The organism is Sphingomonas sp. GW821-FHT10F09 (assembly GCF_058809195.1).
In genome coordinates, this window is record NZ_JBXASI010000001.1 from 1516134 (window position 1) to 1631476 (window position 115343).

At 67.4% G+C, this 115343-nt stretch carries 103 protein-coding genes, 2 tRNA genes, 1 pseudogene, 1 CRISPR repeat array and 1 riboswitch (2 of these 108 cut by a window edge); of the genes and pseudogenes, 50 read left to right on the forward strand and 56 right to left on the reverse strand.

Annotation, left to right across the window (positions count from 1 at the left end):
- Positions 1–475: the 3' portion of a phosphoadenylyl-sulfate reductase gene (locus AC1RTO_RS07205; RefSeq protein ID WP_493160145.1), read on the forward strand. Its footprint begins 278 nt before the window's first position; 475 of the gene's 753 nt are visible here — the last part of the coding sequence; its start codon lies beyond the left edge, outside the window; its stop codon occupies positions 473–475.
- Positions 476–569: 94 nt separating this feature from the next.
- Here the strand turns inward: AC1RTO_RS07205 and moaB are convergent, their stop codons facing one another.
- Together moaB and dnaE are read right to left on the reverse strand one after the other, a co-directional pair.
- Positions 570–1097, reverse strand: a complete 528-nt coding sequence (gene moaB, locus AC1RTO_RS07210) for a molybdenum cofactor biosynthesis protein B (protein WP_493160146.1) — start codon at positions 1095–1097, stop codon at positions 570–572.
- A 4-nt stretch (positions 1098–1101) separates the two neighbouring features.
- Positions 1102–4602, reverse strand: a complete 3501-nt coding sequence (gene dnaE, locus AC1RTO_RS07215; protein WP_493160147.1) for a DNA polymerase III subunit alpha — start codon at positions 4600–4602, stop codon at positions 1102–1104.
- Between the two features lie 98 nt (positions 4603–4700).
- On the opposite strand from dnaE, the gene AC1RTO_RS07220 reads away from it, so the two are divergent.
- On the forward strand, positions 4701–5279 hold the full coding sequence (locus tag AC1RTO_RS07220) for an HdeD family acid-resistance protein (protein WP_493160148.1): 579 nt from the start codon (positions 4701–4703) through the stop codon (positions 5277–5279).
- 9 nt (positions 5280–5288) lie between these two features.
- On the opposite strand, the gene AC1RTO_RS07225 is transcribed toward AC1RTO_RS07220, so the two are convergent.
- From AC1RTO_RS07225 to AC1RTO_RS07245, 5 genes are all read right to left on the reverse strand, one after another.
- The gene (locus tag AC1RTO_RS07225; protein WP_493160149.1) at positions 5289–5762 is read right to left on the reverse strand and encodes a glutathione peroxidase; all 474 of its coding nucleotides are present in this window, start codon (positions 5760–5762) and stop codon (positions 5289–5291) included.
- On the reverse strand, positions 5759–6349 hold the full coding sequence (locus AC1RTO_RS07230; protein ID WP_493160150.1) for a GNAT family N-acetyltransferase: 591 nt from the start codon (positions 6347–6349) through the stop codon (positions 5759–5761). The genes AC1RTO_RS07225 and AC1RTO_RS07230 overlap by 4 nt, the downstream gene beginning before the upstream one ends.
- The gene (locus tag AC1RTO_RS07235; RefSeq protein WP_493160151.1) at positions 6346–7041 is read right to left on the reverse strand and encodes an ABC transporter ATP-binding protein; all 696 of its coding nucleotides are present in this window, start codon (positions 7039–7041) and stop codon (positions 6346–6348) included. The genes AC1RTO_RS07230 and AC1RTO_RS07235 overlap by 4 nt, the downstream gene beginning before the upstream one ends.
- Positions 7034–8278: a lipoprotein-releasing ABC transporter permease subunit gene (locus AC1RTO_RS07240; RefSeq protein ID WP_293875737.1), complete on the reverse strand. Its 1245-nt coding sequence runs from the start codon at positions 8276–8278 to the stop codon at positions 7034–7036. The genes AC1RTO_RS07235 and AC1RTO_RS07240 overlap by 8 nt, the downstream gene beginning before the upstream one ends.
- Positions 8279–8745: 467 nt before the next feature.
- Positions 8746–11268 (reverse strand): TonB-dependent receptor, encoded by a 2523-nt coding sequence (locus AC1RTO_RS07245; protein ID WP_493160152.1) that lies wholly within the window; start codon positions 11266–11268, stop codon positions 8746–8748.
- Positions 11269–11508: 240 nt separating this feature from the next.
- On the opposite strand from AC1RTO_RS07245, the gene AC1RTO_RS07250 reads away from it, so the two are divergent.
- Entirely contained in the window at positions 11509–11976 is a 468-nt protein-coding gene (locus AC1RTO_RS07250; protein ID WP_493160153.1) for an Hsp20 family protein, read from the forward strand.
- Positions 11977–12022: 46 nt separating this feature from the next.
- Here AC1RTO_RS07250 and pyrG read toward each other — a convergent pair whose 3' ends face one another.
- Together pyrG and secG are read right to left on the reverse strand one after the other, a co-directional pair.
- A complete protein-coding gene (pyrG, locus tag AC1RTO_RS07255; protein WP_493160154.1) occupies positions 12023–13657 on the reverse strand; it encodes a CTP synthase in 1635 nt (544 codons plus the stop codon).
- Positions 13658–13746: 89 nt separating this feature from the next.
- A complete protein-coding gene (secG, locus tag AC1RTO_RS07260) occupies positions 13747–14100 on the reverse strand; it encodes a preprotein translocase subunit SecG (RefSeq protein ID WP_293875745.1) in 354 nt (117 codons plus the stop codon).
- 243 nt (positions 14101–14343) lie between these two features.
- Between secG and AC1RTO_RS07265 the strand changes: the two genes are divergently transcribed.
- From AC1RTO_RS07265 to AC1RTO_RS07305, 9 genes are all read left to right on the forward strand, one after another.
- Entirely contained in the window at positions 14344–14664 is a 321-nt protein-coding gene (locus AC1RTO_RS07265; protein WP_293875747.1) for a MarR family transcriptional regulator, read from the forward strand.
- Positions 14621–14983, forward strand: coding sequence for an SH3 domain-containing protein (locus AC1RTO_RS07270; protein ID WP_493160155.1), 363 nt, complete (start codon positions 14621–14623; stop codon positions 14981–14983). Before AC1RTO_RS07265 ends, AC1RTO_RS07270 begins: the two co-directional genes overlap by 44 nt.
- Positions 14980–15909 carry an N-acetyl-gamma-glutamyl-phosphate reductase gene (gene argC / locus AC1RTO_RS07275; RefSeq protein WP_493160156.1) on the forward strand — a complete coding sequence of 310 codons (930 nt, stop codon included), beginning with the start codon at positions 14980–14982 and terminating at the stop codon, positions 15907–15909. Before AC1RTO_RS07270 ends, argC begins: the two co-directional genes overlap by 4 nt.
- A 14-nt stretch (positions 15910–15923) precedes the next feature.
- Positions 15924–17387 carry a glucose-6-phosphate dehydrogenase gene (zwf, locus tag AC1RTO_RS07280; protein ID WP_493160157.1) on the forward strand — a complete coding sequence of 488 codons (1464 nt, stop codon included), beginning with the start codon at positions 15924–15926 and terminating at the stop codon, positions 17385–17387.
- Positions 17388–17532: 145 nt separating this feature from the next.
- Positions 17533–18237, forward strand: coding sequence for a 6-phosphogluconolactonase (gene pgl / locus AC1RTO_RS07285; RefSeq protein WP_493160158.1), 705 nt, complete (start codon positions 17533–17535; stop codon positions 18235–18237).
- A 34-nt stretch (positions 18238–18271) separates the two neighbouring features.
- Positions 18272–20083 (forward strand): phosphogluconate dehydratase, encoded by a 1812-nt coding sequence (gene edd / locus AC1RTO_RS07290; protein ID WP_493160159.1) that lies wholly within the window; start codon positions 18272–18274, stop codon positions 20081–20083.
- A gap of 117 nt (positions 20084–20200) precedes the next feature.
- The gene (glk, locus tag AC1RTO_RS07295) at positions 20201–21166 is read left to right on the forward strand and encodes a glucokinase (protein ID WP_493160160.1); all 966 of its coding nucleotides are present in this window, start codon (positions 20201–20203) and stop codon (positions 21164–21166) included.
- A gap of 13 nt (positions 21167–21179) precedes the next feature.
- On the forward strand, positions 21180–21782 hold the full coding sequence (gene eda, locus AC1RTO_RS07300; protein ID WP_493160161.1) for a bifunctional 4-hydroxy-2-oxoglutarate aldolase/2-dehydro-3-deoxy-phosphogluconate aldolase: 603 nt from the start codon (positions 21180–21182) through the stop codon (positions 21780–21782).
- 34 nt (positions 21783–21816) lie between these two features.
- A complete protein-coding gene (locus AC1RTO_RS07305; protein ID WP_493160162.1) occupies positions 21817–22200 on the forward strand; it encodes a hypothetical protein in 384 nt (127 codons plus the stop codon).
- 1 nt (position 22201) lies between these two features.
- Here AC1RTO_RS07305 and mltG read toward each other — a convergent pair whose 3' ends face one another.
- The 6 genes from mltG to fabD all read right to left on the reverse strand — a co-directional run bounded on the left by mltG (position 22202) and on the right by fabD (position 27126).
- Positions 22202–23170, reverse strand: a complete 969-nt coding sequence (gene mltG / locus AC1RTO_RS07310; protein ID WP_493160163.1) for an endolytic transglycosylase MltG — start codon at positions 23168–23170, stop codon at positions 22202–22204.
- 4 nt (positions 23171–23174) lie between these two features.
- Positions 23175–24431: a beta-ketoacyl-ACP synthase II gene (fabF, locus tag AC1RTO_RS07315; protein ID WP_493160164.1), complete on the reverse strand. Its 1257-nt coding sequence runs from the start codon at positions 24429–24431 to the stop codon at positions 23175–23177.
- A gap of 139 nt (positions 24432–24570) precedes the next feature.
- Positions 24571–24807, reverse strand: a complete 237-nt coding sequence (locus AC1RTO_RS07320) for an acyl carrier protein (protein ID WP_019515010.1) — start codon at positions 24805–24807, stop codon at positions 24571–24573.
- 130 nt (positions 24808–24937) lie between these two features.
- The gene (gene fabG, locus AC1RTO_RS07325; protein WP_493160165.1) at positions 24938–25678 is read right to left on the reverse strand and encodes a 3-oxoacyl-[acyl-carrier-protein] reductase; all 741 of its coding nucleotides are present in this window, start codon (positions 25676–25678) and stop codon (positions 24938–24940) included.
- Position 25679: 1 nt separating this feature from the next.
- Positions 25680–26108 (reverse strand): GxxExxY protein, encoded by a 429-nt coding sequence (locus tag AC1RTO_RS07330; RefSeq protein WP_493160166.1) that lies wholly within the window; start codon positions 26106–26108, stop codon positions 25680–25682.
- 58 nt (positions 26109–26166) lie between these two features.
- A complete protein-coding gene (gene fabD / locus AC1RTO_RS07335; protein WP_493160167.1) occupies positions 26167–27126 on the reverse strand; it encodes an ACP S-malonyltransferase in 960 nt (319 codons plus the stop codon).
- 206 nt (positions 27127–27332) lie between these two features.
- On the opposite strand from fabD, the gene AC1RTO_RS07340 reads away from it, so the two are divergent.
- The 4 genes from AC1RTO_RS07340 to rplI all read left to right on the forward strand — a co-directional run bounded on the left by AC1RTO_RS07340 (position 27333) and on the right by rplI (position 29122).
- Positions 27333–27701: an RcnB family protein gene (locus AC1RTO_RS07340; protein ID WP_493160168.1), complete on the forward strand. Its 369-nt coding sequence runs from the start codon at positions 27333–27335 to the stop codon at positions 27699–27701.
- A 156-nt stretch (positions 27702–27857) separates the two neighbouring features.
- Entirely contained in the window at positions 27858–28289 is a 432-nt protein-coding gene (rpsF, locus tag AC1RTO_RS07345; RefSeq protein ID WP_293875834.1) for a 30S ribosomal protein S6, read from the forward strand.
- A complete protein-coding gene (rpsR, locus tag AC1RTO_RS07350) occupies positions 28289–28513 on the forward strand; it encodes a 30S ribosomal protein S18 (RefSeq protein ID WP_007403456.1) in 225 nt (74 codons plus the stop codon). The genes rpsF and rpsR overlap by 1 nt, the downstream gene beginning before the upstream one ends.
- A gap of 12 nt (positions 28514–28525) precedes the next feature.
- On the forward strand, positions 28526–29122 hold the full coding sequence (gene rplI, locus AC1RTO_RS07355; RefSeq protein ID WP_493160169.1) for a 50S ribosomal protein L9: 597 nt from the start codon (positions 28526–28528) through the stop codon (positions 29120–29122).
- 87 nt (positions 29123–29209) lie between these two features.
- Here rplI and AC1RTO_RS07360 read toward each other — a convergent pair whose 3' ends face one another.
- On the reverse strand, positions 29210–29353 hold the full coding sequence (locus tag AC1RTO_RS07360) for a hypothetical protein (protein ID WP_493160170.1): 144 nt from the start codon (positions 29351–29353) through the stop codon (positions 29210–29212).
- Positions 29354–29430: 77 nt separating this feature from the next.
- On the opposite strand from AC1RTO_RS07360, the gene AC1RTO_RS07365 reads away from it, so the two are divergent.
- Positions 29431–29898, forward strand: coding sequence for a hypothetical protein (locus AC1RTO_RS07365; protein ID WP_493160171.1), 468 nt, complete (start codon positions 29431–29433; stop codon positions 29896–29898).
- Here AC1RTO_RS07365 and mutL read toward each other — a convergent pair.
- Positions 29807–31615 (reverse strand): DNA mismatch repair endonuclease MutL, encoded by a 1809-nt coding sequence (mutL, locus tag AC1RTO_RS07370; protein ID WP_493160172.1) that lies wholly within the window; start codon positions 31613–31615, stop codon positions 29807–29809. The two genes, AC1RTO_RS07365 and mutL, sit on opposite strands and share 92 nt — an antisense overlap.
- Before the next feature lie 131 nt (positions 31616–31746).
- Between mutL and AC1RTO_RS07375 the strand changes: the two genes are divergently transcribed.
- The 8 genes from AC1RTO_RS07375 (at position 31747) to AC1RTO_RS07410 (ending at position 42240) form a co-directional block, all read left to right on the forward strand.
- The gene (locus AC1RTO_RS07375; protein ID WP_293875785.1) at positions 31747–32787 is read left to right on the forward strand and encodes a rod shape-determining protein; all 1041 of its coding nucleotides are present in this window, start codon (positions 31747–31749) and stop codon (positions 32785–32787) included.
- Between the two features lie 141 nt (positions 32788–32928).
- A complete protein-coding gene (locus AC1RTO_RS07380) occupies positions 32929–33807 on the forward strand; it encodes a rod shape-determining protein MreC (RefSeq protein ID WP_493160173.1) in 879 nt (292 codons plus the stop codon).
- Between the two features lie 16 nt (positions 33808–33823).
- On the forward strand, positions 33824–34348 hold the full coding sequence (mreD, locus tag AC1RTO_RS07385) for a rod shape-determining protein MreD (RefSeq protein WP_493160174.1): 525 nt from the start codon (positions 33824–33826) through the stop codon (positions 34346–34348).
- Positions 34348–36435: a penicillin-binding protein 2 gene (mrdA, locus tag AC1RTO_RS07390; RefSeq protein ID WP_493160175.1), complete on the forward strand. Its 2088-nt coding sequence runs from the start codon at positions 34348–34350 to the stop codon at positions 36433–36435. The genes mreD and mrdA overlap by 1 nt, the downstream gene beginning before the upstream one ends.
- Positions 36432–37541, forward strand: a complete 1110-nt coding sequence (gene rodA / locus AC1RTO_RS07395) for a rod shape-determining protein RodA (RefSeq protein WP_493160176.1) — start codon at positions 36432–36434, stop codon at positions 37539–37541. Before mrdA ends, rodA begins: the two co-directional genes overlap by 4 nt.
- A gap of 115 nt (positions 37542–37656) precedes the next feature.
- Positions 37657–37732 (forward strand) — tRNA-Lys (locus tag AC1RTO_RS07400).
- Positions 37733–38506: 774 nt separating this feature from the next.
- Entirely contained in the window at positions 38507–41152 is a 2646-nt protein-coding gene (locus AC1RTO_RS07405) for a TonB-dependent receptor plug domain-containing protein (protein ID WP_493160177.1), read from the forward strand.
- Positions 41152–42240: a pyridoxal phosphate-dependent aminotransferase gene (locus AC1RTO_RS07410; RefSeq protein WP_493160178.1), complete on the forward strand. Its 1089-nt coding sequence runs from the start codon at positions 41152–41154 to the stop codon at positions 42238–42240. Before AC1RTO_RS07405 ends, AC1RTO_RS07410 begins: the two co-directional genes overlap by 1 nt.
- A 275-nt stretch (positions 42241–42515) precedes the next feature.
- On the opposite strand, the gene AC1RTO_RS07415 is transcribed toward AC1RTO_RS07410, so the two are convergent.
- Together AC1RTO_RS07415 and AC1RTO_RS07420 are read right to left on the reverse strand one after the other, a co-directional pair.
- Positions 42516–42989 (reverse strand): hypothetical protein, encoded by a 474-nt coding sequence (locus AC1RTO_RS07415; RefSeq protein ID WP_493160179.1) that lies wholly within the window; start codon positions 42987–42989, stop codon positions 42516–42518.
- A 27-nt stretch (positions 42990–43016) separates the two neighbouring features.
- Positions 43017–43733: an SDR family oxidoreductase gene (locus tag AC1RTO_RS07420; RefSeq protein ID WP_493160180.1), complete on the reverse strand. Its 717-nt coding sequence runs from the start codon at positions 43731–43733 to the stop codon at positions 43017–43019.
- A gap of 119 nt (positions 43734–43852) precedes the next feature.
- Between AC1RTO_RS07420 and AC1RTO_RS07425 the strand changes: the two genes are divergently transcribed.
- The 3 genes from AC1RTO_RS07425 (at position 43853) to AC1RTO_RS07435 (ending at position 46305) form a co-directional block, all read left to right on the forward strand.
- Complete coding sequence (locus AC1RTO_RS07425; RefSeq protein ID WP_493160181.1) at positions 43853–44764, forward strand: LysR family transcriptional regulator; 912 nt, start codon at positions 43853–43855, stop codon at positions 44762–44764.
- A 202-nt stretch (positions 44765–44966) separates the two neighbouring features.
- Positions 44967–45740 carry an alpha/beta fold hydrolase gene (locus tag AC1RTO_RS07430; RefSeq protein WP_493160182.1) on the forward strand — a complete coding sequence of 258 codons (774 nt, stop codon included), beginning with the start codon at positions 44967–44969 and terminating at the stop codon, positions 45738–45740.
- Between the two features lie 202 nt (positions 45741–45942).
- A complete protein-coding gene (locus tag AC1RTO_RS07435) occupies positions 45943–46305 on the forward strand; it encodes a DUF4440 domain-containing protein (protein WP_493160183.1) in 363 nt (120 codons plus the stop codon).
- A gap of 316 nt (positions 46306–46621) precedes the next feature.
- Here the strand turns inward: AC1RTO_RS07435 and AC1RTO_RS07440 are convergent, their stop codons facing one another.
- The 8 genes from AC1RTO_RS07440 to AC1RTO_RS07475 all read right to left on the reverse strand — a co-directional run bounded on the left by AC1RTO_RS07440 (position 46622) and on the right by AC1RTO_RS07475 (position 53667).
- Positions 46622–47452 (reverse strand): 23S rRNA (adenine(2030)-N(6))-methyltransferase RlmJ, encoded by an 831-nt coding sequence (locus AC1RTO_RS07440; RefSeq protein WP_493160184.1) that lies wholly within the window; start codon positions 47450–47452, stop codon positions 46622–46624.
- 336 nt (positions 47453–47788) lie between these two features.
- Positions 47789–48106 carry a hypothetical protein gene (locus tag AC1RTO_RS07445; RefSeq protein ID WP_493160185.1) on the reverse strand — a complete coding sequence of 106 codons (318 nt, stop codon included), beginning with the start codon at positions 48104–48106 and terminating at the stop codon, positions 47789–47791.
- 268 nt (positions 48107–48374) lie between these two features.
- Positions 48375–48869, reverse strand: a complete 495-nt coding sequence (locus tag AC1RTO_RS07450) for a DUF427 domain-containing protein (RefSeq protein WP_493160186.1) — start codon at positions 48867–48869, stop codon at positions 48375–48377.
- Positions 48866–49228 carry a DCC1-like thiol-disulfide oxidoreductase family protein gene (locus tag AC1RTO_RS07455; RefSeq protein WP_493160187.1) on the reverse strand — a complete coding sequence of 121 codons (363 nt, stop codon included), beginning with the start codon at positions 49226–49228 and terminating at the stop codon, positions 48866–48868. Before AC1RTO_RS07455 ends, AC1RTO_RS07450 begins: the two co-directional genes overlap by 4 nt.
- Positions 49225–50970 (reverse strand): tryptophan-rich sensory protein, encoded by a 1746-nt coding sequence (locus AC1RTO_RS07460; protein WP_493160188.1) that lies wholly within the window; start codon positions 50968–50970, stop codon positions 49225–49227. Before AC1RTO_RS07460 ends, AC1RTO_RS07455 begins: the two co-directional genes overlap by 4 nt.
- A gap of 176 nt (positions 50971–51146) precedes the next feature.
- Positions 51147–51926 (reverse strand): SDR family NAD(P)-dependent oxidoreductase, encoded by a 780-nt coding sequence (locus AC1RTO_RS07465; RefSeq protein WP_493160189.1) that lies wholly within the window; start codon positions 51924–51926, stop codon positions 51147–51149.
- Positions 51923–53143 carry an SGNH/GDSL hydrolase family protein gene (locus tag AC1RTO_RS07470; protein WP_493160190.1) on the reverse strand — a complete coding sequence of 407 codons (1221 nt, stop codon included), beginning with the start codon at positions 53141–53143 and terminating at the stop codon, positions 51923–51925. The genes AC1RTO_RS07465 and AC1RTO_RS07470 overlap by 4 nt, the downstream gene beginning before the upstream one ends.
- Positions 53140–53667 (reverse strand): MFS transporter, encoded by a 528-nt coding sequence (locus AC1RTO_RS07475; RefSeq protein ID WP_493160191.1) that lies wholly within the window; start codon positions 53665–53667, stop codon positions 53140–53142. The genes AC1RTO_RS07470 and AC1RTO_RS07475 overlap by 4 nt, the downstream gene beginning before the upstream one ends.
- 78 nt (positions 53668–53745) lie before the next feature.
- Here AC1RTO_RS07475 and AC1RTO_RS07480 point away from each other — a divergent pair, with 78 nt between their 5' ends.
- The gene (locus AC1RTO_RS07480; protein WP_493160192.1) at positions 53746–54633 is read left to right on the forward strand and encodes a LysR family transcriptional regulator; all 888 of its coding nucleotides are present in this window, start codon (positions 53746–53748) and stop codon (positions 54631–54633) included.
- A 190-nt stretch (positions 54634–54823) separates the two neighbouring features.
- Here AC1RTO_RS07480 and AC1RTO_RS07485 read toward each other — a convergent pair whose 3' ends face one another.
- From AC1RTO_RS07485 to AC1RTO_RS07500, 4 genes are all read right to left on the reverse strand, one after another.
- Complete coding sequence (locus AC1RTO_RS07485) at positions 54824–56545, reverse strand: Ca2+-dependent phosphoinositide-specific phospholipase C (protein ID WP_493160193.1); 1722 nt, start codon at positions 56543–56545, stop codon at positions 54824–54826.
- On the reverse strand, positions 56542–59481 hold the full coding sequence (locus AC1RTO_RS07490) for a TonB-dependent receptor (RefSeq protein ID WP_493160194.1): 2940 nt from the start codon (positions 59479–59481) through the stop codon (positions 56542–56544). Before AC1RTO_RS07490 ends, AC1RTO_RS07485 begins: the two co-directional genes overlap by 4 nt.
- 190 nt (positions 59482–59671) lie before the next feature.
- Positions 59672–60523: a FecR family protein gene (locus AC1RTO_RS07495; protein WP_493160195.1), complete on the reverse strand. Its 852-nt coding sequence runs from the start codon at positions 60521–60523 to the stop codon at positions 59672–59674.
- A complete protein-coding gene (locus AC1RTO_RS07500) occupies positions 60520–61044 on the reverse strand; it encodes an RNA polymerase sigma factor (RefSeq protein ID WP_493160196.1) in 525 nt (174 codons plus the stop codon). Before AC1RTO_RS07500 ends, AC1RTO_RS07495 begins: the two co-directional genes overlap by 4 nt.
- A 316-nt stretch (positions 61045–61360) precedes the next feature.
- On the opposite strand from AC1RTO_RS07500, the pseudogene AC1RTO_RS07505 reads away from it, so the two are divergent.
- The 9 genes and pseudogenes from AC1RTO_RS07505 to AC1RTO_RS07545 all read left to right on the forward strand — a co-directional run.
- A pseudogene (locus AC1RTO_RS07505) lies at positions 61361–61432 on the forward strand (hypothetical protein); the annotation flags it as partial.
- Positions 61433–61458: 26 nt separating this feature from the next.
- The gene (locus AC1RTO_RS07510) at positions 61459–62418 is read left to right on the forward strand and encodes a sugar phosphate isomerase/epimerase family protein (RefSeq protein ID WP_493160197.1); all 960 of its coding nucleotides are present in this window, start codon (positions 61459–61461) and stop codon (positions 62416–62418) included.
- Between the two features lie 107 nt (positions 62419–62525).
- Positions 62526–62749: riboswitch (cobalamin riboswitch) on the forward strand.
- Between the two features lie 128 nt (positions 62750–62877).
- On the forward strand, positions 62878–63864 hold the full coding sequence (locus AC1RTO_RS07515; RefSeq protein ID WP_493160198.1) for a DUF1852 domain-containing protein: 987 nt from the start codon (positions 62878–62880) through the stop codon (positions 63862–63864).
- A gap of 28 nt (positions 63865–63892) precedes the next feature.
- A complete protein-coding gene (locus AC1RTO_RS07520) occupies positions 63893–64921 on the forward strand; it encodes a methionine synthase (protein WP_493160199.1) in 1029 nt (342 codons plus the stop codon).
- 191 nt (positions 64922–65112) lie between these two features.
- The gene (locus tag AC1RTO_RS07525; RefSeq protein ID WP_493160200.1) at positions 65113–66114 is read left to right on the forward strand and encodes an alpha/beta fold hydrolase; all 1002 of its coding nucleotides are present in this window, start codon (positions 65113–65115) and stop codon (positions 66112–66114) included.
- 91 nt (positions 66115–66205) lie between these two features.
- Positions 66206–68380 carry a TonB-dependent receptor gene (locus AC1RTO_RS07530; RefSeq protein WP_493160201.1) on the forward strand — a complete coding sequence of 725 codons (2175 nt, stop codon included), beginning with the start codon at positions 66206–66208 and terminating at the stop codon, positions 68378–68380.
- Positions 68380–69483 carry a PepSY-associated TM helix domain-containing protein gene (locus tag AC1RTO_RS07535; RefSeq protein ID WP_493160202.1) on the forward strand — a complete coding sequence of 368 codons (1104 nt, stop codon included), beginning with the start codon at positions 68380–68382 and terminating at the stop codon, positions 69481–69483. Before AC1RTO_RS07530 ends, AC1RTO_RS07535 begins: the two co-directional genes overlap by 1 nt.
- On the forward strand, positions 69480–69653 hold the full coding sequence (locus tag AC1RTO_RS07540; RefSeq protein WP_493160203.1) for a hypothetical protein: 174 nt from the start codon (positions 69480–69482) through the stop codon (positions 69651–69653). The genes AC1RTO_RS07535 and AC1RTO_RS07540 overlap by 4 nt, the downstream gene beginning before the upstream one ends.
- Before the next feature lie 241 nt (positions 69654–69894).
- Entirely contained in the window at positions 69895–72261 is a 2367-nt protein-coding gene (locus AC1RTO_RS07545; protein ID WP_493160204.1) for a glycoside hydrolase family 2 TIM barrel-domain containing protein, read from the forward strand.
- 139 nt (positions 72262–72400) lie between these two features.
- Here the strand turns inward: AC1RTO_RS07545 and AC1RTO_RS07550 are convergent, their stop codons facing one another.
- The 16 genes from AC1RTO_RS07550 to AC1RTO_RS07625 form a co-directional block, all read right to left on the reverse strand.
- Positions 72401–74137 carry a DUF4139 domain-containing protein gene (locus AC1RTO_RS07550; protein WP_493160205.1) on the reverse strand — a complete coding sequence of 579 codons (1737 nt, stop codon included), beginning with the start codon at positions 74135–74137 and terminating at the stop codon, positions 72401–72403.
- Between the two features lie 2 nt (positions 74138–74139).
- Positions 74140–75507, reverse strand: coding sequence for a DUF4139 domain-containing protein (locus AC1RTO_RS07555; protein WP_493160206.1), 1368 nt, complete (start codon positions 75505–75507; stop codon positions 74140–74142).
- 47 nt (positions 75508–75554) lie between these two features.
- Complete coding sequence (locus AC1RTO_RS07560) at positions 75555–77513, reverse strand: TonB-dependent receptor (protein WP_493160207.1); 1959 nt, start codon at positions 77511–77513, stop codon at positions 75555–75557.
- 118 nt (positions 77514–77631) lie between these two features.
- A complete protein-coding gene (gene mntR / locus AC1RTO_RS07565; RefSeq protein WP_493160208.1) occupies positions 77632–78090 on the reverse strand; it encodes a manganese-binding transcriptional regulator MntR in 459 nt (152 codons plus the stop codon).
- Positions 78091–78319: 229 nt separating this feature from the next.
- On the reverse strand, positions 78320–79312 hold the full coding sequence (locus AC1RTO_RS07570; protein ID WP_493160209.1) for an AEC family transporter: 993 nt from the start codon (positions 79310–79312) through the stop codon (positions 78320–78322).
- The gene (locus AC1RTO_RS07575; protein ID WP_493160210.1) at positions 79255–80757 is read right to left on the reverse strand and encodes an FAD/NAD(P)-binding protein; all 1503 of its coding nucleotides are present in this window, start codon (positions 80755–80757) and stop codon (positions 79255–79257) included. The genes AC1RTO_RS07570 and AC1RTO_RS07575 overlap by 58 nt, the downstream gene beginning before the upstream one ends.
- 221 nt (positions 80758–80978) lie before the next feature.
- Positions 80979–82838, reverse strand: coding sequence for a glycoside hydrolase family 15 protein (locus AC1RTO_RS07580; RefSeq protein WP_493160211.1), 1860 nt, complete (start codon positions 82836–82838; stop codon positions 80979–80981).
- Positions 82831–83643 (reverse strand): glucose 1-dehydrogenase, encoded by an 813-nt coding sequence (locus AC1RTO_RS07585; RefSeq protein ID WP_493160212.1) that lies wholly within the window; start codon positions 83641–83643, stop codon positions 82831–82833. Before AC1RTO_RS07585 ends, AC1RTO_RS07580 begins: the two co-directional genes overlap by 8 nt.
- A gap of 30 nt (positions 83644–83673) precedes the next feature.
- Complete coding sequence (locus AC1RTO_RS07590) at positions 83674–84807, reverse strand: Gfo/Idh/MocA family protein (protein WP_493160213.1); 1134 nt, start codon at positions 84805–84807, stop codon at positions 83674–83676.
- Positions 84808–84959: 152 nt separating this feature from the next.
- Positions 84960–85853, reverse strand: coding sequence for a YncE family protein (locus AC1RTO_RS07595; protein ID WP_493160214.1), 894 nt, complete (start codon positions 85851–85853; stop codon positions 84960–84962).
- A gap of 183 nt (positions 85854–86036) precedes the next feature.
- Positions 86037–87140, reverse strand: a complete 1104-nt coding sequence (locus AC1RTO_RS07600) for an alkene reductase (RefSeq protein WP_493160215.1) — start codon at positions 87138–87140, stop codon at positions 86037–86039.
- Positions 87141–87383: 243 nt separating this feature from the next.
- Positions 87384–87614 (reverse strand): DUF1348 family protein, encoded by a 231-nt coding sequence (locus AC1RTO_RS07605; protein ID WP_493160216.1) that lies wholly within the window; start codon positions 87612–87614, stop codon positions 87384–87386.
- Positions 87615–87871: 257 nt separating this feature from the next.
- Entirely contained in the window at positions 87872–88456 is a 585-nt protein-coding gene (locus AC1RTO_RS07610) for a DUF1190 domain-containing protein (RefSeq protein WP_493160217.1), read from the reverse strand.
- Positions 88457–88491: 35 nt separating this feature from the next.
- A complete protein-coding gene (locus AC1RTO_RS07615) occupies positions 88492–88908 on the reverse strand; it encodes a DUF350 domain-containing protein (protein ID WP_293875815.1) in 417 nt (138 codons plus the stop codon).
- 9 nt (positions 88909–88917) lie between these two features.
- Positions 88918–89556: a DUF2491 family protein gene (locus AC1RTO_RS07620; RefSeq protein ID WP_493160218.1), complete on the reverse strand. Its 639-nt coding sequence runs from the start codon at positions 89554–89556 to the stop codon at positions 88918–88920.
- Entirely contained in the window at positions 89553–90629 is a 1077-nt protein-coding gene (locus AC1RTO_RS07625; protein WP_493160219.1) for an ion channel, read from the reverse strand. The genes AC1RTO_RS07620 and AC1RTO_RS07625 overlap by 4 nt, the downstream gene beginning before the upstream one ends.
- A 34-nt stretch (positions 90630–90663) precedes the next feature.
- Here AC1RTO_RS07625 and AC1RTO_RS07630 point away from each other — a divergent pair, with 34 nt between their 5' ends.
- The 7 genes from AC1RTO_RS07630 to AC1RTO_RS07660 all read left to right on the forward strand — a co-directional run bounded on the left by AC1RTO_RS07630 (position 90664) and on the right by AC1RTO_RS07660 (position 98989).
- Positions 90664–91080 (forward strand): YjfI family protein, encoded by a 417-nt coding sequence (locus AC1RTO_RS07630; RefSeq protein ID WP_493160220.1) that lies wholly within the window; start codon positions 90664–90666, stop codon positions 91078–91080.
- Positions 91081–91094: 14 nt separating this feature from the next.
- Positions 91095–91841: a PspA/IM30 family protein gene (locus AC1RTO_RS07635; RefSeq protein WP_293875819.1), complete on the forward strand. Its 747-nt coding sequence runs from the start codon at positions 91095–91097 to the stop codon at positions 91839–91841.
- Positions 91842–91854: 13 nt separating this feature from the next.
- Complete coding sequence (locus AC1RTO_RS07640; RefSeq protein ID WP_493160221.1) at positions 91855–93018, forward strand: glutathionylspermidine synthase family protein; 1164 nt, start codon at positions 91855–91857, stop codon at positions 93016–93018.
- Between the two features lie 153 nt (positions 93019–93171).
- Positions 93172–95961, forward strand: a complete 2790-nt coding sequence (locus AC1RTO_RS07645) for a TonB-dependent receptor plug domain-containing protein (RefSeq protein WP_493160222.1) — start codon at positions 93172–93174, stop codon at positions 95959–95961.
- Positions 95962–96045: 84 nt separating this feature from the next.
- The gene (locus tag AC1RTO_RS07650) at positions 96046–97098 is read left to right on the forward strand and encodes a CAP domain-containing protein (RefSeq protein WP_493160223.1); all 1053 of its coding nucleotides are present in this window, start codon (positions 96046–96048) and stop codon (positions 97096–97098) included.
- A 169-nt stretch (positions 97099–97267) separates the two neighbouring features.
- Positions 97268–97480 (forward strand): hypothetical protein, encoded by a 213-nt coding sequence (locus tag AC1RTO_RS07655; RefSeq protein WP_493160224.1) that lies wholly within the window; start codon positions 97268–97270, stop codon positions 97478–97480.
- A 102-nt stretch (positions 97481–97582) separates the two neighbouring features.
- The gene (locus AC1RTO_RS07660; RefSeq protein WP_493160225.1) at positions 97583–98989 is read left to right on the forward strand and encodes a M20/M25/M40 family metallo-hydrolase; all 1407 of its coding nucleotides are present in this window, start codon (positions 97583–97585) and stop codon (positions 98987–98989) included.
- Positions 98990–98995: 6 nt separating this feature from the next.
- Here the strand turns inward: AC1RTO_RS07660 and AC1RTO_RS07665 are convergent, their stop codons facing one another.
- The 7 genes from AC1RTO_RS07665 to cas9 all read right to left on the reverse strand — a co-directional run bounded on the left by AC1RTO_RS07665 (position 98996) and on the right by cas9 (position 108641).
- Positions 98996–99415 (reverse strand): hypothetical protein, encoded by a 420-nt coding sequence (locus AC1RTO_RS07665; RefSeq protein WP_493160226.1) that lies wholly within the window; start codon positions 99413–99415, stop codon positions 98996–98998.
- A gap of 11 nt (positions 99416–99426) precedes the next feature.
- Positions 99427–100653 (reverse strand): molybdopterin-dependent oxidoreductase, encoded by a 1227-nt coding sequence (locus AC1RTO_RS07670; protein WP_493160227.1) that lies wholly within the window; start codon positions 100651–100653, stop codon positions 99427–99429.
- 21 nt (positions 100654–100674) lie between these two features.
- On the reverse strand, positions 100675–101712 hold the full coding sequence (locus AC1RTO_RS07675; protein WP_493160228.1) for a YeiH family protein: 1038 nt from the start codon (positions 101710–101712) through the stop codon (positions 100675–100677).
- Positions 101712–101852, reverse strand: a complete 141-nt coding sequence (locus AC1RTO_RS07680) for a hypothetical protein (RefSeq protein WP_493160229.1) — start codon at positions 101850–101852, stop codon at positions 101712–101714. The genes AC1RTO_RS07675 and AC1RTO_RS07680 overlap by 1 nt, the downstream gene beginning before the upstream one ends.
- 256 nt (positions 101853–102108) lie before the next feature.
- Positions 102109–103931: direct repeats of the CRISPR family, unit length 36 nt; unit sequence GTTGCCGCTAGACCGCGATCTCTGAACGGCTATAGT.
- 73 nt (positions 103932–104004) lie between these two features.
- Positions 104005–104343 (reverse strand): CRISPR-associated endonuclease Cas2, encoded by a 339-nt coding sequence (gene cas2 / locus AC1RTO_RS07685; RefSeq protein WP_493160230.1) that lies wholly within the window; start codon positions 104341–104343, stop codon positions 104005–104007.
- Complete coding sequence (gene cas1, locus AC1RTO_RS07690; protein WP_493160231.1) at positions 104340–105266, reverse strand: type II CRISPR-associated endonuclease Cas1; 927 nt, start codon at positions 105264–105266, stop codon at positions 104340–104342. Before cas1 ends, cas2 begins: the two co-directional genes overlap by 4 nt.
- Before the next feature lie 12 nt (positions 105267–105278).
- Positions 105279–108641, reverse strand: a complete 3363-nt coding sequence (gene cas9 / locus AC1RTO_RS07695; protein WP_493160232.1) for a type II CRISPR RNA-guided endonuclease Cas9 — start codon at positions 108639–108641, stop codon at positions 105279–105281.
- 426 nt (positions 108642–109067) lie between these two features.
- Between cas9 and AC1RTO_RS07700 the strand changes: the two genes are divergently transcribed.
- The 3 genes from AC1RTO_RS07700 to AC1RTO_RS07710 are packed head-to-tail and all read left to right on the forward strand — an operon-like array spanning position 109068 to position 112385.
- Positions 109068–109982, forward strand: a complete 915-nt coding sequence (locus tag AC1RTO_RS07700) for a dioxygenase family protein (protein WP_493160233.1) — start codon at positions 109068–109070, stop codon at positions 109980–109982.
- A 40-nt stretch (positions 109983–110022) separates the two neighbouring features.
- Positions 110023–111450, forward strand: coding sequence for a cysteine--tRNA ligase (cysS, locus tag AC1RTO_RS07705; protein WP_493160234.1), 1428 nt, complete (start codon positions 110023–110025; stop codon positions 111448–111450).
- Positions 111447–112385, forward strand: coding sequence for a D-2-hydroxyacid dehydrogenase (locus AC1RTO_RS07710; protein WP_493160235.1), 939 nt, complete (start codon positions 111447–111449; stop codon positions 112383–112385). Before cysS ends, AC1RTO_RS07710 begins: the two co-directional genes overlap by 4 nt.
- Here the strand turns inward: AC1RTO_RS07710 and AC1RTO_RS07715 are convergent.
- The gene (locus AC1RTO_RS07715) at positions 112379–113374 is read right to left on the reverse strand and encodes a M48 family metalloprotease (protein ID WP_493160236.1); all 996 of its coding nucleotides are present in this window, start codon (positions 113372–113374) and stop codon (positions 112379–112381) included. The two genes, AC1RTO_RS07710 and AC1RTO_RS07715, sit on opposite strands and share 7 nt — an antisense overlap.
- A gap of 122 nt (positions 113375–113496) precedes the next feature.
- On the opposite strand from AC1RTO_RS07715, the gene AC1RTO_RS07720 reads away from it, so the two are divergent.
- On the forward strand, positions 113497–114870 hold the full coding sequence (locus AC1RTO_RS07720) for a class II 3-deoxy-7-phosphoheptulonate synthase (RefSeq protein WP_294138636.1): 1374 nt from the start codon (positions 113497–113499) through the stop codon (positions 114868–114870).
- Between the two features lie 77 nt (positions 114871–114947).
- A tRNA-Glu gene (locus AC1RTO_RS07725) sits at positions 114948–115022 on the forward strand.
- A 186-nt stretch (positions 115023–115208) separates the two neighbouring features.
- Here the strand turns inward: AC1RTO_RS07725 and AC1RTO_RS07730 are convergent.
- A protein-coding gene (locus tag AC1RTO_RS07730; RefSeq protein ID WP_493160237.1) for a hypothetical protein crosses the window boundary here: on the reverse strand, positions 115209–115343 show its 3' portion. Its footprint extends 81 nt past the window's final position; only the last 135 of its 216 coding nucleotides appear in the window; the start codon falls outside the window, past its right edge; it ends in the stop codon at positions 115209–115211.

Here is a 115343-nt window from a genome sequence, read left to right on the forward strand (position 1 = left end):
GTCCGAGCGGCTGGGCCTGACCGACCTGCGTGTCTTTCGCCCCGACCCGCGCGTGCTGGCGATGAAGGACGCGACCGGCATGCGCTGGTCCTACGACCCCGACGGCTGCTGCGAGATGCGCAAGGTCGAACCGCTCCGCCGCGCGCTGGCGCCGTTCGACGCGTGGATTTCGGGGCGCAAGGGCTTCCAGGCCGGCACCCGCACCGCGCTGCCGCGGTTCGAGGAGGACGAAGGCCGCTTGAAGATCAATCCGCTGGCGGACTGGTCGAAGACGCAGCTCGACGGCTATTTCGAGGATCACGACCTGCCGCGTCATCCGCTGGAGGCGCAGGGCTATCTCTCGATCGGCTGCGCGCCGTGCACCAGCAAGGTCAAGCCGGGGGAAGACCCCCGCGCCGGCCGCTGGCGCGGCTGGGACAAGGTGGAATGCGGCATCCACGTCTCGGCCCTGCCCGGGGACGATCCGGTCTTCTGACGCCGACCGGCCGTCCCGGGCCGGATCGACATTCAGCCGTGACGGCCTGCAAACGGCGGTTTCCGGCACGCCATCATCTGAATGTCGATCCGGCCTAGCGCTCGGTCAGGCGCGGCATCAGCTCGACGAAATTGCAGGGGCGGTGCCGGCTGTCGAGCTGATCCTTGAGGATACCGTCCCAACCGTCCTTCACCGCCCCGGTCGAGCCGGGCAGCGCGAAGATATAGGTGCCGCGCGCGACGCAGGCGCAGGCGCGGGATTGGACGGTCGAGGTGCCGATCTTGGCATAGCTGAGATAGCGGAACAGCTCGCCGAAGCCGGGGATCATCTTGGTGGCGACGCGCTCGACCGCTTCGGGGGTGACGTCGCGGCCGGTGACGCCGGTGCCGCCGGTGGTGATGACGCAATCCACCGTCTCGTCGTCGATCCAGCGGTGGAGCTGCGCGACGATCGCGTCGGTGTCGTCGCGCAGGATGACGCGATCGGCGAGCACGTGCCCCGCTTCGGTCAGGCGCGCGACCAGCGTGTCGCCCGACCGGTCCTCGGCGAGGCCACGGGTGTCGCTGACCGTCAGGACGGCGATGTTGACCGGGCGGAACGGCAGGCTGGTGTCGATCGGCATCGGGTCAGCCCACCGATCGCAGCTGCGAGGCGACGCGGTCGAGCGCGACGTCGCTGATGCCGGGGATCGCCTGGATCGTCTCGACCAGTTCCATGTCGAGCAGGAAGTCGCGGCCGAGCAGCACCGTCGCCTCGCCATCGTCGCCGACGGGAATACGCGCGCGCACCTCGCCACGGGCGCCGCGATGATGGGCGAGCAGGGCGGACAGCGCCTCGAAACCGGTCGCGTGCGCGACCTTCGCCTCGATGGTGAAGCGGGCGATCGAGGCCAGCGATTCGAACGGCTGGATGCGCTTGATCGAGACGCGCGGGGTCTCCTCGCCGGGGCGGCGATCGAGTTCGACGGTGATGAGGCCGCAGCCGCCGCAGCGCGCGGCATCCTCCAGCTCGGCGGCGACCGAATCGTCGAAGCAGGTGGCGATGAACTGGCCGCTCGCGTCGGACACGGTCGCCATCATGTAGCGCTTGCCGCGTGCGGAGGTGCGCCAGCGTGCATCCTCGACCAGCACCGCCATCGTCGCACCGGCGCGGGTGCCATCCTCCGGGATGCGCAATTCGGTCAGCGCGGTGAACTGCCGCGCGCCGTGCATCTTGGCGAGATGCGCGTGCCGATCGACCGGATGCGCGGAGAAGTAGAAGCCGAACGCCTCCTTCTCCTGCTCCATCGCGTCGGCCATCGACCAGCGCGCGGACGCCGGCAGCTTGATCGCGTCGCCGGCGACGTCCTCGGCACCGAACAGGCCGTGCTGGCCGCTGGTCTTGCCCTCGTGCGTGCGGGCGGCGACCGCGAGGATCGTCTCGGCGACGGCGTGGATGCCGGCGCGATTGGCGTCGAAACAGTCGAAGGTGCCGCTGGCGGCGAGCGTTTCGAGCTGGCGCTTGTTGATGAGCCGCGGGTCGACGCGGGTCGCGAGGTCGTCGATGCTCTTGAACGGACCGTTGGTGCGGCGTTCCACGACGAGGCGTTCCATCGCCCCCTCGCCGACCGATTTCAGCGCGGCGAGCGCGTAGCGGACCGCGAGGCCGTCCGGCGTTTCCTCGACGTCGAATTCGGCGTCGGACCGGTTGATGTCGGGACCGCAGATGGTGACGCCCAGCCGCCGCATGTCGTCGACGAAGATGCAGAGCTTGTCGGTCTGCGCCATGTCGTAGCACATGGAGGCGGCGTAGAATTCCTCCGGATGATGCGCCTTCAGCCAGGCGGTCTGGTACGCCAGCAGCGCGTAGGCGGCGGCGTGGCTCTTGTTGAAGCCGTAGCCGGCGAACTTGTCGATCAAGTCGAACAGCTCGTTGGCCTTCGCCTTGGGGATCTGGTTCACTTTCGCGCAGCCCTCGACGAAGATCGCGCGCTGCGCGTCCATCTCCGCCTTGATCTTCTTGCCCATCGCGCGGCGCAGCAGGTCGGCGCCGCCGAGCGAGAAGCCCGCCAGGATCTGCGCGGCCTGCATGACCTGTTCCTGATAGACGAAGATGCCGTAGGTTTCGGCGAGGATCGGTTCGAGCGCGGCATGGGGATAGACGATCGGTTCCGTCCCCTGCTTGCGGCGACCGAAGCTCGGGATATTGTCCATCGGGCCGGGGCGATAGAGCGAGACGAGCGCGATGATGTCGCCGAAATTGGTCGGGCGGACCGCGCTGAGCGTACGCCGCATCCCCTCCGATTCGAGCTGGAAGACGCCGACGGTGTCGCCCTTCTGGAGCAATTTGTAGACCGCCTCGTCGTCCCACAGCAGCGCATCGAGGTCGACGGAAATGCCCCGCTTCGCAAGCAGTTGCACGGCCTTCTTCAGAACGGACAGCGTCTTGAGGCCAAGGAAGTCGAACTTCACCAGCCCGGCGCCCTCGACATATTTCATGTCGAACTGGGTGACGGGCATGTCCGAGCGCGGATCGCGATAGAGCGGCACCAGCTGCGCGAGCGGGCGGTCGCCGATCACCACGCCCGCGGCGTGGGTGGACGAATGGCGCGGCAACCCTTCGAGCTTGGTCGCGAGGTCGAGCAGGCGGCGGACCTGATTGTCGTTCGAATATTCCTTGGCGAGCTCCGGCACGCCGTTCAGCGCGCGCTTGAGGTCCCAGGGATCGGTCGGGTGGTTCGGCACCAGCTTGGCGAGCCGGTCGACCTGGCCGTAGCTCATCTGAAGGACGCGGCCGGTGTCCTTGAGCACCGCGCGCGCCTTGAGCTTACCGAAGGTGATGATCTGCGCGACCTGATCGCGGCCGTATTTCTCCTGCACGTAGCGGATGACCTCGCCACGCCGGGTTTCGCAGAAATCGATGTCGAAGTCGGGCATCGACACGCGCTCGGGATTGAGGAAGCGTTCGAACAGCAGGCCGAGCTTGATCGGATCGAGATCGGTGATCGTCAGCGCCCAGGCGACGACCGAGCCCGCGCCCGAACCGCGGCCTGGCCCGACCGGAATGTCGTGGTCCTTCGCCCATTTGATGAAGTCGCCGACGATCAGGAAATAGCCGGGGAAGCCCATCTGGACGATGACGTCGACCTCGAACGCGAGCCGCTTGCGATAGACTTCGCGCCAGTCGGGATCGTCCGCCGGCTGCGTGCCGAGCTGTTCGATTCGGTCGAGCCGCATCTCCAGCCCGGCCGCCGCCTCGGCGCGCAGCATCGCCGCCTCGCCCTCGCGGTCGCCGGCGAGGCTGGGCAGGATCGGCTTGCGGTACGGCGCCATCACCGCGCAACGCTGCGCGACCACGAGCGTGTTCTCGATCGCCTCGGGCAGGTCGGCGAACAGCTCGCGCATCGTCTCGGCGGGCTTGAGCCAGGCGTCGGGACAGGAGCGGATACGATCTACGCTTTCGACATAGGTCGAATGCGCGATGCACAGCATGGCGTCGTGGGCGTCGAGGAAGGCGCTGTCGGAGAAGCAGCACGGATTGGTCGCGACCAGCGGCAGGTCGCGGGCGTAGGCGAGGTCGATCAGCGCCTGTTCGGCGGCCTCCTCGATCGCATCGTTGCGCCGGGCGAGCTCGATGTAGAGACGATCGGGAAAGAGCGTCTGCAACCGGTCCAGATAGTGCGCGGCACGGTCGGGCTGGTCCTCGTGGATCAGCCGCGCGAGCGCGCCCTCGCCGCCCGCGGTCAGCGCGATCAGGCCGTCGGTGCGCCCTTCGAGCGCCGCGAAATCGACGTGCGCGGCCAGCTCGATCGGGCGATCGAGATGGGCGCGGCTGACGAGCGCGCACAGATTGTCGTAGCCGGTCGCATCCTGCGCATAGAGCGCGATCCAGTCGAGCGGGGCGGCGACGCCATCGGGCATCCCCGGCCGCGCAACGCAGAGCATCGTGCCGATCACCGGCTGCACGCCGTCCTTCTTGGCGGCGTCGGAAAAGGCCATGGCGGCGTAGAGGCCATTGCGATCGGTCAGGCCGGCGGCGGGGAAGCGCATCGCCCTCGCCTGTTTGGCGATCGCCTTGGGCTCGATCGCCCCGTCGAGCATCGTGTAGGACGAGAAAATGCGGAGCGGCACGAAACCGGAATGAGCCATCTCCGCGTGTTACCGCACATGCAGTGATTCGAACAGGGCGGGGGCAGGAACCGGTCGTGGATAACTCCGTTACGGTCGCTCAACGGAGGAGCATGTTCATGGACAACCGCGCATCGATCGATCCCCGCGCCGCGCCGGCGGCGGGCGCCGGATGGGGCTGGATATTGGGCTATGGCGTGTTGTCCGTCGTGCTGGGCGTGCTCGCCTTCCTCAATCCGTTCGCGGCGACCTATGCCGCGACGCTGGTGATCGGCGCGTTCTTCATCGCCGCGGGGCTGGTGTCGATCGCCGCCGGTTTCGCGGGCAAGGGGCATGAGGGGCGCGGCTATGCGATCGGCTTCGGCCTGCTGTCGCTGGTCGTCGGATTGCTGATGGCGTTCAACCCGGTGTCGGGCGCATTGTCGCTGACGCTGATGGTCGCGGTGTGGCTGGGTGTGCGCGGTGCGCTGGAGATCGGGCTGGGCATGCGCTTCAAGCGCGGACGCGGGCTGATGATCGCGCTGGGCGTGGTGAACCTGCTGCTGGCGATCTACGTGTTCGCGACGCTGCCGGGGTCGGCACTGACGCTGCCCGGGTTCATTCTGGGAATCAGCTTCGTCTTCGGCGGGGTGACGTCGGTGGCGGCGGCCCTGAACCACCGGAAGGGTGCCGCAGCCTTCGCCGCACCGGCCCTGTAGGCGGGGCGGCTACAGCAACGCCTCGATGTCCGCCGACAGTTGTTCGGGCCTGGTCGTCGGGGCGTAGCGGTGGACCACCTTGCCGGCGCGGTCGACGAGGAACTTGGTGAAGTTCCACTTGATCGCCTTCGACCCCAGCACGCCCGGCGCGTCGCTTTTCAGGCGTTCGAACAGGGGATCGGCCCCTGCCCCGTTGACGTCGACCTTGGCGAAGACGGGGAAGGTCACGTCATAGGTCAGCGAACAGAAATTCGCGATCTCCGCCGCGTCGCCGGGTTCCTGCGCGCCGAACTGGTTGCAGGGGAAGGCCAGCACCGCGAAGCCGCGATCGTCGTAGCGGCGGTGCAGCGCCTCCAGCCCCTCATATTGCGGGGTGAAACCGCATTTCGAGGCGGTGTTCACGATCAGCACCACCTGTCCCGCGTAGCGATCGAGCGGCACGGCGGTGCCGTCGGCGCCCTTGACGGTGAAATCGGCGATCATGCGTGCCTCGCGAGCAGGAATTGCAGGTTCTGGCGGACCCCCGGCCATTCGCGGTCGAGGATCGAATAGACGACGCTGTCGCGCAACCGGCCGTCGATGATCTGGTGGCCGCGCAGGATGCCGTCCTGCTTCGCGCCGAGGCGTTCGATCGCGGCCTGACTGCGCCGGTTGAGCGCATCCGTGCGGATCTGGACGCACTGGCAGCCGAGCACCCCGAACGCATGGGTGAGGAGCAGCAACTTGGCTTCGGTGTTGACCCCGGTCCGCTGGACCGCCTTGGCGTAAAAGGTGCCGCCCAGTTCGAGCCGGCGATGACCTTCGTTCATTCGCAGGTACCGCGTGGTACCGACGACCTGCCCGGCGGGATCGCAGACCGCGAACAGGCGGGCCCGGCCATAATCCTGTTGCTGGATGGCGACATCGAACCAGCGGTCCGCGTCCTTCAGCTGCGCGACGTTGGCGTAGAAGGTGTCCCAGAGGTCGCCCGCCGACGCGACCGCGACGAGCGCGTCCCGGTCGGAGCGCTCCAGCGGGCGGAGCGTGACGTGGCGACCGGTGAGGGTCGGCGTCTCGCCCCAGGCGCTCACGACAGCACGCCTTCGTGGAGGCGCATGACGCGGTCCATCTTCTGCGCCAGCCGTTCGTTATGGGTAGCGATCAGCGCCGCCGAGCCCTCGCCGCGGACGAGGCGGAGAAATTCGGCCAGCACGATATCGGCGGTATGTTCGTCTAAATTGCCGGTCGGCTCGTCCGCCAGCACCAGCGCGGGCCGGTTGGCGAGCGCGCGGGCGACCGCGACGCGTTGCTGCTCGCCGCCCGACAGCTGGCTCGGCCGGTGGGTCAGCCGATGGCCTAGGCCGAGCGCGGTCAGCAGCGCCACCGCGCGATCGTCGGCTGGCTTGCGCTCGGCGCCATGAACGAGCTGCGGCAGCACGACATTCTCGGTCGCGTTGAAGTCCGGCAGCAGATGATGGAACTGGTAGACGAAGCCGAGATGGTCGCGGCGCATGATCGTGCGGCCATGCGCGTCGAGCTTCGCTGCTTCGGTGCCGGCGATGCGGATCGAGCCCTGAAACCCGCCCTCGAGCAGACCGACCGCCTGCAGCAGCGTCGACTTGCCCGACCCGGACGGGCCGACCAGTGCGACGATCTCGCCCGGTGCGACCGCGAGGTCGACGCCGCGCAGCACGTGGATCGTCTCGCCGCCCTGGGTGAAGCTGCGGGTCAGGCCCGTGGTCTGGAGGACCGCGACCGGGGCGGTGTCGGCGATGTCATTCATAACGCAGCACCTGCACCGGATCGGTGCTCGCCGCCTTCCACGCCGGATACAGCGTGGCGAGGAAGCTGAACACCAGCGCCATCAGCGCGATGATGACGATCTCGACCGGGTCGGTCTTCGACGGCAGTTCGGTAAGATAGCGGATCGAGGGGTCCCACAGATTCTGCCCGGTGATGAGCTGGACGAGGTTCACGACCGCCTGCCGGTAGAAGAGGAAGATGAAGCCGAGCACGAGTCCGGCGAGCGTGCCGAGTGCGCCGATCGTCGTGCCGACGACCATGAAGATGCGCATCAGCCCGCCGCGCGTCGCCCCCATCGTCCGCAGGATCGCGATATCGCGCGTCTTGGCGCGGACCAGCATGATGAGCGAGGAGAGGATGTTGAACACCGCGACGAGGATGATGATCGACAGCACGGTGAACATCGCGACGCGTTCCACCTCCAGCGCCTGGAACAGCTGCGCGTTCATGCTGCGCCAGTCGGCGATCACCGCATTGCCGCCGAGCGTGTCGGCGAGCGGCGCGAGGATCGGCCCGACCCGGTCGGCGTCCGTCGTCTGCAATTCGATCATGCCGACGCTGTCACCGAGCAGCAGCAGCGTCTGCGCGTCCTGCAACGGCATCAGCACATAGGCCTTGTCGTAATCGTACAGGCCGATCTCGAAGATCGCGCCGACCTTGTAGCTGACGATGCGCGGCACGGTGCCGAACGGCGTGGTCTGCCCCTGCGGGCTGAACAGCGAGACGTCGCTGCCGACCTGCGCGCCGAGCGCCTCCGCCAGCCGCGAGCCGAGCGCGATCTGGCCGTTGCCGGCGCGGATGCCGGAGAGCGACCCCATGATGAGCTTGCCGCCGATCATCCGGCGCACGTCGGCATCGGCGAGGCCGCGGACCAGCACCGCCTCGGCTCGGCCGTTGTAGGTAGCGGCGAGCGGCTGTTCGACCATCGGCACCGCCGAGGTGACGCCGGGCGTGCGCCGCGCCTCCGCGACGATCTCGCGCCAGTCGGGCAGGCGGCCACCCGCGCTCTGGATGACGGCATGGCCGTTCAGCCCGACGATCTTGTCGAACAGTTCGGCGCGGAAGCCGTTCATCACGCTCATCACGATGACGAGCGCGGCAACGCCGAGCATCACCGCGACGAGGCTGATGGATGCGACCAGGAAGATGAACGCCTCTCCCTTGCCCGGGAGCAGGTAGCGCCGGGCGATCATCCGTTCGTAGCGTGAGAGGATCATGGGGCGAGGCTCTAGGAGAGGCCGGGGCGACACGCAACAAATGTTGCGGATTCGACACAGGGTTCCGCCAATCGAAAACCGCACCCCATATTGACGGTGACAAAGCCGGTGCGCCTGCCTAGCAAACACTCATCTGAGACACAGGCAACGGCCGTGGTTCGGGGAAGAGCGGAACGGCAATGCAGCGAAATACGCGCGTGTCGGGATGCGACCTAAGGGGGCTGACGGGTTTCTCGTCACGCAGGCGCCCGGATCGGCAACGGTCCGGGCGTTTGCCGTTTTAGCGGCCCGGAGGCTGCCCGCAAAAAGCGCCGGGCAGAGGGAGGGAGCTTCCAATTCGCGCCCCCTGTCCGGCAATTCCGTCTATCGCAGATCAATCCTGAACGGCACGATAACGTGGTGGCCGGGTGCACCCCCTCCCCGCCATCCTGCGCGTAGGGCAGGCATGACGGGGCGGCGGCGGGACGTCAGAAGCTCTTCGACAGCGTAACGCCATAGGTGCGCGGGTCGCCGACGTTGCCGGCGATCAGGCCGGTGTTGCCGGGGGTCGTCGCCAGCACCTCGTAATATTCGGTGTCGAACACGTTGCGGACCCAGCCGAAGGCGTTGAAGCCCGCATCGGTGCGGAAGCCGAACCGCGCGTTGGTCAGCGTATAGCCGCCGATATCGGTGTAGATCGAGCGCGAGGCGTTGGACGAGAATTTGGTGCGCGAGCTGGCATCGAGGCCGAGATAGACCTCGCCATCCTGCCCGAACACCTGCGTCGGCAGATTGTATTCGCCGCCATAGGAGAAGGCGAATTTGGAGATGCCCGGCATCCACTGGCCCGAGATATCGCAGACGATCGGGCTGTTGGTGCCCGGCTGGCCGGGCGCACCGATCGTCGGATTGGCCGCGGTCGGGGTGCCGCCGCCCGACAGTTCCGGCGGGCATGGCGCGTTCTTGAAATCGAGGTAGCGCGCATCGCTGAACGCACCGTTGGTGTAGAGCGTGAACCGCTCGCTCGGCCGGATCGAGAAGTCGGCCTCGATCCCCCGCACCCGCACCTTGCCCGCATTGGCGAGATAGCCGCGCAGCGTCGAGGTCGAGCTGTTGTTCACCACCGCCTGATAGTCGCGGATCTCGGTCCAATAGGCGGTGACGTTGAGCGTCGCCTTGCGATCCCAGAATTGCGACTTGGCGCCGAGTTCGAAATGGTCGACCTTTTCGGGCGCGATCTGCGCCAGCTGCGTCTGCACGACGCCGTTGACGACCGGTACGCCGTTCAGATTGAGGCCGCCCGATTTGAACGTATGCGCGTAGGTGGCGTAGACCAGCACGTCGCGCGCCGGCTTGTACGAACCGGTGATGTCATAGGTGACGTTCCACGCCCGATATGCCTCGTCGTTGAACGCCTGCGGCTGGATCGCGTCGCGCTGCGCCGCCTGCCGCGCGGTCCCGCCGCTATAGGGGACGAGATTGCCCTGCGCGTCGCGGACGATGCTGACGTAGCTGCCGACCTTGTCGTCATAGTTGAGGCGCACGCCCGGCGACAGGGTGAAGCGGTCGTCGATCTTCCAGTTGAGCTTGCCGAACACCGCGCCCGAGAAGTTCTTGAGGCGGATGTCGTTCGCCGCGGTCAGCCCGTCGAGGACCGAGGGATCGTTCGCCAGCAGGGGCGATCCCGGAACGCTCGTGTCGCGGGTCGACGGGTTGATGAGCCAGCGGCTCGCCGCCCTGCCCTGCCGCTGCGTGCCGGTGGTATGGATGTCCTGATAGAAGCCGAACAGGCCGATGACATAGTCGAGCCTGGTGCCGCCGCCCGCATAGCGGAATTCCTGCGTATACTGGCTCTGGTGCGTCGGATTCTGCGACAGCGTCGTGATCGGCAGGCCGGTGAAGTCGCGATCGTTGGCGGGCAGCCAGTCCCAGAAGCGGAAGGCGCTGACCGAGGTCAGCGTGCCCGAGCCGAGCTTGTATTCGCCGCGCAGCGACAGACCGCCGAGGATGTTGCGCGCGTTGAGCGAGGCGTCGAGGTCGGTCAGCCGGTCGAACGCATTGCGGCTGGGCGGTTCGTAGCCCAGCGCGCGGGAGAGCGCGTCGAACTGGCGGTTGAGCGGCCGCTGCGTCGCGCCGACGCGGACGAATATCTGCGCGCAGCACACCGGGTTCTGGCGGCTGTAGTCGCCCGACAGCGTGAAGCTGAGATCGGGCGAGGCGTTCCACAGGATCGCGGTGCGCAGACCGATATTGTCCTGGCTGTTGACATACTGGCTGGTCGCGACGTTGCGGACGGTGCCGCGGCGGCCGGTGGTGGTGAGCCCCAGCCGGATCGCGATGTCGTCGGTCAGCGGTCCGGACACCGACGCCTTGGCCTGCTTGAATTCGAGATTGCCGAGGCTGACCTCGGCGCGGCCGTCGAAGGTGAAGCTGGGCGGCTTGCTGGTGATGTTGATCGCGCCGGCGACGGTGTTCTTGCCGTACAGCGTCCCCTGCGGGCCGCGCAGCGTCTCGATCTGCTGGACGTCGAGGAAATCGAGCGTCGCGACCGCGACCCGGCTGAGATAGACCTGGTCGATATAGACGCCGACGCCCTGATCGATCCCGTCGTTGGTCAGGCCCAGCGGCGCGCCGAGGCCGCGGATGTTGACCGAGGAATTGCGCGGGTTGGTCGAATAGAATTGCAGCGTCGGCTGCAGCTGCTGGAGCCGCGCGACGTTGAAGCTGCCGGTGCTGTCGAGCTCCTTCACCCCGACGACCGAGATCGGGATGGGCACGTTCTGCACCGACTCGGCGCGGCGGCGGGCGGTGACGACGATGTCGCCGGCGACCGAGCTGCGCTGGATCGCCGCTTCAGGCGGCAGGGGCGCGGGTTCGTCGGCCTGCACCTCGATCGCCTGGGCGGGAACGGCCTGGGCCGGTGACGACGGCGGGGGCGGGGGCGGGGGCGGCGGCGTGGACTGGGCGGCCGATGCCTGACCGGCGAGTAGAAAGGCTAGAGTCCACGACATGCAATGCTCCCTGAGGTTCTTTTGCCGCTAAACTCTACTGTTCCGGGGGATCTTCAATGCGGGAGAAGCTTGGGCGCGGCAAAGCGGGGCTTCGGCACCGCAAAATTCCGCGTCCCTGCCTCTTGAAGCCGGATCGGCACCAACCAGATAGGTGAAGCGCGGCGCCGATGACGGGCCGTGCACCGGCATCGCACAGACGTGGATGCCGTCGTTCAACTCGCTTCCTTTGGAGGATTTGACATGCGACTCGACCTGACCCCCTATCGCCGCTCGACCATCGGTTTCGACCGTCTGTTCGACATGCTGGAAAGCAACGCGCGCGCCGCGACGGCGGAGAATTACCCGCCCTTCAATCTCGAACGCCTCGCCGAGGATCGCTATCGCATCACGCTGGCGGTGGCCGGCTTCGCACGCGACGAGATCGAGATCACCGCGCAGCAGAACCTGCTGCTCGTCGCCGGGCGCAAGGACGACAAGGCGGCCAACGCCCATTTCCTGCACGTCGGCATCGCCAACCGCAGCTTCGAACGCCGCTTCGAGCTCGCCGATTTCGTGTTCGTGCAGGACGCGCGGCTCAACGACGGCCTGCTGGTGATCGATCTGGTGCGCGAGGTGCCCGAGGCGATGAAGCCCAAGAGCATCGCGATCAAGACCGGCGCGCCGCTGGCCGCGGTCGAGGACAAGGCGAACGTGGCCGAAGCCGCGTAACCGCTTTTCCGGAAGCCCTCTCCCCACCGGGAGAGGGCTTTTATCGTCAGACCAGCCGGCTCTTCGTCAGCGCGGCCTGAATGAAGCTGGCGAACAGCGGATGCGGGTCGAAGGGCTTGCTCTTGAGTTCCGGATGGAACTGCACGCCGACGAACCAGGGGTGATCGGGCCGTTCGACGATTTCGGGCAGGGTGCCGTCGGGCGACATGCCGCTGAACACCAGACCGCCCTTTTCCAGCGCGTCCTTGTAGCCGGTGTTGACCTCGTAGCGGTGACGATGACGTTCGTGGATCGTCGTGTCGCCGTAGATGGAGGCGACGACGCTGTTGCCGTCGAGCGCGGCTTCATAGGCGCCGAGGCGCATCGTGCCGCCCATGTCGCCCTGTTCCTCGCGCTTCTCCAGCCCGTCGCGGCCCATCCATTCGGTGATGAGGCCGACGATCGGCTCGTCGGTCGGGCCGAACTCGGTGGAGGAGGCGTTGGCGATGCCGGCGAGGTCGCGTGCGCCCTCGACGCAGGCCATCTGCATGCCGAAGCAGATGCCGAAATAGGGGATCTCGCGCTCGCGGGCGAATTTGACGGACTTGATCTTGCCCTCCGCGCCGCGCTCGCCGAACGCGCCCGGGACGAGGATCGCGTCGCAGGGTTCGAGCTGGCTGACGATCTCCGAATCGTCGTTCTCGAAGATTTCTGCGTCGATCCAGCGGACGTTGACCTTCACGCGGTTGGCGATGCCGCCATGGACCAGCGCCTCGTTGAGCGACTTGTAGGCATCCTGCAGGCCGACATACTTGCCGACGACGCCGACGGTCACCTCGCCCTCCGGATTGGTCAGGCGGTCCATGATGTCGGTCCAGCGCGACAGGTCGGGCGCCGACGACGGGGTGATGCCGAAGGCGCGCAGCACCTCCGAATCGAGGCCCTCGCCGTGATATTGCAGCGGCACCGCATAGATGCTCTTGGCGTCGAGCGCCGGGATGACCGCGCTTTCCGGCACGTTGCAGAACAGGGCGATCTTGGCGCGCTCCGACGGCGGCAGCGGATGTTCGCAGCGGCAGACGAGCACGTCGGGCTGGACGCCGAGCGCGGCGAGTTCGCGCACCGAATGCTGCGTCGGCTTGGTCTTCAGCTCGCCGGCGGCGGCGATATAGGGGACCAGGGTGACGTGGATGCTGATCGCATTGCCGCGACCGACCTCGTTCTTCAGCTGGCGGATCGCCTCGATGAACGGCAGCGATTCGATGTCGCCGACGGTGCCGCCGATCTCGCACAGGACGAAATCGAGGTCGTCGGTCTCGGCACGCGCGAAGGCCTTGATCGCGTCGGTGACGTGCGGGATCACCTGCACCGTCGCGCCGAGATAGTCGCCGCGGCGTTCGCGTTCGATGATCGTCTTGTAGATGCGGCCCGAGGTGACGTTGTCCGACTGGCGCGAGGCGACGCCGGTGAAGCGCTCGTAATGGCCGAGGTCGAGGTCGGTCTCCGCGCCGTCGTCGGTGACGTAGACCTCGCCGTGCTGATACGGGCTCATCGTGCCGGGATCGACGTTGAGATAGGGATCGAACTTGCGAATCCGGACGCGGTAACCGCGTGCCTGAAGCAAAGCTGCGAGAGAGGCCGCCATGAGCCCCTTGCCGAGCGACGAGACCACGCCGCCGGTGATGAAGATGTACCGCGCCATGGGAGAAATCGCCTAGCGTGTTAAAGGGTCGAACGACAAGAGCGCGCGGGGGCTACCCGCACGCGATTCACGATGAACGGTGGGTCGGCCTAGCGCTGAAGCGGCACCGCGCCGTTGTCGGCGGGGGCGTTCGGCACGGCATCCTGCGCCGGCGCGAGCGGCGCCGCGGCGGGGGCCGCTGGGGGCGTGCGGGCGAGCGAGGTATCGATCGTCTGCGTCTGGCGGCTTGCCGCGATGAACGCCAGCGCGATCGACATGCAGACGAATACCGTCGCCAGCACCGAGGTGGCGCGGGTGAGGAAGTCCGCCGCGCCGCGGGCCGACATCAGGCCGGACGGGCTGCCGCCCATGCCGAGGCCACCACCCTCCGACCGCTGCATCAGGATCACCGTCACGAGCGCGGCGGCGATGATGGCATGTACGACGAGAAGGAAGGTGAACATCTACGGTCCCGAATTTCGGATGAAGGCGCGCACATAGGCGAGGGATGTCCGGCGATCAACCTTGCCGGGCCGGGCGGCTCCCGGCCCGCGATCCGTCCGATGCCGTACTAATTGCCCAAAGCCGTTCATTTAACGGAAACCTGCGGGGTGCGGGGGCGTTATGACCGCGAAACAAAGCCCCGAAAACGGTGCAGAAACGGATATTTGATCGTGGGAACAGCCGCGCAATCGCTTGCGACCTGGATGACCGCGCTGGTCGATTACGTGCGGTCGGGAGAGCCCGACCTGACCAATCGCCAGATGGCGCTTCTCCTGCTCGTCTATCTCAATCCGGGCCCGCATACCGTGCGTGGCCTGGCCCGGGCACTCAACGTCTCGAAGCCCGTCGTCACGCGCGCCTTGAACAGGCTGGGTGCGCTCGGCTATCTGCGCCGGCAACGCGACGACAGCGACAAGCGCAATATCTTCGTCGCGCGTACTTCCGAAGGGGCAGAGTTTCTTGAAGAGTTCGGGCAATTCCTTGGCGAAGGCGACGCACGATCGCACCAGCCAGCCCTCGCGTAGGGCCTTCGCCCTTACCGGCCCCTCGGTCACGCTCGACCCCCGGACGCATGCGGTGCGCGGCGATCTCGCCGACGTTCGCCTTGCGGAACAGGTGTTTGCGCCACATTACGCGGCGCCGCTGAAGGCCAGGGCGCTGCACGCCATATCGCTGTTCTCGGATCGCAATCTCAGCGAGCCGGTCGCCGAGTTGCCGGCGGGCGCCGCCTTCGAGGTGCTCGAACTGGCCGGCCGCCACGCCTGGGGGCTCGCGATCCGCGCCAATCTGGTCGGCTATGTCGACCGTACCGCGCTCGACAAGGTATCGGATTTCGATTCGTGAGCGTCACCATCTTCATCGACGGTGCGGTCGGCACCACCGGCATCGATATCCGCGACCGGCTTGCCGGGCGTAGCGACCTGACCGTCGTCACGCTCGACGACGAGCGGCGCAAGGATGCGGCGGCGAGGGCCGAGGCACTCAACGATGCCGATATCGCGATCCTCTGCCTGCCCGACGATGCCGCGCGCGAGGCGGTGGCACTGGTCGAGGGCGGCACGACCCGCGTCATCGACGCCTCCTCCGCGCACCGCGTCGCGCTGGGCTGGACCTATGGCTTCCCCGAGCTGCGGGCAGGTCAGGCGCAGGCGATCGCCGAAGCCCGGTTCGTATCCAACCCCGGCTGCTATCCCACCGCCTTCCTCGCGCTGGTCGCGCCGCTGGTCCGCGCCGGGCTGGTCCCCGCCGACTGGCCGCTGACCTATAACGCCACATCGGGCTATTCCGGCGGCGGCAAGGCGATGATAGCGGAATTCGAGGGCGGCGGCACCGACACCGCATTTCGCATCTACGCGCTCTCGCTCGCGCACAAGCACCTGCCCGAAATGCGCACCCATGCCGGTCTGGCGCATCCGCCGATCTTCGCGCCGGCGGTGGCGCGGCTCAATCGCGGCATGCTCGGCGAGGTCCCGCTCCCGCTGAAGCAATTGCCGGGCAGCCCCAGCATCGCGCAGGTCGAGGACGCACTCGCCGCGGCCTATGCCGACAGCGCGCTCGTCTCCGTCGCGCCCGGCGATGCCGCGGCGGTGGAGATCGAGGAGAATGCCGGCACCGACCGGATGACCCTGCGCGTCTGCGGCAATGCCGACAGCGGTCACGTCCGGCTGGTCGCGACGCTCGACAATCTCGGCAAGGGCGCCGGCGGTGCCGCCGTGCAGAACCTCAACATCCTGGCCGGGCTCGATCCGCTCGCCGGCCTCATCCTCTAGTTCAAAGGATCGTCATGCAGCGCAATCCCGTCGGCAAGCTGCTCCTGTTCGGAGCGACCGGTGACCTCGCCCAGCGCATGCTGCTGCCCTCGCTCTACGGCCTCCATGCCGACGGCCTGCTGCCCGAGGGGCTGACGATCACCGGATCGGCGCGCAGCGACCTCGACGATGCGGGTTTCCGCGACTTCGCCAAGAAGGCGCTCGACGAGTTCCTGCCCGCGGATCGCAAGGACGAGGGCGCGCTCAGCGGCTTCCTCGATCGCATCTTCTACCAGTCGGTCGATCTGTCCGATCAGGCGACCTATGCCGCGCTCGCCGACAAGGTCGGCGACGTGTCCGGCGGCCTCGCCATCTATCTGTCGACCGCGCCGTCGCTGTTCGAACCGGCGGTGAAGGGCCTGCAGAGCGTCGGTCTGGCGGGCGACACGGTGCGGGTCGGGCTGGAGAAGCCGCTCGGCTACGACCTCGGGTCGAGCAAGGAGATCAACGATACCGTCGCCTCGGTCTTTCCCGAGGAGCGCATCTTCCGCATCGACCATTATCTCGGCAAGGAAACCGTCCAGAACATCCTCGCGCTGCGCTTCGGCAATTCGATGTTCGAGCCGATCTGGAACGCGCAGGGGATCGACAACGTCCAGATCACGATCGCCGAGACGGTCGGGCTGGAGGACCGCGCCGGCTATTACGAGGGCGCGGGTGCGCTGCGCGACATGGTCGCCAACCATATGCTCCAGCTGGTCGCGCTGATCGCGATGGAGCCCCCCGCCCTGTACGACGGCACCGCGATCCGCGATGAAAAGGCCAAGGTCTTCCGCAGCCTGCGCACCATCTCTCCTGAAGCGGTGCCGCAATGCACCGTCACCGGCCAGTATGAGGAGGGCGCGGTCGGCGGCAAGGTCGTCAAGGGCTATGACGACGAACTGGGCTATGACAGCGACGTCGAGACGTTCGTCGCGATCAAGGCGCATATCGACAATTGGCGCTGGCAGGGCGTCCCCTTCTACCTGCGCACCGGCAAGCGGATGGCGAAGCGGCGCAGCGAGATCGCGATCCAGTTCAAGCCGGTGCCGCATTCGATGTTCCGCGGCCGCGGCGGCCTGCTCCAGCCCAACACGCTGGTGATCCGGTTGCAGCCGGAGGAATATATCCAGCTGCTGGTGATGACCAAGGAGCCGGGCCTCGATCGCGAGGGGCTGCGCCTGCGCGAGGTGCCGCTGAACCTCAGCCTCGATGCCGAATTCGCCGGATCGCGTCGCCGCATCGCCTATGAGCGGCTGCTGCTCGACCTGATCGAGGGCGACCAGACCCTGTTCGTGCGCCGCGACGAGGTCGAGGCGCAATGGACGTGGATCGATGCGATCCGCGCCGGCTGGGATGCGAACCAGACCAAGCCGAAACATTATTCGGCCGGCACCTGGGGGCCTGCGGGCGCGATCGCGCTGACCGAGCGCGACGGGGTGACCTGGCAGGACGATTGATCGTTCCGGCGCACGGCCCCGCACGCGCGGGCGTGCGGTCGCCCGTTCTATCGCACGATTATGTCCCTCATACGTATGCGGGACGACTTACCTTGCGCGCCGCTCCGGGCTATCGGGGGCGCGCCGACCACGAAAAGGCTTTACGATGACCGAGATCGAATGGTGGGAGTATGACGACGCCGCCGAGCTGGCCGATGCGGTCGCCGGCGATATCCAGTTCGTCATCGAAAGCGCCATCGACGCGCGCGGCTCCGCCGTCGTCGCGCTGGCGGGCGGCAAGACCCCCTTCCCCGCCTATGAGAAGCTCGCCAAGGCGAAGCTCGACTGGAAGCGCGTGACGATCGTGCCGGGCGACGAGCGGATCGTGCCGCTCGGTGATCCGCTGTCGAACGTGACGCAGCTCGGCAAATTGTTCATCCCCAAGGGCGCGCGCGTCATCCCGATCGTCCCCAAGCAGACCGAGGATTACAAGTCCGCCGGCCGCTCCGCCGATGCGCTGATGCAGGACCTGCACTGGCCGCTCGATCTCTGCCTGCTCGGCGTCGGCGGCGACGGCCATACCGCCTCGATCTTCCCCGGCCCCGATTTCGACGAGGCGCTCAATGGCCCCAAGGAACGGCGGATGCTGGGCGTGATGCCCGACCCGTTGCCGCCCGAGGCACCCGTCGCGCGCGTCACGCTGTCGCGGCAGGGCATCGTCACCGCCCGTGCGCTGATGATCGCGGTCACCGGCAAGGACAAGCGCACGGTCATCGAACAGGCGATCGATCAGGGGCCGTCGTCGCCCTATCCGATCGGCCGCGTGCTCGCCGATGCGGAGCTACCCGTCGATATCCACTGGGCGCCGTAAGCCGCCCGTAACGCCCCTCCCCAGGACCCGCGCCATGAACTCCGAAGTCTCCGCCGTCACCGACCGTATCATCGCGCGATCGAAGGACAGCCGCGCCGCCTATCTGGCGCTGATCGATCGCGAGCGGGAGAATGGCGCGCGGCGGCCGCAGCTCGGCTGTGCGAACCTCGCGCATGCCTATGCCGGGACCGAGGAGGATCGCGATACGCTGCGTGCCGATACCGGCATGAACATCGGCATCGTCACCGCCTATAACGACATGCTGAGCGCGCATGCCGTCTATTACCGCTATCCGGAGCTGATGAAGGTCTGGGCGCGCGAGGTCGGTGCGACGGCGCAGGTCGCGGGCGGCGTGCCGGCGATGTGCGACGGGGTGACGCAGGGCTATCCCGGCATGGAGCTGTCCCTGTTCAGCCGCGACACGATCGCGCTGAGCACCGCCATCGCGCTCAGCCACGGCACCTTCGAGGGCGCGGCGCTGCTCGGCATCTGCGACAAGATCGTGCCGGGGCTGCTGATGGGCGCGCTGCGCTTCGGCCACCTGCCGATGGTGCTGATCCCCGGCGGCCCGATGCCGTCGGGCCTCGCCAACAAGGCGAAGGCGGCGGTGCGCGAGGCCTATGCCGAGGGGAAAGCGGGTCGCGAGGAGCTGCTCGATGCGGAGATCCAGGCCTATCACGGCAAGGGCACCTGCACCTTCTACGGCACCGCCAACACCAACCAGATGATGATGGAGGTGATGGGCCTGCACATGCCGGGCGCGGCCTTCGTCAATCCCGGCACCAAACTGCGCCAGGAACTGACCCGCGCGGCGGTGCATCGGCTCGCCGGCATGGGCTGGCGCGGCAAGGATTACCGCCCGATCGGCCATTGCGTCGATGAAAAGGCGATCGTGAATGCCGCGGTCGGCCTGCTCGCTACCGGCGGATCGACCAACCATCTGCTGCACGTCCCCGCTATCGCGCGGGCGGCGGGGATCGTCATCGACTGGGAGGATTTCGACCGCCTCAGCCGCGCGGTGCCGCTGATCGCGCGTGTCTATCCCAACGGATCGGCCGACGTGAACGCGTTCGAGGCGGCGGGCGGCATGCCCTTCGTCGTCCGGGAATTGCTGTCGGCGGGCCTGCTGCACGGCGACATCACCACGGTGACCGGCGACAGCCTGTCGGCCTATGCCAACAAGCCGGTGATCGCCGACGACGAGCTGGCGTGGGAGCCGGTCGGCGACAGCGGCGACACCAGCATCCTGCGCCCCGTCGCCGAGGCCTTCTCGCCCGATGGCGGCATGCGCATCCTCGCCGGCAATATCGGCCGGTCGTGCATCAAGGTGTCGGCGGTCGACCGCGAGCGCTGGGTGATCGAGGCCCCCGCGCGCGTCTTCCACGACCAGCTCGACGTGATCGAGGCGTTCAAGCGCGGCGAGCTGGAGCGTGACGTCGTCGTTGTCGTCCGGTTCCAGGGGCCGCGCGCCAACGGCATGCCCGAACTCCACAAACTGACCCCGCCGCTCGGCGTGCTGCAGAACCGCGGCTTCAAGGTGGCGCTGGTCACCGACGGCCGCATGTCGGGCGCCAGCGGCAAGGTGCCGTGCGCGATCCATTGTTCGCCCGAGGCGCTCGGCAACGGGGCGATCGGCAAGATCCGCGACGGCGACATCATCCGCGTCGATGCGCTCAACGGCACGTTGGACGCACTGGTCGATCCGGCGGAATGGCTGGAACGGCCGCTGTGCGATGCCCCCGGCGCGGCGACCGGCATGGGCCGCGAACTGTTCGGCATGTTCCGCGGACTGGCGGACGAAGCCGAGAAGGGCGCGTCGGGGATGCTGGCGGCGGCGGGGCTGTAACGGAGTAGGCGTCCTCACCCTTCGCCGCCTGCGGCGTCTTTTCCCTCTCCCATTGGGAGAGGGAGGGAGCGGCAAAGCCGCGGAAGGGTGAGGACGGAGCAAGCTTAGGAGAGAAGAATGCAACTCGTCAGCGTCGACATCGGTGGCACACATGCCCGCTTCGCGATCGCGGAGGTGGAGGGCGGCCACGTCGTCTCGCTCGGCGAGCCGGTGACGCTCAAGACCGCCGAGCACGCCAGCCTGCAGACCGCATGGCAGGCGTTCGCCGCGCGGCACGACGGCCCGCTGCCCAAGGCCGCGGCGATCTCCGTCGCCTCGCCGATCACCGGCGACATCATCCGCCTGACCAACAACCCCTGGGTGATCCGTCCGTCGCTGATCCCCGAGCGGCTCGGCGCCGACGTCTATACCGTCATCAACGATTTCGGCGCGGTCGGCCATGCCGTCGCTCAGCTGCCGGCGGACGATTTCGAGCATCTCTGCGGCCCCGACACGCCGCTGCCGGAGCAGGGCGTCACCACCGTCTGCGGGCCCGGCACCGGCCTCGGCGTCGCACAGGTGTTCAAGACCGGCAGCGGCTATCACGTCCTGCCGACCGAGGGCGGCCATGTCGATTACGCGCCGCTCGACGGGATTGAGGACGCCTTCGTCAAGCGCCTGCGCCGTACCTATACCCGCGTCTCGGCCGAGCGGATCTGCTCCGGCCCCGGGATCATCGCGATCTACGAAACGCTCGCCGAGATGGAGGGCCGCGCCGTCCCCAGCCGCGACGACAAGACGATCTGGACCGAGGCGATCGAGGGCACCGATTCGATCGCGCTCGCCGCGCTCGACCGCTTCTGCCTCGCGCTTGGCGCCGTCGCGGGCGACCTCGCGCTGGCGCATGGCGCCAAGGCGGTGGTGATCGCCGGCGGCCTCGGCCTCCGGATCAAGGACAAGCTGATCCGTTCGGGCTTCGACCAGCGGTTCCAGGCCAAGGGCCGCTTCCAGACGCTGATGGCGGGCATTCCCGTCAAGCTCATCACCCATCCGCAGCCCGGCCTGTTCGGCGCCGCGGCCGCTTTCGCCCAAGACCATTCGTAAAGGGACATCCGGCATGACCGATATCGCCACCATCATGCAGACCAGCGCCGTCATCCCGGTGCTGGTGATCGACGACGCCGCCACCGCCCGCCCGCTCGCCGAGGCTCTGGTCGCCGGCGGCCTGAAGGTGCTGGAGGTGACGCTGCGCACCCCCGCTGCGATGGAGGCGATCGCCGAGATGAAGAAGGTGCCGGGCGCGATCGTCGGCGCCGGCACCGTCGTCAGCGAGGCGCAGGCGCGCGACGTGATCGACGCCGGCGTCGAATTCATCGTCTCGCCGGGCCTCACCGAACGGCTCGCGCGGCCGATCCTCGACGCGGGCGTCGCCTATCTGCCCGGCACCGCGACCGCCGGCGACATCATGCGCGGGCTCGACCTTGGCCTGACCCATTTCAAGTTCTTCCCCGCCGAAACCTCGGGCGGGCTGAAGGCGCTGAAGGCGCTCGCCGCGCCCTTCTACCAGTGCCGTTTCTGCCCGACCGGCGGCATCACCGAAGCCTCCGCCCCCGACTGGCTGGCGTTCAAACCGGTGCTCTGCGTCGGCGGCAGCTGGGTGACCGGCGGCACGATGGCGGACGTCGAGGCGAAGGCGCGGGCGGCCGCACGACTGCGGTGAGGGTTCCTTTACCCCGCCTTGCTAGAATGCCGTCATGTTCGATTTTCGTTTCGATCCGGCGGACGGCGTTCTCCACATCGCGATGGCGGGGTTCTGGTCGGCGGAGACGATGGCGGATTTTTCATCCGCGCTGATCGTCAAGGCCAGGGAGGTGCGCGGGCGCTACGGTCCCTTCGCGACGTTGATCGACCTGCGCCATTTTCCGATCCAGTCGCCGACGGTAACCTCCGCGATCCAGGCGCTGATGCAGCAGACGTGCGGCATACCGGACGGACCGATCGTCACCGTCACCGGGTCGGCGCTCGCCAAGCTACAGGCCAGCCGCATCCTCTGTGCCGACAACAGCCGGGTCTACCTCGACTGGGACGAGGCGGTCGCTGCGCTGCAGAGCGCCTGGCTGCCGCGGGCGATCGCCTGACCTACATCTCGCCGCGCTGGCGGCGGATCGCGTACCATTTGCGCACATTGGCGTTATGCTGGTCGAGCGTGTCGGCGAAGACATGCCCACCGGTACCGTCCGCGACGAAATAGAGCGCGTTCGATTGCGCCGGATCGAGTACCGCATCGATCGAGGCACGCCCGGGATTGGCGATAGGCCCGACCGGCAGCCCCGCCTCGGCATAGGTGTTGTAGCCGTTCTTCGCCTGCAATTCGGATCGCAGGATGCGGCGACCGAGCGGCCGCCCCTTGGTGATCGGATAGATCACGGTCGGGTCGGCCTGCAGCGGCATGCCGCGCTTCAGGCGATTGGCGTAGACCGCGGCGACGGTGCGCCGCTCGGACGGCTTACCGGTTTCCTTCTCGACGATCGAGGCGAGGATGATCGCCTGCTGCGGCGTCGTCACCGCGATGCCCGGCTTGCGCTTCGCCCAGGCGGCGGCGAGATAATCGCGCATCGCCGTCTGCATCCGCGCCACCACCGACGCGCGGGTGTCGCCGCGCTGGAAGGCATAGCTGTCGGGCAATACCGACCCTTCCGTCGGCACCGGGACACTGCCGGTCAGCCCGTCCGCCTTCGCCAGCGCATCATGGACCAGCACCGACGGATAGCCCTCCGGCACCACGACCAGCCGTTGCAGCACCTTGCCGCCCTGCAGCATCTTGAGGATGTCGGACGGGCTGGTGCGCGGCGGGATGCGATATTCGCCCGCCTTGATCGGCTCGCCCGAGCCGAACACGCGCGCGAACAACCGGAAACGGCTGGCCGAGGTGATCGCCCCCGCGCTTTCCAGCGCGCGTGCCGCCGATGCGAGGCTGCTGCCCTCGGCGACCTGCACGGTCAGCGTGCGCGGCGCCGGGCCACTGCCGCCCCAGCCGCGCACCACCATCACCGCCGCGACCAGCGCGACGAGGCCGATCAACAGACCGAGGCAACCGACCTTGCGCATCGGATCAGAGCGCCTTCATCACCAGCGAGGCGTTGGTGCCACCGAAGCCGAACGAATTGTTCAACACCGCGCGCACCTCGCGCTTCCGCGCGACATGCGGGACGAGGTCGACGCCTTCGGCGCCTTCGGAGGGGTTGTCGAGATTGAGCGTCGGCGGCACGATCTGGTCGCGCATCGCGAGGATGCAGAAGATGCTCTCCACCGCACCGGCGCCGCCGAGCAGATGGCCGATCGCCGACTTGGTCGAGCTCATCGACAGGCCGCCGATCGCGTCGCCGAACAGACGCTTGACCGCGCCCAGTTCGATCATGTCCGCCATCGTCGACGTGCCGTGCGCGTTGATATAGTCGATGTCGGAGAGCGCGAGGCCCGACCGGCGCATCGCCATTTCCATCGAACGATAGGCGCCCGAGCCTTCGGGTTCCGGCGCGGTGACGTGATAGGCGTCGCCCGACAGGCCGTAACCGACCACCTCGCAATAGATCTTCGCACCGCGTGCCTTGGCGTGCTCATATTCCTCGAGCACGACGACGCCCGCGCCCTCGCCCATGACGAAGCCGTCGCGGTCGCGGTCATAGGGGCGGCTGGCCTGTTCGGGCCGGTCGTTGAAGCTGGTGTTGAGCGCGCGCGCCGCGGCGAAGCCGGCGATGCCGATCGGGCAGATCGTGCTTTCCGACCCGCCGGCGAGCATGACGTCGGCGTCGTCCAGCGCGATCATCCGCGCGGCATCGCCGATCGAATGCGCGCCGGTGGAGCACGCGGTGACCACCGCGTGATTCGGCCCCATCAGCCCGTATTTGATCGAAACCTGACCCGAAATCAGGTTGATGAGCCGGCCGTGGACGAAGTGCGGGCTGACCCGCTTCGGCCCCTTTTCGGCGAGCACCAGCGATTCGCTCTCGATCCCCGGCAGGCCGCCGATGCCCGATCCGATCGAACAGCCGGCGCGGAACCGCTCGGCCTCGGTCATCTCGGTGAGGCCCGCATCCTCGAGCGCCTGGCCGGCGGCATCGATGCCATAGACGATGAAGGGATCGACCTGCCGCTGGACCTTGTGGTCGACGCGCTTGTCGGGATCGAAGCCATAAGGGTGATCGGCGGGCTTGACCTCGCATGCGATCAGGCATTTCTGATCCGACGCGTCGAACCGCGTGATCGGACCCGCGCCCGATTTGCCCGCGATCAGGTTGGCCCAGGCCGTCTCGACGTCCGCGCCGAGCGGCGTCACCAGACCCAAACCGGTTACGACAACGCGCCGCATACCCTTCACTCCATCCAGTCCAAACACGTCGCCACCGGCTCCGCCGGGGGCTCTTACGAAAAACGGCCCCCCGCCCTCTAGCCAGGGGACGGGGAGCCGTTCAGATCCGGCCCTCAGCGGGCGCGGGCAAGCTGAAAGCTCAGCCCTTATGCTCGTCGATATAGGTGATCGCGTCCTTCACGGTCGTGATCTTCTCGGCGGCATCGTCGGGGATCTCGACCCCGAACTCTTCCTCGAACGCCATGACGAGCTCGACGATGTCGAGGCTGTCGGCACCCAAGTCGTCGATGAAGCTCGCGTCCTCGGTCACCTTGTCGGCTTCGACGCCGAGATGCTCGACGACGATCTTCTTCACGCGGTCGGCGGTCTCGCTCATGGTATAGTCCCTCTTCGTTTGGGGGTGTTTCGTTGTTCCTGAACGCCCGTAGAACGGGCGGGTTCGGGTGGCAAGCGTCTGTTAAGGGTCCGCCGCGACGGCCACCCTCGGCCCGTTATAGATCGTGTCCCTAGATCATGGCCATGCCGCCGTTGACGTGCAAGGTCTGTCCGGTGACATAACCCGCTTCACGGCTGGCGAGATAGACGACGGCGGCGCCGATGTCCTGCGGCGTGCCGAGGTCGCCCGCGGGGATGCGGCCGAGCAGCGCGCTCTTCTGCGCCTCGGGCAGGACGTCGGTCATCGCCGAGCGGATGAAGCCCGGCGCGACGCAATTGACGGTGATGTTGCGACTGGCGAGTTCCTGCGCCAGCGCCTTGGACATGCCGACCAGCCCCGCCTTGGACGCGGCATAGTTCGCCTGCCCCGGATTGCCGGTCTGCCCGACGACCGAGGTGATCGACACGACGCGGCCGAAACGCTGCTTCATCATCGGCTTGGCCGCCGCGCGGATCAGGCGGAACGCGGCCTCGAGGTTGACGCGGATCACCTGATCCCATTCCTCGTCCTTCATCCGCATCGCAAGATTGTCGCGGGTGACGCCGGCGTTGTTGACGAGGATATCGATCCGCCCGCCCAGCGCCTGCACCGCCTGCGGCACGAGCGCATCCACCGCCACCGCATCGGACAGGTCGCACGGCACCGCGACATGCTCGCCGCCGAGGCTTGCGCGAAACGCCTCCAGCTTGTCGGCATTGGACCCCGACACCGCCAGCCGCGCCCCCTGCCCCGCCAGCGCCTGCGCGATCGCGGACCCGATACCCCCGGACGCCCCGGTCACCAGCGCCGTCATACCTGTGAGATCGAACATGTTAGTCTCCAAGAAGGTTGTTCACGCGGAGACGCGGAGACGCGGAGGGGCGATGGTCATTGACGATCCGTCGCACCCCCTCCTTGAGCGTCGCGCCACCGAAATTGATGAGCAGCCCGACGGGCTGCCGGGTGAGGCGTAAATAGGTCAGCAGTTGTTTGGCATGGACGATGGCCAGTCGCTCGATCGATTTGATCTCGACGAGCAATCGCTCATCGACCAGCAGGTCGATCCGAAAGGCGGCATCGAAGTGCATGCCCTCGAACTCGATGCCGATCGGGCGCTGCCGGGCGACGGAATATCCCATCGCGGCCAACTTTCCGGCGAGAACGGTTTCATACACGCTTTCGAGAAGCCCCGGCCCCAGATCGCGATGCATCCTCAACGCAAGGTCGAGCACGTCACCGCTGATCTGGTCGATGTCCCTCACTTCTTCTCCGCGTCTCCGCGTCTCCGCGTGAACCAATCTTCTTTCTGCGCGCCCGAGATCACACCGTCTTAAGCAAATCCTCGATGTCGTCCATCGTCACGACGCTGATCGCCGCGACGTCGGGGGCGATGCGCTTGACCATGGGGGAGAGGACCTTGCCGCCGAATTCGACGAACTGCGTCACCCCCGCGCCGGCCATCGCCAGCACCGATTCGCGCCAGCGGACCATGCCCGTCACCTGCTGCACCAGCGCGACGCGGATCGCGCCGGGGTCGGCGATCGCGACCGCATCGACGTTGGCGAAGACCGGGACCAGCGGCGCGGCGATACGGACGTCGGCGAGCGCGGCGTCCATCGCATCGGCGGCGGGCTGCATCAGCGGGCAGTGGAACGGTGCCGACACCGGCAGCAGCACCGCGCGCTTGGCGCCCAGATCCTTCGCCATCGCCACCGCGCGCTCGATCGCGGCGCGATGGCCGGAGATCACCACCTGCGACGGATCGTTGTCGTTCGCGACGGTACAGACCAGCTGCTCGCCCCCCTCCGCCAGGATCGAATCGACCGCCGCGCCGGCGATCGTCTGCGCCTTGTCGAGGTCGGCACCGAGCAGCGCCGCCATCGCGCCCTCGCCGACCGGCACCGCCGCCTGCATCGCCTGCCCGCGCAGGCGCAGCAGCCGCGCCGTCGTCGCGAGGTCGAACGCGCCCGCCGCGCAAAGGGCGCTATATTCGCCGAGGCTATGGCCGGCGACATAATCGGCCTTGTCCGCCAGCCGCACCCCGCCCTCGCGCTCCAGCACGCGCAACGTCGCGATCGCATTCGCCATGATCGCCGGCTGGGCGTTCTCGGTCAGCTGCAGGTCTTCCGCCGGACCTTCGGTCATCAGCCGGAACAGATGCTGGCCCAGCGCCTCGTCGACCTCGCCGAACACCTCGCGCGCGACCGTACTGGCATCGCGCAGCGCCTTGCCCATGCCGACCGCCTGGCTTCCCTGGCCGGGAAAGATGAATGCCCGCATCGCGCTCTCCTTATATGACAGGCCGTTATGTCAGGGTGGCGCCCCTAGGACCGACACGGCCCTCGTGCAACCTGAACGAACCGGGCGGAGTTGCGACACCTTGCGACCGTTTAACCGGGTCGGCGGGAGAGGTCTGCGACATGTGCGGCCCATATCTCCCTTCGACGCCGGGCAGACGGCGCCTGTAGACCGAATGGGAGTGTATCATGAAGAAGCTGATCCTGAGCGCCATCGCCGCCACGCTGATCGCCAGCCCGATGGCCATCGCCACCGCAGAGGCCGCACCGCAGCAGCGCGAGCGCACCGTCACCACCGTCAAGCACAACGGCAACGGCCGCACCGTCGTGAAGCAGCGCACGATCGTGCGCAACGATCGCCGCGGCCCGCAGAACTGGCGCGCCGGCCAGCGTTTCGACCGCAACCGCGCGACCAACTATCGCGTCGTCCGCGACTATCGCACCTACCGCCTCGCCGCGCCGCCGCGCGGTCATTACTGGGCGCGGTCGGGCAGCGACGCGGTGCTGGTCCGCGACAACGGCACCGTGGTCCGCGTGATCCAGCGCTCGTTCCGCTGATCCGCCTATGACCTTGCTATTCGCCGCCAGGCGAGTATGAGGCCCACATCCGGGGTGGAGAGCCAGTCTCTCCGCCCCGGTTCGTATTGCATGAGAAGACAGCCGGAGGGGCGTCGCATGGGGCGGCGTCAGCGATCGGCCAACGAAGGACAAGGCATGGCTCTGTACGAGCACACGTTCCTTGCGCGCCAGGATCTGGCACAGGCGCAGGTGGACGCGCTGGCGGAAACCGCCACCAAGATCATCGAAGACAATGGCGGCAAGGTCGTCAAGACCGAGACGTGGGGCCTGCGCAGCCTCGCCTATCGCATCGCCAAGAACCGCAAGGCGCATTACGTCATGCTCGAGATCGACGCACCGGGTACGGTCGTCGCCGAGCTGGAGCGCCAGACCCAGATCAACGAGGACGTGATCCGCTACATGACCGTCAAGGTCGATGAGCTGGAAGAGGGTCCGACCGTGATGATGCGCAAGCAGGAGCGCGACCGCGAGCGCCGTGGCGACCGCGAAGGTGGCCGTGATGGCGGCCCGCGTGGCGACCGTCCGGACCGTGGCCCCCGTCGTGACCGTGAAGAGGAGGCCGCATAATGGCTCGCCCGTTTTTCCGCCGCCGCAAGTCCTGCCCGTTCTCGGCCAAGGACGCTCCCCGGATCGACTATAAGGACGTCCGGTTGCTGCAGGGCTTCGTATCCGAGCGTGGCAAGATCGTGCCGTCGCGCATCACCTCGGTGAGCGCGAAGAAGCAGCGCGAGCTGGCCCAGGCCATCAAGCGCGCCCGTCATCTGGGCCTGCTGCCCTACGTCGTTAAGTAAGGAGTCCGAAACATGGACGTCATTCTGCTTGAGCGCGTCGAGAAGCTCGGCGCCATCGGCGACGTGGTGAAGGTCAAGGACGGGTTCGCCCGCAACTTCCTGCTGCCGAACAAGAAGGCGCTGCGCGCCAATGAAGCCAACCGCAAGGTGTTCGAGGCGAACCGCGCCCGCATCGAATCGGACAACGCCAACCGTCGCGGCGAAGCCGAGAAGGAAGCGGGTTCGTTCAAGGACGCGGCGGTCACCCTGATCCGTCAGGCATCGAACACCGGCCAGCTCTACGGTTCGGTCGCGGTCCGCGATCTGGTCGAGGCCCTCGAGGCCGATGGCCACAAGGTCGCCAAGAGCCAGGTCGTGCTCGACAAGCCGATCAAGTCGATCGGCCTGTACGAGGTGCGCGTCGCCCTTCACCCGGAAGTCGTGGTGACGATCAAGGTCAACGTCGCACGCTCGCCCGAAGAGGCCGAGATGCAGGCGACCGGCGTCGATGTCATGGCATCGATGTTCGAGCGCGACGAAGCCGGCTTCGTCGAGGACTATGATCCGAACGCCGAACCGGGCGCCACTGCCGAAGTGCAGTCGGACGCCGGGGAGCCGGCGCAGGGCTAACCCCCCGCGCCGCTTCGGTGGACACAGAAAAGCCCGCCCGGATCGTCTCCGGGCGGGCTTTTTCGTGTCTGTCGTATCGCCCTGTCGTCAGGGGCAGGTCACGCATGCCCCGACGACCGCGGCGAGGGGGATCAGGGCGAGGACGATCGGGAAAATCTGCTTCATGGCGGCGCCTATCTCATCGGGATTTGGCTGCTCAATGCGCGATCCGACAGAAGGTTTCCGTTTCATGAACGATCCTTTCCTTGGCCCAAGCCGTCCGACCGGATTAACGTCTCGGCAAGGTCCTGTCGAATACGGACATATACATGTCCGGGATTTACAGCATCACGACCGATCCCTTGCGGCATCTGGTCTATATCACCCTCGACGGGTTCTTCGAGCGTGCGGACGTCGAGGCGCTACGGACGGCGTCGCTCGATGTTCGCGCAGGGCTGTCCTGTCCGCCGAACGCGCACCGCATCCTGCTCGATTGCTCGGGCATGCACATCCAGAGCCAGGACGTGGTGGCCGCCTTCACCGCCGCGGCGCAGGAGCCGACGCTCCGCTCGCGCCGTGCGGCCGTCGTCGTCGGCAAGTCGCTGGTGAACGCGCAGGCCCGCCGCGTCTTCAAGCTCGAACGCGACCACGTGTCCTTCTTCCTCGACCGGTACACCGCCGAAGCATGGCTGCTGACCCCATCGGTCAGCGGCGTCCAAACAGCTTCTCGATATCGCCGTGGGCCAGTTTTACCCATGTCGGTCGACCGTGGTTACATTGCCCGGAATGGGGCGTAGCCTCCATCTCGCGTAGCAGGGCGTTCATCTCCGCGACCGACAGGATGCGCCCGGCGCGTACCGATCCGTGGCACGCCATCGTGCCCGCCACCGCATCCAGCCGCTCGCGTAGCGACAGCGCCTGATCGAAGGCGGCGAGTTCGTCCGCCAGATCGGTGACCAGCCCGGTCGGGTCGGCCTGCCCCAGCAGCGCCGGGGTCGCGCGCACCAGCATCGCCGTCGGGCCGAATCGCTCCATCTCCAGCCCCAGCTCGGCAAGTTCGGGCGCGCGCTGTTCCAGCCGGTCGCAGGCGGGCTCGTCCAGTTCGACCACCTCGGGAATCAGCAGCGCCTGCGCCGCCACGCGTCCGCCGGCGAGGGCGGCGCGCATCCGTTCGAGCACCAGCCGTTCGTGCGCGGCATGCTGGTCGACGAGCACGAGCCCGTCCTCCGCCTCCGCGACGATATAGGTCTTGGCGACCTGTCCGCGTGCGACGCCGAGCGGGTGCGCGGCGGTCTGCGGCGGCGGCGCCCAGGCCGGTTCCGCTCGCGCGGCCGGCGGTGCCGTGAAGAAAGTCGAGCGGCGGTCGAACAACCGGTGCAGCCCCGCCCCCTCGGACGCAGCGAGTGCCGCATCGGGACCGGCACCGGCGGGCATGCCCCAGCCGGTGCCCTCCCCCGGACCAGAATGGCTCGCCGGCGTCTCCGGCTGCCACATCGCGAGCGCATCCGCGCTCGGCCGCTGGACGCTGCGATGGCCCGCCGCATCCAGCGCGCGGCGCAGGCCCGATACGATCATCCCGCGCACCATCGCCGGGTCGCGGAACCGCACTTCGGTCTTCGCCGGGTGGACGTTGACGTCCACCTCGCTCGCCGGCACGTCGAGGAACAGCGCCACCACCGCATGGCGATCACGCGGCAGCATCTCCGCATAGGCACCGCGGATCGCGCCCATCAGCAGCCGGTCGCGCACCGGCCGGCCGTTGACGAACAGATATTGATGGTCCGCCACCCCGCGATTGTAGGTCGGGATGCTCGCCACCCCACCGAGCAGGATGCCGTCGCGTTCCAGGTCGATCGGCACCGCGTTGTCGGCGAGCGCCCGGTCGGTCAGCGCCGCGACCCGCGCCGGCCGGTCGTCCGCCTGCGTCACCGCCAGCGCCCGCCGCCCGTCATGCTCCAGCGTGAAGGCGAGGTCGGGCCGCGCCATCGCCAGCCGGCGCACCACGTCGAGACAGGCGGCATATTCCGCCCGCGCGCTGCGCAGGAACTTGCGCCGCGCCGGCACCCGCCCGAACAGTTCCTCGACGATCACGCGCGTGCCGGGCGGCAGCGCCGCAGGCCCCTCGCGCGCGACGACGCCATTGTCGACCACCCGCGCCCAGCCCTCCGCACCGGCGATCCGCGATTCGATCGTCAGCCGCGCGACGCTGGCGATCGAGGGCAAAGCCTCACCGCGAAAGCCGAGCGTCGCGACCATCTCGATCGCCTCGTCGGGCAGTTTCGAGGTCGCATGCCGCTCCAGCGCCAGCGCCATATCGGCCGGCGTCATGCCGCAGCCATCGTCCACCACTTCGATGCGGGAAAGCCCGCCTTCGGCGAGGATAACGGCGATCCGATTCGCCCCGGCGTCGATCGCATTCTCCACCAGCTCCTTCAACGCGCTGGCGGGCCTTTCCACCACTTCACCGGCGGCGATGCGGTTGACGAGATGTTCGGGCAGACGGCGTATTGACACCGCGCAAGCTCTATACCAAGCGAACGCATCCCGCGATGCCTTCCGCACAACGTGACGAACTTCATGGCCGACACGGTCTGCGGCGGATCATGCGGAGCTTTTTGCGTCCCGAACACGGAACCCAGCGCCCGATGGCATTTCCCCGCTTCTTCAAATTCATGTCCCACGACATGGCGATCGATCTCGGCACCGCGAATACGCTGGTCTACGTCCGCGGACGTGGCATCGTGCTCAACGAACCGTCGGTGGTGGCGGTGGAGACGATCAACGGCGTCAAGCGGGTGAAGGCGGTCGGCGACGACGCCAAGCTGATGATGGGCAAGACGCCCGGCTCGATCGAGGCGATCCGGCCGCTGCGCGACGGCGTCATCGCCGACATCGACGTCGCCGAGGAGATGATCAAGCACTTCATCCGCAAGGTGCACGGCCCGCGCAAATTCGCGCGCTGGCCGGAAATCGTCATCTGCGTGCCCTCGGGCTCGACCAAGGTCGAACGCCGCGCGATCCGCGACGCCGCCTCCAACGCCGGCGCCAGCCAGGTCTATCTGATCGAGGAGCCGATGGCCGCCGCGATCGGCGCCGACATGCCCGTCACCGAGCCGATCGGTTCGATGGTGGTCGATATCGGCGGCGGCACGACCGAGGTCGCGGTGCTGTCGCTGCGTGGCCTCGCCTATACCACCTCGGTCCGCGTCGGCGGCGACAAGATGGACGAGGCGATCGTCAGCTACGTCCGCCGCAACCACAATCTGCTGATCGGCGAAGCGACCGCGGAGCGGATCAAGCAGGAGGTCGGCATCGCCCGTCCCCCCGCCGACGGCATCGGCAAGATCATCCACATCAAGGGCCGCGACCTGGTCAACGGCGTGCCCAAGGAAATCCAGATCAACCAGGGCCAGATCGCCGAAGCGCTGAGCGAGCCGGTCGCGACGATCGTCGAGGGCGTCCGCGTCGCACTGGAGAATACCGCACCCGAACTGGCCGCCGACATCGTCGACCAGGGCATCGTGCTGACCGGCGGCGGCGCGCTGCTCGAGGGGCTGGACGAGGTGCTGCGCGACGAGACCGGCCTGCCCGTCACCGTCGCGGAGGATCCGCTAACCTGCGTCGCGCTCGGCACCGGCCGCGCGCTCGAGGATCCGATGTTTCGCGGCGTGCTCCAGACCGGCTGAACCGGAACGTCGCGCGAGGGGCGGCGCGCGCCGCCCCTCGCCACGCTTCGGCCGACCGGTCCGGATCCGCGGATGGTTTGGAACGAACGCCGGATGCGCTAAGCGGACGGCACATATCTCAAGAGACGGGGGGACCGGCGCATGGCGCCTGCCCGCGACCGTCGCACGGGTTTCTCGCGGCGGCGGCAATATTCGACGTTTCTCGGCTACGTGCTCGCGGTGGCGGGCGCGGTGGTGGGAGCGGTGCTGCTCGTCGTCTCGACCTTCAACCCGCCCGCGTTCAGCGCGCTGCGCATGGGAGTCGCCAGCCTGACCACGCCGGTCGCGACCGGGCTGGACGTCGTCACCGACGCCGTCCTGTCCGTCCCGCGCGCGATCGGCACCTGGTTCCGCGTCCATGGCGAGAATGCCGATCTGCGCGCCGAGGTGAAGCGCACCCGCGCGATCCTGACCACCGCGCGGACGGTCGCCTATGACAATCGCCGCCTGCGCGCGCTGCTCGCGGTGCGCGAACGGACGCCGGAGCCGGTGGTGACCGCGCGCCTCGTCGGGTCGACCGCATCGAGCGGCCGCCGCTTCGCGCTGCTCAACGCGGGGCGCGTGCAGGACGTGCTGCCCGGCATGCCGGTGCGCGGCCCCAGCGGCCTCGTCGGCCGGGTGCTCGAAACCGGCCCGATCGCGGCGCGCGTACTGCTCGTCACCGATCCCGAAAGCCTCGTGCCGGTGCGCCGCACCCGCGACGGCATGCCCGCCATCGCCGCCGGCCGCGGCGACGGCCGCGTCGACATCCGCTCGGTCAACGCCACCAACGTCCGCTTCGCGAAGGGCGACATGTTCGTGACCTCGGGCACCGGCGGCCTCTACGCACCCGGTGTGCCGGTGGCGCAGGTCGAGCGGGCCGGTGCCGACAGCGTCGTCGCCATCCCCTTCGCCGCCCCCGACGCGCTCGATTTCGCCCTCGTCGAACGCCCCTTCATGCCGATGCCGCCACCGCCGCCACCGCGCCCGGCGGCGCCCTGATCCCGTGATCGACCGGGTGACCCGCAACACCATCGATTATCGGCCGTTCGAGCCGCCGCTGCCACCCGGCCGCGCACGCGCGCTGCCCTGGGGCAGCGTGCTCGGCGCGTCGGCGCTGACCGCGGTCGTTCCGGTCGTCGCCAGCCTGCCGCTGATGCCGCCGCTCGGCCTCATCATGCTGCTGACGTGGCGGCTGCTCGCCCGGTTCGCGCTGCGCCCCTGGGCCGCCGCCCCGCTCGGCCTGTTCGACGATCTGGTCAGCGGCCAGCCGCTCGGCTCGGCGGTGCTGCTCTGGTCCGTGTGCTTCATCGCGATCGACCTGATCGAACAGAGGCTGGTGTTTCGCGATTTCTGGCAGGACTGGCTGATCGCCAGCGGCGCCATCGCCTTCTGCCTCGCGATCGGACGCTGGATCGCACTGCCCATCGGCGCGCATGTCGATACCGTGCTATTGGCGCAGATCATGGTGTCGGTGATGCTCTTCCCCCTCTCGGCGCGGCTGGTCGCCTGGATCGACCGCAAGCGCGGCCCGGCGCAATGATGCGACGCTCGCCCAAGATCGTCACCGAGGCGATGCAGGCCTACAGCTTCTCGCGCCGCGCCTGGCTGCTCGGCACCGCGCAGGCGGGGGTCGGCGTGCTGCTGGCGGGCCGGATGGGCTGGCTCGCCATCGCGCAGAACGAGAAATACAATCTGCTGGCGGAGAGCAATCGCGTCAACCTGACGATGATCCCGCCCCGCCGCGGCTGGATCGTCGATCGCCACGGCGCGCCGATCGCCAACAACCGCACCGATTTCCGCGTCGACATCATTCCCGACCGGCTGGAGGAGGAGGACCGCGTCCTCACCCTGCTCGCCCGTCTGCTCGCGCTGCCGCCCGAGGAGGCCGAGCGCATCCGCATCGACCTGAAGGGCGCGGCCGGGTTCCAGCCGGTGCAGGTCGCCGAGAACATCAGCTGGGACCGGTTCGCCGCGGTCAGCCTGCGCCAGCCCGAATTGCCCGGCGTCGCGCCGACCCGCGGTTTCGCCCGCGCCTATCCCGCCGGCGCCGCAGTCGCGCATCTCACTGGCTATGTCGGCGCCGCCAACGCCGAACAATATAAGGAAACGCACGATCCGCTGCTCGTCACCCCCGGCTTCAAGCTCGGCAAAGACGGCCTTGAAAAGCAGCTCGAAAAGACGCTGCGCGGCACGCCCGGGGCGAAGCGTGTCGAGGTGACCGCGCGCGGCAAGGTCGTCGCCGAACTGCCGACACGGGCCGATGTGCCGGGCAAGACGCAGCGGCTGACGATCGATGCCGGCCTGCAGGAATATGCCGCGCGCCGGCTCGGCACCAATTCGGGCTCTGCGGTGGTGATGGATTGCCGCACCGGCGAGATGCTGGCGATGGTGTCGATGCCCGCCTACGACCCCAACAGCTTTTCGGACGGGATCAGCCATCTCGAATGGAAGATGCTGTCCGACGACGACCACGTGCCGCTGATGAACAAGGTGACACAGGGCCTCTATCCGCCCGGATCGACGGTCAAGCCGATGAACGGCCTCGCGCTGCTCTCCGCCGGCGTCGGCGCGCACGACCGGATCTTCTGTTCGGGGCAGATGCGGGTCGGCACCGGCGTCTTCCACTGCCACAAGCGCGGCGGCCACGGCCCGCTCGACCTCAAGGGCGCGATCGAGCAGAGCTGCGACATCTATTTCTTCGAGATGGTCCGTCGGCTCGGCTACGACAAGATCGCGCCGACCGCGCGCCTGCTCGGACTGGGCGAGAAGTTCGACCTGCCGCTCGCCACGCAGCGCTACGGCACCGTCCCCGATTCGGCGTGGAAGCGCCGCAAGTACAAGACCAACTGGACGATCGCCGACGGCATCAACGCCTCGATCGGCCAGGGCTATGTCCTCGCCAATCCCTTGCAGCTGGCGGTGATGGCCGCCCGGCTCGCCTCCGGCCGGGCGCTGCAACCCAGCCTGCTGAGCGACCACGTCCACCTCGACGTCCCGGCCCTGCCCTTCGCCTCCGAGCATCTCGCGATCGTCCGCGACGCGATGTACGGCGTCGTCAACCAGGGCGGCACCGGCGGCGCCGCGCGATTGCTCATCCCCGGCGTCAGCCTCGCCGCCAAGACCGGCACCGCGCAGGTCCGCCGCATCACCATGGCCGAACGGCGCAGCACCGGCGTGCTCAAGAACGGGCAATTGCCCTTCAAGCTGCGCGACCATGCGCTGTTCGTCTGCTTCGCGCCCGCCGACAATCCGCGCTACGCCGCGGCGGTGGTGCTGGAGCACAACGGCCATACCGTGCGCAACCTCGACACGCCGATGATCGGCCGCGACATCATGACCTGGCTGTTCGACCGCGACCGCGCGATCAGGAGCCTGGCGGAGGTCGAGCCGACCTGGGGCGGCGATATCGCGACGCGGATGACGGCGACGGCGGACGCCTATCGCGCCGCCCAGTCGCCCCCGCCCGCCGCCAACGCCACCAAGACCGACGGCGTCGTCCCGAGCGATTCGGCCGCGGTCGAGGCCGCGACCGACCTCGCCAACCAGACCCAGGCGGCTCTCGCCCCCGACAGCCCGCTCGGCAACAGCGTCGCCGAGGACGGCTCGACCGAACGGACCGAACCATGAACCGCGGTGGCATCATTCCCGATCCGATCGCCCGCCTGCCGTGGCGCGTGCTGGGGCTGATCGTCGCGATCGGCGTGTTCGGCCAGGTCGTGCTCTATTCGGCCGCAGGCGGCTCGCTCCAGCCCTGGGCGCTGTCGCAGGGCATCCGCTTCTTCGTGCTGCTCGGCGGCGCGCTGGCGCTCTCCTACGTCCCCGTCAGCTTCTGGCGCACCGCCGCGCTGCCGACCTATGTCGTCATCGTCATCGCCCTGGTGCTCGTCGAGCTGGTCGGTGCGGTGCGCGGCGGCAGCCAGCGCTGGCTCGACGTCGGCATCCGCCTGCAGCCGTCCGAGTTCATGAAGCCCGCGATCGTGCTCGCCTGCGCGCGTTTCTACGACATGCTGCCGCCCAACGAGATCCGGCGGTTCGGCGCGATCTGGCCCGCGGCGCTGCTGATCGGCATCCCGGCGGCGCTCATCATGAAACAGCCCGACCTCGGCACCGCGCTGATGGTCTGCGGCGGCGGCGTCATCGTCATATTCCTCGCCGGCGTGCCGATGCGGCTCTTCATCGGCGGCGCGCTCGGGCTCGCCATCGCGGTGCCGCTGGCCTTCAACTACGTGCTGCACGATTACCAGCGCAACCGCGTGCTGATCTTCCTCGATCCCGAAAGCGACCCGCTCGGCACCGGCTATCACATCAGCCAGTCGAAGATCGCGATCGGATCGGGCGGATTGTGGGGCAAGGGCTTCCTCAACGGCACGCAGAGCCACCTCGACTATCTGCCCGAGGGCCACACCGACTTCGTCTTCGCGACCATGGCGGAGGAATGGGGGCTGCTCGGCGGCTGCCTGCTCATCGTCGCCTTCCTCATGGTCGTCCGCTGGGGCGTCAACGTCGGGCAGCAGGCGAACACCCGCTTCGCCCGCCTGACCGCGGCGGGCCTCGCCACGACGATCTTCTTCTACGTCGCCATCAACCTGTCGATGGTGATGGGCCTCGCCCCCGTCGTCGGCATCCCCCTCCCCCTCGTCAGTTTCGGCAGTTCCGCGCAAATGACCGTGCTGTTGTGCATCGGCATCCTAATGTCGATCGACCGCCACAACCGCCGCACCGTGCGCTGGTGACGCAAAAAATCGCCGCGGTGCAAAAAAGGGTTTGCATGATCCGAATCCACTGCTAATTGGCCGCCTCCCGACGGGGCCGGCGCCTCTCCAAAGCGCCACCAGACAGGCCGGTCATGGACGCATAGCTCAGTTGGTAGAGCAGCTGACTCTTAATCAGCGGGTCCTTGGTTCGAGCCCAAGTGCGTCCACCACCCCTTAAATATATCAGCATTTCACGCTGGATGCGCGTCGCTATATTCGGCAGATCGGCTGCTAAGTAATCTCTAGTCTATCGCGCTGATCCGGTCCCCTGATCGTCAGGAGCGCCCCCTCCGGGGTGAACAGCAGCACCGACCGCATGATCGCCGTCGCAGTCGCGATAGAGCCAAAGCCTATACCATCGCCGCTCGCGCCAATTAGGCTGTTGCTGGCATCAGGCCGGATTTCGAAAGAGGTTTTGCAGCCGGGCAGTTCACCGCGAAGTGGCGGTCGTCGCCGCTGATCTTGTGTGGCCCCTCCGGCAGCGCGTTCAGCCGGCGACGAATGATCGTGCCGCAACCAGAAGGCCCTTCCCCGCGGGGCCGCCGCGACCGCCACCGGGCGCGTCCGGGTGCGCCAGCCTCGACGGCACCGAGGGCGGCGCCACCGGTACCTCCAGCCGCATAGCCGCCACCCGCGCCCAGCATGCCGATCCCGCCGCTTAGCTGGCGGTCCTGGTTGCCGAACTGACCCGAGCGCGACCGGTTGAGGCTGTTGCCCGTCCCGCTTGCCTGCTGCGATTTGGATCAGAAGCTACGGCCCAGTGGTCGCCCTCTCGTTGTACCTTCAGACGACCCCGTCACGCTCCAAGACTCACAAGCGGTAATTCATCTGTCCGCCCCGCAGGCCAATCCACGCTAGGCCATCGCGAACGATTTCTATCAATTCCTACCTCACAGATAGGAATATCACGTCCGTAATCGCGCAAAGCGAAAAGGGGACGGCTCATGAAACATTTGTTGCTCGCAACTACGGTCCTGATCGCGTCACCCGCGATCGCGCAGACCACCGCGCCCACCAACCCTGCCCCCACGCCGGCACCGATCCCCGCGCCGGGCGACGACATCGTCGTCACCGGCTCACGGCTGGGGGAGCGCACCGTCACGACATCCGCCGTCCCGATCGACAGGCTGCGCGGCGACGACCTGCGTGCCTCGGGCTATCAGGAGACGACCGAGATCCTGCGTCAGCTCGCACCGTCTTTCGCCTTCGCCACGCCGACAACTCCCGACGGCAACACCCACATCCATTCGGCGTCGCTGCGCGGGCTATCTCCCGACGAAACGCTGGTGCTGCTCAACGGCAAGCGCGTCCATACCGCCGCCTGGGTCAACACCGGCGGCACGATCGGCAAGGGGTCGACGCCAACCGACCTCAACCAATTCCCGGCCGCAGGCATCGGGCGGATCGAGATCTTGCGCGACGGAGCGTCGGCGCAATATGGCTCGGACGCGATCGCGGGCGTCATCAACATCCTGTTGCGTACCGACACGCAGGTCCATGGATCCGCCAGCGCGGGCACGACCTCCGACGGTGGCGGCAACACCTATGAAGCCTCGCTGGGCGGCGGTGTGAAGATCGGTAAGGACGGCTTCGTCAACCTGACCGGCTATTACCGCGATCACAAGGCCGCCAACCGCGCCGAACCCGACACGCGCCAGTTCTATTTCGGTATCTCACCCAACGGCGTCGCGCAGCCGCTGTCCGCGCGTTACGGTGCCGGCATCGGGCTGAACCCGCCGGGCGGAGTCGCGGGCACGCGGCTCGATCCACGCGAGGCCACCGTCGATCGCAAGGTCTGGCGCTTCGCCGACCAGGGCGACATTCAGGACGCGTCGGTCGTCGCCAATCTTGAAAAGCCGCTGGGCGACATCACGCTCTACGGTTTCGGCGGCTACCGCGTCAGCAAGGCGAACTCCAACGCGTCGTTCAGGCGTGCGGGGCAGGATGAGAATGTACGTGCGCTCTACCCTGACGGCTTTTTGCCGTTCATCGATACCAGAAGCACCGACTATACCGCCGCACTCGGGCTGCGGGGTGCCGTGGGCGGATGGGAATGGGATTTGTCGAGCGTCTATGGCGGCAATGAGATCGAATATCGGACGCGAAACACGCTGAATGCCACGCTGGGGACCGCCAGCCCCACGGCATTCTACAACGGCGAATATGCCAATTCGCAATGGACGACGAACCTGACCGTCTCGAACGCCGTCGACATCGGCTTCGCGCGGCCGCTGGAGATCGCGATCGGCGGCGAATATCGTCGCGACGGCTACCGGATCGGCCGGGGTGAACTGGCCAGCTATCAATACGGCCCCGCGCGCGTCCTCGACGGGCCCGGCATCGGCGGCATCCCCACGATCGGATCGCAGGGGTTCGCCGGAATCCAGCCCGCCGACGAGGTCGACACCCACCGCCGCGCGCTCGGCGGTTTCGTCGAGATCGCCGCGGAGCCGGTGCGTGGATGGCAGGTCAATCTGGCGGGTCGATACGAAGACTATAGCGACTTCGGCGACACCTGGAACGGTCAGGCCTCGACCCGCGTCGAACTGCCCGCGGGCTTTGCGGTGCGCGGCTCCGCCGGCACCGGCTTCCACGCGCCGGCACTGGCGCAGCAATATTTCAGCTCCACCAGTAGCCGGACGATCGTCAACAACACCACCGGCTTCCCGGAGTTCGTGCTGATCCGCACCGCGCCCGTCGGATCGCCACTGGCGCAGGCTTTGGGCGCACAGCCGCTCAAGCCGGAAAAGTCCACCAACTTCGGCGGCGGCGTCACCTTTGCCAACGGCGGCTTCACCGCGTCAGCCGACTATTACCATATCGACATCGACGACCGGATCACGCTGTCGTCCAACTACGTCGACGCGTCGGGCAGTCGACGCCTGCGCGATTATCTGACCGGCATCGGCATTCCGGGGGTGACGAGCGTGCGCTATTTCACCAACGCGGTGGACTCGCGGACCCAAGGCGTCGACGTCACCACCGCCTATCGCGCCACGCTGGGCGACTGGGGCAACCTGCGGCTGAGCGCGGCGTACAATTACAACCAGACCCGCCTGCGCCGCGTCAGCGCGACGCCGTCGCAGATCACCGCGCTGGGGATCACGACACGCCTGTTCGACGTCAACGAACGGGTCCGCTTCGAGCGTGGACAGCCGCGCGACAAGATTGCGCTCGGTGCGGTCTGGTCGGTCGGTCCGCTCACCTTCGACGCGCGCACCACGCGCTATGGCAAGGTCGAACAGGTCGCGCTCACCAACCAGTCCGCCGCCAACGTCGCGCTGATCGCGCAAGGCGGCACGCCGTTCCGTACCTTGCCTACGGAATCCGGGGCGGCGGGCAATGTGGACGTGATCCAGCTGTTGAAGCCGAAATGGGTGACGGACTTCAGTTTCACCGGCCACGTCAACCGCGCACTCGACGTGACGGTCGGCGCGAACAATCTGTTCAACGTCTACCCGACGCAAAACATCCGTTCGACCGCGGCGCTGACCGGCGCGGACACGTTCGGCGCCTTCCCCTACAGCGAATTCTCGCCGTTCGGGTTCAGCGGCGCGTTCTACTACGTCCGGACGGGAGTACGCTTCTGATGACCGCGCCGATCCTCTCGCGTCGCGAATGGCTCAGCCTCAGCGCAGCAGTGACGACAGCGGCAGCGCTGCCCGCGGTAGCACAGGCCCCAGCGCGCCGGACGCAGCTGTCGCTCAACGAAAATTCCTGGGGCCCCTCGCCCAAGGTCGGCCCCGCGATCGCGCGCGCGGCCACCGGGATCGAACGCTATGTCGACCAGCGCGAAGTCGATGCGCTGACCCGACAGATCGCCACGCTCGAGCGGGCCGATCCCGCGCAGGTCGTGATCGGCGAGGTTCTCGAACCGCTCGGACTGTATCTGGCACGGCAACGGCCCGGGGGTGGCGAGATCGTCTATTCGGCACCGGGTTACACCGCATTGGTCGATTCCGCGGCGCCGCTCGGCGGACGCGGCATTCCCGTGCCGCTCGACGCACGCCTCGAGAACGACCTTCCCGCGCTGGCACGCGCGATCGGCGACCGGACGCTGGCGGTGTCGCTGGTGAACCCGCACAACCCGTCGGGCACCACCAACCAGAACACAGCGCTCGACGCCTTCATCGAAGCCGCGGCGCGGCGAACACTGGTCGTCGTCGACGAGGCCTATCTGGAATATGACGCATTCGCCGAGAAGAGTGCGATCGGCCATGTCCGGGCGGGGCGCAACGTGCTGGTGTTCCGCACGCTGGCCAAGGCCTATGGCCTGGCCGGGCTCTCGATCGGTTATGCCGTCGCGCCGGTCGCCCTGGCCAGTGGATTGCGCGCCGCCGGTATCGGTGCGCCGCATTCACTGAGCCGCCCCGCACTGGCCGCGGCGGCCGCGGCGCTGGCCGATCAGCCGTACGTCCAGACGGTTCGGCGTGCGACTATCCGCGAACGCGTACGGCTCGAAGCGGCAATCGACGCGCGCGGGTGGCGCCGCACCAACAGCTGCGCGAACTTCGTGTTCTTCGAGCCCCCCCGCGCGTCCGACCTGCGCGCAACGCTTGCAAGGGCCGGGATCGACATCGCCCGCCCGTTTCCACCACTCGCAGACTGGTTGCGCATTACGGTCGGTCGGCCGGAAGAAAACACTGCCGTTCTCGGGGTGTTGGGACCGTGGGGGTAGCCCTGATCGATCCAGCGGCGGCGTGACCACCAGTCCGGCTGCCGCGCTGGCGGCACATCCCGAGCGCGGACACCCGGCCTCACCATGGAGTATTTGTATAGATTGATCCGATATATTGCCCGATATCGGAATTCATATCGAGTGCTAGCCTCATCCTCTCACGACGGGATATGGGAGGGGAGCATGCACAAAGCTGCCGCAAGGCTGCTGGCGACGACGACCTTGGCTTTTGCGCCGGCAATCGTTCATGCACAGGTCGTCGACGACCCCAACGTTCAGTCGACCGAGATCGTGGTCACCGCGCGCATGCGGCAGGAACGGCTGAAGGATATTCCCGACACGATCACCGCCTTTTCCGCGGACGCCATCGAACGGGCAGCGATCACCAGCGTCAAGGATTTCGTCAACCTGACGCCCAACATCACCCTGCTGCCCTCCTTTCGCCAGGGCGTGTTCAACCTGACATCGCGCGGCGATTCCACGCCCCAGGGCGGCGATTCCCCGATCGTGGTCAATTTCGACGGCGTACAGGCGTCGGCCCCCTCGCCCGCCGCCACCAGGGCCTGCGCCACGACGCCGGGCGCGCACAGGGCCTCGTCAAAGGCGCTTTCGATCGACACCGGGCCTTGCGTGATGTTGGCCTGGGAGAAGCGGACGCCGAACTGCCCGGCGATGTCGGCGACCTCCGCCAGTTTCCGCGGCACCGGCGCGACATGCGGGGTGATGATCCGGATGTGCGGCATCGTCATTGCCCTTTCCCCAGCATCACCTTGGCTTCAACGCAGTACGAAGCCGCCGTCGGGATACAGGGTCGAACCGGTGATGAAACCGTTCTGCATCAGGAACAGGACCGTGCTCGCGACCTCACCTTCGGTGCCCGGACGGCCGACGACGGATATATCGCGGAAGCTGGCGAAGGCGGCCTCACGGATTTCGGCAGGGCGCTGCCCCCACAAATGGCCGTCGATGGTCCCGGGCGATATGCTGTTGACGCGGATCGGCGACAGATCGACCGCCAATGCGCGGGCCAGCCCCTCGATCGCGCTGTTGCAGGCGACATAGGCCGGGATACCCTTGATCGGCCGCGCACCGGCCGCACCCGCCATCAACGTGATCGACCCGTCGGGCGCCAGGTGCGGGATCGCGTCGCGGACCGACCAGTACTGGCCCCAGAATTTGGAGCGAAACGGGCTTTCGGCATCCTCGTCGCTGATCTGATCGATGGGCCCGAGCGTATAGCTCGCCGCCGAAATGAAGAGATGGTCGAGCTGCCCGACCTGATCGAAGAAGGCGCGGATCGATGGTTTGTCGGCCGTGTCGATCCGACAGGCGGTCGCACCATTCCCCAGTTCGGCGATGGCCGCGGCTAGGCGTGCTTCATCCCGGCCACCGATCACCACCTGTGCGCCCTGGGCAATTGCCTGCCGCGCGACCTCCAGGCCGATGCCGCTCCCCCCGCCGATGATGACGACCCGCTTGTGCGCAACTGACATGCCAATCTCCTTGAAGGAACCGGGTATTCGCCCGTTGATCGACCGCCGATGTATCATGGAAATTTCGTCTGATTCCGGCTATGATATCACGACCGGCAGGACATAAATTCGAGGATCCGATGATCTCCAGCGAACGAATGAATGGCATCCGGGCGTTCGTTCAGGCGGAACAATCGGGCAGCTTCGCCAAGGCGTCCGAGCGCCTGGGGCTATCCCAATCGGCGGTGAGCAAGGCGGTTGCGCGGCTGGAGGACAGGCTGGGCGTGCAGCTTTTCTTCCGGACGACGCGGCATCTGAGCCTCACCGACGAAGGGCGCGCTTACTATCAAAGCTGCGTGCGCGCGCTCGCCGAACTGGAAACGGCGGAGGCGGCGCTGGCCGATCGGAAATCGTCGCCTTCGGGCACGCTGCGCATCAACCTGCCCGACCTGTTCGGTCACCAATGGGTGCTGCCGGTCCTGCTCGAACTGGTCGAGCGGCATCCGTTGCTCGATCTGGAAGTGAGTTTCGAAAACCGGATCGTGGATCTTGCGGAGGAAGGCTTCGACCTTGCCATCCGGATCGGCGCGCTGCCCGACAGCAACGGCCTGATCGCCCGCAAGATCGGCGTGCAGGATCTGGTGATCTGTGCGGCATCCTCTTATTTTGCAGACCGGGCCGCGCCCTCGTCGCCCCATGACCTCGGCGATCATCGGGTCATCACCCATTTGCGCAAGGGCCATGAGGAACCATGGCATTTCCTGGACGACAAGGATGGCATCAAGCGGGTTCTCGTCAGGGGGCGGCATCGCTTCGCCAGTTTCGAGGCCATGGCGAGCGCGACGACCGCCGGGATGGGGATTGCGCAACTGCCTGCATGGCTGGTGGCCGATCGATTGCAGTCGGGGGAGTTGGTGTCGATTTTCCAGCATGCGCGACAACCGAGGCTACCGATCCACATCATCTGGCTGGAAGCAAAGGGCATGACGCCCCGCGTCCGCGTTGCGGTCGATGCACTCGTCCACGCGCTGTCCGGGTCTTCGATCTTCTAGGCCGCCCATACTCCGACGAGAGTGGGCGGATGTCATCGCCGACGGCGCGTGCGTGCGGATCGAAGCGGACGGGATCCCAGTGGCCGGCGCCGCACGACCAAGGTTCGAGACGCAAGCGGCACGGTCCAGATCGCATCCTCGCTCGGCCGCCACCGTTATGCCGGTTCGATCGTTGTGCGGTGTCAACGGATTGGATTCTCCTATGCATCAGATCAACCGCGGCACCGGCAAGCCCCTGCTCCTCGTCCATGGGCTGGGGAGTAGCTGGCGGGCCTGGCGATCGATCCTGGATGATCTGGCAGCGGAGCGATCCGTCATCGCCATCGACCTGCCGGGCCATGGTGCGACGCCCGCCGCGCAGGACAGCGGCACCTTCGAAGGGTTGGTCGGCAGCGTGGAGCGCTACCTCATCGCAAATGACCTCGTCGGTGTCGATGCCGTCGGCAGTTCTCTGGGTGGCCGGATCGTGCTGGAACTGGCGCGGCGGGGAACGGTCGGCAACGTCGTCGCGCTCGATCCGGGCGGGTTCTGGCGCGGCTGGGAGCGCACCTTCTTCCGTACCACCATCGGCTTGTCCGCGCGGCTGCTGCGTGTCCTGCGATCCCGCCTGCCGGCGATCAGCCGCAGCGCCGCGGCGCGCACCGCGCTGCTCGCCCAGCTGTCGGCAAAGCCTTCCGCGCTCTCGCCCGAACTGGTGTGCACGGAGCTGACCGGCATCACCGACACCCCGACGTTCGATGCACTGGTCGAGAACCTCGCCAATGGCCCCGAACAGGCGGGCCCTGCGGCTGATCCGACGCGGCGCATCGTTATCGGCTGGGGCAAGCATGATCGCTTGTGCCTGCCCCGGCAGGCCGCCCGGGCAAACGCGGCGTTTCCGTCGGCGACCCTGCACTGGTTCGAGCACAGCGGCCATTTTCCGATGTGGGACATGCCACGCGAGGCGACGGCGGTTATTCTGCAGGCAACCCGTTGAGCCAGTAGCCGCTCGAAAGGTTGGTGGCGGACAACCCCGATCCAAAGGGCGTCACTCGCCGCCGTTCGAAGTGTAGCCGACGTCAGCCGCTAGTTCTTTGTTCTCACGGTTTGATGGTGCGATCCTTTCAATGGAATGGAAGGAAGCCGCGCCGGACCCCTGCCCCGCTTCATCCGCTTGATGGCGCGAAGGAGATTGCAAGGTGGATGACAACCGGCTGTGGGGCTTCGAGCAGAGCCTGTGGACCGAAGGTCCGGACAATTACCGCGAGAAGGTCGACGCCGAGGTGGTGATGATCCTCCCGCGGCCGCCGTTCGCCTTTCACGGCGAAACCGCGATCGACGCTGTCGCCGCGACGCCCGTGTGGGATCGCGCCGAACTGACCGAGCGCACCGTTTCGCGACCGCAGGAGGGCCTGATCGTCATCGGATATCACGTCAGAGCCGAGCGCGACGGCGGCCCCGGCTACGAAGCCTGGTGCACGTCGACGATCCGGCGGCTGGAGCACGAGGTGTGGCGCGTTGTCCAGCACCAGCAGACACTGGCGTTGGACCACGGGGCGTGATCGCCGGCGAGACGGCGCGATCGGCGCCGTCTCGCCACCCCTTCACCACAACGCGACATTCACGCGTCGCTGCGCCCGCCCCAATCTTCCGACATCCGTCAATGCTCGCTCGATGCGCGGCCGTGAAATTTCACGATGCGGCATTTTGCCGTTTTCCTCGCAATATTCTGCAATACACTGCTCCCCGGTGAATACCGGGCACGATCAACGATGCTTAGCGGCCAACGTCCGACAGCCGTAGGTCCCGCGAGATGAAGTTAGCAGCCAGCGCTGCGCCTACGTCTCCTTTGGCAAAAAGAGGCAGCGTGAGTTTACTTCACCTGGCCAGCCACTCGGCTTTAATATCACCTCGATGGCCCTCCGGCGCCAACGCGGCCAGCAGAGCGTCCAATAGCGACGGCAGCGCCTCCGTGAAGGCATAAGGCGGATTGACGATGTAGAGGCCCGCGCCGTTATAGATGCCCGGCTGGTCACCATCGTACAACCAATGCTCCACCGACAGGAATTTCGGGATGTCGAGCTTGCGCAACTGCTGCTTCCACCGCTCGTGCGTGGCGCGGTCTTTCAGCGGATACCATATCACTGTCACGCCATGTGCCCATTTGCGGTGAGCGGCGGCGAGGGTGGCTGTGATACACGCGCGTTCCTCCAGCTGCTCGTACGGCGGGTCGACCACAACCACGCCGCGCGCCGTACGGGGCGGCAGCATTGCCAGCCAAAGTTCGTACGCATCGCGCTGATGCACGGCGGCGGATGTGTCGCGCATCGCCCCGCGCAGGGCGTAGACATCCTCGGGGTGTTTTTCGTTCAGGATCAGCAAATCCTGCGGACGGAGAAGCTGCGCAAGAACGAGCGGCGAGCCGGGATAGAAGCGCGGTTCGTCCCCGACGTTCACCGTGCGTATGGCGGCGCGGTAGTCGTCCAGAAAGGGGGACGGATCGGCAAAGACCCTGAACACGCCCTGCGCGGACTCGCCGGTGCGTCGCGCCTCCTCGCCGTCAAGGTCGTAGAGCCCGCGGCCGGCATGGGTATCGATCAGGGTCAGCGCGCCCGGTTTGCGCTGCAAGGCCCGGACAAGGGCGATCAGCAGGCTATGCTTGACGACGTCGGCGCTATTACCGGCATGGAAGGAATGGCGATAATTCATTGTGACGCAGAAATCCCGACGATCCTTCTTCGTACGAACGGCTGCGCACGGAAGCCGCGCGCGAGGCACTGAAGCAATCAATCGGGCGCTAGTATAAAGTCGGGCGACAACCTTCAACGCACTTCCGCGCAAGGCCGACGCGCGCGTTCGCGATCGTCACCAGATGCGGAGATACGGGGAGTCGGGCGCACGGGGAGGTTGTCATGCAGGAGCCGGACGTTCTTGCCGCAACCACGAAGCAGTCGCTCGCCCGATGATCGACCTGTATCGCTCCGAAGCCGAAAGCTTTCCGGTGACCGCGCCCCACTTCCCCCGGCTCGAAGGTTCCGGGCCGTTTCAGTTGCCTTCGGCATCCACCGTAAACACGACCGGCTTGCCCCGCGACATCGGTTCCCAACCGGCAGACATGGCGGCGCGTACGCAACGCGAAATCGTTGCGTCATCGAGCTGAAGACGACCGCGCGGCAAGCCCTTCAAAAGCCGCTTGGGCGGCGGGAACTCCACCCATGCTTCGCGTTTGGCATCGCGCTGGTGAAGGCCGATCGTCATTCCCTTCCAGCCATCGTCATCCGATTGATGCGGTTCACGCTGAAGGTGCCAGTCATATAGAACGCCATCGACATCGACGGTGCCGTTGCTTTGAGATTTCGCCATAACGGCGGTTCTAGCATGCCAGCCCGACCGACGCACCGGTGCGGAGCGAAGGCTTACGGCCCAGGCTGGTGGACGCAAGCGGACTGCGTCTGTTCAGGCCCGAACCGGCCACGGCCGCGTACCGTGAAGCTCATTGGACAGAAGAGGCGATCGTGCGTGACAGCGAGGCGGAAGCGAAGCGTGAACTCGAGCGCATCGCAACGGGTCATTCAACGCCCGCACGCGCGGCGCTTCCCGCCCATCGCGCAGGTCGGTGGCAGGGCAGCCGTCACCATCCCATGCTGCCCGGCACGCCCTTGAACGGCCCGGCGAGGTCGGCCGTGATCCAGCCGCCGTAGAAGCCGCCGGGCTGCGGGACCACCTGCTCGCCGTCCACCGTGCAGCGATCGAGCGGCCCGGCGTAGAAGGCAACGTGGTCGCGCAGCATCGCGAACGCCCGCGTCGGCTCCGGGTAGCTCCACGCCACATCGCGCAGCAGCTCGTCGCCGATCGCCAGATGCCAATAGACCGCGTGCCCCTTCCACTCGCAGAACGAGCGTCGCTCCGACCGACGCAGCAGGCCGGGTGTCAGGGACGCGGGCGGCAGATACCAGCTTGGCGGATGGCTGGTTTCCAGCGTGCGGACGCCCGCCCGCGTGTCGGCGACGAGGACGCCGCGATGCGCGATACGGACCCACCGCTCGCTGGACTCGGCAATGGCGGGACGGGGATAGCGCCACACGCTCTCCTGACCGGGCGCAACCGGGGCCGGCGTCGGCCTCATGCCCGCACCTCGCGCCGGGCCAGCCACCGTTGCAGGTGCGGCCGGACGCGAAGGAAGCGCAGGTACAGACGTTCCAGCACGAGCAGGACCAACCGGCTGCGCGCGACTTCGCCAAGCGGCCGTAACGCCGGAATGACGCGCCACATCGCGGCGAACGCCGCCGCTCCCGATACCATTGGCCCACCCGACTCGCGCGCGTGGAATCGCGCCAGCATCTCGGTCCGGTCGAGCGGGCAGGTGACCGGGCCGGCCGCGTCGATGAACGCGATGGCCCCGCGGGTGTCCAGTCTGCGCATCAGGGCGATCTCGCGCCGGCAGGGTGGGCAGCCGCCGTCGTGCCAGACCGTGACGCGCTTCATTGCCCCTCCCCCGGATTGTCGCGCCAGATACGCCCGGCCAGCAGCGTTGCGAAGCCGAGCCATGCGACGAAAGGCACCGCCGTGGCGGCCGCGGGCCGGTCCACCCTGGCGGCGGCGGCGACGTAAGCGGCGCCCGTGGCGACCATCGCGCCCGATGCAGCCGCGCTGGCCCCCAGCCGCTTCTCGCGGAAGAACAGCTGCGTCCAGCCGCCGACCATCGCCGTGTTGAGCAGCCACAGGCCGACCGCCGTATTGCGCGTCGGTCCCGGCGGTTGTCGAAGCAGGCGATATCCGCCGACCGCGAGACCCGTCTCCAGCACCGGCCAGACCGCGCCGAACGCCGCGTCGGGTGGCGTATAGCCGGGCTTGTCCAGCCGGCGATACCACCGGCGGATGCCGGGATGCGACGGATCGGGCGCGTTGCGCCGGCCGACGAGCGCGCTCGCGCCGAGCACCACCCCGACCGCGCCGAGTGCCAGCAGCGGCGACAAGCCCGCCGGTGAAGGGGAGTCCGGGGCGTTCGGCGATCCGTCGACCGTCGGCGTGTCGTAGCGCGAGAGATCGACGTCCCTCGAATGACCGCCGAACATCTTGCCGGCGACGCCGCGCACGGCGGGACGGCTCGCCACGCTCAGCGCGCCGTGGAGCAGCCGGATGCCGGTCCTGCTGTGCGGATTGGCGAGCCGCGGCGCGAGCTTTGGTACGCCCTGTGCGTCCTCGACCATCGGCCGCATCGCCTGCTCATAGGCCGCCAACGCCGCCCGCATATCCGTCGCACGGATCAGCTCCTGCGCCAGCACATAGGCGCCGGTGACCGCCAGCGTCGTGCCGTAGCCGGCGATCGGCGTCGCGCACCAGGCCGCGTCCCCGGTGAGCACGACGCGGCCCCTCGACCAGCGCGGCATCCGCACCTGCCGGAGCACGTCGAAGTAAAAGTCGTCGCTTGCCCCCATCCCGTCCAGCACGCGGCGGCTTTGCCAGCCGGCATCGGCGAAGCGCTCGCGCAGCCACGCCTTCTGCCGATCGACGTCCCAATCCTGCTCGCCGCTTGGCGGCTGCTGCACCGACAGCATGGCGCGTGCGGTGCCGTATCGATCGGGGCGCAGCGACACGCTGCGGCCGCCCGGCGCATTGTACCAGCGCCACAGGCGATCGTCGTCCGCCTGCCTCGGGATCGTGAAATAGGCGATCGTCAGGTCCATCCAGCGCGGTTCGTTCTCACCCGGGAAGACCAGCTCCCGCGTCCGCGACCCCACGCCCTCGGCGACGATGACGGCGTCGTATCGTTCGACGGCTCCGCTGGCGAAGGTGACCCTCGCGCCGTCATCGTCCTGTTCAAGTTCCACAATGCTGTCGCCGAACCGGTAGGCCGCATGCGCGCGGGCGGGTTCGTAGAGTAGGCGGGCCAGATCGCCGCGCAGGATCTCCATCTCCGCAGTCGGCCCGTCGGCACCCGTATCGGTGGTGAGGAACTGCGCGGCGACCTTGCCGTCCTCCTCGACCCAGGCAGTCCCCTCCTCGCCGGTGCCCTGCTCCAGCGCCGTCTGCTCCAGCCCCATCCGGCGCAGCACCTCACGCCCCGCCCCGCGCACGTCGATGTTCTGGCCGCCGTCGCGGAACGCGGGTGTCCGTTCGACCACGGTGACGTCGAAGCCGGCACGGCCCAGCCACCAAGCGACGGTGTTGCCCGCGACGCTGGCGCCGGTGATCAGGATGCGACGGGATATGGATGGGCTGCTCATCGCTCCTCAACGAACGGGAACGGATAAGTCGCGCAACCGAGACGTTTCTGCCTGATTGTGAGCGAAAACATTGTGTTCGCCTCATTCAAGACGATGGAACGCTGTGGCTGCACGTTGGTCAGTCGCCATGCGCGCCGATCCCGCCGCTGGGCGGGCGTCGAGATCGGCAGGCCTCATCACATCAAGGTATCAATGACGCCACCATCGACGCGAAGTGCCGCGCCCGTCGTTGCGGACGCCAGCGGCGAGGCGAGATAGACGACCATGTTGGCGACCTCCTCGACCGTCGCGGCACGCCGAATGATCGAGCTGGCGCGGTGTTCCTGCACGAATGCCGCCGCCACCTCCCCGATGGACTTGCCCGATTTCGCGCGTTCCGCTTCCAGCATCGCCTCGACACCTTCCGACAGCGTCGGGCCGGGCAGTACGGAGTTCACGGTGACGCCGGTGCCCGCCATCCGCTTGGCAAGCCCACGGGCCAGCGCGACATCGGCGGTCTTGCTGACGCCGTAGTGAATCATCTCGACGGGAATGTTGAACGCCGATTCCGATGCGAGGAACAGCAGCCGGCCCCAGCCCTTCGCTTCCATGGTTGGGAGATACGCCCGCGCGAGGCGAACGCCGGCCATGACATTGACCTGCCAGTGACGGTCCCACGTCGCATCGTCGGTGTCGAAGAAGTCCGCGGGCTGGAAGATGCCGAGATTGCTGACCACGATATCCGCCTCCGGTACGGCGGCAACGAGCTGCTCGTGTCCATCCACGCTCGCGAGATCCGCCGCCACACCGCGTGCGCTGCCGCCGATGCGTGCGACGGCCGCATCCACCTTCGCCTGCGTGCGGCCGTTGACGATCACGCGTGCGCCGGCGTTCGCGAGGCCGTGCGCGATGCCGAAGCCGATGCCTTCGGTCGATCCGGTGACGAGCGCGGTCTTGCCGCTGAGGTCGATGTTCATGAGGTCGGTCCTTCAATCAGATCGGTGAGGAGAATAGCGTCGGCCATCGCGCGGTTGCCGGCGTCGCCGGGATGGAGATGATCGCCGCCGTCGTAGGCGGGCGCGAGATGGTCGGGTCGGGCGGGATCGCGCAGCACATGGTCGAAATCGGCGACGGCGTCGAAAGTGCCAGACCGTCGTATCCAGTCGTTGATGCGGTGGCGTAGCGCGTTCTTGGCGGGGCTGTAGTAACTGGGGTGCAGCGGCGTGTCGGGCAAGGCATCGGCGAACGGCGGCAGCGTCGTACCGATCACGCGCAGGCCCGCGCCGTGCGCGCGTGCGGCCAGCGCGCGATAGCCGCGGGCCAGCGCTTCGAACGTCATCGCGGGGGCGTTCGGGTCGAACGGGGTCCCCGGCCAGGCGATGTCGTTGATGCCGAGCGCCAGGATCAGCGTGGCGATGCCCCGCTGGGCGAGAACGTCGCGATCGAGCCGGGCGAGCGCGTTCGCTCCCATCCCGTCGCTGAGCAGGCGGGCGCCGGAGATACCGGCGTTGACCACCGCTATCCCGTCCGGCGCGGCGCGCGCGGCAAGATAGTCGGGCCAGCGGGTGTCCGCATCGAGCGTCGCCCCGGCACCATCGGTGATGGAGTCGCCCAGTATGACGACAGTACCCTTCGCCTGCGCCGCCTCGACCAGCACGCCGGCGAGCAGCAGGCGGGTGGTCGTCGTCGTTTCTACCGGCGGTTCGGCATCCGCAATTCGCTGGCCTGCAAGGACATAGCCCGTCCGCTTGCCGTCCCAGTGGAAACTCCCGATGGCGGGTGCGGTATCGAAGCGTATCGAGATCGCCAGATCCTGCCCTGCGACCACGGCGATCGGAAGCGGATCGCTGGTGACGGATGCGCCGGGAGCGACGGTCACGTCCTCGTCACCGCCGAAGCGGACGCTGCGATCGGCCGCACCGTCGATGCGGCTGCCGCCGAGGGAGGGCGCGGCATGGACGGCGGTTATCGTGATCGCCTGCTTGCCGTAAGTGTTAGCCAGGACGATGCGAACGTTGCGGCCGCCGATGCCGAGCCGCACCACCTGACGTAGCGTGCGGCCGCCAAGCCGTGACGGAACATTGGTCGGGAACAGGAAGTCGCTACCCCAGACCGGCTGCTGGCTCGCGGTCCACGCCGGCACGATCTGCGTCGGGGCGGCGAGCATCGCCGCCGCAGCAAGTAGCGCCGTCATGCGAGCAGCCCCTTCGGGCGATCGGCCGTCGCGAGCAGGACGAGACGGCTTGCAAACACCGTCGGCACCAGTCCGCCGCCGAACAAAAGCGGGATCGGTGAGATCGCCGCGACGGAAAAGCCGCTCCGCTCGATCAGCAACGGTGCGATATAGGGGAAGACCGCGAACACGCCCGCAAAACCAAGTATTGTGGCGGCGAGACCGAGCAGTACCGGATGCTGCCCAGGGGCGCGGAGATCGCGCCGCCAGTCGGCGCGCTCCGATGCCTCGCGATCCGCCGGCACCGCCAACGCGATGACCGCGAATGCGACGATACCGACGATCGCAACCGCCCAGACGGTCGGGCATGGCGCGCCGACCACCACGCCGGGCGCATAGCCCGAGATCAGCGACCCCGCAGCGCCGATCGAGACGTACAGGTCGGCACCGACAGGCAGCCCTACAATCACGAATTCGGTGACACCGATGCCGAAGGCACCGGCGGTGAGCGCCAGCAGCGCGAATGAAGGACGCGAGGATGTCATGGCGATCATTATGGCGCGACGGGCATCGATGAATTAGAGCCAAGGCCGGCACATCATCTGTGAACCTCGGGAACAGTCATGGCGATGGAACCGAACCGTGCGGCAGAAATGGCGGTGTTCGTTCGCGTGGTGGAAGCCGGCGACTTTTCGGGAGCGGCGCGGGCTCTGGGCCTCAGCCCGTCGGCCGTCAGCAAGCTCGTCGCCCGTCTGGAAGCGCGGCTCGGCACAAGGCTGTTGCGGCGCTCGACGCGGCGGCTGGCGCTGACCGCCGAGGGGGAGGCCTTTCACGCCCGCGCCGTCGGTATCCTCGCCGAGATCGATGCTGCGGAGCGCGAGGCGGGCGGTGCGCGGCTGCCCGCGGGGCGCGTCCGGATCGCGAGCAGTGCCTCCTATGTCACGCACGTGCTGGCGCCACTGCTGCCGGAATTCCTTGCGCGCTATCCGGATATCGCCATCGACATCGTTCAGAGCGATGCGATCAGCGATCTGGTCGCCGATCGCACGGACCTCGCCATCAGGGCGGGGCCGCTGGAAAGCTCGGGCCTGATCGCCCGATCGTTGGGGGAGACGACATTGGTCGTGGTGGCTTCACCAGACTGGATCGAGCGTAATGGTATGCCGGCAACGCTCGCCGATCTTGCCCTCCATGATCGGCTCGGCTTTTCCTACCCCCGCGCCTCGGGCGACTGGCTACGACCCGCGCGTAGCGAGGACAGTCGGGTGCGGATGAACGACGGGGAAGGCATCCGCCACCTTGCCCTCGCTGGCGTGGCCCCGGCCAAACTCGCGGCGTTCACGATCCGCGACGATCTCGCAGCAGGCCGGCTGGTGCGTTTGCTGCCGCTGGACAGTCCCCCACCGCGTGAGGCGTTCCACGCCATCTATGTGGGGCGCTCGGATACGCTGCCGCAGCGCGTGCAGGTACTGCTCGACGCACTGACGATCCACGGCATCGTACGAGACTGACGCGCTTCCAAGAGCCGCTCGGACCCGGTTGTGGACGTTCGACGCGACCTGCGCCCTTCCCTCGCTCTGAAGGCCAATCGGTCGATCTGATCGCCAGGTTACGACGGGGGATGAGCGTACCGAATGGCAATCGAGCTTCGTGCCAGCGCGAGACCAGCCCGGCGCGACCGCGCTTTCGATCTGGCAAGGGTCATCGTTCGTCTTCTGCGGGGTGAACGGGAAGGCCAGCAGGCTGGAGCACATCGAGTTCGGCGCGGGCGCCGGCGAGGTCGTCGCGAAAGTCGGCGGAGCCGTGCGCCGCGGCCACCAGCACGGCCGCGGCGAGCAGCCCGCCCTCCACCGCGCTGGCCGAATGCGAACCGCAGACGCGGCGGCTGTCAGCGTAGTCGCGACCGCGCGCGAGTAACATGGTGGCGCGGTCAGGCAGCAGCTCCGCCAGAATCAGCGCGAACGACATCCCGTTGGCGGCATGGCCCGAGGGATAGTCGCCGTTGGCGGCGAGCGCTGCGGTGCGCGGTTCGCAGATCGGCAGGTCGTTGCCGATGAAGGGGCGTGCGCTATGCCAATGGCGCTTGGCAGCGCCGATGGCTGCGGAGCGGTCGGCCCCGAACCGGGCGAGCAACCGCACCAGGACGGGGGTGCGGCCGACGTCGATCGCAAACCCGATCGCATCGCGAAAACGGGCCGGCAGGTCGTCGGACACATCGGCCTGCGCCTGTCGCCAGCGCGGCGAACCGGCCAGCGCGCGCGCCGCGACGAAGCGGCGTGCATCCGCCAGTGCCTGGGGCGAGCCCGGCGCGGGCGGCCCGGGCAGGATCCGCGTCAGATCGGGTCGGTCCCGCGCGACGAGATAGCCGCCTAGGCGCTCCACCGGCCCATCGCTACAGCGCGCGGCGGCACGCACCGGATTGCAGCCGGCCGCCGCCCCGCCCGGCAGCATGACGCGATAGCTGCCCAGGCGGCGATCCGGCCAGGGATAGTCCGTCGAGACATATTGCGCCCCGCTCGACAGTGCGACATCGCGGCGACGGGTGTCGCCGTCGCGCGCCTCGCGCGTGCCGTCGTCGGCGCGGGTGCGGACGAGGAAGCCGGCGCGCACCGCCGCGGCGATCCTTGCTCCGTTGGCGACGGGATCGTTGAGCGTCAGATAGGCGGCCGCGGGCGAGGCCTCGTCGGTGTTGACGAACATCGCCCGCCCCTCCAGCGAGCGCCGCGTGCCGCGATAGAGCGCGACCTTCGCCGGCCCCTCGTCAAGCGCGATGAGGACGCGCCCGCGCGCCTGTGCCAGCGTCGGCCAGCCCCCCGCCAGCACCGCCGTGCGAAGCGTCGGGCTGGTTCCCTGCACCTCGTCAGGGGTGATGAGGCGCCGGCCGGGCAAGCCGCTGCGCAATTCGGTGTCAAGCGCGTCGAAGCCGGCCGCGTCGAACCGTTCGGGGACGGGCGCCATCGGGCTCGCCTCGTCCTTGGCGTTGACGAGGATCAGGATCGGCGCGTGATCCGGGTGCGCATCGGACCACGTCCGTACCTCACGCAGGCAAGCGGCCAGCGTGAGGCAGGACGAGCCCCGGTCGATGCCGGGCATGTGCATCACCTTCAGCCCGGGCGCGGCCATGGCGGAACCGTCGCCGGCCCGCGCATAGCGGCCGCCCGCATCGTCGCGGTACACGTCGAGTTCGATCTGGCGCATCCCCGCGTCGAGCTGCGCGGTGAGGGGCCGGTGCGCATAATCCAGCGCCACCGCCCGCGGATCGGCCGCGATCAGGCGCGCCATCACGGCGGACGGGATCGCCTGCTTGTAGCTGTTGTGCGTGCCGACCGCGACGATGTCGTTGACCCGCAGCGCCGTGTCCTGCGCCCGCGCCGGTGCCGCCGTCGCGGCGACCAGCGCGATCAGGCGAGCGGCGCGGATCACATCCGCCACCGTATGCCGGCGAGCAGTTGCCGGCCGCTGCGCGCATAGCTGCTCACCCGGTCGGAGCTGTCGACGAACTGGTCTTCCGCCTGGTTGGTCAGGTTCACGCCCTCCAGGGTGACCGTGAAGCGCGGCGTGACGTTCCAGAACAGCGAGGCATCGACATAAGTCGCCGCATTGACCCCGGCGATGTCGTTGCCGTTGGCCCCGGGGACCGCGGTCAGATAGCGGTCGCGATAGTTGATCGACGCGCGTCCGCCATAGACCGGCGTTTCGTAATACAGCGTCGCATTGGCCGAATGTTTCGACAGGCCGACCAGCGGTTTGCGCACGCTGGTCGTCGCGGTCAGGGCATAGTCGGTATCCGAACTGGTGTAGGTGTAGTTGGCGATCGCGCCCAGGTGCCGCAACACGCCGGGCAGGAAGGTGAACGCCTGCTGCGCGATCACCTCCACGCCCTTCAGGCTCGTGCCGGGGCCGTTGACCGGCTGGGTGAAGAAGAAGACGTCCTCGGGCCGCGCCACCTGCTGGTTGCCGAGGAAGGCGACCGGATAGCCCGACGCGGCATAGGCCTGCTCGGTGGTGCGATTGGTGATGAAGCTGTCGATCCGCTTGTAGAACGGGCCGACCGCGAAGAAGCCGTCGCGGGAGGGATAGAATTCCAGCGCGAGATCGACCGAATCGGCGCGGAACGGCTCAAGGTCGGGATTGCCGACCGACACGGTCCGCGTATTCACCTGCACCTGTCCGCCCGGCGTCAGCGAGGTGAGCGTCGGGCGCGTGATGTTGCGGTTGGCGCTGGCGCGCAGCTGCAACCGGGGGGCCAGTTCGAAGACGAGGTTCGCCGATGGCAACCAGTCGGTATAGCTCCGCCCGAACGTCACGGATTGCGCAACTTCGCCCACGACGACGGCACCGGTCGCGGTGGTCCGCGTCCGCGCGACGCGCACACCCGCATCGCCGCGCACGACCATCCCCGCGAGTTCGCCGCGCAGGTCGAGCTGGGCATAGCCGGCCAGCACCTCTTCCTTGACGCGCCGGTCGTTCTCGCGATTGCGCGTCAGCGGAGTGGCGTTGCGGTCGATCAGCGGCAGCGCCTTGTCGAAATCGACGTACAGCCATTCGCGCGGCGCGCCCGTAGGCAGGTCGAGCGCCTTGCCGAAGGTGTAGGGCGATCGTGCGTACACCAGGTCCGCGATCGTCCGGCCGCGCACGCTCGTCACGTCCTGCCCGAAATCTTCGGTGCCGAAGATGTAGCGCGTATAGCTCGCGCCCGCCTTGACCGTCACCGCGTCGTTCGCGCGATAGGCGAGGTTGACCTTGCCGATCCGGTAGTCGTTGTCGACGACGTTGATGCGCGGCCGGTACAGGTCGAGCCGCAGCGCCGACGGGTCGGTGAGCGAAAAACCGTACGTCATCACCGGCACACGATCGTTCGGGCGATAATCATAGGCGAGATTGCGGTTGTTGGTCAGTGCCTGCAGCGTCCGCGTGTCGACCGTATAGTCCGACCCCTCGACGCCCGCGAGCACGTCGACCGTCAGCCGGTCGGTCGGCTTCCACGTCGTCGTCAGCGCGATCTGGTGGAACTTGGTGTCGTTGCGGTCGCGGCGATTGTCGATGCGGTTGTCGACGTTGCCGAATTCTGCCGCGACGATGTCGTTGCCCTGCGTGACCAAGCTGCGGATCGTCGTCTCCCGGATGCCGGTCGCATCGGTACGGCTGAACGATTGGGCGTCGAGGAAATACTCCAGCCGGGTCGATTTCAGCCGCGCGTACAGCACGTCGAGATCGACATGCAGCGCATCGCTGGGCCGGAACTGGAACGCCCCGGTCAGGCCGAGCCGCTTCTGGTCGTGATCGAAGATGAAATAGCGCGGCGTCCGCGGGTAGAACAGCCGGTCGGGACCGGTGCCGTTCAGCCGCGCGCGGATCGCCGAATCGATCGCGGGCGACACGTTGGCGAGGGTCCAGCCGCCGCTCGCCCAGCGCAGCGTCTGGTGACCGTCCTCGATCACCTGCCGCCGCGAATAGGCGGCCGACACCAAGGCGCCCCAAACGCCATCGTCACTGGTCTTCGACACCACGAGCGCGGCGCGCGGACCGACATCATCAGTGCGCGTCGCCCAGAACGCCTGCCCCGAAGCCACGACGTGGAAGCCGGGATTGTCGAACGGCCGCAGCGTGTGCAGGTCGACCGTCGCGGCGATGCCGCCTTCGTCCAGCGACGGCGACCGCGCCTTCACCACATCGATCCGGCTGAACAGTTCGGAAGCGAAGATGTTGAAGTCGAACGATCGCGACCGGTTCACCGCGCCACGCTGATCGGTGGTGCCGGTGGTCGCCAGCGCCTCCATGCCGTTCAACCGGACGCGGGTGAAATCGGCATTCAGGCCGCGCACCGCGATCTGCCGGCCCTCGCCCGCGTCGCGCGTGATCTGCACGCCGGGAATGCGCTGGATGCTCTCGGCAACGTTGGTGTCGGGGAAGGCGGCGATATCCTTGGCGAAGATGCTGTCGGTCAGCCCGATCGCATCACGCCGCGCGGCGATCGCGCTTTCCAGGCTCTTGCGCAGACCAGTGACGACGATGTCCTGTCCCTCGTCCTGCGCAGGGGCGTTCGCCGCATCCTGCACCGGCTCAGGCGCTTCATGGGCGGATGCCGCGATCGGGATCACCCGCGCCGGCGCCGCGCGCGGCGACAGCACGACCAGATTGCCGCGGACCACCGGCACCAGCCCGGTGCCGTGCAGCATCGCGATCAGCGCGGCGCGCGGCGTCAGCCGCCCGGACACGGCCGCGGCCCTCCGTCCCGCCGCATTGCTCGGGGCGACCACGACCTGAATGCCCGTCGCACGCGAATAGAGCGAGATGCTTTGCGTGAGCGCGCCGGCGGGGATCGCGAAATCGCCCGGGGCGGTCCAGGATGCGGGCATTTGCGCCGCCATCACGGCTTGCGGCACGAGGGTCGCAATCGCCAGACTGAAAACGCCGGCACTCATCATCGTCGAACGTCGCATCTATATTCCCCCGATCGGCTGCACGGCAGCCGTTACGGAAGGAAGACGACAGTCTACATCATTACGGACACAAATATTTTTATGACATTTCGAAGTATTTTTCCGGTCAATTCGATGACAGGATCAGTGCAGACTTCGTCTCCGTCACGACGAAGCCATAGGACATGCCGAGCGACCGCAATAGCGACGGCGCGTCATCTGTCCTGAAACGGCCGCTGATCGGCAGATCGGCCAATCGGGCCGGCGGTGGCTGGATGATCGGACCGGACCGCCGGTTGAGGATCGCCACCAGATCACCGAGCCGCAACGCATCGACGTCCAGCCAGCCTTGGCGGATGTCGTCGGTGCGTGCGTCGAAGCGCACGGCAGGACCGGCGTGGCCACGCACGACATGACCGCGCCAACCCGCCGGCACCCATTCGCCGCGTGCATCACCACGCCCGGCAAGACGTACTGCCCCGCGGTAGACCGCGACCTCCATGCGGCCGACGGTGCGGTCGACGTTGAAAGCGGTGCCCAGCACACGCACCATGCCATCGCCGGCGTACACCGTGAACGGCCGGGCGGGATCGTGCGCCACATCGAAGAACGCCGCCCCGCCGGACAGCGTCACCTGGCGCGCGGTCTCCCCGTAGCGCACGACAAGCCGGGTCGCGCCGTCGAGCCGCAACATCGTGCCATCGGCGAGACGGACGGCTCGTGTCTCGCCCCGTCGGGCTTCTAACGCCGCCACCCGGTCGGGCGTTCGCCCCGGCCACACATGCGGTAGCCCGACAGCGAGCAGAACCGCGACGACACCGCTTGCCGCCCCCGCGACGACGCGGCGCCGACGCGTCCGCAACGCCTGCACCGCGTCGTCGGACAGCCGGCCGCGATGGCGCCAGTCCGCCAGGGCCTCGGTCAGCTCAGGGGTGAAATCATGGTCCACCGAATCCATTTTTCTCCGGCGGTTCATCATGCCCCTGCGCCAAGGCACAGCCCATGGCGGTCGAGTGACCGTCGCAGATCGGAGAGCGCGCGCGTCACGTGCTTTTCGATCGCAGCCGGCGACAGATCGAGCTGCTCCGCGATGGTCGCAACCGCGTCGCCGTCGAGCCGCCGGCGCAGGAACACCTCGCGGCGTAGCGGCGGCATGTCCGCTATCGCCGCGGACAGGATGCGAGCGCGCTGCCGATACAGCAGGATCTCGTCGGGAAGCGGCCGTGGACAGACGATCGTATCGGACATCTCGGTTGTTTCCGGTCGCCGGCTCGACTGCCGGAACCGGTCGCGGATGAGGTTCCCGGCCACCGCGAGGCAGAAGGCGGTGACATCCTCCACGGTTCGCCGGCTGCGATAGGCGTAGAGACGGACGAATGTCTCCTGCACCAGGTCATCGCTGTCGCACCGATCGCGCAGGCGAGACAGCGCGAAACGATGTAGCAGATCATGCAGTATCCGCTCGTCCACGCCGCCTTGGCGTGCCGCTGGTTTCGGCATCGTTCCGCTTATCAATGCCACCTGTCACCCCGTCACCCGCTTACCTTCGGCCACCTAGGGATGGTTCGTGAAAGTGACATGACAGGGGCCGGAACGGACCAGAAGCCGGTGTCGGGACGAGGAAGGCCGATGATGCCGACCTGATGGTCCAGCTTGACCTCGAACGAGGGATTGAAACAGGCCTTTTGAAGTCTGCTGACGGGATGGGGTGGACGGCCCCTGCACCAGCTAAACCGTGCAGTGATGTGGCCCTTAGTGGTTGGTGGTTGGTTGGTGGTGACGGCTATATCTCGCGAGTGCTATCGTCTTCGAGGTCATTGCGACTTCCGCGCTCAAGGCGGCGGAAGGTAGGGGCCTGCCGACCCCAATTGCGATTATGGGATACAACGCGGTCTTCTCCCTGCCCGGGGCGCTGTGGACGATACAGGCGGGTGTTGCCTATGCGATCTGCCCGGCATCGCGTCCGGCCGGGGGACGCGCGCGGCGACCGCGTCCGGGTTCTGGACGCCGGGGATACAGCTCTACACGCTGGGTGACGCACCGCGGATCGACCTTGCCGGCACGCTGCGGCAGGTCGCGCGGCTCGGCTATCGTCGGGTGGAATTGCCGGGCGATTACGCACGGACGCCGCAGGAACTGCGCCGCGCGCTCACGGTCGCGGGCCTGACATGCCCCGCCATCCACGTCCTGCCCCAGGCCACGCCGGGTGCGTGGCATCTCGACGGCGATATCGGGGCGCTGGCGGCGAACGTCCGTGCGCTCGGGGCCGACCGGGCGGTCGTCGCCATCGCTCCCCTGCCCGACCAGGTGCGTCAGGCGTTCCTGCATCCGCCGGCGGGCGGCCCCGATCCGGCCGTGCTCGACGGGCTGGTGCGCGCATTGACCCGCGACGACTGGAAACGGGCGGCGGCGCTGCTCAACGATCGCGCGGCGCGGCTCGCGGCGTCGGGGGTTGCCCTCGCCTACCACAACCACGCCTTCGAGTTCGTACCGCTGCCGGGCGGCGGCACCGGCTATGACCTGTTGCTGGCGGAAACGGATCCGGCGCTCGTATCGTTCGAACTGGACGTGGGATGGGTCGCTGCCGCCGGGCAGGATGTGGTCGAACTGCTGGAGCGCACCGGGCGTCGCGTGACGATGATGCACCTCAAGGACGCCGCCGGCATATCGCGCAATGTCATCGAAATGGCACCGGCCGATGTCGGCACCGGCATCGTCCCGTGGCGCGCGCTGGCCGGGGCGATCCGTCGCGTCGGCATCGACCAGCTATATTTCGAACAGGAACCGCCCTTTCCCGCCAGCGCCTTCGCCTCCGCCGCCGTCGCCCGGACCTGGTTCGACGGCCTGTTCGGGGAACGCCCCCCGCCTCGGTAAGCCGGTCGATCCGGATGCCCGATCGTCCCCGCTCATGACGGAGATCGACGAGCCGGTGACATATAAAGAATCCTTTATATCGCGGTTGACAGTGCTGGCGCGCTGGTGTTCAAGACACAGGTCGAGGTTCCCCACCTCAGGCATGACGGTGGGGCTAAGACGGGAAGCCGGTGACGCTCTTCGAGGGCGGATTCCGGCGCTGCCCCCGCAACTGTAAGCGGCGAGCATTGGTCCCATTTCGTGTCACTGAGCCTTCGCAAGAGGCTCGGGAAGGCCGGGACCATTGCGTTGACCCGTGAGCCAGGAGACCTGCCTCCGACGCAATAACGTTCCTCGGACGGGGGTTCCTCCGGTGGATCGCGCTTGACGCAAGGCCCGCGGCGCTCGTTCGCCGAGCGGGCTTGCCGGTGCCTTGCGCGCTCTTCCTGGCTCACCCGCCCGCAATGTGCAGGTGAGTTCATGACCAATAGCGGGTTCACGTTCGCGATCAGCAGCATCCCGTTCGACGAGGATTATCGCCCCGCCGACAACACGCGCGCCACCACCAATTTCGCCAATCTGGCGCGCGGCGACCGCCGGCAGGAGAATCTGCGCAATACGCTGAGGATGATCGACAATCGGTTCAACTCGCTGGCGCATTGGGACAATCCGACCGGCGATCGTTATGCGGTGGAACTGACGATCCTCTCCGCCGCGCTGATGATCGACGCGGTCGACCAGGCCGATGGCTTCCCCCTGATCGAAATCCTGCAGACCACCATCGTCGACAGGCGCGCGGGCGAACGGATCGAGGGCATCGTCGGCAACAACCTGTCGTCCTACGTCCGCGACTACGACTTCAGCGTCGTGCTGCCCGATCATCTGAAACGACACCCCGGCGGCGGCGCGCCGGATGGGTTCGGCGACCTGCACGGCAATCTGTTCAGGCATTTCCTGAACTCGGCCGCCTATCGCGAACGCTTCGCCAAGCGCCCCGTCATCTGCCTCAGCGTGTCGAGCAGCCGGACCTATCACCGGACCGCGAACGAACACCCCATCCTCGGCCTCGAATATCGGACCGACGATGTCTCCGCGACCGACGCCTATTTCGCGAAGATGGGCATGACGGCGCGCTACTTCATGCCACGCCACGCCGTCGCGCCGCTCGCCTTCTATCACTTCGGCGACCTGATCGGCGATTATACCGCGCTGGAGCTGGCGGGCACGATCAGCACCATGGAGACCTTCCAGAAGATCTACCGGCCGGAGATCTACAACGCCAATTCCGTCGCATCCGCCCAATACCGTCCCAGCCTCGACTATCAGGACTATTCGCTGACCCGCATCGTCTACGATCGCGAGGAACGCAGCCGGCTGGCCGCCGAGCAGGGCCGCTTCGCCGAGGAGCATCTCATCAAGCCGCATGCGGCGGTGCTCCGGCAATGGTCCGACAGCTGCGCTTTCTGATTTTCCCCGCGATCCAAGGTATTCCCGAATGACGACACTGTTGCCGACCACCACCGCGGGCAGCCTGCCCAAACCCTCCTGGCTCGCCCAGCCCGAGACGCTCTGGTCGCCGTGGAAGCTGGAGGGCGAAGCGCTCGCCGCCGGCAAACGCGACGCGTTGCGCCTCGCGGTGGACGACCAGCGCCGGGCCGGGATCGACATCGTCGGCGACGGCGAACAGACGCGCCAGCATTTCGTGACGACCTTCGTCGAGCAGCTGGAGGGCGTCGATTTCGAGAAGCGCGAAACGATGCGGATCCGCAACCGCTACGACGCGAGCGTGCCGACCGTCACGGGCGCCGTGTCCCGGCCGAAGTCGGTGTTCGTGAATGACGCGCGCTATCTGCGCGCGCAGACCGAGGGGCCGATCAAATGGACGCTGCCCGGCCCGATGACGATGATCGATACGCTCTACGATGCGCACTATCGCAGCCGTGAGAAGCTGGCGTGGGAACTCGCGCTGATCCTCAATCAGGAGGCGCGCGAGCTGGAGGCGGCGGGCGTCGACATCATTCAGTTCGACGAGCCGGCGTTCAACGTCTTCTTCGACGAGGCGAACGACTGGGGCATCGCCACGCTTGAAAAGGCGGCCGAAGGGCTGAAGGCCGAGACCGCGGTGCATATCTGCTACGGCTACGGCATCAAGGCGAACACCGACTGGAAGAAGACGCTCGGCGCGGAATGGCGCCAGTACGAACGGACGTTCCCCAACCTGCAGAAATCGACGATCGATATCATCTCGCTGGAATGTCAGAACTCGCGCGTGCCGATGGACCTGATCGAACTGGTGCGCGGCAAGAAGGTGATGGTCGGCGCAATCGATGTGGCGACCGACCGCATCGAAACGCCGGAGCAGGTCGCCGAGACGCTGCGCAAGGCGCTGACGTTCGTCGACGCGGACAAGCTCTATCCGGCCACCAACTGCGGCATGGCACCGTTGGCGCGCGATGTCGCCAGAGGCAAGCTGGAGGCGCTGGGCGCGGGCGCGGCGATCGTGCGGGCGGAGCTGTCGCGATAACCGACCGGTTAGGCCCGCTCGCCGCTGACCAATCCGGTGCGACGCGCCGACGGCTGCGCCCGTGGTTCGGTCGAACATGCCGGTCCCTCGGCCCGCCACAACCTGACGCTCGTTCGGCTTGACGTAGCGCCTTCGCGGGAAAGGCATGCGATCATCAGGGATATCGCCGCGATGACCGGTGTTATCCCTCGATGATCCGTCGCTTTCTCACTGCCGTCGCGTGCTCCGCCATGCTGTCGACCGTCGCCGGCGCGCAAACCGTGCCGCTGGGCGCGAACCTCGAACGGTTCGACTATCCGGCGCCGCTGCACTGGTTCGACGCGAAATCGCAAGGTCATCCGGTGCGCATGGCCTATCTCGACTGGCCGGCGACCGCCACGCCGAACGGCACGACGGTCGTCCTCCTGCACGGCAAGAATTTCTGCGCCGCGACCTGGGGTGATACCGCGCGCGGGCTGGCGTCGGCCGGCTATCGCGTCGTCGCGCCGGACCAGATCGGCTTCTGCAAATCGTCCAAACCCGCCGGCTATCAGTACAGCTTCCACGCCATGGCGGCGCTGACGGCGTCGCTTCTCGAACGGGCCGGTGCCGGCAAGGTTGTGCTCGTCGGCCATTCGACCGGCGGTATCCTCGCCGCCCGCTTCGCGATGCTCTACCCCGAGCGCGTCTCGCGGCTGGTGCTGGTCAACCCGCTCGGCCTCAACGACACGCTGCGCGAGGGCGTCCCCTATACCGACCTCGGCCAGCTCCGTGCCGAGGAGGCGAAGACGGACGCCGCATCGATCAAGGCCTATCAGCTCCGCAACTATTACCACGGGGTCTGGCGCCCGGCCTATGACCGGTGGGTGGCCATGCTGGCCGGTCAATATGCCAGCCCCGACGGCGACCATGTGCGGGACGCGCAGGCGCGCCTGTCGGACATGATCCAGACCCAGCCGGTCGCCGCCGAACTGCCGCACCTGACGGTCCCGACCACGCTCATCATCGGCCAGCGCGACCTCACCGCCTTTCGCGCGAACAGCGCGCCGGAGGATCGGCGCGCACGGGTCCGCACCGTGCCCCAAGCCGCCGAGGAGGCGGTGCAGCGCATTCCGAACGCACGCCTGATCCGCCTCGACGATCTCGGCCATTCGCCGCAGGTGGAGGCGCCCGCCGCCTTTCTGCGAACCCTCCGCTCCGCGATCGCGCCGTAAGACGCAACGGCCGGTTACGAGCAAGCACCTATTGCGAACGCCACGCAATAGCCTATAGGCGCCTCCAGCGTAATCGGGGGTTAGGTGATTGATGAACAAGGCTTCGTGGGCGACGTGCGCGGTTGCGCTTGCCTCTGCGTCTACCGCGTCACGGGCGCAGGAGCAGGCGACCGCTGCCGGCGAGGACATCGTCGTCTCCGCGCAGCAGCAGCGGCCGCAGGTGACCAGCGAGGGCGCGCTCGGCGCGCTCGGTGACCGGACCGCGCTCGAGACACCCTTCAACGTCCGCAACTATACCGCGCAGCTGATCCTCGACCAGCAGGCCGAGACGCTGGGCGAAGTGCTGGAGAACGATCCCTCGGTCCGCATCACGCAAGGGTTCGGCAACCAGTCGGAGCTGTTCGTCATCCGCGGCTTCCCGTTGTCGGGCGACGACGTCGCGCTCGACGGCCTCTACGGCATCACCCCGCGCCAGCTAGTGTCGCCCGAGCTCTACGACCGCGTCCAGGTGCTGAACGGATCGAGCGCGTTCTTGTTCGGCGCGGCGCCCGGCGGCAGCGGGCTGGGCGGCGGGATCAATCTGATCCCCAAGCGCGCGGAGAAGACGCTGCTGCGGGCCACCGCCAGCTATGCGGGTGACAGCGTGGTCGGCGGCAACATCGATGTCGGCACGCGCTTCGGCGCGGACGAGGCGTTCGGCTTCCGGGTCAACGGCGTCTACCGCGACGGCGATACGCCGATCGACGACGAGCGGCGCAGCGTCCGCGTCATCGGCGCCGACCTGGATTTCCGCTCGGGTCCGGGCCGCTTCTTCCTCGATTTCGGCTATGAGGACCAGCGCGCCTATCAGCCGCGTCCGCAGGTGCGCCTCGCCAACACGACGCTCGCCATTCCGCGCGTGCCCGGCGCCGACGCCAATTACGCGCAACCCTGGGCCTTCACGAAGCTGCGCGACATATACGTCCTCGCCCGTACCGAGGTCGACGTAGCCCCCGGCTGGACCGCCTATCTGGCGGGCGGGCTGCGCGACGGCCGCGAGGACGGCGACTATGCGACCCCGACCGTCACCAACGCAGCCACCGGCGCGGCCACGCAGGCCCGATTGTTCGTCCCGCGCGAGGACAACAATGAAAGCGGACAGCTCGGCGTGCGCGGCAAATTTTCGCTCGCCGGCACCAGCCACGCGGTCAGCGCCGGCGGCACGCTCGTCATCGCCGAAAACCGTAACGCCTTCGCCTCGGGCGGCTATCGCACCGCGACCGGCGGCTTCGCCACGACGACGCCCACCAACATCTACGCGCCCGTCGCCGTACCGCGCCCCGTCGATCTCCCCGGCACCGGCGGCGATCTCGCCAATCCGCCACGCGCGTCGCTCACCCGGTTCGGCAGCCTGTTCGCCTCCGACACGATCGGTCTCTTCGACGACCGGGTGCTGGTGACCGGCGGGCTCCGGCAGCAGCAGCTGACGGTGGAAACCTTCAATCGCACCAATTTCGGCCGGGTCACCCGGTATGATCGGTCGGCGACGACGCCCGTCGTCGGCGTGGTGATCCGCCCGACCGCCAGTGTTTCGCTCTACGGCAACCGGATCGAGGGGCTGGTCCAGGGACCGACGGCGCCGACCAACGGCACGATCACCAATCCCGGCGAGGTCTTCGCCCCCTATCGAACGACGCAGTACGAGATCGGCGCCAAGTGGGAGATCCGCCGGCTCACGGCGACGCTCGCATTGTACCGCACGACGCAGCCCAACGGCTACAGCATCGCGACACCCACGCCGGCGGCGCCTGCCGCGACGACCTTCGTCGTCGACGGGCGCCAGCGCAACCAGGGGATCGAGCTCGGCTTCAACGGCGAACCGGTCGCGTGGCTCCGCGTGATCGGCGGGGGCGCGATCAACGACGCGACGCTGCGCCGCACGGCGGGCGGCCTGACCGACGGCAACGCCGCGATCGGCGTGCCCGATTATCAGGTAAATCTGGGGCTGGAGGTGATCCCCCCCTTCCTGCGCGCGGCGACGGTGACCGGGCGCGTGGTGCAGACCGGCCGCCAGTATCTCGACACGACCAACCGCCAGCGACTGAGCGACTGGACGCGCTTCGACCTCGGGCTGCGCTACATCCTGGTCGCCGACGAGCATCCCGTCACGCTGCGCGTCAGTGCGGAGAATATCGACAACCGCCGCTACTGGACCTCGGCGTTCGGCGGCTATCTGCTCCAGGGGCAGCCGCGGACCGTCAAGGCGTCGGTCACGGTCGAATATTGATGCGCACGCAGACCGTCAGGACGTGGTGCTGGATCCACAAATGGACCAGCCTCGTCTGCACGCTGTTCCTGCTGATGCTCTGCCTGACCGGACTGCCGCTGATCTTCCATGACGAGATCGACGCGGCGCTCGATGAGCGCCCACCGCTCGCAGCCCTGCCTTCGGACGCCCCGCTCCTGCCGCTCGACGCCTTCGTGCGGACCGCCATGGCCAAATACCCGGGCGAGCGGCCGTTGTTCATGAGCTTCGACGAGGACCGTCCGGTCGTCAACGTCACGACCGGCAAGGTCGCCCAGCCCGGGCGCGGCGATCTCCATATCACCGCGATCGACCGCCGCACCGCCAAAGTCGTCGGTGCGCTCGATGAGGAAGGCGGGATCATGGCGGTGATCCTGCGGCTCCACGTCGACATGTTCGCCGGATTGCCGGGCAAGCTCTTTCTCGGCTTCATGGGGCTGCTGTTCTGCATCTCCATCGTGTCCGGGATCGTCGTCTACGCGCCGTTCATGCGCAAGCTGGCGTTCGGCGCGATCCGGACGACCCGCAACCGCCGCGTCCGCTGGCTCGACCGGCACAATCTGCTCGGTATCGCCACAGCGATGTGGGTGTTCGTCGTCGGACTGACCGGGGTCGTCAACACGCTGTCGGAAACACTGGTCGCCGTCTGGCGCGCCGACCAGCTCGCCGCGCTGACCCGGCCCTATGCGGGGCAGCCACCGCTGCCGGTCGCCGCCTTCGGCCCGCTCGATGCCGCGGTTCGCACCGCCCGCGCGGCCGCGCCCGGCACCGATCCGCAGTTCGTCGCCTTTCCCGGCACGCGGTTCAGCAGCGAGCATCATTATGCCGTGTGGCTGAAGGGCGCGACGCCGGCGACCCGCCAGCTGCTCACCCCAGCGCTCGTCGACGCGCACGCGGGCACGCTGACCGCCATGGCGTCGATGCCCTGGTACATGCTGGCGCTGCGCCTGTCGCAGCCGCTCCATTTCGGCGATTATGGCGCGCTGCCGATGAAATTGCTGTGGGCGCTGCTGGACCTCGTCGCGATCGTCGTCCTCGGCAGCGGCGTCTACCTCTGGCTAAGCCGCAAAAGGAGCGCGGCATGAGGCGACCCGGCGGCACGTTCGGGATCCCGATCCTATTGGCCATGGCGAGCCTGATCGCGCTGATCGCGGGGCTGCAGGGCGATGGTCCGGTCGACGTCGTCGCCTGGGCGGGCCTCGCCGTCCCGCTCGTTGCCATCGCGCGAGCGATGCGGGTCAAGCCTGTCGAATAGGTGAAGCCGATCGCCGCTGCCGGACTTCCCGACAGTCGGCTGCACCCCGGGAATTTAGTCCATTCTCTGGTTACGCATCTCACAATACGATCTCCTCTTGCATTTGTCAGGCAATTGCAGTCATCTTGCAGTCGGGCCGCCCTGAATCGCGAATGATGCAGGGCAAGGCGGATCGGGAGCAGGCAAGCAGATGAAAAGCGTCAGGGTCTCCGCGGCGGCTGTCGCATTGGTTTGCTCCGCCATGGCAGCCGCGGCGGGCGACGATCAGACCGCCCGGCCCCGGATCAGCCGGATATTCGATTTCGGCTGGACCTTTCGGCAAGGCGACGTCGCCGGAGCGCAGGAACCAGCGTTCGATGATCGCGGCTGGCGCAAGCTTGATCTGCCGCACGATTTCCAGATCGAACAGTCGTGGGACAAAACGGCCAATCGCGGCCGCGGGTTCAAGGCGCCCGGCGTCGGCTGGTACCGCAAGACCTTCAGGGTCGAGGACGGCTGGAAGGGCAAACAGGTCCTGCTCGATTTCGAGGGGATCATGCTCTCTGGCGAGGTTTGGGTGAACGGCAAAAGGGTCGGCGGCACGGCCTATGGCTATCTGGGCTTCGAAGCCGACGTGTCCGACGTCCTCCGCTACGGTGCCGACAACGTCGTCGCCGTGCGCGCCTCCACGAAGGACGGCAATTCACGCTGGTACACGGGCGGCGGCCTGTTCCGCGACGTGCATCTCGTCGTGAGGAACCCGGTGTCGATTGCGCGGCACGGCATCTTCGTAACCACGCCGACGGTAGGCACGACCAGCGCCGACGTCGGTGTGCAGGTCGAGGTCGCCGGCCTGAAGGGTCGGCAGGACGCGGTGCAGATCCATACCCGGGTGTTTTCGCCTCAGGGCAAGCTCGTCGGAACAAGTCAGGCTCTCGTGCCTGGTCCCCGCAATCTGCCCACGGTCGAAGTGCCGTTGCCCAAGGTCACTGTAGCCGCCCCGCAGCTGTGGTCGATCGAGACACCGACGCTCTACACGGCCGAGGTGGAGCTGCTCTCCGGCAGCAAGGTCATCGACCGGCTCAGCAAGCGGTTCGGCATCCGAACCGTGGAGTTCGGCAAGGATTTCGGCCTGCGGTTGAACGGCAGGAAGGTGTTCCTGAAAGGCGTGGCCAACCACGACGATCTGGGTGCCGTCGGCGTCGCCGCCTACAAAACGTCGATCGCCCGGATGATGGACCGGCTCAAGGCGTTCGGCTTCAACCACATCCGCATGTCGCATAATCCCTATTCGGAATCGTTCCTCGATCTCGCCGACGAGAAAGGCCTGCTGATCGTCGACGAGCTCTACGACAAATGGGGCAGCACCACCGCCTGGGCAGGCAGCGCGCCCTGGAACGACGTCTGGTTCGACAACGAAAAGGAATGGATCAAGCGCGACCGCAATCATCCATCCGTCATCATGTGGAGCTTCGGCAACGAGCTGCAGTTTCAGGAACAGCGCTGGAACTGGCCGACGGGCGACTGGGGCAAGACGACCTATCGGATCATGGACATCGTGGCGAAGCGTTACGATCCGACACGGAAGACGACGGTGGCGATGTATCCCGCGCGCGCCAACGGCATCATCAAGGCAGACCCCGCCTTCAACGTCCCGGCGAACATTGTTCCGCCAGAGCTGGCGACCATCACCGATGTGGCGAGCTTCAATTACGTCTGGATCGACTACCAGAAGTATCTGAAGCACGCGCCCGACATGATCGTCTATCAAAGCGAGGCGGTCACCAACGAACTGGCCGCACCCTATTTCGGCATGGACCGCGATAAGATGGTCGGCCTCGCTTATTGGGGTGCCATCGAATATTGGGGCGAGTCCGACGGCTGGCCGAAGAAAGGCTGGGCCTATTCGTTCTTCAATCATGCGCTGGAGCCGTTCCCGCAGGCGTGGCTCGCGAAGAGCATCTTCATGGACGAGCCTGTCGTCCACATCGGCGTCGTCGACAACGAAGGCGAGGCGAAGATGTGGAACGACGTCATGGTCGGTCAGAAGGTCATCTCGGCACACTGGAACCGCACGGCTGGCAAGGCCTACAACGTCTACACATACACCAACGCCGACGAGGTCGAGCTGCTCGTCAACGGCAGGTCCATCGGCGTCCAGAAGAATGCCATGGACGTGACGAAACGGAACACGATCTACTGGAAGGACGTGCCCTATGCGGCCGGCGAGATCACCGCCATCGGCCGTACCGGCGGCACGATCGTCGCGCGCGACCGGATCGAGACGACGGGCAAAGCGGTCGCGCTGAAGATCGTGTCCGAGAATCCGGTCTGGAAGGCTGACGGCCTGGACCTGCAATATGTGAAAGTCTACGCGGTCGACGACGAGGGACGCGTCGTATCCACCGCAGTCGCCAACGTCACCTTTGCGGTGACCGGTGCAGCCAGACTGGCGGCCGTCGACAATGGCGACCATTGGAGCGACGACCTGTTCGCCGGCAACAGCAAGGCGCTCCACAACGGTTTCGCCATGGCGATCCTGCGATCCGGCCAAAGCGCCGGAACCGTGCGGCTCAAGGTTTCGAGCGACGGGCTGAAGGGCGCGGTCGCGACGTTTCGGGTCAGATAGAAACGTCGCGACCGTTCACCCGATCGGCGTTCATCACCGTCCGTGGCAAGGTCGAACCAGTTCGCCTGTCCCCGGAGGCTGCCGCGTGTTCATGATCGCAACCGCGGCTTCGACCTGTCTTCCAGCACGGCGAGCCGTTCTACCGCTTGATCGCGTAGCCGATGCTGCTCGTGCCATTCGCCATGATGTCGACGGGCAGCACCCAGCCCTGTTCCCGCCGCTCGGCCCCCGCGGGTTTCTCTTCGACCCCCGGCGGAAGCGTGACCTCCATTCTGACCGGAACATCGCGCGCGTTGCTGACGTCCACGCGCCATTGCTCCCGTCCCCCGGCGTCGGCGATGCGGGTGCGCGTCCAGCTGACGTCGGGGCTGTCACCAAACCGCAGCGCAACGCGCTCGCCGACCGCAAGATCGTCGATCGGTGCTTCGCCCGCGTACAGGTCGCGTCGCGCACCGCGCGCGAACAGCGCCACCATACCGGCTGGCAGCGGTACGCCCAGCCCTGACGTGACCACGTTGCGGGTGCGCAGTTCGAACGGCACGGACTGCACGACGCGCGTCGGCGGGCCGCTTCCGGTCAGGTCGAGAACGTAGACACGTTCGAAGGCGGCGTTGGGCTGGACCAGCATCGCGACCTGCTTCTGCGCCTGCGCAGCGACGGTGACGCGCATCGGCACGCGGTACAGTTTGAGGTCACCCAGTGCCTCGACCTTCGCCTGCGCGCCGCCCGCGACGGCGACCGGTGACGCCATTTCCACGACCGGCGCGGGTGGCGGCGGCGGCGGCACAGGCGGTGGCGGCGCCGGCATGGCCGCGAACTGCAACCGCTCGCGCCGGAGCAACGACGGACGAGCCGCACTGGCGGTAACGACGACATCCGCCCCGCCGTCGTCGGCGAAGCGCCGCGCCTCGCGTTCGGCCTTCCAGCGCGCGCGCCGCTGCCTGCGCGTCTCGAAACTGCCCGGCGCGTTGGCGCCGACGGCATTGAACGCCGCCAGATCGGGCCCGGCGGGCAGCGGCAAGGGCGTGAACGCCTGTTTGGGATGATTGCTCGTCACGTCGGCCGGCCAGCATTGCAGGTCGAGCCAGGCGGACGGGGGTGGCGGCGGCGGCATATTCTCGCGCTTGGCGGGCTTGCCGGCGACGACCTGCAGCCGCGCATCGCGGATGCTCTGCTGTCCGCCATTGGCGACGGTCAGCCAGGCGAACAGGCCGATCCTGCCGCCATCGGCCGCCATTTGCCCCACGTAATTCGCCGACCAGTCGAACCCCTGCGCCATATAGGTCAACTGGATGGTCGCCGTCGTCGCCCGCCCGGCGCGGGTGAGGATCGACAGCGTCGGTCGCGCGGTCAGCGTATCGGGCACACCGTCGTACACGATGCGCTCGGGCAGGCCCGAACAGCGCAGCGCCTCGACGCCGTCCGCGGTTTGCAGGATCACGCCGCCGTCCGGCCCGGCCTGAACGATAGCGGTCTGCTCGCGGACCTTGCCGGTCGCCGGGTCGGTACGCCGCAGAAGCAGCCGCCGCTTCAGGTAGGCGTCGACCAGCCCGGCGGGTGAGATCAGCCGCGCGTCGCGGTTCTTCTCACGCACGTCGCCCGGCAGGCCGGTGACGATGGCGGTTTCCGGCAGCAGGCCCTCGGCGACGTTCTCGAAGCGGATCTGGCTGTCGCCCTGCGGCACGCTGATCGTCCGGGTTTCGGTGATCAGCGCATAGCCGCCCGGCCAGTTCGCCTGCATCGCGCCGGTGCGATAGGGGTCGCGGTACACCGTCACCGCGACATCGGCGACCTCGCGGGAGATCACGACGTGCGGCTGCGCCCGGGCGGGCGATGGCAACGCAAACGCCAGCAGCAGGCAGAAACGGCGCAGCACGCTCAATACCGCGAATCGAACGTTGCCGTCAGCTCGCTCGTGCCGCCCCCCGCGACCGGAACTTTCCATTCCACCCGGTCGGCCGAGACACGTTCGCCGGTCAGGCTCTGATCGGTGATCCTGACATCCCCCCACAGCCCGTCCTGCGCGAGGTCGACCGTCACCGGCACGTCCCGCGCGTTGCTGACGGTATAGGCCATCCGCGTGCGCCAGCGGCGGTTCGACAATCTAGTGCGCTCGGTCACGACCACCTTGACCTTGACGTCGAACGCCTCGCCCGTGCGGATCGCCATCGACGATCCCATCGGCGTGTGCGGAATGCGATTCTCGCCGATGAACTGCGGGTCGCCGCGCGCATCGCGCATGTAGACGCGCACCGTGCCCGCCGGCAGCTGGTCGCCCAGGCCGCCGGCGCGCGAGGTCGAGAATTTGATCGCGGTCGCCGCGCTGCGTGGCACGTCGTTGCCGCCGAGCCAGCCGTTGCTGAATTCATAGGCCTTGCGTGCCGCCGCCGCCTTCACGTTGAGGAAACTGACCTGCTTCTGCTGCGCGTTGGCGATCGTCGTCCGCTCGGCCAGGGGATAGAGGTAGAAATCGCCCAGCCGTTGGCGCGTGCCCGTCTCCGTGCCGGCCTGCTCGATCGCCGCGCCGTCGCCCAACGATGCGAAGCGGTTGGCCCCACCGCCGACGTTGCCCGCCACCAGCAGCGTGTCCGCCCTGGTGAAGGTCGTGCCGGTGTTGTTGGTCAGCGTCACCCAGCCCTGCACGTCGATCGTTCCCGCTGTCTCGTCGAACAGCGCGACATAGTCGCTGGTCCAGCCGAGCCCCGGCGTCAGGTAGGACAATCGCACCGGCACCGGCCCGGCGCGCGCCGCCTCGATCGTCACCGACAGCGTCGGGCGCGCGCGCAGATTGTCGGGGACCTTGTCGAAGACGACGCGCACGGGCAGCCCGTCGTCGCGCAGCACCTCGATGCGGTTGCCGATCTGCAGCACGATGCCGCCGTTCGCCGCCAGCACCCGCGCCTGTTCCCGCGTCTCGGCCCCGGTCGCCGGGTTGGTGCGGACGATGGTGATGACCTGACCGACCGCCTTCTCCATCAACTTGTCGGGCGACAGCAGGTCGAAGTCGAAATTTTGTTCGACGATGCCGATGCCCGGACCGCTCAAGGTCACCGTCTCGGGCCGGATCTGTGCCGACACGTCGGGGAACTCCTGACGGCTGCGCCCCTGTGCCACGGTCAGCGTCCGCGCGTCCTGCACCAGCGACACGCCACTGTTGTAGATGGTGACCTGCACGTCGCCCTGCGTGCTCTGCGCCAGCGATGCCGCCGGCCACAGCGCGGCGCCCAGTACCAACGATCTCCGCATGACGACCTCCCCTTTCCGCCGAAGCTAGCGGCTGCCGGCGCCTGCCGTCAAAGCGAGAATGTCGCGCCGATCCGTAGCATCCTCGGTTCGACCGTGCGGCTATGGACACCCTCGATCCCGTCGATCGGCTCGCCCCGCAGGCGCGACGCATAATGATAGTCGGCATCGGCGCGTGCGGTGTCGAACAGATTGAGCAGTTCCGCGGTGACTTCGACGTGGCCGAACCGGCGTGCGGCGCGCAGATTGACGACGGTGGTGGCAGGCGACCGGACGCTGTTGTCCTCGACCAGCGGCCGCCGCCCGAGATAGCGCACGCGCAGCGCGGCATCGAAGCGGCCGAGAATCGCCGCCAGGCCGAACTCGCCCGCTCCCTCCAGCGCGTTGGGGATACGGTCCGCCCCCGGTGCATCGACGAACCGCGCATGGTTGGTCGCGTACACTGCGTCGATCGCCAGCCAGCGCGCCGGCTTGAGGTAGGCGGTCACCTCATAGCCGCGACGTCGGCTCGGTCCGGTGGGGCTGACCGTGCCGTCGTCCCCCGAATAGACCAGCTCACTCGACGCGCGGCTCCACCAGCGGTCGATCGACAGGATCAGCGGGCCGCGCTCGAACCGCGTGCCAAACTCGTAGCCGGTCGCGTGCGCCAGTGCCGGCGTCGCCTCGGCCGGCGCGATCACGCCGCGCACGGCGTTCGAATGAAACCCCTGCCCGTAATTCGCATAGATCGCCCACCCGCGAACAACCTGGACGCTCACACCCCCCTTAGGCACCCCGATCGTCTCGTTGACCGCGCCGGAGAAACCCGCACCGGCACGCGCGGTGGTCCGGAAACGGAAATGATCGATCCGTGCCCCGGCCGACAGGCTGATCCGCTCGACGGGTTTCCAGTTCGCCTCGGCATAGCCGCCCATCGACGTCTCGGTCGCATCGACCAGACTGGTCGTACCGATCCGCCGGCCGAACTGCGTATGATAAAGGCCGAGATCGCCGATACGATCGGTCTGCCCGTCCGCACCGATCGTCAGCACCAGCCGATCGGCAACGTCGAACCGTCGGGCGATGCGGCCGCCATAGGTCCAGCGGTTTTCGGCCTGCTCCAGCTCATCGCCCCGGACCGGATCGTTCAGGAAGAACGTGAAGTTGGACAGCAGGTCGAACCGGTAATGCTGGGCATAAGCGGTCACGGTCAGCCGGTCGCCGCTCAACCCGATGTTGAACACCTCGCGGTTGGTGCTGCCGCGCAGGAACGGATCGAGCGTGCCGAACCGGTCGGGAATTGCGTTGCCAATGGCGCGGACCGGTATCTGCTCGGTCGGGCGCCAGCGCGCGTCGTAGAGCGAGACGCTCGCCCGCAACGTCCCGAGGCCGGTGTCGACGGTATATTTGCCGAAAGCGCTGACATGGCGCAGCCGTTCGGGCAACTGCCACCGCCCATCGTTCGCCTTCACCTCGGTGGCGAGCAACAGCGTCCCGGGTCCGAGGCCGAAGGAGCCGCCGACCGCAAGCCGGCGATACCCATAGCTTCCCGCAGTCACCGATGCGAATTGGCGCTCGAACCGATCCAGCGTATCGAGCGATGCGGCTGCGACGAACGAAAAGTCGCCATCGCTCGCTCGGTAAGGCCCCTTGCGATAGGCGATGCGATCGACCGTTTCCGGGATCAGGCCATTGAGGTCGAGATAGCCGTGACCGTGCGCATGGCTGCGCAGATTGTACGGCATCCCGTCGATCGCGATACTGAAGTCGGTGCCATGGTCGAGGTTGTAGCCACGGATCAGATATTGCGCCGCCTTGCCGCCTCCCGAATGCTGAACCGCGATCATGCCCGGCACGGCCTCGGCCAGTTCGCTGGTCCGCAGCAGCGGACGGACGCGTAGGTCGGCGCCCGAAACGACGCCCTCGCTGGCGGATTGCGATGATCCGATGCGGCGTTCGCTCCGCCCGGTCACGACGATCTCCGCATGGTCGTGATCGGAGGCCGATGTCTCGGAGGGTGCAGCCTGCACCTGACATGCGGCGGTAGACGCTGTCAGCGCCATCAAGCCTGTTACCAACATGATCCATCCCATATCACCAAGGCTACAATGTTTAGCCTAGGCTTAATTATGGAACACTGGCAACCTTCTAATCACCGCTCGACAGAAGTCTGGTGTATCGCGTGAACGCGTCGAGCGTCTCCTGACTGACGTGATGCTCGATGCCCTCCGCATCCGCTTCCGCTGCAGTCTCGCTGACCCCCAGGGCGAGAAGAAAGTCGTGCACGATCCGGTGACGATCCCGGGACATGGCCGCGACTTGTGCGCCATGCGCCGTCAGGAAGATCGATCTGTAGGGCAGGCTTTCGACCAGCCCCTCCCGCTGCAGCCGCTGCACCACCTTGGCCGCGGTCCCCTGACTGACGCCGAGATGCTCCGCGAGATCGGTTAGTCGCGCCTCCCCGATCATCGCGATCAGGTCACCGATCAGTTCGACGTAATCCTCCGCGACCTCGGTTCGCTGGGCTTCCCGCATGCGCCTGAACGCGGCTGCGCGACGCGCCGCATCAGGGAGAATCTTTGCCGTGGCCTTGGATTGGGTCGTCATGCGCTTATCGTCCTCGCGCTGCACCCTACCGCATAGGTCACGCGTTCGCACCGTCGAACAATCGGGACCGGCGTTGATGATCAAAACCTTGGGCCAGGCCGTTCTGATATCTGCCACGCTCTCTGCGGCATGCACGGGCTGCCTGGCGATATGGATGCGCCGGACCGTACTCTAGCGTTCGACCAACCCGCATATCCCGCGACGATTCGTCGCTCCCAGCGTGCCCTGCTTATTGAAGGCTCGGTCCGACCGCACCCAATATCCCGATGGCAACGGTGACCAGCACCAGCGCCAGCACGCTCGACACTGCGACCAGCGTCGCGGCTTCCTTTTCACGCGTGCCGAGGAGCGATGCGAACAGGGAGACATTGGCGGCGATCGGGAACAGCGCGATCAATCCGACGAGGATCTGTTCGCGTTGGCCCAATATGCCGACGAACGTCGCTTCGATGGCCAACGCAGCCGCGACCAGCACGATCGCGCTGACCTGCCGCACCGCGAGGATGCGGACCAGCACCGGCGCGCCGGTATCCCCGCTCTTTACCTTGGCCAGGTTGAACCCGATCACTGCCATGCCGAGGACCGAGACCAGCGTCGACACCATGTCGGCGGGACCCCGGATCGGTTCCGGTGCCTGAACCCCGGAAAGCTTGAGCACGACGGCAAGAACGAAGGCGTAGAACAACGGGATGCGCAAAGCCTTGGATGCCGCTTTTGCCTTCCCCTCCTTGGTTCGCGCGACCAGATAATAACCGATCGTATCCCCATAAAGCGCCGTGCCGACGAACGCGCAGATGATCGTCGATACCGCCGCTTCTCCGAACAAGGCACCGGCTATCGGCATGCCGAAGAAAGCGACGTTGAAGAACGAGAAGCTGGCGGACAACAGCTGCGGGTCGAACGCGTCGCCGATCCGCTGCGACAGCCAGCGCGCGGGCAATGCCATCAGCGCGGCGACCGCGAACATCATCGGCGGGATGACCATCAGTTCGGCCGGCTCGGCACGCAACACCTTGTCGATGACCAGCAACGGGATCAGCGCATAAACCAGCACGCCGGAAATGAGCTTCGGCGCGCCCGGGATCCATTTGCCCCCGCCCCATGCGAGCAGAATGACGCCGAACAACGGCAGAACCTGCGTCAGCACGGCGCCCACCCCGCCGTTCATGCGCGCGCGCTCGCCATCTCGATGAGCATGTTCTGCACCACCCGTTTGGCGCATGCCACGTTGAACCAGACCGCGTTGGTATCGCGTTGCACGCCGTTGACCAATTGCCCCACCGCATACAGGCGAGGCGCGTCCCGATCGTGCGTGATGACCGCGCCGCTATGGCGATGCGCCTTGATCCCGCCCGAGGGATGCGGATGGAGCCATCCCCGTTCGACCAGCTGGACGATCAACGCGTCGGGAATCTCGTCCAGCTTCATCGCGGTGCCCGTCGCATTGACGACGACCGGCGCGCATACCGTCGTGCCATCGCCGAGGCGGGAGACGAACCCCTGCCCCTGCGGGTGTCGGACCGTCTCGGTCACGCCGCTATGCACCCGTAATTGCCCTCGCGTCGCCGCGGCGGCAAGCCGCCGGGCATTCGTCATCGGCATGGTGAAACGCGCGGTCGCGAAATGCGGCGCAAGCCACCGCGTGAAGCGATCACGGTCGCGCGGACCGAGCAGATCCCACATCTCCGATGCCTCGAACCGGGCCGATGTCAGGATGCGCTGAAAGATCTCCCTGCCGCTCTCCGCCCGGGCGATGTCGACGGGAAGCAGATCCAGCGCCGACCGATCGGTCCGATCCTCCGCCTGCCAGTCGATGCGCTCCCCCTGCGCCGCGGCAACCTCGTCTGCCTCCCGTCGGAACAGACGAAAGACATCGACGATCGAGAAGCGGAGCCCCCGCTCCCGGATCAGGCGCCGCATTTCCGACAGTGTGAAATACCGGCGAGGATAGGTGTCCTCGGGTGCCGGTATCTCGACGCGCGGCAACATGCCGTCCTTCGACACGAAGTGGATCAGGCCGCGGTGATCCTGATCCATCAACGTCGCGAAGGTATCGATCGCGCTGAGGCTGCTGCCCAGAACGATTACGTCCTGACCGGCATGGATGCCGTCCCGCAACAGCCGTGCGGGCCATGGAAAATCGAAATAGCCGGGCTGCCCGTCGAGCTCCTCGAACCGGATCGGCTTGGGGGTGCCGATGGCCAACACCGTATGGTGGCTGTCGATCGTCGTGCCATCGCTGAGGTGGATTACCGCGGCGGTACGATCCCCTTCGATCGCGACCGCTTCGGCCTTGTAGACATGCACCGGAATGCCGGCACGGCTGGCACGCTCATGCGCATCGGCAAGGACCTGACGGATATACTCGCCATATTCCGCGCGGCTCGCATATTCGACCTCATCGGACTTCAACGGGCGGCGATGGCTCAACCATTCGCGGAAATGTCGTGGCTCGTTCGCATATAGCCCCATCAGACGGGACTCGGTGTTCAGCAGATGCCCCGGCTGGTCCGTACCAAATGCCAGCCCCGGTCCCAGATCGTCCTCGCGCGAAACGAGGTGCAGCTCCGCGCCCGGTATGCGCGCTGCGGCCAGTCGGATGGTCGCTTCGGCAAAAGCGGCCACGCCGCATGCTCCCATGCCAATGATGGTGATTGGAAACGCCATAATGTCACGTCCGTGCGCATAAGCGCCGGAGTGTCAGGCGCAGTCGCCGGGTTAAAGGGTCCACCGCGGTTGCCGTTCCGTCATGCGACCGTGACGTTTTGTGTCCAGGATCGAGCGAGGCGTTACTCGGGCCTCATCCCGACCCCAACAGACCCATCTGCCGACAATCCGGAGGCCCATGCCGCCCCCTGACGATCGGCCCGACCTTCACCCCGCGACGATCACGGCTGCCAGTTCGGGCGATACCCGGGATCGAGTCGCCGGTCGGTGAAATAGGCCGCACTGATAAAGGCGAGATGCGTCAGCGCCTGCGGAAAGTTGCCGAGCGGCCGACCGCACCGGTCCAGCTCCTCCGAAAACAGTCCGAGCGGATTGGCATAGGCCATCCCCTTGGCGAGGATCATCTGCGCCTCGTCGGTCCGGCCCGCACGCGCGAGACATTCGGCGTACCAGAAGGTGCAGGTGGTAAACGCGCCTTCGCCGCCCTCCAGCCCGTCGGCGTTGCAGTAGCGATAGATCAACCCGTCGTCGCGCAGGCGCTCGCCGATCGCGTCGAGCGTCGTCAGCCACACCGGATCGGTCGACGACACGAACCGCACCAGCGGCATCATCAGCAGCGCCGCGTCCAGTTCCGTGCCGCCGCGCGACTGCACAAAGTGGCCGTGCTCGGGATGGCGGAAATTCGCCCACACGTCCGCGACGATCGCATCGCGGCTTTCCGCCCAGGCGACCAGCGGCGCCGGCAGCGAGCGCTTCTTCGCCAGCCGGATCGCCCGGTCGAGCGCCACCCAGCACATCACCCGCGAATGGAGGAAATGTCGCCGCTCGCCGCGCATCTCCCAGATCCCCGCATCGGGCTCCTGCCAGTGCGCGATTACATAATCGACGATGCCGCAAATATGCCGCCAGCCGTCGTGGCTGATCGCCGCACCATATTTATTCGACAGATAGATGCTGTCGAGCAGCTCGCCGAAGATGTCGAGCTGGCTCTGCGCATGCGCCGCATTGCCGATCCGCACCGGCCGGCTGCCGGCATATCCCGCCAGATGCGGCAGTTCCTGCTCCTCCGCCGCCTCGCTGCCGTCGAGCGCATACATGATGCGGATCGGATCGTCGGGACTCGCCGCCATGACGCGCTGTCCCGCCCATTGCCGGAAATGCTCGGCCTCCTCGATGAAGCCCAGCCGCATGAACGCATAGACGGTGAACGAGGCATCGCGGATCCAAGTCGCGCGATAGTCCCAATTGCGCCCCGCCCCCGTCGCCTCTGGCAGCGAAAAGGTCGCCGCCGCGGCGATCGAGCCATGCCGCGCCGAGGTCAACAGCTTCAGCGCCAGCGCCGACCGCAGCATCTCCTCACGCCATCGCCCCTTGTAGCTCGATCGCGATGCCCAATGCCGCCACGCCCCGGTGGTGGACGCGACCTCAGCCGCGACCAGATCGTCGTCAGGCGCGACGAGCGTATCCTCGCCGAGCACGAACCACGCGCTCTTGCCCGCCCGCAGCGTGAAGCGGCCGGCCGCATCGCCGCCATCGCAGGTCAGCGGCACCGACCCGAACAGCCGCAACGCCAGATCGCGCCCCGCAAAGCGCACGCCCCCGTCGGTCGCCGCCGCCTCGGGCACCTCGCGCGCATAGTCGAACCGCGGGGCACAGCGCACGGTGAATGCGATCGTCCCGCGCGTCACCGTGATCCGCCGGATGAGGCAGCGCGCATCGTGGGCGGGATGCACCCGCGCCTCGGGATGCGGCATCAGGTCGACCAGCTCGGCGCTCCCCTCCTCCGCCATCCACCGCGTCATCAGCACGTTGGTATCCGGGACGTAGAGCTGCATCACCCGCAGATCGGCAAGCTCGGGCCGGATCGCGAACGCCCCGCCCTTTCCGTCGAGCAAATCGGCGAACACCGTCGGGCTGTCGAGCGACGGCCAGCACAGATAATCGATCGTCCCGTCCCGCGCGACGAGCGCGGCGGTTTCCAGATCGCCGATGATGCCGTGATCGCCGATGGAACGCAGCGGCGGGACCGCATCGCCGCGATCGTCAGGCTTTGTCGCGGCAACGCCGTGTCGGTCAGCCATTGTCGCGGAATTCCGGATAGAGCGACATGCCGCCATCGACTACCAGCGTCGTGCCGGTGACATAATCCGCCTCGTCCGACGCGAGCCACACCGCCGCCCGCGCGACATCCTCAGGCTCCCCGATCCGGCCATAGGGGATCAGCCGCAGCAGCTTCTCTAGCGCCGCGTCGCTGTCCCACGCCTCCTTGTTGATCGGCGTGCGGATGGCGCCCGGCGCTATCGCGTTGACGCGGATGCCGTCGGCCGCGACCTCCTGCGCCAGCGACCGGGTCAGCATGCGGATGCCGCCCTTGGCGGCGGCATAGTTGATATGCCCCGCCCAGGGGATGACCTCGTGGACCGAACTCATCGCGATGATCGTCCCCGCGCTACGCGCCGGTCGCCCGTCGTGCGGCTGCGTGCGGAAGCGGCGCACCGCCTCCCGCGCGCACAGGAACTGGCCGGTGAGGTTGACGTCGATCACCGTGTTCCAGTCGGCCAGCGACATGTCCGCGATCGCGGCGTCCTTCTGCACGCCCGAATTGGCCACCAGCACGTCGATCCGCCCGAACGCTCCGGCCGCGGAATCGAACAGGCGCACGACGTGCGCCTCGTCCGACACATCCGCCTGCACCGCGATTGCTCGCCCGCCGCGCGCGACGATACGCCCGACCAGATCGTCGGCGCTGTCGCCGTCGGACCGGTAGTTGACCACGACCGCCGCGCCCGCCGTCGCCAGCGCCTCGGCGACGGCGAGGCCGATCCCCGAACTCGCGCCCGTAACGATCGCGGCATGATGCGCGAGCGGCAATTCCTTATCGAACATGACTGGCCCTTTCGCCGGCAGGATGGGAGATCACGCGCCCGTCGGCGACGCGGCGTTCACCGGATCGGGCGCCGACACCTGCCGCAACATCTGCTGCTGGGCATCAGGATCGATCCGCCGCGTCCGACCGATGTGCGCAACCTTGACCGGCTGCCTCGTTGCGAGCGCCTCGACGATCGCCTCGATCACCAGCAGGTCGGCCAGCCCCTCCTCCCCGTCCGGCTCGGGACTCCGATCCTCGAGGATGCAATCGGAGAAGTACTTCAACTCGCCGCCGAACTGGTCGGTCGCCTTGAACGTCTCCTGGCTGTCCGTCTCGCCGATGCGGCGGCGGTGCGCCAGGCCCTGACCGAAGCCGAAAGCGGGATCCATCTGGATGGACCCCTTGGTCCCGGCGATGGTCAGGATATCGACCTGATTGGCATAATAGCTGACGGTGAACTGGGCGAGGCGGCTGCCCGGCATGCGCAGCGTCACCGCGAACGTATCGTCGAGATCGCCGAAGCCCGATTCAGGATGCCGCGTGGCCACCGCCGATACGACCTCCAGCGGCTCAGCGCCGAACAGGTAGCGGATCGCATTGATCGGATAGGGCGCCATGTCGAACAGCGGCCCCGCCTCGATCCCGCTCGTCGCACGATGGTTGGCGGGATCGACCATTTGCGTGAAGCAGGCGGTGAACGCGATCAGTTCGCCAAGCTCGCCCGCCCGGATCCGCCGGATCGCGTCCAGCGTCGCCGGTTCGAAATGCAGGCGATAGGCAGTCATCAGCAACGCCTTGCCCTTGGTCGCTGCAGCCATGATCTCACGGGCCTTGGCCGACGATATGTCGAGGGGCTTTTCGCTGAGAACGTGGATACCCGCCTCCAGCGCGGGCACCGCGAATTCGGCATGCCGCCAGTTGGGCGTCGCGAGGTAGATCGCATCGATCTCCCCCGACGCGAGCAGCGCCGGGAACTCCTCGTAGGAGTAGAGATGCTTGACGCCGTAGCGCTTGCCCAGCGTCTTCAGTTTCTCGGAATCGCCGGACACTAGAGCGGTGATCGCCGAATTGCCGGTATGCGAGACACCGGGCATCAGGGCCTCCTGCGCGATGTCGCCGAGACCGACGATGGCGTAGCGGACCTTGCGGCTGCTGAGGCCGAGTGCCGATGCAATGGTCATGTAAAACTCCTGGTCGGAAAGTCTGGCGCAACCGCGCCGCACAGGCGGATGGTTCCCGATCGCGATGCAGGTTTCGGCCCGAGGACCGACAAACACTGTGGTTTGTCAGGCTACTCCCGCGATCGTCCAACGAACGCAGGCGACGGCAGCGGCTATACGACGACCGCGGCGTCGGGCGCCGCACCCGTCGCGGACTGCCCGACCACCTTCCACGTGCGAAGGTCGACGATCGCCACCCGGTCGTTCTCAAGCGAAGCGTAGAGCGTGTCGCCGGCAAGGTTCAGCCCCGGCGCACCCGTGCCGAGCGGCAGCCTCGCCTCCTCGGCGAGCGTGTCGGGGTCGAGCCGCGACAGGCTCTTGTCCGCAACGTTCGACACGATCAGCCGGCCATCCGCCTGCGTGACGACGCGCACCGCCTCGCCGCGCATGCGCCGCTGCGCCCGCTCGACCAGCGTCGCGGCGTCGAGCGCGTGGATCGTCCCGCTCGGTCGGTCGATGACGTAGAGCGTGCGCTGGTCGCGGCTGAGCGTCATGCCCTCGGGCGCGGTGCCGATCCACTTGCGCACCGGCGCCACGCCCATATCCTCGGAATCGACCATGATGACCGCGCCGCTCAGCGTATCGGCGACATAGGCACGCGCGCCGACCCTGCGGACCACCAGATAATGGCTGCGCGCGCCACCGACCGGGATCAATCGCGACGGCGCCGTGTCCCGGGTCGGATCGTCGAAGCGGATCAGCATGCTGTCCTTTTCCGACAGGACGTACAGCCGGCCGCGATCGTCGACCCGCACGGCGTGCAGCCGCCCGAACGGCGCCAGGTCGATCGTCCTGACGAGCGTCCGTTGCACGAGATCGATGACCCACAACACGCTGCCGCCCGAACCCGGTGCCTTCCAGCTTTCGACCCCGTAATGGCCGACGAAGGCATAGCGTTCGGTGCGATCGGCGACGATCTCGTGCGGCTGTGTGCCCAGCGCCACCGTGCCGAGCCGGGCACCATCGGGCAGGGCGTAGAAGGCGACACGTCCGGCCCCCTTCTCCACCAGCGCCAGCGTTCCGCCGACCGGGACCGACGCCGCGGTCTGTGCCAGCGCCCGCGTGCCGAGCGCGGTCGCGGCGACGATGCCGCCGGCCAGCCACCACTATCCGCGTCGACGATCGATCCAGGGCATGTGCCGGGCCTCCATGGTCCCGTCAGCGAAAGCGGGTTCGGATGTCATGGGACGTCAGCCGCGCGTACCGTGCATCGTCGGCCAGTCGGAATAGCCGACCGATCCGCCGCCATACCAATAGTCCTTGGGTGCCTCGGCGAGCGGCGCGCCGGTGCGCAGGCGCTCGACAAGGTCCGGGTTGGCGAGGAACGGCCGCCCCAGGCTGAACAGATCGGCGTCACCCTTCGCCAGCACCGTCTCGGCGAGGTCGAGCGTATATTGGTTGTTGGCGATATAGGCGCCGTCGAACCGCCGGCGCAGCGCCGGAAAGTTGACGCCGTCTGCCTCACGCGTCTGCTGCGTCACCCCTTCGATGTCATGGATATAGAGCAGTCCGCGCTGCGACAGCGCATCGACATAGGTGCCGAAGGTCTCCATGACCGTGCTGTCGAGCGGCGTCTCGCCCGGCATCGTCGTGGCCGGCGACAGCCGGATGCCGACACGCCCGGCGCCCCATATCCCGACCACCGCATCGACCACCTCGAGCGGGAAGCGAAGGCGGTTCTCGATCGATCCGCCGTAGCGGTCCGTCCGCTGGTTGGTGCTGTCGCGGACGAATTGTTCGAGCAGGTAATTGTTGGCCGAATGCACCTCGACACCGTCGAAGCCCGCCGCCTTGGCATTGGCGGCGGCACGGCGATAATCCTCGACGATCGCGGGGATCTCGTCCGTTTCGAGCGCGCGTGGGGTCACATGGTCCTTCATCCCCTCCTTGGTGAACGCCCGACCCACCGGCCTGATCGCCGACGGCGCGACGGGCAGATCGCCCCCTTGCAGATCGGGATGCGAGATGCGGCCGGTATGCCACAACTGGAGGAAGATGAGGCCGCCGCGATCGTGCACGGCCTGCACGATCGGACGCCAAGCCTCGACCTGCGCATCGTTCCAGATGCCCGGCGTCAGCGCATAGCCGACCGCCTGTGACGAGACGTTGGTCGCCTCGCTGATAATCAGCCCGGCATCGGCACGCTGCGCGTAATAATCGGCGGCGAAGGCGGGCGGAATGCCCTGATCGTCGGAGCGACTGCGCGTGAGCGGCGCCATGACGATGCGATTGCGCAGCGACAGATCGCCGATCTGCACCGGCTGCAATACGGGGGACGAGGAATGGTCGATCATGGTCGGTGATGTCCATCAAGCGGTGGCGGATCAGGGGGGCTGAACGGACGAACGGCCGCAACGGTCCGGCGTTCGTGCAAGATCGCGACAGTTCGCTCGAGCGGACGATCGCACGCCGAGCGCCGCTAGACGAAGCTCAACCGCCACGCCGATGACGAAACCGCTGCGACCGGCAGACGACGTCGTGCCAGCCACGACCTTGGGTATGCGCATCCGTGCACCCATCCACGCGCAGCGTTCTGGCTAAAGCACGAGATCGCCCAATCCGAGATGATCGAGCGGCCCCGGGCCGGAAGGCCAGTGGAACAGCCGGTCGGCCGGGGCGATGGGCAGGTCGTCGATGCTGGCGATCCGGCATCGCATCAGCCCTCCCGCGCAGAGCTCCCAATTCGCGTTGTCGTAGGAGCGGGACCACTGCCCAGCATCGTCATGCCATTCATAAGGCGAAACGGACGGCGATCCGGTCGCCGGCAAAGGCCCGTAATTCCTCGATGAGGCGATAGCCGTGGTCGCGCGCCGATTTGCGCCGGAGGAACGCCGGCTAGCCGATCAGGAACTCGGCGCGGTTCCGTCATCGGCTGTCGGGCGTATAGACAAGCGAAACTGCCTCCGGATCGCGGCCGTCCGGGCTTCCTCCGCGCGGCGGACCCTGTCCGTGGCACCGGCAACGTCGAAAGGCGGCAGTGGCGGGCGGCTCATCGCCTCACGCCCAACTCCCATGGGCGGGACCGTCAGCCGCCCCAACCGCCCCGCGTACTGGAGCGCCCACCGAACCCGCCGCGCGACACCACCGAGCTGCGCGTCTGGATGCGCGACGTCGTCACCGGCGCGGTGATCGCGCTCGAACCGACCTGATAGCGATAGTTACGCCCGCCATAGCCGCCATTGTACAGCCATGCGCCAGACCCGGTGTACGACCGGTCGTCGCGGCGATCGCGATACAGGCCGCCGTAGCGATAGCCGCCGCCATTGGCGAGCTGGCCGATCAGGAAGCCGGTCAGCAGCGGCGAGAAAAAGCTCTGGCCGCCATCCGTGCGCGGCTGGCACGACCCGCTGCCGAACTGGTCCTCGCAGACGCTCTTGTCGGCGAAGCGCGGCGCCGTGCGATTGTCCTCGTTGGCGGCGGCGCGTTGCCCCGCCTCGCATTGCTGCTGCGTATAGTCGCGGGTGGCGACGCATTCGGCGACCGAGTTGAACGCCGCGACCTCGGTGGGCGGGCCGAACTGCTTGCGCGACAGCTCTTCGGGGCTGGGGTCGCAGCCGGAGAGCATCGCGGCGGCGCCGACCGCGCTCAGCCCGGCGGCCGCGGACCGCATGCGACGGCGTGGCAAGGTGTCCATCGTTCCGCCCCTCAATAGGTCATGCTGGCGGCGTTGAGCAGCCCGACGCCGATCGAGGTCGCCGCTAGATAGGTGCCGCTCGCGACGTTGCCGGCCTCGATCCGGGCGGTCATGTCGCGCACCACGAACCGGCGCACGACCAGCGAGGCGAGCACCTGGACGATGCCGGCGAGGATCGCCCAAGCGACGAACTCGACCGGATCGGCGGTCTGCGTCAGCGCCGATGCGAGCGGCAGCGCGAAGCCGACGATCGCCCCGCCCAGTGCGACCGCCGCGGCGACGTTGCCCTGCGCGATCAGTCCCGCTTCGTCATAGGGCGTCGACATCTGGTACAGGCGCTTGAACACCGCCAGCAACAGGCAGGCGACGCCGAACGCCAGGACGAAATGGCCGGCGCCGTACAGGAAGACGTGCGTAAAATAGTCCATGCTTTCCCCTCAGGCAGAGAATTCGGCCGGGCCGAGCGGCAGGCCGATCATGATCTCATGCGTATAGTCGCCGCCTTCGGGCTCCATCGCCAGCGCCAGCAGCAGCTCGGTGCCCGCCGGCCTCAGGTCGCGCGCATAGAGCATGCAGGTCTGGCGGATATGGCTGACCGGATCGGCGTCGCGTTCGTAATAGACCGCCTCCCACAGCTGCACCGGCGGCTGGTCCTGATCGTCGCCCTCGTACCAGAAGCGGCGGAACGGCGGCAGTCCGGCCTCCTCCCAGTGCGGCCGGGACATCCGCTGCAGGAACGTCTCCTTGCCGGCGCGATCGGCGGGATAGGTGCTCGTCCACGACCGGAACAGCGTGAAATCGTCCGCATCCGACCCGTCCGCCTGCTGGCTCACCGCCTGCAGCATCAGTTCGTCGTCGGTATAGAAGCGATGGACGTGGCTGCCGTCGTCCAGCCGCACCACCCCCTGCGCGGTGATCTCCAGCGTGTCGCGATCGAGCTGGAACCCGCCGTCCTCCAGCATCCGCCAGGCAAGCGGGTCGAGCCGCACGGTGCGGCCGATCGTGATGTTGCGCACCTCCGCCAGCCGCGCCGTGGCGGGGCGATTTTCGATGCCGAACAAGGACTTCCAGATCATGACGAGAGCCGCTCCCTAGCGACGTAGAACAAACGATCGCCAGCGGCGATCCGGCGGTCGAGATCGAACCGTGGCGTGTTCTCGTCGGCCGGGCAACTGGCGACGAGGATCGCGCCCCGCGTCCTTAGCCCCTCGGCAACGTCGTCGAAAGCCCCGCTCGCGGCCGATCGCAGCGCATAGAGCGTCGCCCCGGCGTCGGTGTGGCTGGCGAGCTGCGCGAGCAGGCGGCTCGACCCCGGATCGCTCAGCGCCTTGACCACCAGCTCCACCGTCGGCGTCAGCACCACCTCGACCGCGGGGCAATGGGCGAGCAGCAGCCGCGCGGTATCGCCGTCGCGCAGGAAGCAGACGATATGCGCGCCATCGTTGAGCGCGGTGACCGCCAGCGTCGCCGCCAGCGTCTCGGCATCGCTGGGCGCGAAGACGACGATGCGCGACGCCGCGGCGACGCCGGCCCGCGCGAGATCGGCGGGTGCGGTCAGGCTGGCGGCACGGATGTAGCGGAAGGCGGGATCGTCGCCGGGCAGATCGTCGGTCGCGACCAATACCACGTCGCGCCGGCCGTCCGCCGCCAGTTCGGCGACCATCCGCGCCGTGCGGGCGGGTTCGTGCCCGATCAGGACGACATGGCCCTGCATGCCCTTATAATCCCCCAGGCCCATGCGCCGCCGACGCCAGCGCTGCGACAGGCCCGCAAAGGCACGCGCGATCGCGGTCGTGAACAGCGCGATCGCGCCCGGCATGATCCAGCATGCCGCCACCAGCCGGCCGGCATCTCCCTTGGGCGACAGGTCGCCGTAGCCGACCGTCGAGGCGGTCGTCGCATACCAGTAGAGGAAGGCGATGGCGGGTCGCAGCTCCCCCTCGCCCGCCAGCCGCAACGCCGCATAGCTGATCGCCATGTGCGCGACGAGCAGCCCCGCGAGGATGCCGGGATGCAGCTCGCTGGCGGCGAGGTACAGCCGGCGCAGCACCGCCGTCAGCCGAAACGCCCGTCCCTGCTCCGCCACGCCCGGGCGCTCGACCATCGCCATCGCGGTCCCCCATGTTGCAAGTGCTGCGTGGTCGTGCATGGTGTGTCAAGTTATGGCGATGAAGGAATTTAGGTTGGCCGAGACATGGACGATCGAGCCGCTGGCGGAGGCGTTGCGCGCGTTCGACGACGAATTCGCGGTGGAGGCGGTCGCCGGCGATGAGCCCGTGCTGCGCGTCACCATGCACGAACACGGCGACCTCGCCGTCTTCCTCAGCGCCGCGGGTGACCAGATCGTCGTGTCGACGCTGCTCTGGCCGGTCGACGAACAGCAGGACGTCGACGCCTTCAACCGCTTCCTCCTCAAGGCGCAGAAGGTCGTTCCCCTCTCCAACTTCGCGATCACCGAGATCGACGGGCGCGACTATTACGAGCTGATCGGCGAACTGGCCGCCGCTTCGCCGATCGAGATGGTCGCACTGGAGTTGCGCGTGCTCGCCGACAACGCCATCTCCGCCGCCGGTGACCTGCGCACCGCATTCGCCGCCTGAAGGATTACGTTCGCATGTCCATGTGGAAGCAACTCGTCACTCTCGTCCGAGGAACCGCGCACGAGGCCGGGCAGGCCGCCGTCGACAAGCGGGCGCTGGTGATCCTCGACCAACAGATCCGCGACGCCCAGACCGCGCAGGGCAAGGCGCGCGACGACCTCGCGACGCTGACCGCGAAGCGGCGGCTGATCGAGAAGGAGCTCGAGGCGCTGACCGCGCAGCGCGACAAATATGAGGCGTCGGCGCGCGCCGCGATGCAGCGCGGCGACATGGACCTCGCCCGCGAGGTCGCGGAGCGGCTGGCCTCGATCGAGACCGAGGGCGCGACCAAGGGGCCGCAGATCGCCGACATGCGCAGCGCGGAGGACCGGATCCGCGGCATCATCAAACAGTCGGACGGCAAGATCCAGGCGCTGAGCCGCGAGGTCGAGGTCGTCCGCGCCAACGAAAGCGTCCAGAAGGCGCAGGCGAGCGTCGCGGCGAGTTATGGCGGGACGATCTCGTCGATGGGCTCCGCGGCGGACAGCCTGAAGCGGATCAAGGAGCAGCAGGCGATCCGCGACGAGAAGTTCCGCGCCTCCGCCGAGCTGGAGGACATGCGCACCGGCGCCGATCTCGACGCGAAGCTGCGCAACGCCGGGCTGCTCGAAGGATCGAGCACCGCCGACGACATCCTCGCCCGCCTCGCCGCGCCAAAGGACGGCGGCGATGCCACGCGGGTGTCCGGCGGCGATCCGACCCGCGCGCTGCCGCGCGAATAAGGGGCCCCTCGACATGGAGCGCATCGCCGTCGCCGAACGGTCCGACTGGCTGGCGACGGCGGAGCGCATGGGCTTCACCTTCCACCACCTCGATGGCGCGCGCTATTGGGACGAGCGTGCCTTTTACCGCTTCTCGCTGGACGAGGTCGAGGAGCGGATCGAGGGGCCGAGCGGCGAACTGCACGCCATGTGCCTCGACCTCGTCAACGAGGCGGCGACCAGCGATGCGCTGATGGAGCGGCTGGCGATCCCCGACGCCCAGCGCGACGTCATCGCGCGCAGCTGGGCGGCGCGCGCGCCGACGCTCTATGGCCGGTTCGATTTCAGCTATGACGGGGACGGTCCGGCCAAGCTGCTGGAATACAATGCCGACACGCCGACCAGCATCTTCGAGACCGCGCTGTTCCAATGGCAGTGGCTGGAGGACATGATCGCGTCCGGCGCGCTGCCGGCGGGCGCCGACCAGTTCAACCGGCTGCACGACGCGCTGGTCGACCGGATGAGGCAGATCCTCACCCCCGGCAGCCTGCTCCATTTCGCCAGCGACGCCGATCATCAGGAGGACCGGCAGACGGTCCGCTATCTGGAGGATGTCGCGCGGCAGGCGGGGCTCGATCCGCAATTCGTCGCGATCGACCGGATCGGGGTCGACGGCGACGGCCGCTTCGTCGACGAGGACGGCACGATCCTCGCCGCGCTGTTCAAGCTTTACCCATGGGAAGATATGCTGCGCGAACCCTATGCCGCGCATCTGGCGACCGCCCGCGCCCTCTTCCTCGAACCGGCGTGGAAGGCGATCCTGTCGAACAAGGCGATGCTGCCGCTGCTCTGGGAGCGGCATCGCGGCCATCCGAACCTTCTCCCCGCGGCCTTTGCCGACGATGCCGCGGCGGTGGCGGAGATCGGGCCGCGCTATGCGCGCAAGCCGTTCTTCTCGCGCGAGGGCTGGGACATCGAACTGGTCGACGGCGAACAGGTCGAGCGGGGCCCTGAGGGCGGCTATGGCGAGGAGGGCGCGATCGTCCAGGCGCTGGCCCCCCTGCCCGACTTCGGCGGCCACCGGCCGGTAATCGGATCGTGGATCGTCGGCGACGCGCCGGTTGCGATGTCGATCCGCGAGGACGACGTCGCCATCACCCGCGACCTCGCCCGCTTCGTCCCCCACGCGATCGTCTGATGCCCGCATCGTCCGGCGCGCCATGTTGCAGCACGGCAACATGTCGCGATCAAACGCGCGGGGCGACATCCCGCGACTTGCCGGGGGCGGCAAACGACATAAAGTGTCGCCGACCCACGCGGTAACAAGCCGCTTAGGGACAAGGGGAATAGTATGAAGCGTGGAAACTTGCTCGCGGGCGTGTCGCTGCCCGTGGCGATGCTGATGCTGGCGCATGCGGCGGCGGCACAGACCATCCAGTCGGCTCCGAGCCAGGAAACCACCGCAGAGGCGCAGGCCGCGCCCGAGGATGATGCCGGCAACCAGATCGTCGTCATCGGCAGCCGCGTCGCCAACCGCACCGTCTCGGACAGCCCGGTCCCGATCGACGTCATCTCCGAAAGCGCGTTGCAGGCGTCCGGCACGGGCGAGCTCAACAAGACGCTCAACCAGCTCGTCCCCTCGTTCAACTTCCCGCAGCCGTCGATCGCCGACGGCTCCGACGTCACCCGTCCGGCGACGCTGCGCGGCCTCAACCCCGACCAGACGCTGGTGCTGCTCAACGGCAAGCGCCGCCACGTCTCGGCGCTGCTTAACATCAACGGCACCGTCGGTCGCGGCGCCGCGGCGGTCGACATGAACATGATCCCCGCGCTCGCGATCCAGCGCATCGAGGTGCTGCGCGACGGCGCCTCGTCGCAATATGGCTCCGACGCGATCGCCGGCGTCATCAACGTCCAGCTCAAGACCGCTTCGTCGGGCGGCCGGGCGCAGGTGAGCTACGGCAAATATGTGACGACGCTCGATGGCGTGTCGGCGTTCGACGGGCTCGTCACCTCGGGTGGCCAGCCGGTGCTCAACACCACCGATCCGCGCTACCTCCAGGCGAACGGCTCGGGCGAGCGCAAGGCGCGCGACGGTATCTACACGACCTTCGGCGTCAACGTCGGCCTGCCGGTCGGCAACGGCGGCTTCTTCAATTTCACCGGCGAATATCGCGACCGCAACTTCACCAATCGCCAGGGCTACGACCTGCGGCCCAATTACATCCGCCCCACCGGCACGACGTTCGACCCGCGCGAGGCGACGTTCGACCGGCTCGATTTCCGCTTCGGCGATGCGAAGACGGAGGATTTCAACTTCCTCATCAACTCCTCGGTCCCGCTCGGTGCCGCGGAATTCTACGCCTTCGCCACCTATGGCCATCGCGACGGCCTGTCGGCGGCGAACTTCCGCCAGCAATCGGCCGCGACCAATCGCGACTTTTCCGTTCTGCTGCCCGGCACGGCGCCGACCAACGGCAATTTTGTCGGTCTGACGCCGGACGGCTATCTGCCCAAGATCCAGTCGAACATCGACGACATGTCGGTGACCAGCGGCATCCGCGCCGACCTCGCCGGGTTCAAGGGCGACTTTTCGCTCGGCTTCGGCCGCAACGAGCTGAACTACCGGACTGAGGACAGCGTCAACGTGTCGTTCGGGCCGGCGAGCCAGCGTTCGTTCGACGCCGGCGGCCTCGCCTTTTCGCAGGTGCTCGCCAATGCCGACCTGTCGCGCCAGTTCGATGCCGGCCTCGCCGGGCCGCTGTCCTTCGCCTTCGGCGGCGAATATCGCCACGAAATCTACGAGATCACGCCGGGCGATCCGCAATCCTACCAGACCGGCCCGCTGTTCCAGGCCGCCCGCGCGACGACGCAGGCGAATTGCAACGTCCTCGGCGGCGTGTTCGCCACGACGACCGGCATCTGCACCTTCCCCGGCCGTGCCGCCGCGGCAGGCGCGCAAGGGTTCGGCGGCCTGCCCGCCTCCGCCCGCACCAACGTCAACCGCGACAGCTTCGCCGGCTATGTCGAGTTCGATGCCGACCTGTTCACCGGCCTCACCGCAACCGCCGCGGGCCGCTACGAACATTACAGCGATTTCGGCGACACGGTGAACGGCAAGCTCGCGCTGCGCTACGAATTCGTACAGGGCTTCGCGATCCGCGGATCGGTGTCGAACGGCTTCCGCGCACCATCGCTGCACCAGCAATATTTCACCACCACCTCGACCAACTTCCTCGCCGGCGTGCCGGTGGACGTGTCGACGGTGCCGGTCAGCAGCCCGGTCGCCCGCGCGCTGGGCTCGCAGCCGCTCGATCCCGAAAAGTCGCTCAACCTCTCGGGCGGTGCGACGCTCAATCCGTTCCGCGGCTTCAACGTCACGGTCGATTACTTCCACATCAAGATCAAGGACCGCGTCGTCCTGTCCGAGAACCTCGGCGCGGCGGGCGTCGGCACGGCGGCGCAGAACGCCGCGGTGCAGGCGGTGCTGGCGGCGAACGGCTTCAGCAACGTCGGCGCGGCGCGCTTCTTCATCAACGGCCTCGACACGACGACGCAGGGTGTCGACGCGGTCGCCACCTATCGCGCCAATCTGGGCGGGCTCGGCGCGTGGAATTTCTCGGCGGCCTACAATTACACGAAGAACGAGATCGACGAGCGGCTGAACAACCTCGGCCCGCTCGCGCAGATCCCGGGCCTCGTGCTGTTCGGCCGGGTCGAGGGCATCCGCTTCGAACGCGGCCAGCCGCGGACCAAGGTGGTGCTGGCGACCGACGGCAAGATCGCCGGCGTCGGCGTCTCGGCACGGACCACCCGCTACGGCACGGTGATCTCGCCGGAAACGACCGCGCCGCTCGGCGCCGACGCGACCAGCCTGACCGCGCTCGGGCCGGACGACCAGGTGCTGCGCCCGAAGTGGATCACCGACTTCTCGCTCAGCTACGAACTACAGGGCGTGCAGCTGACGCTAGGCGTCGACAATGCGTTCGACGTCTATCCCGATCGTCGGCCGTTCGGCCTACGCCCGACGAGCGTCGGCGGCAGCTATCCGGCGACCTATCAGTTCCTGCCCTACAGCGGCTTCTCGCCGTTCGGTTTCAACGGCCGGTTCCTCTACGCACGCGCCGCGATCAACTTCTGATCCGGTCGGGGCCGGGTGTCGCCGTGGCGATACCCGGCCCAGTTCGTTCTGAAAAATTAACGACTTCGCGCGTAATCGGCGACGATGTCCAAGTGGAAATGCGGTGCCGCGCTCGCGGCCTTGATCGCCGTTGCCGGATGCGGCGGCAGCGAAAATTCCGGCGGCGGCAGTGCGGCCGTACCCGTCGTCAGCACGGTGACGCCGTCGCCGTCGCCCACCGCGACCGCCACGCCAACGCCCGTTCCCGCCGCCTCGCCCACCCCCACGCCGGTCGCGACGCCGACCAGCTGGAGCGCCGCCGCCGCCGCGCTCTACGACGTGCAGCCCGACGCGGCGACCTGCCGGGCAGGCACGCTCAAGGCGAGCGTCAAGGCGGACTTCCTCGCCCGCCTCAACGCGATCCGCGCGCTGCACCAATTGCCCGCGGTCACCTATTCCAGTTTCGAGGACACGCAGGAGGCCGAATCGTCGCTGATGATGGCGGTCGCCAAGCGGCTCAGCCATACCCCCTCGGCGGACTGGACCTGCTACACCGCCGGCGGCTCGACCGCGGCGGGATCGAGCAACCTCGTCGGCGGCTGGGGCACCGGGCTTGGCTTCAACAGCGAGGACGATTATCTCGGCCTGTGGCTGACCGAGGGCGGCAGCGCCGCGATCGGCCATCGCCGCTGGATCCTCAATCCCTTCCTCGGCAAGACCTCCTATGGCCGTGTCGCGCTCGTCCTGCCCGATGGCAGCCGCGCCAGCGCCGCGTCGATGCGCGTGTTCAACTTCGCCGCCGGCGGACCGGTGCCGACCGGCCTGCCCGCCTATGTCGCCTATCCGTCGGGCGACTATCCCGCGCGCTATTTCGACCTGTCCGCCTATCTGTCGTTCAGCGTCGTCGCGGGCACGACCGGCACCTTCGGCGCCAATGCCAATGTCGGCTTCGGCCGCGCGACGATCACCGTCACCGGTCCCGCCGGCGCGCTCGCGGTGTCGGACGTCACCAGCGACAATGACGGTTACGGCCTTGCCAACAACGTCCAGTGGCGCGTCGCCGGGCTGCAGCGCGGTACGTCCTATACGGTGCGGATCGCGGGCGTCACCGGGGCGCCCCAGACGGACTATAGCTATACGTTCCGCATCGTCAGCTAGGCGGGATCGCCATTCGAAGCGCAGCCTACTCCCGGTACGTGAGCACCTGAAGCACGCGAAACCGCTGTTCGCAGGCCGTCGGGACTGAATGGCGACCCGCCCTTAGGCGCTTGGGTTTGCTCGCATCTTGCGCCTATAACGGCGCATGGTCTGGCGGCATCTCTCGGGCATGGATTACGCCGCCATCGCGGTCCTTGCGCTGCTGCTGCTCGCGATCGTCCCGGTCTATTACTGGGACCGGCGCCTGCGACGCCGCCATGCCGCCGCCTGGCACGACGCCTATTTCCGCAAGGGCGGCCTTGTCCGCGCCCTGATGGGCCGCTGGGGCGCGGGCCCGCCGCGCCTGACCGACCAGCGCCCCCCGCCCGATCGCGACGCCTGACGCCGAATGTCGATCGGCCTCCGGGCGGCGGACGGTTCCCGCTTCCCGCTCGCCCCCCGTCGCGCCATAGTGCGGCGACAGGCAGGACATGGGGAACGCAGGATGATGCAGATGTGGCGATGGATGGCGGGAACGCTGGCACTGGCGCTACCCACCACCGCACAGGCGCAGCAATTGCGTCCCGATCAGGCGAGCTTCCGCGCGCTCTATCAGGAGCTGGTCGAAACCGACACCAGCATCACCACCGGCAGCTGCACCGCGCTCGCCGACACGGTCGCGGTCCGGCTCAAGGCGGCGGGCTATACCGACGCGCAGATCACCCCCTTCGCCACGCCCGAACACCCGAAGGACGGCGGCCTCGTCGTCGCATTGCCCGGCACGTCGACGACCGCGAAGCCGCTGCTGCTGCTCGGCCATATCGACGTCGTCGCCGCGAAGCGCGAGGACTGGACCCGCGATCCGTACAAGATGGTCGAGGAAAACGGCTATTTCTACGGCCGCGGCACGCAGGACATGAAGGCGATGGACGCGGTCTGGATCGATTCCATGATCCGCTTCAAGCAAAGCGGCTATCGCCCCAAACGGACGATCAAGCTCGCGCTGACCTGCGGCGAGGAGACGAGCACCGCCTTCAATGGCGCGCAGTGGCTGGCAAAGAACCGGCCCGAGCTGATCGCCGCCGAATTCGCGCTCAACGAGGGCGGCGGCGGCCGCTCGGACGGTAACGGCCGCCTCGTCATCGCCAACATGCACGTCGGGGAAAAGGCGGCGGTCAACTATCGGGTGGAGGCGACCAATCCCGGCGGGCACAGCTCCGCGCCGGTGCGCGACAATGCGATCTACGAACTCGCCGATGCGCTGGTGAAGCTGCGCGCCTACGACTTCCCCGTGCAGCTGAGCGACACGACCCGCGCCTATTTCCGCATCGCCGGCAAGGCGCGCGGCGACGCCATGGGGCAGGCGATGATGGCCATCGCCGCCGATCCGACGGACAAGGCGGCAGAGGCGACGGTCAACGCCGACAAGAGCTATCATTCGATGCTGCGCACCACCTGCGTCGCGACCCTGCTCGACGGCGGCCACGCCAACAACGCCTTGCCCCAGCGTGCCGGCGTCAACGTCAATTGCCGGATCTTCCCCGGCGTATCGGCGGCGGCGGTGCGCGATACCTTGGCGAAGGTGATCGACGATCCCCGCATGAGCGTGACGCAGACCGACGATCGCGGCCCGGCCGCCGTGCCGCCGCCGCTCAACCCGCAGATCCTCAAGCCAGCCGAGACGTTGCTGGCGAAATACTATCCCGGCGTCCCCCTCGCCCCGACCATGTCGACCGGCGCCACCGACGGCATCTATCTGGGTGCGATCGGCATCCCGGTCTATGGCCCGCCCGGCCTTTATGGCGATCCCGACGGCAATGGCACCCACGGCCTCAACGAACGCGCGCTGGTCAAGGCGGTCTACACCGGCCGCGACTATCTCTACGACCTCATCAAGGCCTATGCGGGCTGACGGTCCTCAGCGCGCTGCTTTCTGCGCCGGCATCGCGGTCAGATAGGCCAGGATCGCCGGCACGTCCTGCTCGGCGATCGGTGCCTTGTAGACCTCGCGCATCTTGATGACCGTGGCCTTCCACTGGTCCGCCGACAGCGCCGGCTGGGTCAGTGCCATGCTGGCGGAGTGACAGGCGGTGCAATTGGCGTTGACCGCGTCGGCATGCGGCCCGGCGGGAAAGATCGCCGCCTCCGCCGGCAGCACGACGCTGGTCGAGGCGAGCGTGAAGCCGTTCGCCGCGACGCTGCCCGGTGCCGCGACGGACGCCATGGCCGGCGTAGCGGCGGGCGGCGTGCGGCTGCCCGAACTGCCGACCACGACCAGCGCGATCGCGGCGATGCCGATCACGCCGCCTGCGATCCATCCGGCGGATAGGGACTTCATGCCGTTCCTCCTCAGGCCGCGACGATCGTCGTCGTTTCGATGTTGCCGCGCATGAACCCGCCGGGGTTCCAGATCGGCCGCATCGGCTGCGCGACGCCTTTGGTGTTCCAGCAGCGCGTCATGATCGCATTGGCGCCGCGCCGCACCGGCACCCGCCCGTCCCAGCGCCGGAAGCCGTAGCGCCCCTCGTCGGGGCCGAGTGTCGTCCGGTACCACGTCCGTCCGCCGTCGGAGGACACGTCGACCTTGGCGACCCCGCAATCGCCACCCATCGCGATCCCGCCGACCGGGATCGACGGCTCCAGCGCGACCACCTGCCCCTCCGGCAGGCTCGTCATCCAGCTGCGCGGGATCATCCGGTTGATCGGCTCGGTCGGGAAATCCTTCGCCCCCGGCGTCACGTCGGCATGCGGCGCGGTCGGGATCTTGTACGCCTTCTGCATCCAATAGCCCGCGTCGGCGGCAGGCAGTACCTCGATCGTGTCGAGCATCTTGACCCAATAGGTCGAATACCAGCCCGGCACGACCAGCCGGCAGGGAAAGCCGTTGAGCAGCGGCAGCTGTTCGCCGTTCATCCCGAACGCGATCATCACCTCGCCGTCGCGGGCATGGTCGATGGCGAGCGCCTTCTCAAAATCGGGCGCGCCCGGCACCGCGGGCTTGTCCAGCGCGCCAAAGCGGACCTGCACCGCCCCCGCCTTCACCCCGGCGAGGTCGAGCACGTCGCGCAGGCGCACGCCCAGCCATTTCGCATTGCCCATCGCGCCGTGGCCCCATTGCGCGCCGGGCACGCGCGGTTGGAACAGGCCGCGGCTGTTGCCCGAACACTGGTTCACCGCCGCCAGCTCGACGCGGGGCAGGCGTAGCAGTTGCGCGAGGCTGATCGACAGCGGCCGGTCGACATGGCCGAACACCTTCAAACGGAACCGCTCGACGTCGATCGTGGTCGGGATGTCCGCCCAGTGCCAGCGGACGAAGAACCGGTCGTTGGGCGTGAACACCGACTGGTCGAACACCGCCATCGGCGTTTCCAGCAGCGGCGGGTGCGTGCGCTGCAGGATCATGCTCCCCTTGCCCGGAAAGGCGCCGGTCAGCGGCCGTTCGCCGTTGCCGCCGGGCAGGCGGAGGTCGACCAGCTGCTGCGCGGTCGCCGGCACCGCCACGCCCGCCGCGGCGGCGACGCCGAGCAGGCGACGGCGGCTGGTGCGGCTCGCCAACCAGGCGTTCAGGCTATCCATGCGACTCGTCCCTCCCACGCCTCAGAATAGCATCAATGCCGCTGCGAACGACAGCGCCAGCGCGACTGCCGACGACGCCACGATGACGAGCAGCGGCTTCATCCCGGTGCCGAGCAGCGCCTGCATCGGCGCGCGAATGCCCGTCGCCGCCACCGCGCAGGCGAGGAAGGCGGTCGCCAGCGTCTGCGCCGACCGGCCGATCACCGCGGGCACCGGCACGACCGAATTGATCGCCGCGACCACGAAGAATCCGGTGACGAACCAGGGCACCGACAGCTTGGTCCTCGCACCGCCGGACGCCGGAAAGAACAGCATCAGCAGCGCCAGTACCGGCGCCAGCAGCGCGACGCGGGTCAGTTTGACGATTGTCGCCACCTCGCCGGCATGGTCGGAAAAGGAATAGCCCGCGCCGATCGCCTGCGCGACGTCGTGGATCGACGCGCCCAGCATCAGCCCCGCCTGCGCATCGGACAGGCCGACCGCATGCGCGATCAGCGGATAGAAGAACATCGCCGTCGCGCTCGCGGCCGAGATACCGACGAGCACCAGCGCCAGCTGCGCTTGGTTGACCCGCCGCTCGCCCAATGTCGTCGCCAGCGCCAGCGCCGCCGACGCGCCGCAGATCGCCACCGCCCCGCCCGCCAGCGCCCCGAACGCCGTCGACAGCCCCAGCGCCCGTGCGGCCAGCATCCCCGCCGCCAGCGTCACCAGCAGGATCACCACCACCGCGAACAACGTCAACAATCCCAGCCCCCCAATCTGCGCAATCGTCACCCGCGCGCCGACCAGCACGATGCCCCAGCGCAGCAGCGTCCGCGACGCGAAACTAAGCCCCGACGCCATCCGTGCCTCGCTGCCGAGAAAGTTGAGTGCCAGCCCGATGAGCAGCGCCATCAGCGTGAGCGGCGCGCTATAATGGTCCGCAACGAACCCCGCCGCCATCGTCGCCAGCGCTGCGACGACCAGCCCGGGCCCGATCTCGGTCCAGCGCTTGGGCGGATCGGGCTCCAGATCATTGAACAGGTCCGCCGCACGCGGATAGTCGATCCCGTCGCTCATCAACCGCGGATACCGTCGCCGATCGAGGCGAACAACGCCGCATGCGCGGTGTCTGCGCGCCAGAAGACCGGATTGCCGCACTGGCAGCCCCGTCGCCACCGCCGCCCCGCGCACGGCCCGCCGATACGGCCCCTGGTCATCTTCGCGACATGCGCCAAGACGTCACGCTACCCACGTGGGTCAGCACAGACAGCGAAACGGCGCTGCGTTCGCTCCAACGCATCGGCAATGAGAGAGGTGCAAACACTGCCATACATGCGCCTATACCCGATCGGATCGCTAGGATGATAGACTTTGCCGACGGCCCCGCGCGACGCCGTTTCCCACACGAGCATCGGTAATACATGTCCCGCCTTAATTTCGGATTATAGCCCCTCTCAGCCTGATCGCGGCGATGTTGCCGCCAGACCGCGATCTCTGAGCGGCTATAGTCGCCTCTGTATCGTTGGAGGCGGTAGTCGTCGTTGCCGCTAGACCGCGATCTCTGAACGGCTATAGTTACGAGGAAAACGACGCAAGGGCGCAGCCGGTTGCCGCTAGACCGCGATCTCTGAACGGCTATAGTGGAAGGAATAGTTATGCTCATCAGTATATTGTTGCCGCTAGACCGCGATCTCTGAACGGCTATAGTTCCTGGGGGCGACGGGCGTCTCCCTGGCGAGTTGCCGCTAGACCGCGATCTCTGAACGGCTATAGTCGCGAGCAAGCATCAACTGTCGGCGCCTCAGTTGCCGCTAGACCGCGATCTCTGAACGGCTATAGTAGAGCATAGCGATCCCCCGAGACTAGGTTGGTTGCCGCTAGACCGCGATCTCTGAACGGCTATAGTCGTCAACCCGATCAGCGGCAGGCGCGAGGGGTTGCCGCTAGACCGCGATCTCTGAACGGCTATAGTCTCGAGCGCACCAGGCGCGATCCCGGCCGAGTTGCCGCTAGACCGCGATCTCTGAACGGCTATAGTGGATCGCGCGGACGAACGCGAAAACGCGGAGTTGCCGCTAGACCGCGATCTCTGAACGGCTATAGTTGCCAGCCTGGACGTGTCGAGCAAGCTCGAGTTGCCGCTAGACCGCGATCTCTGAACGGCTATAGTGCCGAGGCGGCGGGCGTCGTCCTCCGTCAAGTTGCCGCTAGACCGCGATCTCTGAACGGCTATAGTTTGGGGCGCGACCGGACCGGGTATCCGCAAGTTGCCGCTAGACCGCGATCTCTGAACGGCTATAGTCAGGGCTGCGTTGCAGGCTGCGGCTTGGTAGTTGCCGCTAGACCGCGATCTCTAAACGGCTATAGTCTGCGATGCCGTCGCCGTCAATGTCGATGCGTTGCCGCTAGACCGCGATCTCTGAACGGCTATAGTCGTCCACATGCCTGTAATATAGCACGAACGGTTGCCGCTAGACCGCGATCTCTGAACGGCTATAGTCCAGCCCCTGTTCGACATCACGATCCCGCCAAGTTGCCGCTAGACCGCGATCTCTGAACGGCTATAGTGGATCGCGCGGACGAACGCGAAAACGCGGAGTTGCCGCTAGACCGCGATCTCTGAACGGCTATAGTTGCCAGCCTGGACGTGTCGAGCAAGCTCGAGTTGCCGCTAGACCGCGATCTCTGAACGGCTATAGTGCCGAGGCGGCGGGCGTCGTCCTCCGTCAAGTTGCCGCTAGACCGCGATCTCTGAACGGCTATAGTTTGGGGCGCGACCGGACCGGGTATCCGCAAGTTGCCGCTAGACCGCGATCTCTGAACGGCTATAGTCAGGGCTGCGTTGCAGGCTGCGGCTTGGTAGTTGCCGCTAGACCGCGATCTCTAAACGGCTATAGTCTGCGATGCCGTCGCCGTCAATGTCGATGCGTTGCCGCTAGACCGCGATCTCTGAACGGCTATAGTCGTCCACATGCCTGTAATATAGCACGAACGGTTGCCGCTAGACCGCGATCTCTGAACGGCTATAGTCCAGCCCCTGTTCGACATCACGATCCCGCCAAGTTGCCGCTAGACCGCGATCTCTGAACGGCTATAGTCTCGCAGTACGTGCGCTCGACCTCGAACTCGTTGCCGCTAGACCGCGATCTCTGAACGGCTATAGTTGGCGGGTTGTGTTGCACCTGACACATTACGTTGCCGCTAGACCGCGATCTCTGAACGGCTATAGTATCGGGTACGATGCCGAACGTGTCGTATTCGTTGCCGCTAGACCGCGATCTCTGAACGGCTATAGTGCATCGGCCGCTATCGTATTGATCTCCAATACGATAGCGGCCGATTGCCGATCCGAAAAACGCCCCGCCTCCGTCAAAACAGCGCCAGCTGGCCGGGATTCGTCCGCTGTCTGCGGCGGCTCTGCCCCGAGAAGCGGACGATATTCTCATACTGCCGGTCGGTGAAACTGAGGATGTGCACCTCGCCCCGGTCAGGCAGGTGGGATTCCACCCGCCGCATATACGTCTCGAACTGCTCCTTGCCGTTGCAGAAGCGCGCGTAGACGGAAAACTGGCTCTTCTCGAACCCCTCGTCGAGCAGGAATTCGCGGAACTTGGTGGCGGCGCGTGCCTGGTCCTTCGTGGTCACCGGCAGGTCGAACATCACGAAGATCCACATCAGGCGATATCCGCTGAGCTGGATCGCGGTCATGCCGCGATCAATGTGTCGAGTCCGGCCAGCTCCAGCGCGGACGGGGGCACGGGCAGCAGAATGTCGGCCGCCTGCCCGCTCTGGAAAGCGCGCGCGAGGCTCTGCGCGGCGCGGTTGGCGGCGCCGGCGACGGTGGTCGTGCCGTCCGCCCCCGGCAGGTCGAGCGCGATCAACCCGGCGAAGGCGTGCTTCGCCGCGGGCGTCACCGTTGTCACGCCCCGCGCCACCAGCCGCACCGCGAGCAAGTCGACCAACGCCCGGAACGGCTCGATCAGGTCGTCGGCCAGCGCGAACGGATTCGTCCGGTTGGCATGGTGGACGCCGATCGACGGATGCAGGCCCGACGCGACCACCGCCCGCGCGCACAGCGAGCGCAGCACGGTGTAGCCGTAATTCAGCAGGGCATTGACGTCGTCCGCATCGCGATCGCGGCGGAACCCCTCGCCCATCAGCAGCGGCCAGTATCGCCGCGCCGCCTGCGCCTCGACATTGTCGGGGTCGCCCGATCCGACGCGCCGCGCGAGAAAGTCGAAGGCGGTCGCGGATACGCCGCTCGCTTCCAGTGCCGCCGCCTGCCAGCGGATCTTGGCGATGACGATCCGCCGCCACAATTGCTTGGACAGCGGCCGCCCCGCCTCCCATTGCGCGCGCATCCGGCTGTTCTGCGCATGATGGCCGTCGAGCGGCAGGCACACCGCCACCGGCGCGTGGTTGGAGCCGCACAGCAGCATCACCGCCCCGCGCTGCGCCAAGGCGACGACGACATTGGTCGACCAGGTGATGCCGTGCGCATGGACGATGACCGCGGCGACATCGTCGAGCGGGATGCGGCCGACCTCGACCCGGTCCTCCGACACGATCAGGAAGCCGCGGTGGGCGGAGAGATGACGGTTGTCGGTGGCGATATCGACGATCCGCTCCATTCCCCCTGCCCGTCAGCGACGCGACGATCGCCGGGCGGTACGCGCGGGAAAGCCGGGATCGAGGACGCGGCCGAGTTCGTCGACCCGCACCTGCCGCGCCCGCGCGGTCTTCAGCCCGCCGCACGTTGGCGCGATATATTTGAACGGATCGTCGTCGTTCGACGCGGCATCGCGCCGCTTCAGGTCGCCCGCCTGCTGCGGCTCGGCCAGCGTGATCTGCCCGTTCTGCCCGAACTTGACGACGCGCATCAGCCGGCGCGCCTCGCCGTCGCGTTCGATCGCAAGCAGATCGTTCTGATGCAGGCTGAGCACCTTGCGCGCCGCCGGATGCGGTCGCGGCTGATCGGCGGACTGATGCGCGTCGAACGTCGATACGACGCTCGACACCGCCTTGCCCTCGCGATCCTTCCAGCTCGTCACCCACTTCCCGTCCGGCAGCTCCCACACATCGTAACGATAGTTGGAATCGCCCTTATAGCCCTTGTAGATATGTCCATTCCGGTCGCGGATCGGGATGACGGCGAGCGGTTCGACAACGCGGACGCGGCGGATGCGTCCATAAGGGTGCCAATCGCGATCCGGGAACTCGGCGAGCGCCTTTTCGAACGCCTTGCCCTCCAGCCCTTCCAGCTGCCGATAGAGCGCGGCGCGCAGGTCCGGGTCGCGGATGCGGTCGAGGTCGGCGAGCTTCTTGAACGAGGCCAGCGGCACGCGGCGGACGACAATGCTGTTGCCCTTGGCGTCCTTCTCGCCGGTCAGGCCGTAGGCGGTGTCGTTGTGCAGCCGCCCGGCGGTCGCGTCCTTGCCCGTCGCGAGTCCGGCCTTGGAGACGGTGCCGTGATCGGTGCGGTGGCTGACGGTGATGGCGTTGATCGCATCGCGCAGGTCGTCGCGGAAGCTCGGCCACGGCGGCGGCACCTCGATCCTCTCGCGACCCTCGGCACCCAATTGGCCCGACACGCGGGACATTTCGTTGAGCAGTCCGCGGTCGACGATCGCGACCACCGCGGCATCGATCGCATGGTGGCGGTGATCGCGGCGGTTCTTGGCCTGATCCGCACCGCCTGCATAATTGTGGTCGGGGAGCAGATCGTTGAGGCCGAGCTTGCGCCGCACCATCTCGGTCAACCGGCCCGGCGAGACCCAGACGTGGCCGCTCCCCTCGCCCTTGCCGGGGAAGAGCGTCGCCAGATATTCGCGTGACAGCCGCGCCAAATATTGCGTGTCGACCAGATGCCGGGCCTGAAAGCCGCTCTCATCCTTGAACCTTTCCATCGCGTCGGGTTCGAACCGCCAGCGCTTGTTGCGCGGCAGTTGCGCGGCGCGGGCGGCGATGGCGTCCCAGCTATCGGTATGGCCCCATGCCTGATGGGGCGAGCGCTTGCGCTTCTCGCGGTTGGCCTCGCGGGTGCAGAGGATCTTGTTGCCGTTGCTGTCGTCGAGCGTCGCGCTGAACGGCAGGATATGATCGATCTCGACCGCGGCGGAAAACAGCATGTCGATCGAGATCTGTACGCCGCTGTACACGCAGCGCCGGTCGAGAACGTTGTCGGGGTTGAGTTCCTCCCACAGCTTGAGCAGCGCGCGATTGCTGCCGGTATCGGGCTGACCGATCGCGATCAGCTTTTCCGAACGGCGTTCGGCGGCGATGCGGTTGGTGTTGTTCTCGCGGTTCTGCCGCTGCTTGTCATCGTCGGTCAGTTTCAGTTCGCGGGCCAGTTCGATCGCGATCTCCGCCGGCGGACCATAGGCGCGGATCAGGCGGTTGACGACGCGGCGCAGCTGGTTGAGCCCGATATGCACCGTCGGATTGGTCAGGCGGCCGATCCGCATCTCCTCGGGATCGGCGGGGTCGCCGGTGCCGGGCATGATATGCCGCTCCAGCGCGGCGCCATAATAGGGCAATACCGGGCGGCCCTGCGCATCCTCGAATATCTCGCCAGTGCGATGATCGCTGTGATGCCCCAGCCCCGCCTCGACCACCGCCTCGCTATAGACGAGCACGCGCCCGTCGCGTTCGCCGTCGCGGAGCGCATCGATCAGCCGCCGCGTCGCCTGCTCGCCGAAACGGCCATAGCCCTGCGGCAGGGGCGCGTTGGCGATCGCCCGGGTCTGCTCCGGTGTCAGGTCGTAGGTCGCAGCGAGCCACTCGCGGAAGGCCGCATCCTCGGCATCGCTCTCGACCCGTTCGCGGGCCTCGATCACCGCCCATTGCTCCTCGACCGACAGATGCAGCCAGCGCGTACCGAAGCGCGTCTTCGCCTGCATGACGGCGGCGACCTCGTCCCCCTTCAGGTCGGGACGATTCTCGCTCTCCTTGTTGAAACGGGCATCGGGATCGAGCTTCAACTCCTTGCGCAGGCTCAGGAAGGTGACCTTCGCCTTGTCCTTGAGCTTGAGGTACAGCCGGTCGCGCTCCTCGCGGGTCAGGCGCTGCGCGACCTCGCCGGGACGGACGATCATCAGCGCGTTGACCTCTTCCAGCAGCCGGCGGCGCTGAAACAAGGGGTGCGCCTTGGGCCAGCGGTGGTCGCCAGCGATCAGCGTACACATGCCGATCTGCGGCGCCTTGAGCGGGCGCTGGTGAAAGACGATCTCGTGCAGGCGCGCATGGACCTCGTCGGTCAACACCTCGGGATGATGCGGCGCCTGCGCCTGCCAGATCGCCTTGAACTCCTCGTCGATCAGCGCGCGGCCGGGGTAGAAATCATAACCGTCGCCCTTAGCCCTCTCGCCCGTTTCGGGGCGCAGGCGCGTGCGCACGCTCGGGACGGTGTTGGCATCGGTCGCCCGGACGCGACGCGTGTGCAGCCACTTGCCATAGGTCCAGCTGCCGGGTTCGGCACCGGCCGCGGCCTCGTCTTCCGCAATAGCCTCGCGGGTGCGATCGATCCCGACCGCGATCTTGCCGGCATCGTCGTCGGCCTTGCGATCCGCCTTGCGGTTCGACTTGAAGCCGCGACGCTGGTTGAGGTGGAACAGCGCGCGACCGAGTTCGGGCAGGGTCAGCGCCTCGTCCAGCGCGCGGGCACGCAGCGCATAGGGGTCGAGCGCGGCCAGCGCCTTGCGTTCGTCCTCCTCCGCAGGGAACAGGCCGTCGGCGACGAGATATTTGAGCAGGGCGCGCTGGCGCTGCTGGAACCGATCACGACGCCGTCGCATCGCACGGGCGTCACGGCGCGCGACCGCCAGCGATTCGCCCGACTTGGCATCGCGGCCCGCCCCGTTCGCCCCCGAACTGAAGATGCGCGAACCGGCCGCGAGGATCGCAACGGGCTTGCCCTCGACCGGCGCATCGAGTTCGATCGCCACCCAGCCGAGCGAGTTCGCGCCAAGGTCAACGCCAAGGCGCCATGGCCGATTATCCTGTCCCATCGTCTGTAACCCCCAGTGTTGATTGGCATCGTGCAAGCTGACCCATCGACGTCAAGCAGAATTCGCGTCCGGATCGAACCGACATGGTGCAATCGCCACTTGACGACATCTGCTGGAGACGGCATCGTCAGTGCTCAGAGATCGCGGTCTGGCAGTTAACAAGTGTCAATTCGCACCAGATAAGGGCGACGCTACGGCGTCGCCTTTTTTCGTTTGGGCCCGAACGACCGGTCCGGCGAACCTCCCTCGCCTACCGGGAAAGGGAAAAGGCGCGAAAGGCGGCGAAGGGTGGGGACAAGCGGCCGACACCTTGCCGTCCGCAAACGCCGCCCCCTGCAACATACTGAAACACAATAGGCCGCACCGGACATATCGGGGTGATCTGGCCACGACATGCCTGCCGGGACATCACCGGGAGGAACCCTCATGCCGCATCACGATAAAGACAGCCCCCATGCGCACGGCCACGGCCTCGCCGACGACCTGCCGCTGCTGGAGGCGCAGGTGGCGCGGCGGCGGGCGCTGAAATGGTTCGCGGGCGCCGGCACCGCGGCGCTGGTCGCCGGCTGCGGCGGCAGCGGATCAGAGAGCGGCAGCGTCGCGGTGGTCAGCGGCATGGCCACGCCGACCCCAACCGCCACCACGACAGCGACACCCACGCCCACCGCCACCGCGACGGCCAGCGGCTGTCTGGTCGATCCGACCGAAACCAACGGTCCCTACCCTGCCGACGGCACCAACACCTCGTCGGGTACGACCAGCAACGCGCTCACCGCGAGCGGGATCGTGCGCAGCGACATCCGGTCTAGCTTCCTCGGCACCAACACGGTCGCCACCGGCGTCACGCTGACGCTGACGCTGACCGTGGTGAACGTCAACGCGAGCTGCGCGCCGCTGGCGGGCTATGCGGTCTACATCTGGTGCTGCGACCGGCAAGGCCGCTATTCGCTCTATACCGTCGCCGCGGAAAGCTATCTGCGCGGCATCCAGGTCACCGATGCCAACGGGCAGGTGACGTTCACGATGATTGTTCCGGGCTGTTATGACGGCCGCTGGCCGCACATCCACTTCGAGGTCTTCTCCAGCCTGTCGACCGCGACCAGCGGCCGCTACGCCTCGCTGGTGTCGCAGCTGGCGCTCCCGGCGGCGGTGTGCAGCACCGTCTATGCGGACACCGCGACCTATCCGTCGAGCGCGACCAACTTCGCGCGGGTATCGCTGACCAACGACAATGTCTTCGCCGACAACAGCGCCGCGCAGCTGGCGCAGCAGACCCCGACGCTGACCGGCAGCGTCGTGGCGGGTTATACCGGCAGCGCGCTGATCGGACTGGCGCGCTAAGCCTTGGCGGGGGCGTGCGGGGCGGGCTAAGGCGTACGGCATGACGCCGCTGACGCTCTACAACAGCCTGACCCGCAGCCTCGAGCTGTTCCAGCCCGCCGATCCGGCCGACGTCCGCATCTATTCGTGCGGGCCGACGGTCTATCATTACGCCCATCTCGGCAATCTGCGCGCCTATCTGTTCACCGACACGCTGGGGCGGACGCTGACGTGGAAGGGCTATGGCCTGACCCATGTCATCAACATCACCGACGTCGGCCACCTGACCAGCGACGCGGATGCCGGCGACGACAAGATGGAGGCGGCGGCGAAGGCGAGCGGCCAGGATATCTGGGCGGTTGCAGCCCATTACACGCAGGCGTTCAAGGCGAATCTCAAGGATCTCAATGTCCGCGATCCGGCGCGCTTTCCGCTCGCGACCGACCATGTCGAGGGGATGATCGCGTTCGGCGAGGCGATCGCCGACCGGCATTGCTACCGTCTGCCCGACGGGCTCTATTTCGACACCTCGACGGTGCCCGATTATGGCCGGCTGGCGGGCGTGCGCTATGAGGGGCCGGTCGAGGGGCGGATCCAGACGGTCGAAGGCAAGCGCCACGCCGCCGATTTCGCGATCTGGCGGACGAGCGCACCGGGCGAGAACCGGCAGATGGAATGGGACAGCCCGTGGGGCCGCGGCGCACCGGGCTGGCACCTCGAATGTTCGGTGATGAGCCGCCAGTATCTCGGCGCGCATTTCGACATCCATACCGGCGGCATCGACCATCGCGAGATCCACCATCCCAACGAGATCGCGCAGAACCAGGCCTATAGCGGCACCGCAGACAGCGGCGCGACGGTGTGGATGCACAACAACTTCCTCGTCGACCGGGCGGGCAAGATGTCCAAGTCGTCGGGCGAATTTCTGATCCTGCCGGCGCTGCTCGAGCGCGGGTTCCACCCCCTCGCCTATCGCCTGATGTGCCTGCAGGCGCATTATCGCAGCGAGCTGGAATTTTCCTGGGACAATCTGGCGGCGGCACAGACGCGGCTGAAGCGGCTGGTGCAAACCGTCGCGGCGCTGCGCGCGCGCGGCGAGGCGAAGGGGGCGGCGTCCGCACAACCCTATGCCGAGCGGCTGGATGCGGCCTTGTCCGACGATCTCAACACGCCCCGGGCCCTGCCGGTGCTCGACGAACTGCTCGCCGACAAGCGGATCGGCCCGGCCGACCGGCTGGCAGCGCTCGCCGATTTCGATGCGGTGCTCGGCCTCGGCCTGCTGACGCTGTCACGCGAGGACCTGCGCGTGCGACCCAAGGGTGCCGGGATCGACGAGGCGGGGATCGCCGCGCGGCTGCTCGAACGGCGCGAGGCACGGGCGGCGAAGGATTTCCCGCGGTCCGACGCGATCCGGGACGAGCTGGCGGCGCTGGGCGTCGAGGTGATGGACGGCGATCCGTTGGGCTGGGATTGGAAGGTCATATCATGAAGGCAGTTCTCCCCGCCGTCGCACGCGGCTTGCTCGAATCGCACCTGCCCGCCGCCATCGCGCCGGCGTGGTTCACGACGCCCGCGGAAGCCAATGCGATGATCGCGGATGCGGCGATCGCCTGGGTCGACATGCAGCCGACCGCGCTGGTCGCCGACGCTATCCGCGCAGCAGGGCCGGAACTCCGATGGGTGTCGACCATCTATGCCGGCCTCGATGCCTTCCCGCTCGACCTGCTGCGTGACCGCGATGTGACGCTGACCAACGGCGCCGGGATCAACGCGGTCGCAGTGGCGGAATATGCCGTCCTCGGCATGCTGGCCGCGGCGAAGCGGTTCGACATCGTGCTGCGTGCGCAGGATCGGCAGGACTGGCTGAAGGATGCGCCCGGCAAGATCGAACTCGACGGCACCAGGGCGCTGGTGGTCGGCTACGGCACGATCGGGCGGCTGATCGGCGACCGGCTCGCAGCTTTCGGGGTGAAAGTGACCGGCGTCACGCGGTCGGGCCGCGACGGCACGCTGACGCCCGATGCGTGGACGGGCCGGCTCGGCGAATACGACTGGCTGGTGCTCGCCGCGCCCTCGACCGACGCGACCAAGGCACTGATCGGAGCGCAGGAGCTGGCGGCGATGAAGCCATCGGCATGGCTCATCAACATCGCCCGCGGCGACATGATCGACCAGCAGGCGCTGCACGCCGCGCTGACCGACGGCAGCATCGCCGGCGCGTTCCTCGACCCGACCGATCCCGAACCGCTGCCCGCCGGCCACCCGCTGTGGACCGCACCCAATTGCATGATCTCCATGCACATGTCCGGCCGCAGCCAAACCCAGATGTTCCAGCGCGGCGCCGCGCTGTTCCTCGAAAACGCCCATGCCTTCGTCGCCGGGCGGCCGATGCGCAACGTCGCCGACCTCGAATCCGGCTACTGAAGCGGGCGCTCCGCGTCGGCGATCAGCGGCGGCACGTACGGCCGCCCCGCCCCGGCCGGGATCCGCGCGATCTCCGCCTCGATCGCTCTGGCGCGCGCGGCGGACGAAGGATGCGTGCGGCTGCGGAACAGCCCACCGTCGACGTCACCGCCATGATCGCGCCAGAAGCGCACCGCGATCTGCGGATCGTAGCCGGCGTTGCGCAGCAGATACATGCCGAGCAGGTCCGCCTGATCCTCGGTCAGCCGGAACAGCCGGCCGTTGCGCCCCACCTCCGCCAGCAACCCGCGCTTGACGCCCGCCGCGTCGAGCCGACGGGCATGGTGCAGGATATTGTGCGACAGCTCGTGCGCGACCACCACCGCGACCTCCTCGTCGCTGTAGCGTTCGAAGAAGCGGACGCCGATCTGGACGATCCGGCCGTCGGCGGACGCCTCCATCCCCGGCCCGAGCAGCACCTCGAACGCGCTGCGGCACCCCGGCGATGCGGGGATGCGAACGGTGCGCGTCTGCCCGTCGCGCCGCAGCACCACGTCGAGCGGGCGGTCGGACGGCAGCGCGGCGATCGTGTCCACCGCCGCGTCGCGGCCGGCGCTGCTCGATCCCTGCGCGGGCGGTGCGGCGTCGAGCGCCCGGCCGTCGACCGACACGATACCGTCGTTGGCGCGCACGCCGGCGCTCGCGGCGGGCGATCCCGGCACCACCGCCTCCACCGCGATCGGCGTCTCGAAGCCGAAGCTGCGCCGCGCCTGATCGCGCAAGCCGGCGTCATATTGCCCGATCGCATGGATCGCCCAGCCCGGCGTCGGCGCCCGGTCGCGGCACAGCGTCGCATTGGCGGTCGTCAAGCGATAGGCGATTCCCGCCATCCGCCCGTCCACCGCGCGCAGCGCGTCGAAGGTCGCGGCGGTGTCGTCCGCCGCCACGCCGATCGCAGGGGTCGCGGTCGCCAGTGCGATTATGGTGAGGCGCATCGTCAGCTTGCTCATCGCGCTCCTCTAGCGAGGCCGGCACGCCATGGCCATGGCCACCCCCAAGCGTTCCTTCATTGCGCAAAGACCGTTTTGGGCGCATGTCGCCCGGCGTTTACACCCCGAAGGACGACATGATTATGGCCGCGAACTGGGCCCCCGACAGCTGGACCAAGGCCGAGGCCCGCCAGCTCCCCGACTATCCGGATGCCGCCGCGCTCACCCGCGCGACCGATGCGCTGGAGACGTTTCCGCCGCTCGTCTTCGCCGGCGAGGCGCGCAACCTGACCGCGGAACTGGGCAAGGTCGCCGAGGGCAAGGCGTTCCTGCTGCAGGGCGGCGACTGCGCCGAATCGTTCGCGGAACATAGCGCCAACAATATCCGCGACACCTTCCGCGTCATCCTGCAGATGGCGGTCGTGCTGACCTTCGCCTCGAAGCTGCCGGTGGTGAAGCTCGGCCGGATGGCGGGCCAGTTCGCCAAGCCTCGCTCCGCGCCCAATGAAACGATCGATGGCGTCGAACTGCCGAGCTATCGCGGCGACAACGTCAACGACATCGCCTTCACCGCCGAAAGCCGCATCCCCGATCCGCAGCGGATGATCCGCGCCTATTCGCAATCGGCGGCGACGCTCAACCTGCTCCGCGCCTTCGCGCAGGGTGGCTATGCCAATCTGCATCAGGTCCACCGCTGGACGCACGACTTCATGGGCCGCAGCCCGTGGACGAAGAAATATGCCGAGACGGCGGACCGGATCGGCGAGGCGCTCGAATTCATGGCCGCCTGCGGGATCGATCCCGAGACGGTGCCGCAGCTCGCCCAGACGCATTTCTACACCAGCCACGAAGCGCTGCTGCTGCCGTTCGAACAGGCGCTGACCCGGCAGGATTCGCTGACTGGCGACTGGTACGACACGTCGGCGCACTTCCTGTGGATCGGCGACCGCACCCGTTTCGAGGGCTCGGCGCACGTCGAGTTCCTGCGCGGCATCGGCAATCCGATCGGCGTCAAGTGCGGCCCCAGCTTGGAGCCGGACAATCTGCTGCGGATGCTCGACACGCTCAATCCGGGCCGGGTGCCGGGGCGGATGACGCTCATCACCCGCTACGGCTACGACAAGATTGAAACGCATCTGCCGAAGCTGGTGCGCGCGGTGACGCGCGAGGGGCATCCAGTGGTGTGGAGCTGCGATCCGATGCACGGCAACACCGTGAAGGCGGTGACCGGCTACAAGACGCGGCCGTTCGACCGGATCCTCGCCGAGGTGCGCGGGTTCTTCGCCGTCCACCGCGCCGAGGGGACGCATGCCGGCGGCATTCATGCCGAAATGACCGGTCAGAACGTCACCGAATGCACCGGCGGCGCGATCGACGTCACCGAACAATCGCTTGCCGATCGGTATCACACGCATTGCGACCCGCGCCTCAACGCCGGGCAGAGCCTGGAACTCGCGTTCCTGCTCGCCGAGATGCTCAACGAGGAAATGGCGGAGCGCCGCCGGGCCGCCGCCTGACGCGTTCCGGTGGGGCGTCACGAGAAGTCTCTTGACGCCCCATCGCCCGCCGCCTAGAAGCGCGCTTCACCGCTCATGGCCCCTTCGTCTAGCGGTTAGGACGACGCCCTCTCACGGCGTAAGCACGAGTTCGATTCTCGTAGGGGTCACCAGCGGCGGCTGTAGGAGCCATCCGGAGTGCCGGGAGGTGACGCAAAATCCACCACATCGGAAACCCGGTCAGGCATCGTTGATATCGATCGTGTCGAAGGCATGGTCGCTTGACCATATCCGGTCCGGCCTGACCCTGCAGAAGGCGCCCACACCCGGCGCGACGGCACAAAGGGTCCGTGCCTCGATCAGCCGCCGTTCAGCGCCATCGCCGCCGATCGCAGGGCGAACGTCCGGTCCGCCGCACCGGGCGGCAGGTCCCCCCATGCGAAGGCGGAGCGGTGGCATGCCGCCTCCGCCCAGATCCGCGCCGCCAGATGCGA

Bases quoted from the DNA above. Each gene is read 5' to 3' on its own strand.
- moaB (WP_493160146.1), bottom strand. From the start codon at position 1,097: ATGCCGATCGACACCAGCCTGCCGTTCCGCCCGGTCAACATCGCCGTC.
- dnaE (WP_493160147.1), bottom strand. From the start codon at position 4,602: ATGGCTCATTCCGGTTTCGTGCCGCTCCGCATTTTCTCGTCCTACACG.
- AC1RTO_RS07220 (WP_493160148.1), top strand. From the start codon at position 4,701: ATGGACAACCGCGCATCGATCGATCCCCGCGCCGCGCCGGCGGCGGGC.
- AC1RTO_RS07225 (WP_493160149.1), bottom strand. From the start codon at position 5,762: ATGATCGCCGATTTCACCGTCAAGGGCGCCGACGGCACCGCCGTGCCG.
- AC1RTO_RS07235 (WP_493160151.1), bottom strand. From the start codon at position 7,041: ATGAATGACATCGCCGACACCGCCCCGGTCGCGGTCCTCCAGACCACG.
- AC1RTO_RS07240 (WP_293875737.1), bottom strand. From the start codon at position 8,278: ATGATCCTCTCACGCTACGAACGGATGATCGCCCGGCGCTACCTGCTC.
- AC1RTO_RS07245 (WP_493160152.1), bottom strand. From the start codon at position 11,268: ATGTCGTGGACTCTAGCCTTTCTACTCGCCGGTCAGGCATCGGCCGCC.
- AC1RTO_RS07250 (WP_493160153.1), top strand. From the start codon at position 11,509: ATGCGACTCGACCTGACCCCCTATCGCCGCTCGACCATCGGTTTCGAC.
- pyrG (WP_493160154.1), bottom strand. From the start codon at position 13,657: ATGGCGCGGTACATCTTCATCACCGGCGGCGTGGTCTCGTCGCTCGGC.
- secG (WP_293875745.1), bottom strand. From the start codon at position 14,100: ATGTTCACCTTCCTTCTCGTCGTACATGCCATCATCGCCGCCGCGCTC.
- AC1RTO_RS07265 (WP_293875747.1), top strand. From the start codon at position 14,344: ATGACCGCGCTGGTCGATTACGTGCGGTCGGGAGAGCCCGACCTGACC.
- zwf (WP_493160157.1), top strand. From the start codon at position 15,924: ATGCAGCGCAATCCCGTCGGCAAGCTGCTCCTGTTCGGAGCGACCGGT.
- pgl (WP_493160158.1), top strand. From the start codon at position 17,533: ATGACCGAGATCGAATGGTGGGAGTATGACGACGCCGCCGAGCTGGCC.
- edd (WP_493160159.1), top strand. From the start codon at position 18,272: ATGAACTCCGAAGTCTCCGCCGTCACCGACCGTATCATCGCGCGATCG.
- glk (WP_493160160.1), top strand. From the start codon at position 20,201: ATGCAACTCGTCAGCGTCGACATCGGTGGCACACATGCCCGCTTCGCG.
- eda (WP_493160161.1), top strand. From the start codon at position 21,180: ATGACCGATATCGCCACCATCATGCAGACCAGCGCCGTCATCCCGGTG.
- AC1RTO_RS07305 (WP_493160162.1), top strand. From the start codon at position 21,817: ATGTTCGATTTTCGTTTCGATCCGGCGGACGGCGTTCTCCACATCGCG.
- mltG (WP_493160163.1), bottom strand. From the start codon at position 23,170: ATGCGCAAGGTCGGTTGCCTCGGTCTGTTGATCGGCCTCGTCGCGCTG.
- fabF (WP_493160164.1), bottom strand. From the start codon at position 24,431: ATGCGGCGCGTTGTCGTAACCGGTTTGGGTCTGGTGACGCCGCTCGGC.
- AC1RTO_RS07320 (WP_019515010.1), bottom strand. From the start codon at position 24,807: ATGAGCGAGACCGCCGACCGCGTGAAGAAGATCGTCGTCGAGCATCTC.
- fabG (WP_493160165.1), bottom strand. From the start codon at position 25,678: ATGTTCGATCTCACAGGTATGACGGCGCTGGTGACCGGGGCGTCCGGG.
- fabD (WP_493160167.1), bottom strand. From the start codon at position 27,126: ATGCGGGCATTCATCTTTCCCGGCCAGGGAAGCCAGGCGGTCGGCATG.
- AC1RTO_RS07340 (WP_493160168.1), top strand. From the start codon at position 27,333: ATGAAGAAGCTGATCCTGAGCGCCATCGCCGCCACGCTGATCGCCAGC.
- rpsF (WP_293875834.1), top strand. From the start codon at position 27,858: ATGGCTCTGTACGAGCACACGTTCCTTGCGCGCCAGGATCTGGCACAG.
- rpsR (WP_007403456.1), top strand. From the start codon at position 28,289: ATGGCTCGCCCGTTTTTCCGCCGCCGCAAGTCCTGCCCGTTCTCGGCC.
- rplI (WP_493160169.1), top strand. From the start codon at position 28,526: ATGGACGTCATTCTGCTTGAGCGCGTCGAGAAGCTCGGCGCCATCGGC.
- AC1RTO_RS07360 (WP_493160170.1), bottom strand. From the start codon at position 29,353: ATGAAACGGAAACCTTCTGTCGGATCGCGCATTGAGCAGCCAAATCCC.
- AC1RTO_RS07365 (WP_493160171.1), top strand. From the start codon at position 29,431: ATGTCCGGGATTTACAGCATCACGACCGATCCCTTGCGGCATCTGGTC.
- AC1RTO_RS07375 (WP_293875785.1), top strand. From the start codon at position 31,747: ATGGCATTTCCCCGCTTCTTCAAATTCATGTCCCACGACATGGCGATC.
- AC1RTO_RS07380 (WP_493160173.1), top strand. From the start codon at position 32,929: ATGGCGCCTGCCCGCGACCGTCGCACGGGTTTCTCGCGGCGGCGGCAA.
- mrdA (WP_493160175.1), top strand. From the start codon at position 34,348: ATGCGACGCTCGCCCAAGATCGTCACCGAGGCGATGCAGGCCTACAGC.
- rodA (WP_493160176.1), top strand. From the start codon at position 36,432: ATGAACCGCGGTGGCATCATTCCCGATCCGATCGCCCGCCTGCCGTGG.
- AC1RTO_RS07405 (WP_493160177.1), top strand. From the start codon at position 38,507: ATGAAACATTTGTTGCTCGCAACTACGGTCCTGATCGCGTCACCCGCG.
- AC1RTO_RS07410 (WP_493160178.1), top strand. From the start codon at position 41,152: ATGACCGCGCCGATCCTCTCGCGTCGCGAATGGCTCAGCCTCAGCGCA.
- AC1RTO_RS07415 (WP_493160179.1), bottom strand. From the start codon at position 42,989: ATGACGATGCCGCACATCCGGATCATCACCCCGCATGTCGCGCCGGTG.
- AC1RTO_RS07420 (WP_493160180.1), bottom strand. From the start codon at position 43,733: ATGTCAGTTGCGCACAAGCGGGTCGTCATCATCGGCGGGGGGAGCGGC.
- AC1RTO_RS07425 (WP_493160181.1), top strand. From the start codon at position 43,853: ATGATCTCCAGCGAACGAATGAATGGCATCCGGGCGTTCGTTCAGGCG.
- AC1RTO_RS07430 (WP_493160182.1), top strand. From the start codon at position 44,967: ATGCATCAGATCAACCGCGGCACCGGCAAGCCCCTGCTCCTCGTCCAT.
- AC1RTO_RS07440 (WP_493160184.1), bottom strand. From the start codon at position 47,452: ATGAATTATCGCCATTCCTTCCATGCCGGTAATAGCGCCGACGTCGTC.
- AC1RTO_RS07445 (WP_493160185.1), bottom strand. From the start codon at position 48,106: ATGGCGAAATCTCAAAGCAACGGCACCGTCGATGTCGATGGCGTTCTA.
- AC1RTO_RS07450 (WP_493160186.1), bottom strand. From the start codon at position 48,869: ATGAGGCCGACGCCGGCCCCGGTTGCGCCCGGTCAGGAGAGCGTGTGG.
- AC1RTO_RS07455 (WP_493160187.1), bottom strand. From the start codon at position 49,228: ATGAAGCGCGTCACGGTCTGGCACGACGGCGGCTGCCCACCCTGCCGG.
- AC1RTO_RS07460 (WP_493160188.1), bottom strand. From the start codon at position 50,970: ATGAGCAGCCCATCCATATCCCGTCGCATCCTGATCACCGGCGCCAGC.
- AC1RTO_RS07465 (WP_493160189.1), bottom strand. From the start codon at position 51,926: ATGAACATCGACCTCAGCGGCAAGACCGCGCTCGTCACCGGATCGACC.
- AC1RTO_RS07470 (WP_493160190.1), bottom strand. From the start codon at position 53,143: ATGACGGCGCTACTTGCTGCGGCGGCGATGCTCGCCGCCCCGACGCAG.
- AC1RTO_RS07475 (WP_493160191.1), bottom strand. From the start codon at position 53,667: ATGACATCCTCGCGTCCTTCATTCGCGCTGCTGGCGCTCACCGCCGGT.
- AC1RTO_RS07480 (WP_493160192.1), top strand. From the start codon at position 53,746: ATGGCGATGGAACCGAACCGTGCGGCAGAAATGGCGGTGTTCGTTCGC.
- AC1RTO_RS07490 (WP_493160194.1), bottom strand. From the start codon at position 59,481: ATGCCCGCATCCTGGACCGCCCCGGGCGATTTCGCGATCCCCGCCGGC.
- AC1RTO_RS07495 (WP_493160195.1), bottom strand. From the start codon at position 60,523: ATGATGAACCGCCGGAGAAAAATGGATTCGGTGGACCATGATTTCACC.
- AC1RTO_RS07500 (WP_493160196.1), bottom strand. From the start codon at position 61,044: ATGCCGAAACCAGCGGCACGCCAAGGCGGCGTGGACGAGCGGATACTG.
- AC1RTO_RS07515 (WP_493160198.1), top strand. From the start codon at position 62,878: ATGACCAATAGCGGGTTCACGTTCGCGATCAGCAGCATCCCGTTCGAC.
- AC1RTO_RS07520 (WP_493160199.1), top strand. From the start codon at position 63,893: ATGACGACACTGTTGCCGACCACCACCGCGGGCAGCCTGCCCAAACCC.
- AC1RTO_RS07525 (WP_493160200.1), top strand. From the start codon at position 65,113: ATGATCCGTCGCTTTCTCACTGCCGTCGCGTGCTCCGCCATGCTGTCG.
- AC1RTO_RS07530 (WP_493160201.1), top strand. From the start codon at position 66,206: ATGAACAAGGCTTCGTGGGCGACGTGCGCGGTTGCGCTTGCCTCTGCG.
- AC1RTO_RS07535 (WP_493160202.1), top strand. From the start codon at position 68,380: ATGCGCACGCAGACCGTCAGGACGTGGTGCTGGATCCACAAATGGACC.
- AC1RTO_RS07540 (WP_493160203.1), top strand. From the start codon at position 69,480: ATGAGGCGACCCGGCGGCACGTTCGGGATCCCGATCCTATTGGCCATG.
- AC1RTO_RS07545 (WP_493160204.1), top strand. From the start codon at position 69,895: ATGGCAGCCGCGGCGGGCGACGATCAGACCGCCCGGCCCCGGATCAGC.
- AC1RTO_RS07555 (WP_493160206.1), bottom strand. From the start codon at position 75,507: ATGCGGAGATCGTTGGTACTGGGCGCCGCGCTGTGGCCGGCGGCATCG.
- mntR (WP_493160208.1), bottom strand. From the start codon at position 78,090: ATGACGACCCAATCCAAGGCCACGGCAAAGATTCTCCCTGATGCGGCG.
- AC1RTO_RS07570 (WP_493160209.1), bottom strand. From the start codon at position 79,312: ATGCGCCAAACGGGTGGTGCAGAACATGCTCATCGAGATGGCGAGCGC.
- AC1RTO_RS07575 (WP_493160210.1), bottom strand. From the start codon at position 80,757: ATGGCGTTTCCAATCACCATCATTGGCATGGGAGCATGCGGCGTGGCC.
- AC1RTO_RS07580 (WP_493160211.1), bottom strand. From the start codon at position 82,838: ATGGCTGACCGACACGGCGTTGCCGCGACAAAGCCTGACGATCGCGGC.
- AC1RTO_RS07585 (WP_493160212.1), bottom strand. From the start codon at position 83,643: ATGTTCGATAAGGAATTGCCGCTCGCGCATCATGCCGCGATCGTTACG.
- AC1RTO_RS07590 (WP_493160213.1), bottom strand. From the start codon at position 84,807: ATGACCATTGCATCGGCACTCGGCCTCAGCAGCCGCAAGGTCCGCTAC.
- AC1RTO_RS07600 (WP_493160215.1), bottom strand. From the start codon at position 87,140: ATGATCGACCATTCCTCGTCCCCCGTATTGCAGCCGGTGCAGATCGGC.
- AC1RTO_RS07610 (WP_493160217.1), bottom strand. From the start codon at position 88,456: ATGCGGTCCGCGGCCGCCGGGCTGAGCGCGGTCGGCGCCGCCGCGATG.
- AC1RTO_RS07615 (WP_293875815.1), bottom strand. From the start codon at position 88,908: ATGGACTATTTTACGCACGTCTTCCTGTACGGCGCCGGCCATTTCGTC.
- AC1RTO_RS07620 (WP_493160218.1), bottom strand. From the start codon at position 89,556: ATGATCTGGAAGTCCTTGTTCGGCATCGAAAATCGCCCCGCCACGGCG.
- AC1RTO_RS07625 (WP_493160219.1), bottom strand. From the start codon at position 90,629: ATGCACGACCACGCAGCACTTGCAACATGGGGGACCGCGATGGCGATG.
- AC1RTO_RS07635 (WP_293875819.1), top strand. From the start codon at position 91,095: ATGTCCATGTGGAAGCAACTCGTCACTCTCGTCCGAGGAACCGCGCAC.
- AC1RTO_RS07640 (WP_493160221.1), top strand. From the start codon at position 91,855: ATGGAGCGCATCGCCGTCGCCGAACGGTCCGACTGGCTGGCGACGGCG.
- AC1RTO_RS07645 (WP_493160222.1), top strand. From the start codon at position 93,172: ATGAAGCGTGGAAACTTGCTCGCGGGCGTGTCGCTGCCCGTGGCGATG.
- AC1RTO_RS07650 (WP_493160223.1), top strand. From the start codon at position 96,046: ATGTCCAAGTGGAAATGCGGTGCCGCGCTCGCGGCCTTGATCGCCGTT.
- AC1RTO_RS07655 (WP_493160224.1), top strand. From the start codon at position 97,268: ATGGATTACGCCGCCATCGCGGTCCTTGCGCTGCTGCTGCTCGCGATC.
- AC1RTO_RS07660 (WP_493160225.1), top strand. From the start codon at position 97,583: ATGATGCAGATGTGGCGATGGATGGCGGGAACGCTGGCACTGGCGCTA.
- AC1RTO_RS07665 (WP_493160226.1), bottom strand. From the start codon at position 99,415: ATGAAGTCCCTATCCGCCGGATGGATCGCAGGCGGCGTGATCGGCATC.
- AC1RTO_RS07670 (WP_493160227.1), bottom strand. From the start codon at position 100,653: ATGGATAGCCTGAACGCCTGGTTGGCGAGCCGCACCAGCCGCCGTCGC.
- AC1RTO_RS07675 (WP_493160228.1), bottom strand. From the start codon at position 101,712: ATGAGCGACGGGATCGACTATCCGCGTGCGGCGGACCTGTTCAATGAT.
- AC1RTO_RS07680 (WP_493160229.1), bottom strand. From the start codon at position 101,852: ATGACCAGGGGCCGTATCGGCGGGCCGTGCGCGGGGCGGCGGTGGCGA.
- cas2 (WP_493160230.1), bottom strand. From the start codon at position 104,343: ATGACCGCGATCCAGCTCAGCGGATATCGCCTGATGTGGATCTTCGTG.
- cas1 (WP_493160231.1), bottom strand. From the start codon at position 105,266: ATGGAGCGGATCGTCGATATCGCCACCGACAACCGTCATCTCTCCGCC.
- cas9 (WP_493160232.1), bottom strand. From the start codon at position 108,641: ATGGGACAGGATAATCGGCCATGGCGCCTTGGCGTTGACCTTGGCGCG.
- AC1RTO_RS07700 (WP_493160233.1), top strand. From the start codon at position 109,068: ATGCCGCATCACGATAAAGACAGCCCCCATGCGCACGGCCACGGCCTC.
- cysS (WP_493160234.1), top strand. From the start codon at position 110,023: ATGACGCCGCTGACGCTCTACAACAGCCTGACCCGCAGCCTCGAGCTG.
- AC1RTO_RS07710 (WP_493160235.1), top strand. From the start codon at position 111,447: ATGAAGGCAGTTCTCCCCGCCGTCGCACGCGGCTTGCTCGAATCGCAC.
- AC1RTO_RS07715 (WP_493160236.1), bottom strand. From the start codon at position 113,374: ATGAGCAAGCTGACGATGCGCCTCACCATAATCGCACTGGCGACCGCG.
- AC1RTO_RS07720 (WP_294138636.1), top strand. From the start codon at position 113,497: ATGGCCGCGAACTGGGCCCCCGACAGCTGGACCAAGGCCGAGGCCCGC.